108 protein-coding genes and 1 riboswitch (2 of these 109 running past the window's edge) are annotated in these 113,713 nt (G+C 60.6%); of the genes, 54 read left to right on the plus strand and 54 right to left on the minus strand.

Translation table 11 applies throughout. The features are described from left to right. The 3 genes from MF268_RS11250 to MF268_RS11260 all read left to right on the plus strand — a co-directional run. Positions 1-1,411, plus strand: the 3' portion of a protein-coding gene (locus MF268_RS11250) for an electron transfer flavoprotein-ubiquinone oxidoreductase (protein ID WP_238370957.1). The gene continues 239 nt to the left of window position 1, outside the view; only the last 1,411 of its 1,650 coding nucleotides appear in the window; its start codon lies off the left edge, out of view; the stop codon is at positions 1,409-1,411. 152 nt (positions 1,412-1,563) lie between these two features. After that, complete coding sequence (locus MF268_RS11255) at positions 1,564-3,276, plus strand: tetratricopeptide repeat protein (protein WP_238370958.1); 1,713 nt, start codon at positions 1,564-1,566, stop codon at positions 3,274-3,276. A 3-nt stretch (positions 3,277-3,279) separates the two neighbouring features. Beyond that, complete coding sequence (locus MF268_RS11260; protein ID WP_238370959.1) at positions 3,280-4,065, plus strand: 4-(cytidine 5'-diphospho)-2-C-methyl-D-erythritol kinase; 786 nt, start codon at positions 3,280-3,282, stop codon at positions 4,063-4,065. Between the two features lie 12 nt (positions 4,066-4,077). Here the strand turns inward: MF268_RS11260 and MF268_RS11265 are convergent, their stop codons facing one another. Then, on the minus strand, positions 4,078-5,076 hold the full coding sequence (locus MF268_RS11265; protein WP_238370960.1) for a polyprenyl synthetase family protein: 999 nt from the start codon (positions 5,074-5,076) through the stop codon (positions 4,078-4,080). Between the two features lie 56 nt (positions 5,077-5,132). Between MF268_RS11265 and MF268_RS11270 the strand changes: the two genes are divergently transcribed. The 3 genes from MF268_RS11270 to MF268_RS11280 all read left to right on the plus strand — a co-directional run bounded on the left by MF268_RS11270 (position 5,133) and on the right by MF268_RS11280 (position 6,400). Beyond that, the gene (locus MF268_RS11270; RefSeq protein WP_238370961.1) at positions 5,133-5,345 is read left to right on the plus strand and encodes a putative signal transducing protein; all 213 of its coding nucleotides are present in this window, start codon (positions 5,133-5,135) and stop codon (positions 5,343-5,345) included. Beyond that, positions 5,345-6,112 carry a tRNA1(Val) (adenine(37)-N6)-methyltransferase gene (locus MF268_RS11275; RefSeq protein ID WP_238370962.1) on the plus strand — a complete coding sequence of 256 codons (768 nt, stop codon included), beginning with the start codon at positions 5,345-5,347 and terminating at the stop codon, positions 6,110-6,112. Before MF268_RS11270 ends, MF268_RS11275 begins: the two co-directional genes overlap by 1 nt. A 123-nt stretch (positions 6,113-6,235) precedes the next feature. Further along, positions 6,236-6,400 (plus strand): YdcH family protein, encoded by a 165-nt coding sequence (locus tag MF268_RS11280; RefSeq protein WP_088634109.1) that lies wholly within the window; start codon positions 6,236-6,238, stop codon positions 6,398-6,400. Between the two features lie 238 nt (positions 6,401-6,638). Here MF268_RS11280 and phbB read toward each other — a convergent pair whose 3' ends face one another. After that, positions 6,639-7,361, minus strand: coding sequence for an acetoacetyl-CoA reductase (gene phbB, locus MF268_RS11285; protein WP_238370963.1), 723 nt, complete (start codon positions 7,359-7,361; stop codon positions 6,639-6,641). Positions 7,362-7,728: 367 nt separating this feature from the next. Beyond that, the gene (locus tag MF268_RS11290; protein WP_238370964.1) at positions 7,729-8,904 is read right to left on the minus strand and encodes an acetyl-CoA C-acetyltransferase; all 1,176 of its coding nucleotides are present in this window, start codon (positions 8,902-8,904) and stop codon (positions 7,729-7,731) included. A 201-nt stretch (positions 8,905-9,105) separates the two neighbouring features. Here MF268_RS11290 and MF268_RS11295 point away from each other — a divergent pair, with 201 nt between their 5' ends. Beyond that, entirely contained in the window at positions 9,106-9,684 is a 579-nt protein-coding gene (locus MF268_RS11295; protein WP_238371140.1) for a DNA-3-methyladenine glycosylase I, read from the plus strand. 75 nt (positions 9,685-9,759) lie between these two features. On the opposite strand, the gene MF268_RS11300 is transcribed toward MF268_RS11295, so the two are convergent. Both MF268_RS11300 and MF268_RS11305 read right to left on the minus strand, forming a co-directional pair. After that, on the minus strand, positions 9,760-10,185 hold the full coding sequence (locus MF268_RS11300) for a hypothetical protein (protein WP_238370965.1): 426 nt from the start codon (positions 10,183-10,185) through the stop codon (positions 9,760-9,762). A gap of 112 nt (positions 10,186-10,297) precedes the next feature. Then, positions 10,298-10,858: a TlpA family protein disulfide reductase gene (locus MF268_RS11305; RefSeq protein ID WP_238370966.1), complete on the minus strand. Its 561-nt coding sequence runs from the start codon at positions 10,856-10,858 to the stop codon at positions 10,298-10,300. Positions 10,859-10,880: 22 nt separating this feature from the next. Between MF268_RS11305 and argH the strand changes: the two genes are divergently transcribed. From argH to MF268_RS11330, 5 genes are all read left to right on the plus strand, one after another. Continuing rightward, positions 10,881-12,272, plus strand: coding sequence for an argininosuccinate lyase (gene argH / locus MF268_RS11310; RefSeq protein ID WP_238370967.1), 1,392 nt, complete (start codon positions 10,881-10,883; stop codon positions 12,270-12,272). After that, on the plus strand, positions 12,269-12,445 hold the full coding sequence (locus tag MF268_RS11315; protein WP_238370968.1) for a hypothetical protein: 177 nt from the start codon (positions 12,269-12,271) through the stop codon (positions 12,443-12,445). Before argH ends, MF268_RS11315 begins: the two co-directional genes overlap by 4 nt. A 175-nt stretch (positions 12,446-12,620) precedes the next feature. Continuing rightward, positions 12,621-13,835 (plus strand): sugar-transfer associated ATP-grasp domain-containing protein, encoded by a 1,215-nt coding sequence (locus tag MF268_RS11320; protein WP_238370969.1) that lies wholly within the window; start codon positions 12,621-12,623, stop codon positions 13,833-13,835. 84 nt (positions 13,836-13,919) lie between these two features. Further along, positions 13,920-15,185 (plus strand): diaminopimelate decarboxylase, encoded by a 1,266-nt coding sequence (gene lysA, locus MF268_RS11325; protein WP_238370970.1) that lies wholly within the window; start codon positions 13,920-13,922, stop codon positions 15,183-15,185. Between the two features lie 35 nt (positions 15,186-15,220). Next, on the plus strand, positions 15,221-17,836 hold the full coding sequence (locus tag MF268_RS11330) for a TIGR02302 family protein (RefSeq protein WP_238370971.1): 2,616 nt from the start codon (positions 15,221-15,223) through the stop codon (positions 17,834-17,836). 16 nt (positions 17,837-17,852) lie between these two features. On the opposite strand, the gene MF268_RS11335 is transcribed toward MF268_RS11330, so the two are convergent. Beyond that, complete coding sequence (locus tag MF268_RS11335) at positions 17,853-18,686, minus strand: zinc-ribbon domain-containing protein (protein WP_238370972.1); 834 nt, start codon at positions 18,684-18,686, stop codon at positions 17,853-17,855. 183 nt (positions 18,687-18,869) lie between these two features. Between MF268_RS11335 and MF268_RS11340 the strand changes: the two genes are divergently transcribed. From MF268_RS11340 to MF268_RS11355, 4 genes are read left to right on the plus strand one after another with little or no spacing between them, the layout of a single operon-like run. Beyond that, on the plus strand, positions 18,870-19,547 hold the full coding sequence (locus tag MF268_RS11340) for a cell division ATP-binding protein FtsE (protein ID WP_238370973.1): 678 nt from the start codon (positions 18,870-18,872) through the stop codon (positions 19,545-19,547). Then, positions 19,544-20,443 carry a cell division protein FtsX gene (locus tag MF268_RS11345; RefSeq protein ID WP_238370974.1) on the plus strand — a complete coding sequence of 300 codons (900 nt, stop codon included), beginning with the start codon at positions 19,544-19,546 and terminating at the stop codon, positions 20,441-20,443. The genes MF268_RS11340 and MF268_RS11345 overlap by 4 nt, the downstream gene beginning before the upstream one ends. Continuing rightward, positions 20,443-21,183 carry a lysophospholipid acyltransferase family protein gene (locus MF268_RS11350; protein WP_238370975.1) on the plus strand — a complete coding sequence of 247 codons (741 nt, stop codon included), beginning with the start codon at positions 20,443-20,445 and terminating at the stop codon, positions 21,181-21,183. The genes MF268_RS11345 and MF268_RS11350 overlap by 1 nt, the downstream gene beginning before the upstream one ends. Beyond that, entirely contained in the window at positions 21,170-21,775 is a 606-nt protein-coding gene (locus tag MF268_RS11355; RefSeq protein WP_238370976.1) for a pyridoxamine 5'-phosphate oxidase family protein, read from the plus strand. The genes MF268_RS11350 and MF268_RS11355 overlap by 14 nt, the downstream gene beginning before the upstream one ends. Position 21,776: 1 nt before the next feature. Here the strand turns inward: MF268_RS11355 and MF268_RS11360 are convergent, their stop codons facing one another. The 13 genes from MF268_RS11360 to mdh all read right to left on the minus strand — a co-directional run bounded on the left by MF268_RS11360 (position 21,777) and on the right by mdh (position 35,136). Beyond that, entirely contained in the window at positions 21,777-22,136 is a 360-nt protein-coding gene (locus MF268_RS11360) for a hypothetical protein (RefSeq protein ID WP_238370977.1), read from the minus strand. 78 nt (positions 22,137-22,214) lie between these two features. Next, positions 22,215-23,603 (minus strand): dihydrolipoyl dehydrogenase, encoded by a 1,389-nt coding sequence (lpdA, locus tag MF268_RS11365; protein ID WP_238370978.1) that lies wholly within the window; start codon positions 23,601-23,603, stop codon positions 22,215-22,217. A 120-nt stretch (positions 23,604-23,723) separates the two neighbouring features. After that, positions 23,724-24,113, minus strand: coding sequence for an MAPEG family protein (locus tag MF268_RS11370; protein WP_238370979.1), 390 nt, complete (start codon positions 24,111-24,113; stop codon positions 23,724-23,726). Positions 24,114-24,117: 4 nt separating this feature from the next. After that, the gene (locus MF268_RS11375) at positions 24,118-24,666 is read right to left on the minus strand and encodes a hypothetical protein (protein WP_238370980.1); all 549 of its coding nucleotides are present in this window, start codon (positions 24,664-24,666) and stop codon (positions 24,118-24,120) included. Positions 24,667-24,674: 8 nt separating this feature from the next. Continuing rightward, positions 24,675-26,222, minus strand: coding sequence for a 2-oxoglutarate dehydrogenase complex dihydrolipoyllysine-residue succinyltransferase (odhB, locus tag MF268_RS11380; protein ID WP_238370981.1), 1,548 nt, complete (start codon positions 26,220-26,222; stop codon positions 24,675-24,677). Positions 26,223-26,225: 3 nt separating this feature from the next. After that, positions 26,226-29,189 (minus strand): 2-oxoglutarate dehydrogenase E1 component, encoded by a 2,964-nt coding sequence (locus MF268_RS11385; RefSeq protein ID WP_238370982.1) that lies wholly within the window; start codon positions 29,187-29,189, stop codon positions 26,226-26,228. Further along, complete coding sequence (locus MF268_RS11390; RefSeq protein WP_238370983.1) at positions 29,186-29,722, minus strand: DUF805 domain-containing protein; 537 nt, start codon at positions 29,720-29,722, stop codon at positions 29,186-29,188. The genes MF268_RS11385 and MF268_RS11390 overlap by 4 nt, the downstream gene beginning before the upstream one ends. Before the next feature lie 233 nt (positions 29,723-29,955). Beyond that, positions 29,956-30,339, minus strand: a complete 384-nt coding sequence (locus MF268_RS11395) for a hypothetical protein (protein WP_238370984.1) — start codon at positions 30,337-30,339, stop codon at positions 29,956-29,958. Positions 30,340-30,342: 3 nt separating this feature from the next. After that, positions 30,343-31,224, minus strand: coding sequence for a succinate--CoA ligase subunit alpha (sucD, locus tag MF268_RS11400; RefSeq protein WP_088634088.1), 882 nt, complete (start codon positions 31,222-31,224; stop codon positions 30,343-30,345). 16 nt (positions 31,225-31,240) lie between these two features. Further along, positions 31,241-32,056: a hypothetical protein gene (locus tag MF268_RS11405; protein WP_238370985.1), complete on the minus strand. Its 816-nt coding sequence runs from the start codon at positions 32,054-32,056 to the stop codon at positions 31,241-31,243. Between the two features lie 215 nt (positions 32,057-32,271). Continuing rightward, positions 32,272-32,583: a hypothetical protein gene (locus tag MF268_RS11410; RefSeq protein WP_238370986.1), complete on the minus strand. Its 312-nt coding sequence runs from the start codon at positions 32,581-32,583 to the stop codon at positions 32,272-32,274. A 106-nt stretch (positions 32,584-32,689) separates the two neighbouring features. After that, positions 32,690-33,883: an ADP-forming succinate--CoA ligase subunit beta gene (gene sucC / locus MF268_RS11415; RefSeq protein ID WP_238370987.1), complete on the minus strand. Its 1,194-nt coding sequence runs from the start codon at positions 33,881-33,883 to the stop codon at positions 32,690-32,692. Positions 33,884-34,173: 290 nt separating this feature from the next. Next, a complete protein-coding gene (gene mdh, locus MF268_RS11420) occupies positions 34,174-35,136 on the minus strand; it encodes a malate dehydrogenase (RefSeq protein ID WP_238370988.1) in 963 nt (320 codons plus the stop codon). Between the two features lie 169 nt (positions 35,137-35,305). Here mdh and MF268_RS11425 point away from each other — a divergent pair, with 169 nt between their 5' ends. Continuing rightward, positions 35,306-36,061 carry a sulfite exporter TauE/SafE family protein gene (locus MF268_RS11425; RefSeq protein ID WP_238370989.1) on the plus strand — a complete coding sequence of 252 codons (756 nt, stop codon included), beginning with the start codon at positions 35,306-35,308 and terminating at the stop codon, positions 36,059-36,061. A gap of 108 nt (positions 36,062-36,169) precedes the next feature. Here the strand turns inward: MF268_RS11425 and MF268_RS11430 are convergent, their stop codons facing one another. Next, the gene (locus MF268_RS11430; protein WP_238370990.1) at positions 36,170-36,487 is read right to left on the minus strand and encodes a hypothetical protein; all 318 of its coding nucleotides are present in this window, start codon (positions 36,485-36,487) and stop codon (positions 36,170-36,172) included. 336 nt (positions 36,488-36,823) lie between these two features. Between MF268_RS11430 and MF268_RS11435 the strand changes: the two genes are divergently transcribed. The 15 genes from MF268_RS11435 (at position 36,824) to MF268_RS11505 (ending at position 46,800) form a co-directional block, all read left to right on the plus strand. Next, the gene (locus tag MF268_RS11435; protein ID WP_238370991.1) at positions 36,824-37,678 is read left to right on the plus strand and encodes an HpcH/HpaI aldolase/citrate lyase family protein; all 855 of its coding nucleotides are present in this window, start codon (positions 36,824-36,826) and stop codon (positions 37,676-37,678) included. 51 nt (positions 37,679-37,729) lie between these two features. Then, on the plus strand, positions 37,730-38,275 hold the full coding sequence (locus MF268_RS11440) for an NnrU family protein (RefSeq protein ID WP_238370992.1): 546 nt from the start codon (positions 37,730-37,732) through the stop codon (positions 38,273-38,275). Positions 38,276-38,295: 20 nt separating this feature from the next. Then, a complete protein-coding gene (locus MF268_RS11445; protein WP_238370993.1) occupies positions 38,296-38,499 on the plus strand; it encodes a DUF1737 domain-containing protein in 204 nt (67 codons plus the stop codon). Continuing rightward, positions 38,499-39,530, plus strand: a complete 1,032-nt coding sequence (locus MF268_RS11450) for a MaoC family dehydratase (protein WP_238370994.1) — start codon at positions 38,499-38,501, stop codon at positions 39,528-39,530. Before MF268_RS11445 ends, MF268_RS11450 begins: the two co-directional genes overlap by 1 nt. Further along, positions 39,527-40,117, plus strand: coding sequence for a histidine phosphatase family protein (locus MF268_RS11455; protein ID WP_238370995.1), 591 nt, complete (start codon positions 39,527-39,529; stop codon positions 40,115-40,117). Before MF268_RS11450 ends, MF268_RS11455 begins: the two co-directional genes overlap by 4 nt. Positions 40,118-40,390: 273 nt before the next feature. After that, on the plus strand, positions 40,391-40,780 hold the full coding sequence (gene sdhC / locus MF268_RS11460; RefSeq protein WP_238370996.1) for a succinate dehydrogenase, cytochrome b556 subunit: 390 nt from the start codon (positions 40,391-40,393) through the stop codon (positions 40,778-40,780). A gap of 10 nt (positions 40,781-40,790) precedes the next feature. Continuing rightward, positions 40,791-41,162, plus strand: coding sequence for a succinate dehydrogenase, hydrophobic membrane anchor protein (gene sdhD / locus MF268_RS11465; protein ID WP_238370997.1), 372 nt, complete (start codon positions 40,791-40,793; stop codon positions 41,160-41,162). 10 nt (positions 41,163-41,172) lie between these two features. Continuing rightward, positions 41,173-42,978 (plus strand): succinate dehydrogenase flavoprotein subunit, encoded by a 1,806-nt coding sequence (gene sdhA / locus MF268_RS11470; RefSeq protein ID WP_238370998.1) that lies wholly within the window; start codon positions 41,173-41,175, stop codon positions 42,976-42,978. Next, entirely contained in the window at positions 42,978-43,259 is a 282-nt protein-coding gene (locus MF268_RS11475; protein WP_238370999.1) for a hypothetical protein, read from the plus strand. Before sdhA ends, MF268_RS11475 begins: the two co-directional genes overlap by 1 nt. Before the next feature lie 3 nt (positions 43,260-43,262). Next, complete coding sequence (locus MF268_RS11480) at positions 43,263-44,042, plus strand: succinate dehydrogenase iron-sulfur subunit (RefSeq protein WP_238371000.1); 780 nt, start codon at positions 43,263-43,265, stop codon at positions 44,040-44,042. Then, the gene (locus MF268_RS11485; protein WP_238371001.1) at positions 44,042-44,488 is read left to right on the plus strand and encodes a hypothetical protein; all 447 of its coding nucleotides are present in this window, start codon (positions 44,042-44,044) and stop codon (positions 44,486-44,488) included. Before MF268_RS11480 ends, MF268_RS11485 begins: the two co-directional genes overlap by 1 nt. Positions 44,489-44,604: 116 nt before the next feature. Then, entirely contained in the window at positions 44,605-44,748 is a 144-nt protein-coding gene (locus MF268_RS11490; RefSeq protein WP_238371002.1) for a hypothetical protein, read from the plus strand. A 44-nt stretch (positions 44,749-44,792) separates the two neighbouring features. After that, positions 44,793-44,987, plus strand: a complete 195-nt coding sequence (locus MF268_RS11495; protein WP_088634072.1) for a hypothetical protein — start codon at positions 44,793-44,795, stop codon at positions 44,985-44,987. 40 nt (positions 44,988-45,027) lie between these two features. Continuing rightward, a complete protein-coding gene (locus MF268_RS11500; RefSeq protein ID WP_238371003.1) occupies positions 45,028-45,876 on the plus strand; it encodes an urea carboxylase-associated family protein in 849 nt (282 codons plus the stop codon). 267 nt (positions 45,877-46,143) lie between these two features. After that, on the plus strand, positions 46,144-46,800 hold the full coding sequence (locus tag MF268_RS11505; RefSeq protein WP_238371004.1) for a VPLPA-CTERM sorting domain-containing protein: 657 nt from the start codon (positions 46,144-46,146) through the stop codon (positions 46,798-46,800). A gap of 49 nt (positions 46,801-46,849) precedes the next feature. On the opposite strand, the gene deoD is transcribed toward MF268_RS11505, so the two are convergent. The 3 genes from deoD to MF268_RS11520 form a co-directional block, all read right to left on the minus strand. Then, complete coding sequence (deoD, locus tag MF268_RS11510) at positions 46,850-47,554, minus strand: purine-nucleoside phosphorylase (RefSeq protein WP_238371005.1); 705 nt, start codon at positions 47,552-47,554, stop codon at positions 46,850-46,852. 21 nt (positions 47,555-47,575) lie between these two features. Then, a complete protein-coding gene (locus MF268_RS11515; RefSeq protein ID WP_088634068.1) occupies positions 47,576-47,905 on the minus strand; it encodes an H-NS histone family protein in 330 nt (109 codons plus the stop codon). Positions 47,906-48,019: 114 nt separating this feature from the next. Next, the gene (locus MF268_RS11520) at positions 48,020-49,984 is read right to left on the minus strand and encodes a protein meaA (protein ID WP_238371006.1); all 1,965 of its coding nucleotides are present in this window, start codon (positions 49,982-49,984) and stop codon (positions 48,020-48,022) included. Positions 49,985-50,341: 357 nt separating this feature from the next. On the opposite strand from MF268_RS11520, the gene MF268_RS11525 reads away from it, so the two are divergent. The 7 genes from MF268_RS11525 to MF268_RS11555 all read left to right on the plus strand — a co-directional run bounded on the left by MF268_RS11525 (position 50,342) and on the right by MF268_RS11555 (position 57,336). Beyond that, positions 50,342-51,733, plus strand: coding sequence for a 1-acyl-sn-glycerol-3-phosphate acyltransferase (locus tag MF268_RS11525; RefSeq protein ID WP_238371007.1), 1,392 nt, complete (start codon positions 50,342-50,344; stop codon positions 51,731-51,733). A gap of 135 nt (positions 51,734-51,868) precedes the next feature. After that, entirely contained in the window at positions 51,869-53,155 is a 1,287-nt protein-coding gene (ccrA, locus tag MF268_RS11530) for a crotonyl-CoA carboxylase/reductase (RefSeq protein WP_238371008.1), read from the plus strand. Positions 53,156-53,368: 213 nt separating this feature from the next. Next, positions 53,369-53,584 (plus strand): hypothetical protein, encoded by a 216-nt coding sequence (locus MF268_RS11535; protein WP_238371144.1) that lies wholly within the window; start codon positions 53,369-53,371, stop codon positions 53,582-53,584. Then, positions 53,523-54,242 carry a helix-turn-helix transcriptional regulator gene (locus MF268_RS11540; RefSeq protein WP_238371141.1) on the plus strand — a complete coding sequence of 240 codons (720 nt, stop codon included), beginning with the start codon at positions 53,523-53,525 and terminating at the stop codon, positions 54,240-54,242. The genes MF268_RS11535 and MF268_RS11540 overlap by 62 nt, the downstream gene beginning before the upstream one ends. Before the next feature lie 155 nt (positions 54,243-54,397). Next, positions 54,398-55,036, plus strand: a complete 639-nt coding sequence (locus MF268_RS11545) for an acyl-homoserine-lactone synthase (protein WP_238371009.1) — start codon at positions 54,398-54,400, stop codon at positions 55,034-55,036. Positions 55,037-55,084: 48 nt separating this feature from the next. Beyond that, positions 55,085-56,611: an ATP-dependent DNA helicase gene (locus MF268_RS11550; protein WP_238371010.1), complete on the plus strand. Its 1,527-nt coding sequence runs from the start codon at positions 55,085-55,087 to the stop codon at positions 56,609-56,611. Further along, positions 56,608-57,336, plus strand: coding sequence for an SDR family oxidoreductase (locus MF268_RS11555; RefSeq protein ID WP_238371011.1), 729 nt, complete (start codon positions 56,608-56,610; stop codon positions 57,334-57,336). Before MF268_RS11550 ends, MF268_RS11555 begins: the two co-directional genes overlap by 4 nt. Positions 57,337-57,344: 8 nt before the next feature. Here the strand turns inward: MF268_RS11555 and MF268_RS11560 are convergent, their stop codons facing one another. The 20 genes from MF268_RS11560 to ectA form a co-directional block, all read right to left on the minus strand. Next, positions 57,345-58,103 (minus strand): TIGR02186 family protein, encoded by a 759-nt coding sequence (locus tag MF268_RS11560; protein ID WP_238371012.1) that lies wholly within the window; start codon positions 58,101-58,103, stop codon positions 57,345-57,347. Between the two features lie 3 nt (positions 58,104-58,106). Next, on the minus strand, positions 58,107-59,039 hold the full coding sequence (locus MF268_RS11565) for a sulfite exporter TauE/SafE family protein (RefSeq protein WP_238371013.1): 933 nt from the start codon (positions 59,037-59,039) through the stop codon (positions 58,107-58,109). 115 nt (positions 59,040-59,154) lie between these two features. Continuing rightward, a complete protein-coding gene (locus MF268_RS11570; protein WP_088634058.1) occupies positions 59,155-60,120 on the minus strand; it encodes an ABC transporter permease in 966 nt (321 codons plus the stop codon). Then, positions 60,120-61,214: an ABC transporter permease gene (locus tag MF268_RS11575; protein WP_238371014.1), complete on the minus strand. Its 1,095-nt coding sequence runs from the start codon at positions 61,212-61,214 to the stop codon at positions 60,120-60,122. Before MF268_RS11575 ends, MF268_RS11570 begins: the two co-directional genes overlap by 1 nt. Before the next feature lie 39 nt (positions 61,215-61,253). Beyond that, a complete protein-coding gene (locus MF268_RS11580; protein ID WP_238371015.1) occupies positions 61,254-62,810 on the minus strand; it encodes an ABC transporter ATP-binding protein in 1,557 nt (518 codons plus the stop codon). An 8-nt stretch (positions 62,811-62,818) separates the two neighbouring features. Beyond that, positions 62,819-63,814, minus strand: a complete 996-nt coding sequence (locus MF268_RS11585) for a BMP family lipoprotein (RefSeq protein WP_238371016.1) — start codon at positions 63,812-63,814, stop codon at positions 62,819-62,821. A 154-nt stretch (positions 63,815-63,968) separates the two neighbouring features. Next, on the minus strand, positions 63,969-64,382 hold the full coding sequence (locus tag MF268_RS11590) for a GNAT family N-acetyltransferase (protein ID WP_238371017.1): 414 nt from the start codon (positions 64,380-64,382) through the stop codon (positions 63,969-63,971). Further along, the gene (gene tsaB, locus MF268_RS11595; RefSeq protein WP_238371018.1) at positions 64,382-64,966 is read right to left on the minus strand and encodes a tRNA (adenosine(37)-N6)-threonylcarbamoyltransferase complex dimerization subunit type 1 TsaB; all 585 of its coding nucleotides are present in this window, start codon (positions 64,964-64,966) and stop codon (positions 64,382-64,384) included. The genes MF268_RS11590 and tsaB overlap by 1 nt, the downstream gene beginning before the upstream one ends. Before the next feature lie 148 nt (positions 64,967-65,114). Next, complete coding sequence (locus MF268_RS11600) at positions 65,115-65,678, minus strand: NifU family protein (protein ID WP_238371019.1); 564 nt, start codon at positions 65,676-65,678, stop codon at positions 65,115-65,117. 96 nt (positions 65,679-65,774) lie between these two features. Continuing rightward, positions 65,775-66,230, minus strand: coding sequence for a universal stress protein (locus MF268_RS11605; protein ID WP_238371020.1), 456 nt, complete (start codon positions 66,228-66,230; stop codon positions 65,775-65,777). A 75-nt stretch (positions 66,231-66,305) separates the two neighbouring features. Continuing rightward, the gene (locus MF268_RS11610; protein ID WP_238371021.1) at positions 66,306-67,355 is read right to left on the minus strand and encodes a hypothetical protein; all 1,050 of its coding nucleotides are present in this window, start codon (positions 67,353-67,355) and stop codon (positions 66,306-66,308) included. Positions 67,356-67,375: 20 nt separating this feature from the next. Beyond that, positions 67,376-70,225 (minus strand): aminomethyl-transferring glycine dehydrogenase, encoded by a 2,850-nt coding sequence (gene gcvP / locus MF268_RS11615; RefSeq protein WP_238371022.1) that lies wholly within the window; start codon positions 70,223-70,225, stop codon positions 67,376-67,378. A gap of 17 nt (positions 70,226-70,242) precedes the next feature. Then, the gene (locus MF268_RS11620; protein ID WP_238371023.1) at positions 70,243-70,599 is read right to left on the minus strand and encodes a VOC family protein; all 357 of its coding nucleotides are present in this window, start codon (positions 70,597-70,599) and stop codon (positions 70,243-70,245) included. A gap of 3 nt (positions 70,600-70,602) precedes the next feature. Further along, on the minus strand, positions 70,603-70,965 hold the full coding sequence (gcvH, locus tag MF268_RS11625; protein ID WP_238371024.1) for a glycine cleavage system protein GcvH: 363 nt from the start codon (positions 70,963-70,965) through the stop codon (positions 70,603-70,605). 20 nt (positions 70,966-70,985) lie between these two features. Then, positions 70,986-72,110, minus strand: a complete 1,125-nt coding sequence (gene gcvT, locus MF268_RS11630) for a glycine cleavage system aminomethyltransferase GcvT (RefSeq protein ID WP_238371025.1) — start codon at positions 72,108-72,110, stop codon at positions 70,986-70,988. A 162-nt stretch (positions 72,111-72,272) separates the two neighbouring features. Beyond that, a riboswitch (glycine riboswitch) is annotated at positions 72,273-72,359 on the minus strand. A 58-nt stretch (positions 72,360-72,417) separates the two neighbouring features. Beyond that, complete coding sequence (locus tag MF268_RS11635; RefSeq protein WP_238371026.1) at positions 72,418-74,529, minus strand: ATP-binding protein; 2,112 nt, start codon at positions 74,527-74,529, stop codon at positions 72,418-72,420. A gap of 277 nt (positions 74,530-74,806) precedes the next feature. Next, a complete protein-coding gene (locus MF268_RS11640) occupies positions 74,807-76,237 on the minus strand; it encodes an aspartate kinase (protein WP_238371027.1) in 1,431 nt (476 codons plus the stop codon). 36 nt (positions 76,238-76,273) lie between these two features. Continuing rightward, positions 76,274-76,660, minus strand: a complete 387-nt coding sequence (locus tag MF268_RS11645) for an ectoine synthase (protein WP_238371028.1) — start codon at positions 76,658-76,660, stop codon at positions 76,274-76,276. 4 nt (positions 76,661-76,664) lie between these two features. Continuing rightward, positions 76,665-77,954, minus strand: a complete 1,290-nt coding sequence (gene ectB / locus MF268_RS11650; RefSeq protein WP_238371029.1) for a diaminobutyrate--2-oxoglutarate transaminase — start codon at positions 77,952-77,954, stop codon at positions 76,665-76,667. A gap of 45 nt (positions 77,955-77,999) precedes the next feature. Next, entirely contained in the window at positions 78,000-78,515 is a 516-nt protein-coding gene (gene ectA / locus MF268_RS11655; RefSeq protein ID WP_238371030.1) for a diaminobutyrate acetyltransferase, read from the minus strand. 248 nt (positions 78,516-78,763) lie between these two features. On the opposite strand from ectA, the gene MF268_RS11660 reads away from it, so the two are divergent. The 6 genes from MF268_RS11660 to MF268_RS11685 all read left to right on the plus strand — a co-directional run bounded on the left by MF268_RS11660 (position 78,764) and on the right by MF268_RS11685 (position 88,372). Then, a complete protein-coding gene (locus MF268_RS11660; protein WP_238371031.1) occupies positions 78,764-79,240 on the plus strand; it encodes a MarR family winged helix-turn-helix transcriptional regulator in 477 nt (158 codons plus the stop codon). Between the two features lie 204 nt (positions 79,241-79,444). Then, a complete protein-coding gene (locus tag MF268_RS11665; RefSeq protein WP_238371142.1) occupies positions 79,445-80,815 on the plus strand; it encodes an aspartate aminotransferase family protein in 1,371 nt (456 codons plus the stop codon). A 257-nt stretch (positions 80,816-81,072) separates the two neighbouring features. Continuing rightward, entirely contained in the window at positions 81,073-82,152 is a 1,080-nt protein-coding gene (locus MF268_RS11670) for an efflux RND transporter periplasmic adaptor subunit (RefSeq protein WP_238371032.1), read from the plus strand. Next, complete coding sequence (locus MF268_RS11675; protein WP_238371033.1) at positions 82,152-83,228, plus strand: efflux RND transporter periplasmic adaptor subunit; 1,077 nt, start codon at positions 82,152-82,154, stop codon at positions 83,226-83,228. The genes MF268_RS11670 and MF268_RS11675 overlap by 1 nt, the downstream gene beginning before the upstream one ends. After that, positions 83,225-86,272 (plus strand): efflux RND transporter permease subunit, encoded by a 3,048-nt coding sequence (locus MF268_RS11680; protein WP_238371034.1) that lies wholly within the window; start codon positions 83,225-83,227, stop codon positions 86,270-86,272. Before MF268_RS11675 ends, MF268_RS11680 begins: the two co-directional genes overlap by 4 nt. Before the next feature lie 189 nt (positions 86,273-86,461). Further along, positions 86,462-88,372 carry an HWE histidine kinase domain-containing protein gene (locus tag MF268_RS11685; RefSeq protein WP_238371035.1) on the plus strand — a complete coding sequence of 637 codons (1,911 nt, stop codon included), beginning with the start codon at positions 86,462-86,464 and terminating at the stop codon, positions 88,370-88,372. 129 nt (positions 88,373-88,501) lie between these two features. Here MF268_RS11685 and MF268_RS11690 read toward each other — a convergent pair whose 3' ends face one another. The 7 genes from MF268_RS11690 to MF268_RS11720 all read right to left on the minus strand — a co-directional run bounded on the left by MF268_RS11690 (position 88,502) and on the right by MF268_RS11720 (position 98,374). Next, entirely contained in the window at positions 88,502-88,915 is a 414-nt protein-coding gene (locus MF268_RS11690; RefSeq protein ID WP_238371036.1) for a response regulator, read from the minus strand. Further along, complete coding sequence (locus MF268_RS11695; RefSeq protein WP_238371037.1) at positions 88,905-92,321, minus strand: CheR family methyltransferase; 3,417 nt, start codon at positions 92,319-92,321, stop codon at positions 88,905-88,907. Before MF268_RS11695 ends, MF268_RS11690 begins: the two co-directional genes overlap by 11 nt. A gap of 35 nt (positions 92,322-92,356) precedes the next feature. Beyond that, positions 92,357-92,905, minus strand: coding sequence for a PAS domain-containing protein (locus MF268_RS11700; protein ID WP_238371038.1), 549 nt, complete (start codon positions 92,903-92,905; stop codon positions 92,357-92,359). A 177-nt stretch (positions 92,906-93,082) separates the two neighbouring features. After that, complete coding sequence (locus tag MF268_RS11705) at positions 93,083-93,901, minus strand: transglutaminase-like domain-containing protein (RefSeq protein WP_238371039.1); 819 nt, start codon at positions 93,899-93,901, stop codon at positions 93,083-93,085. A 43-nt stretch (positions 93,902-93,944) separates the two neighbouring features. Then, a complete protein-coding gene (locus MF268_RS11710; RefSeq protein WP_238371040.1) occupies positions 93,945-95,102 on the minus strand; it encodes an AI-2E family transporter in 1,158 nt (385 codons plus the stop codon). 43 nt (positions 95,103-95,145) lie between these two features. Further along, the gene (locus tag MF268_RS11715) at positions 95,146-96,084 is read right to left on the minus strand and encodes a YihY/virulence factor BrkB family protein (protein WP_238371041.1); all 939 of its coding nucleotides are present in this window, start codon (positions 96,082-96,084) and stop codon (positions 95,146-95,148) included. A gap of 199 nt (positions 96,085-96,283) precedes the next feature. Beyond that, positions 96,284-98,374 (minus strand): DEAD/DEAH box helicase, encoded by a 2,091-nt coding sequence (locus MF268_RS11720; protein ID WP_238371042.1) that lies wholly within the window; start codon positions 98,372-98,374, stop codon positions 96,284-96,286. Positions 98,375-98,733: 359 nt separating this feature from the next. On the opposite strand from MF268_RS11720, the gene glpD reads away from it, so the two are divergent. Further along, positions 98,734-100,335 (plus strand): glycerol-3-phosphate dehydrogenase, encoded by a 1,602-nt coding sequence (gene glpD / locus MF268_RS11725; RefSeq protein ID WP_238371043.1) that lies wholly within the window; start codon positions 98,734-98,736, stop codon positions 100,333-100,335. Between the two features lie 103 nt (positions 100,336-100,438). Continuing rightward, positions 100,439-101,926 (plus strand): glycerol kinase GlpK, encoded by a 1,488-nt coding sequence (gene glpK / locus MF268_RS11730; RefSeq protein ID WP_238371044.1) that lies wholly within the window; start codon positions 100,439-100,441, stop codon positions 101,924-101,926. Here glpK and MF268_RS11735 read toward each other — a convergent pair. After that, positions 101,923-103,569, minus strand: coding sequence for an alpha-amylase family glycosyl hydrolase (locus tag MF268_RS11735; RefSeq protein WP_238371045.1), 1,647 nt, complete (start codon positions 103,567-103,569; stop codon positions 101,923-101,925). The two genes, glpK and MF268_RS11735, sit on opposite strands and share 4 nt — an antisense overlap. 79 nt (positions 103,570-103,648) lie before the next feature. Then, a complete protein-coding gene (locus MF268_RS11740; RefSeq protein WP_238371046.1) occupies positions 103,649-104,542 on the minus strand; it encodes a UTP--glucose-1-phosphate uridylyltransferase in 894 nt (297 codons plus the stop codon). 464 nt (positions 104,543-105,006) lie between these two features. Here MF268_RS11740 and MF268_RS11745 point away from each other — a divergent pair, with 464 nt between their 5' ends. The 4 genes from MF268_RS11745 (at position 105,007) to MF268_RS11760 (ending at position 108,699) form a co-directional block, all read left to right on the plus strand. Then, positions 105,007-106,137, plus strand: coding sequence for an NAD(P)H-dependent glycerol-3-phosphate dehydrogenase (locus tag MF268_RS11745; RefSeq protein ID WP_238371047.1), 1,131 nt, complete (start codon positions 105,007-105,009; stop codon positions 106,135-106,137). After that, complete coding sequence (locus tag MF268_RS11750) at positions 106,134-106,913, plus strand: HAD-IIB family hydrolase (RefSeq protein WP_238371048.1); 780 nt, start codon at positions 106,134-106,136, stop codon at positions 106,911-106,913. The genes MF268_RS11745 and MF268_RS11750 overlap by 4 nt, the downstream gene beginning before the upstream one ends. Continuing rightward, positions 106,903-108,411: a glucosylglycerol-phosphate synthase gene (gene ggpS, locus MF268_RS11755; protein ID WP_238371049.1), complete on the plus strand. Its 1,509-nt coding sequence runs from the start codon at positions 106,903-106,905 to the stop codon at positions 108,409-108,411. Before MF268_RS11750 ends, ggpS begins: the two co-directional genes overlap by 11 nt. A gap of 99 nt (positions 108,412-108,510) precedes the next feature. Next, positions 108,511-108,699 (plus strand): hypothetical protein, encoded by a 189-nt coding sequence (locus tag MF268_RS11760; protein ID WP_238371050.1) that lies wholly within the window; start codon positions 108,511-108,513, stop codon positions 108,697-108,699. 156 nt (positions 108,700-108,855) lie between these two features. Here MF268_RS11760 and MF268_RS11765 read toward each other — a convergent pair whose 3' ends face one another. Beyond that, the gene (locus MF268_RS11765; RefSeq protein WP_238371051.1) at positions 108,856-109,692 is read right to left on the minus strand and encodes an alkaline phosphatase family protein; all 837 of its coding nucleotides are present in this window, start codon (positions 109,690-109,692) and stop codon (positions 108,856-108,858) included. Between the two features lie 278 nt (positions 109,693-109,970). On the opposite strand from MF268_RS11765, the gene MF268_RS11770 reads away from it, so the two are divergent. The 3 genes from MF268_RS11770 (at position 109,971) to MF268_RS11780 (ending at position 112,321) form a co-directional block, all read left to right on the plus strand. After that, positions 109,971-110,267, plus strand: coding sequence for a PAAR domain-containing protein (locus tag MF268_RS11770; RefSeq protein WP_233145659.1), 297 nt, complete (start codon positions 109,971-109,973; stop codon positions 110,265-110,267). Positions 110,268-110,288: 21 nt separating this feature from the next. After that, on the plus strand, positions 110,289-111,449 hold the full coding sequence (locus MF268_RS11775) for a hypothetical protein (protein WP_238371052.1): 1,161 nt from the start codon (positions 110,289-110,291) through the stop codon (positions 111,447-111,449). Between the two features lie 194 nt (positions 111,450-111,643). Next, positions 111,644-112,321 carry a 2'-5' RNA ligase family protein gene (locus MF268_RS11780; RefSeq protein ID WP_238371053.1) on the plus strand — a complete coding sequence of 226 codons (678 nt, stop codon included), beginning with the start codon at positions 111,644-111,646 and terminating at the stop codon, positions 112,319-112,321. Positions 112,322-112,461: 140 nt separating this feature from the next. On the opposite strand, the gene MF268_RS11785 is transcribed toward MF268_RS11780, so the two are convergent. Next, positions 112,462-113,713 carry the 3' portion of an ABC transporter ATP-binding protein gene (locus tag MF268_RS11785; protein ID WP_238371054.1) on the minus strand. The gene runs 386 nt beyond the window's last position, so only the last 1,252 of its 1,638 coding nucleotides appear in the window; its start codon lies beyond the right edge, outside the window — the gene reads right to left on this strand; its stop codon occupies positions 112,462-112,464.

Consider the following 113,713-nt stretch of genomic DNA (forward strand, 5'->3'; position numbering starts at 1 on the left):
GAAAAAGGACAATTTCTACATGCTGGGCGAATCGGGGCAGGTGCGGGTGCCGAACTTCCCGATGCCGCCGCTGATGAATAACCACGGTAATTACATCGTTTCGATGGGCAATGTATGCCGCTGGATGGCCGAGCAGGCCGAGGAGCTGGGGGTCGAGGTCTTCCCTGGCATGGCCTGTTCCGAACTGGTCTATGGCGAAAACGGCGAAGTCAAAGGCGTGGTCGCCGGTGAATTCGGCAAGGAAGCCGATGGCAGCCATGGCGCCAGCTATGAGCCGGGCATGGAACTGCACGGCAAGTATGTCTTCCTTGGCGAAGGCGTGCGTGGTTCACTCTCCAAGCAGGTGATCGAAAAGTTCAAGCTGGGCGAAGGCAAGGAGCCGCAGAAATACGGACTTGGCATGAAGGAGATCTGGGAGATCGACCCGGCCAAGCACAAGGAAGGTACCGTGACCCATACGATGGGCTGGCCGCTGGGCAAGAACGCGGGCGGCGGTTCGTTCATCTACCACCTTGATAACAATCAGGTTTACGTGGGCTTCGTGGTCCACCTGAACTACAAGAACCCCTACCTGTTCCCCTACATGGAATTCCAGCGGTTCAAGCACCACCCGATGGTTGCCGACCTGCTTGAAGGCGGTAAGCGCGTGGCCTATGGCGCGCGGGCGATCACCGAGGGCGGCTGGCAGTCGATGCCGAAACTGGTCGCGCCGGGCGTGGCGCTGCTGGGCTGCTCGGCAGGCATGGTCAACGTGCCGCGCATCAAGGGCAATCATAATGCGATGCTCTCGGGCAAGGCCGCAGCCGAGGCAGCCTACGCCGCGATACAGGAAGGCCGCAGCGCCGATGAGCTGAGCGATTACGAGGTCGACGTGCGCGAGGGCGCCATTGGGGCGGACCTGAAAAAAGTGCGCAACGTCAAACCCTTCTGGTCGAAGTATGGGCTCACGGCGAGCCTGATGCTTGGTGGTCTCGACATGTGGACCAACACATTCGGATTCTCGCTATTCGGCACGCAAGGCCACGGAAAAACCGATGCGGCCGCCACCGAAGAGGCGAGCAAGCACGAACCGTTCGATTATCCGAAACCGGATGGCAAGCTGTCCTTTGACCGGCTGACCAACGTGTCCTTCTCGATGACGAACCACGAAGAAAGCCAGCCGCCGCACCTGACGCTGAAAGACCCGGAGGTGCCGGTAAAAGTCGATTACGCCCAATACGCGGGGCCGTCGTCGCGCTATTGCCCGGCGGGGGTTTACGAGTTCGTCGAGGATGACGCGGGCAAGCCAAAGTTCGTGATCAACTTCCAGAACTGTGTGCACTGCAAGACCTGCGACATCAAGGATCCGGCACAGAACATCGTCTGGACCACCCCGCAGGGCGGGGACGGTCCGAACTATCCGAACATGTGATCCGTTACAAAAACGAGGAAGCGCCGCAAAAATGCGGCGCTTCTTGTATAAAATATGCGGCACTTCCCCGCCTGACCGGGCGCGCCCCATTGCGATCCTTGCGCCACAGGCCTAGCTTGAGATGCACCATTCTCGGCAAACAGGGATCGCTCGTGTCTTCAGTCTTTCCAAAACTGGCAGTTGCTGCTGTCGTCGCATCGCTCATTCTTCCGACGGGGCTGACGGCTCAGACCGGGGCCGGCGCTTATCTTGCGGGACGGCAGGCGTTGTTCACCAGCGACTTTGACGCCGCCGCCAAGTATTACGGCATGGCGCTGAATTACGATCGCAAGAACCCCAAACTGATGGAAAACGCGGTGCTGGCGCAGCTGGCGCTGGGCCGGATTGAACGGGCCCTGCCAGTCGCCCGTACGATGGAAGAGCTGGAGCTATCGAGCCAGACCGCCCATATGGTCGTGGTGGCAAACCTGATCGTGCAGGAAGATTACGAGGCTCTGGCCGCGCGGGATCCGGAAACTCATGGTGTCGGGCCGCTGGTCGACGGGCTTGTCCGTGGCTGGGCGCTGGTGGGTCTGGGCGAGCGTGACGATGCACTGGCGGCCTTTGACCGACTGAGCGAGGAAAACGGGCTGCGGGCGTTCGGGTTGTACCACAAGGCGTTGGCGCTTGCCTCGATGGGCGAACTTGAGGACGCGGCCGAGATATTTGCCGCCGATCAGGGCGTACTGTCGCGGATCAGTCGCCGCGCTGCGATTGCGCGGGTCGAGATCCTGTCGCAGCTTGGCCGCAACGAAGATGCGCTGGAAAGCCTGTCAGATGCGTTCGGCGCGACCGTCGATCCGGCGCTGCTTGAACTAGCGGACCGGCTGGAGGCCGGGGAAACCCTGCCCTTGCAACAGGTCCGCAATCCGCAGGACGGGTTGGCCGAGGTGTTTTTTTCCATCGCGCTCGCGCTCAAGAGCGAAGCCTCGGACGATTACGTGCTGGTTTATGCCCGCGTCGCGAGTTTCCTGCGCCCCGACCATGTTGACGCGATCCTGCTGAACGCGGAACTGCTCGACAACCTCGGGCAGTACGATCTGGCGGTTTCGACCTACAAGCAGGTGCCGCAGGACAGCCCTGAATATTCCGCCGCCGAACTGGGGCGGGCTGAGGCGCTGCGCCGTGCGGCCAAACCTGATGCCGCGATCGAGGCGCTGGAAAACCTCGCCAAGTCCTATCCTGACATGCCGATGATCTATTCCTCGCTGGGTGATCTGCGCCGTCAGGAAGAGGAATACAAAGAAGCGGTGAAAGCCTATGACCGCGCCATCGAGCTGACCGAAGAGGGCGCGCAGGCGACGTGGTTCCTTCTATATGCGCGGGGCATTTCGCACGAGCGTCTCAAGGAGTGGGAAGAGGCCGAGGCGGATTTCCGTCAGGCGCTGGAGCTGAACCCGGAACAGCCGCAGGTGCTGAACTATCTTGGCTATTCGCTGGTCGAGCGGCAGGAAAACCTTGAAGAGGCGCTGTCGATGATCGAACGCGCCGTCGCGGCACGCCCTGACAGCGGCTATATCGTGGATTCGCTCGGCTGGGTGCTTTACCGCATGGGCCGCTATGACGAGGCCGTCGAGCACATGGAAAAAGCGGTCGAACTGATGGCCGTGGATGCGGTGGTGAATGACCACCTTGGCGATGTCTACTGGGCGGTCGGGCGCTATCGCGAGGCGGAGTTCCAGTGGCGTCGGGCGCTGTCCTTTGTCGACCCCGAAGATGAAAACAGCGAGGCTGATCCCGACCGTATCCGCCGCAAGCTTGAAGTCGGGCTGGATCAGGTGCTGGCCGAGGAAGGTGCCGAACCGCTGAAGGTCGCCGGCGAGTAATTCGTGGCTGACACTCCGGTTCTGGCACCGGCCAAGATCAATCTCTCACTGCATGTGACGGGCCGTCGGGATGACGGCTATCACCTGCTGGATTCGCTGGTGGTCTTCGCGGATATCTGCGACCGGCTGTGGCTGAGCGGCGCAGATGAGATGTCGCTGTCTGTCACCGGACCTTTTGCCGAAGGCGTGCCAGAGGACGGGCGCAATCTTGTCTGGCAGGCCGCCGAGCGGGCCGGGCGGGTACTTTCGATCCGGCTTGAAAAGAACCTGCCGCATGGGGCCGGGATCGGGGGCGGGTCATCTGACGCGGCTGCGGTTCTGCGCTGGGCCGGGGCGGGGGAACATGCGCTGGACCTTGGTGCGGATGTGCCGGTCTGCCTATCGCAAACCCCTCAGCGGATGCGCGGGATCGGAGAGCAGCTTGACCCGGTTGCGGTGCCGGAGTGCCATCTGGTGCTGGTCAATCCGGCCGTGCATGTGCCGACCCCGGCCGTGTTCCGGGCGCTGGAGCGGCGGGATAACGCAGCCATGACACCGATGGCGGATGATTTCGTCGGCTGGCTGGGCGATCAGCGCAACGACCTCCAAGAAGCCGCGATCAGCGTGGCGCCGGTGATTGCCGAGGCGCTTGCCGCGCTGGACGACGCGCTTGTGGCGCGGATGTCCGGTTCGGGCGCGACCTGTTTTGGTCTCTACCCGGATGCGAATACGGCCAAGACGTCGGCTGAACGCATCGCGGCGGCCCGGCCGGGTTGGTGGGTCCGCGCCTGTCGGAGTTTTGACGGGTAGTCCTGTCGCTGGTCAGTTGAGACGGGCGACGACGAAATCCGCGAGATCGGCAAGCAGGTCGCGCAGCTCTCCCTCGGGGAGTGGGGCGAGCGACTCTCTCGCCTTGTCGGCCCATGACAGCGCGTCCTGACGCGTCGCCTCGAACGTGTCGTGACGGGTCATGATTTCCAGCGCGGTGTCGAGATCCTCGGGCTTTTGCTGGCCCTTCTCGATGGTGCGCTGCCAGAAGGCGCGTTCGTCCGCATCGGCAAGGGCGACCGCCTTGATGACCGGCAGGGTCAGCTTGCGTTCGCGGAAATCGTCGCCGATGTTCTTGCCGGTTGCGGAACTGTCGCCCTGATAATCCAGCAGGTCATCGGCGATCTGAAAGGCGATCCCGAGCGCGTCGCCGTAATCGTAGAGCGCCTGAATGTGGCTTTCGTCCGCGCCGGAGATCACGCCGCCCACCTGCGTTGCCGCCGAGAAGAGCGCCGCCGTCTTGCCGCGCACCACCTTGAGATAGACGGATTCATTGGTCGAAAGGTTGCTGGCTGCGCTGAGTTGCAGCACTTCGCCTTCGGCGATCGTGGCAGAAGCGCCGGCGAGGATGCTGAGCACCCGCAGCGATTCCGTTTCGACCATCATCAGGAAGGCGCGCGCCAGAAGGTAGTCGCCGACCAGCACGCTTGAGGAATTGTCCCAAAGCAGGTTGGCGGTGGGTCTGCCGCGCCGCTGCTCGCTTTCGTCCACCACATCGTCATGCAGCAGGGTTGCGGTGTGGATGAATTCCACCGTCGCGGCGAGCTTGACGTGATCGCTTCCCTCGTAGCCACAAATCCGCGCCGCCGCGAGCGTGAGCATCGGGCGCAGTCGCTTGCCGCCGGCCTCGATCAGATGCGCCGTCACCTCGGGGATGCGCGGGGCGTGTTCAGAGACCATTCGTTCACGGATCAGGGCATTCACCGCAGCCATTTCATCGGCCAGAAGTTCGGCCAGGCGGTCCTGCGGTTTGGGATTGGTGGCGATGTCCATCACTCTCCTGCAACAAGGCTCGACAAGGGGTCGAGCTTGCTCTTACATCCAACGTTATGAAAGAGCTTCTGCGTAGTACCGACCCGACGATCCTGGCCTTTGCTTCGGCTCTTTTGCAAGGCGAGGATATAGACTGCTTTCAAATGGACGTAAACATGAGCATCCTCGAAGGCGGCATCGGAATTTTCCCGCGCCGGATGATGGTGCGCGAGCACGATTACGACCGCGCGGTGCGGGTGATGACCGATAATGAAATCCCGCTGAGGTGATGAGCCGGTTCAAGGATGACGCGCTGAGCTGCGACGCCTTTCTGGGCGGGCGGTTGCGGATCTGGCAGCCAAGGGCCGGATATCGCGCGGGTATTGACCCTGTGATGCTGGCGGCGGCGGTGCCGGCGCGGCCCGGTCAGAGTGTGCTTGAGCTGGGCTGCGGGGCAGGGGCGGCGAGCTTGTGTCTTGCCGCGCGGGTGCCCGACCTGATGCTGACGGGGGTCGAACTGCAGGCCGAGTATGCCGCCCTTGCAGAGCGCAACGCCCGCGACAATGTGAAGCCGCTAGAAGTGGTCGAAGCGGACCTCGCGCAGCTGCCCGCAGAGCTGCGGCAGCGACGATTCGACCATGTGATGATGAACCCGCCCTATTATCGGGCGGGCGCGCATAGTGCTGCACGCGACGCGGGGCGTCAGGTGGCGCTGGGAGAGATCACGCCGCTGTCGCTCTGGGTCGAGGTGGCGGCGCGCCGTCTGGCGCCCAAGGGCTATCTCCACGTGATCCAGAATGCCGAGCGTCTGCCCGATCTTCTGATTGCGGCAGAAGGGCGGCTGGGGTCTGTCGAAGTGCTTCCACTGGCCGCGCGGGAGGGGCGCGAAGCGGACCGGGTGATCCTGCGGATGCGCAAGGGCGGGCGGGCCGCGTTCCGCCTGCATGCGCCGCTGATTCTGCATGAAGGAGCCATTCACCAGCGCGATGGCGAGAGCTACCGGACCGAAATTGACGGGATTTTGCGAAAAGCAGCCGAATTGGTCTGGCCTGCATAGCCCAGAAATTAAGAGAAACTTCACGCTTCTCTGCCGATGATAGCCGACCAAGGTTAACGTTACGTGACAGACGCTTTGGAATGTGCTGAACTGAAAATGCAACTTATTCAGAGGAGGATTGCCATGAGCTTGAGCTCGCATCTTACGGAACTGAAAAAGAAGCACCAGAATTTGAGTTACGAAGTCGAACAGGCGCAGCGCGCGCCAAGCATCGACGGGCTCGAACTGGCCGCAATGAAAAAGCAGAAGCTGAAGCTAAAGGAAGAAATCGAGCGCCTGTCTGCGTGACCCGCTCTTTTGCTTTCCGAGCAATCATATCCTGATCACATTCGAAGAAACTGGCGGGTTGACCGGATCATCCGGCGGACACGCAAGTGCGTAAGGGGCTTTGTCCTTGCGCCATATACCTGCGGCCAATAGCGCCGCGCGCGGTGATACGCCCCGTGATGACGACGGGCGATCATGCGCAAAAAGAAAAGGTCGGTCCGATCGGACCGACCTGTTTTTTTGTTCACCTGTTCCGGGATCAGACGAAGAACTGTCCGCCATTCGCGGAAATCGTCGAGCCGTTGATGAACCCGGCGTCGTCCGAGGCAAGGAAGACCACGCAGCGTGCAATTTCCTCGGGCTCGCCCAGGCGTCCGGTCGGGATCTGTGCGATGATTGATTCACGCACCTTTTCCGGCACTGCCATTACCATGTCGGTGGCGATGTAACCGGGGCAGATCGCGTTGGCGGTGATGCCGGCGCGGGCGCCTTCCTGTGCCAGCGATTTGACGATGCCCAGATCGCCCGCCTTGGTCGCGGCATAGTTCACCTGCGCGAACTGGCCCTTCTGGCCGTTGATCGAGCTGATGACGATGACGCGGCCGAACTTGCGCTCGCGCATGCCGGGCCAGACCGGGTGGACAGTGTTGAAAACACCTGTGAGGTTGGTGTCGACCACCTCTTTCCACTGCTCCGGGGTCATCTTGTGGAAGGGGGCGTCACGGGTGATGCCCGCATTGGCGACAACCACGTCGATAGGGCCGAGATCGGCTTCGACCTTGGCCAGTCCTTCCTTGCTTTGCTCATAGTCCGCCGCGTTCCACTTATAGGTCTTGATCCCGGTCTCATCGGTAAAATCCGACGCGGCCTGATCGTTACCGGCATAGGTGGCGGCGACGGAATACCCGGCGTCCTTGAGTGCTTTTGAAATTGCAGCCCCGATTCCCCGGGAGCCTCCTGTTACAAGGGCGACGCGTGACATTAATGTTTTCCTCCAGTATCCTATTGAAACGTTGTTACGTTAACGATGGCATGTGCGCAAGAATGTTGCGCGCTCAATTCGTAAAAATTTCACGAAACCGGGCACCTCCCTTCATCTTGCGGCACGATGTGCCGTTCCGGTCGTTCCTCCCTTGGACCGGGGTCGCGTCATCGATGGCAGAATCGCCCGACGGATCACGACCGGGTCGAGTGTGCCATAGTTCTGATTATAAAGCGAATTTCAGGTGCTGGCAGGGGTTTCGCCCTGATCGGCATGAGATTGCCGGGAGGTGCCTGAATTTGTGGCGGCGCTGCCGGGCCGCGTCCGGTGGCGAGGGGCGGCGTTGACGCCGCCCCTCCAGAAACGGTCAGGGCCGTTCGACGCACATGGCAACGCCCATGCCGCCGCCGATGCAGAGCGTGGCGAGACCTTTCTTGGCGTCGCGGCGCTGCATTTCAAACAGCAGGGTGTTGAGGATGCGGCAGCCCGAGGCACCGATGGGGTGGCCGATGGCGATGGCGCCACCGTTCACGTTCACGATGGACGGATCCCAGCCCATGTCCTTGTTCACGGCGCAGGCCTGCGCGGCAAAGGCTTCGTTCGCCTCGACAAGGTCGAGATCCTCGGGTTTCCAGCCGGCTTTTTCCAGCGCCTTGCGCGAGGCATAGATCGGACCTGCGCCCATGATCGACGGGTCGAGCCCGACCGTGGCGTAGGAGACGATGCGCGCCAGCGGCGTGATGCCGCGTTTCTCGGCGTTATCCGCGCTCATCAGCAGAACGGCGGCGGCACCGTCGTTGAGGCCCGAGGCGTTGGCCGCAGTGACCGAGCCGTCCTTGGTAAAGGCGGGGCGGAGTTTCTGCATCGCTTCGATGGTCGCGCCGTGGCGGATGTATTCGTCGGAGTCGACCACGTTCTCGCCCTTGCGGGTCTTGACCGTGAAGGGGGTGATCTCGTCCTTGAACTTGCCGGCCTTTTGCGCGGCTTCGGCCTTGTTCTGGCTGGCGACCGCGAATTCGTCCTGCGATTCACGGTTGATCTGCCATTTCTCGGCAACGTTCTCGGCGGTCTGGCCCATGTGGTAGCCGTTGAACGCATCCCACAGACCGTCACGGATCATGGTGTCGATATAGGACATGTCGCCCATCTTGTGGCCCTGACGCAGGTTCGCGGCATGGGGACTCATCGACATGTTTTCCTGACCGCCTGCGGCGACGATTTCGGCATCGCCAAGCTGGATGTGCTGGGCGCCAAGCGCTACGGCGCGCAGGCCCGAACCGCAGACCTGGTTGATGCCCCAGGCCGCGCTTTCGATCGGCAGGCCGGCATTGATATGGGCCTGACGGGCCGGGTTCTGGCCCTGCGCGGCGGTCAGCACCTGACCGAGGATGGTTTCGTTCACATCGGCCTTGTCGATTCCGGCGCGTTCCACGATCGCCTCGAGAACCGCTGTGCCAAGGTCATGCGCGGGGGTGTTTGCGAATGAGCCGCCAAAGCTGCCGACCGCCGTACGCGCGGCGGATGCAATTACTACGTTGGTCATGACTGTCTGTCCTTTGCCAAGATGCGGGTGGCAAGAAAAAACGCCTGTCCGAACGGGCATGCGTCTTAACCTTACGTCCTCCGAGGGTGAACCTAATGCTTTGCGCGGGGGGCTGCAACTCTGCTCGGGCGCGGCCCCGAGCTTGCTGGCCGGGGCGGTTTGCCGCTAGACCTTCGAGCGGACGCGAGAAGGGGACGGATGATGGAACGATGTGGCTGGCCGGGGGATGACCCGCTTTACGTGGCCTATCACGACACCGAATGGGGCGTGCCGGAATATGGCAGCAGGGCGCTTTGGGAAAAGCTGATCCTCGACGGGTTCCAGGCCGGGCTGAGCTGGATCACGATCCTGCGCAAGCGCGAGAATTTCCGCGAGGCTTTTGCCGGGTTCAATCCGAACGTGGTGGCGGGATGGGGCGAGCCGGAGGTGGCAAAGCTGTTGCAGAACCCCGGTATCATCCGCCATCGCGGCAAGATCGAAGCGACGATCACCAATGCCCGGGCGTGGCAGGAAATAGAAGCGCGGCAGGGCTTTGACCGCTTTCTGTGGGATTATGTCGGCGGCGAGCCGATCCAGAATGCATGGACCACGCAGCGGGAAGTGCCGACACAGACGGCGCTGTCAGAGCAGATCTCGAAAGATCTGAAAAAGGCGGGTTTCCGATTCTGCGGGCCGACTATCGTCTATGCTTTCATGGAGGCGGTGGGCATGGTCAATGACCATATCGTCAGCTGTCACCGGCACGGGCCTGTGGCGGAAATGGGAAAGTCGCGCGGTTAGAGTAAGCCCGTCTTTAAAGGAGCGCCTTCGGCGCATTCGATGCTTTATGATGGGCGTGTTGCCGGGCCTTCGCGCTTAATGCACGGGCCCATAGCCAAAGCGGCCCCCGTGGCGGTTCGGGTCGAGACCGACAAAACGTAGGGCGGGCGAAGGGGCGCGGAAGCGTTCAAAAACAAGTGGCGATTCAAGCGTGGTCTGATCGACGATTGTACCGGCCATCGCCCAGACTGGCTCTCCATCGGCGATCAGCGCGCAGCTTCGGGGCAGGCCGGGCCAGTCCTCGAGCGCCGCTAGATAGCGGAACATGCGCCATTGCGAGTTGATGTCGATGTCAAAACGGGTGACGTCGAGAAAGTCGGCGATCACGTTGGTGCCGTCCTCATGCCTGGGTTCGGCGCCTGCGCGCTCGATCATGTTAAGCGCGTCCCGCATGTTGAACCGGCCGCTGAAGCGGCAGTGCAGGGTCGCGAGATCAGGGTAGAGCGCGTAGGTGCATGGCATGACGAAATCTGGTTCTGGGTAAACTCTTGTTTAAAACGTGTGGTTGCCCGGGCGGGTTCCCGCGCCGGGCGGCAGAAGCATCAGGCTCCGCCTAGAAATGGATTGCGGTGCGTCAGCTGCCGCCGGAAACCAATGCGCCGATGATCGCGCGGGCGCTGTCGGAATGCCAGTCCGCATCGCCGATCAACCGGGCGACTTCCTGCCCTTCGGGGTCTATCAGAACCGTGATCGGCAGGCCGAGAATGCCCATGTCGCGCGCTACGGCCTGTTTTTCATCGCGGTATTGCGGCAGGTTCGAGATATTGTTTTCGCTGAAGAATTTCTGGATGCCCTGCGGCGAATTGCGACCTGTCGCCAAGGTCACAACCTGAAAGCCGTCGCCGCCGAATTCATTCTGAAGCGCGGCGAGGGTTGGCATTTCCTCGCGGCAGGGAGCGCACCATGTCGCCCAGAAATTCAGCAGAACATAGCCGCCCTGCAGGTCGGCCAGCGTCATGGAGCCACCGTCGGGCGTGGTAAAGGCGATGTCGGAAACCGGTTTGGGTTCTTCGTGCAGCGTCAGCTTTTTCATGTCGCCATCACGCAGTTCGGCGACTTCGGCAAGCTCGGCCATGGCGGTGTTTGCACCCAGCGCGAGGGCCATATAAAGGAGCAGGAAATGAACGCGACGCATGATTTCTCCAAGGGTTGGCAAGATGACCGATAAAAGCGCAAACCAGATGTGGGGTGGCCGTTTCGCCGCCGGACCGGACGCCATCATGGAGGCAATTAATGCATCCATCGGGTTCGACAAGCGGATGGCAGCTCAGGATATCGCCGGTTCGCGCGCCCATGCCGCCATGCTGGCCGAAACGGGCGTCATAAGCGATAGCGATGCCGAGGCCATCAGGGAAGGGCTGCTCACCGTTTTGTCAGAAATCGAAAGCGGCGAGTTCGCGTTTTCGACAGCGCTGGAAGACATTCACATGAATGTCGAGGCTCGGCTGAAAGAGATCATCGGCGAACCTGCCGGGCGGCTGCATACGGGCCGGTCGCGCAACGATCAGGTGGCGACGGATTTCAAACTCTGGGTGCGGGATCAGCTGGACGCGGCGGAAACTGGGCTGTTGGCGCTGATCGGTGCGCTGCTGGAACAGGCCGAGGCAGGCGCCGACTGGGTCATGCCCGGTTTCACCCATTTGCAGACCGCGCAGCCCGTCACCTGGGGCCATCACATGCTGGCCTATGTGGAAATGTTCGGCCGTGACCTGTCCCGTGTGCGGGATGCGCGGGCGCGGATGAACGAATGCCCGTTGGGCGCGGCGGCGCTGGCCGGGACCTCTTTCCCCATCGACCGGCATATGACCGCCAAGGCGCTGGGTTTTGATCGGCCCTCGGCCAATTCGCTGGACGCCGTGAGCGACCGCGATTTCGCGCTGGATTTCCTGAACTGCGCAAGCATCTGCGCCATGCACCTGAGCCGGTTCGCCGAAGAGCTGGTGATCTGGTCCTCGGCCCAGTTCCGGTTCGTAATGCTTTCCGATCGGTTCTCGACCGGGTCGAGCATCATGCCACAAAAGAAGAACCCCGATGCGGCAGAACTGATCCGCGCCAAGGTGGGCCGGATATTTGGCGCGAATACCGCGCTGATGATGGTCATGAAAGGGCTGCCGCTGGCCTATTCCAAGGACATGCAGGAAGACAAGGAACAGGTGTTCGACGCCGCCGACAACTGGATGCTGGCGCTGGCCGCGATGACCGGCATGGTCAGCGACATGAGCGCCAACCGCGAGGCGCTGGCCGCCGCCGCCGGGGCAGGGTTCTCGACCGCGACCGATCTGGCGGACTGGTTGGTGCGGGTGCTCGGGCTGCCGTTCCGCGATGCCCATCACGTCACCGGTTCACTTGTCGCACTGGCCGAGAGAAAGGGCTGCGACCTGCCGGATCTGACACTTGAGGACATGAAATCGGTCCATGCGGATATCACGGAAGATGTCTTTGCTGTTCTCGGCGTCGAAAATTCGGTAAACTCGCGTACATCCTATGGTGGCACCGCCCCTTCGGGCGTGCGCCAGCAGGTCGAACGGTGGAAGAAAGCGCTGAAATGAAACGGATACTCGCTGTCCTGCTGTCCCTGAGCATCCTTGCCGCCTGCGGCGCGGATGGGGAACCGGTGCAGCCGACGGTCAGCGGCGGGGTCTCGGTGTCGCGCAGCGGGGTTCATGCCACCGGTGGCGTGGGCCTGAACCGCGGGCCGTTTTCGGTCTTTCTGGGGCTTTGAGCCACCTGCCGTAAGGTTATCGACAAGCCCTGCCTGAAACGGTTGATTTGACCGTTTTGGGAAACAATCGCGCCCCATTTCAGCCGTTTTTCATTGTTACCTGTCAGGACAGAAAACCGACATGGCCCCGGCCATGCTGACCCTGTCCAACGCTGATCCTGCCAGGAGACCCGACATGACGACCGCAGTGATTGATGAGGTTCAAGACAAGGCCCTGCTTGCCGTTCCGGAACGTCCGCCTTCACCGCCTGCGGCGATGATGGTCGAGGTGGCCCGCAAATACGGGGTCAGCCCGCTGCGCCAGATGCGTGAAAGTTTTGGCCTTGCGATGGGAAAACAGCGGTTTCACCTGCATGAATATTACACGGCCGGGCTATATGATCCCGAAATCAGTGCCGAGGAAAAACGCCAGTATGTCGGGCTGCGCGCCAGCTACAAGTTGAACACGCGGCTGGGCGCCAAGGGGCTTGTCACCATGCGCAGTTTTGCTGCCGACAAGGTCCTGTTCACTTCGCTGATCCGCCAACTGGGCTTTGGCACGACGCAGACGCAGGCCGTGGTTTCGGCGGTTTCGCGGTTCGGTTCGATCCCGACGCTGGAAACCGTCGAGCAACTGCGCAGCTTCCTCACCGAAAAGGCGCAATACCCGCTGTTTGGCAAGCCGCAGAGCTTCAGCGGCAGCTACGGCTCGGCCCTGCTGCTTGGCGTCGAGGGCGAGATGCTACTGTTGGGCAATGGCAAGCGTGTGGCGCTGGACGGGTTCTGCAAGGAGATCATCGATCAATACGGCTCTGGCTATTTGCTACAAAGCGCGCTGGTGCAGCACCCCGAGATGGTCGCGGTGACCGGCAAGGCGGTGGGCAGCCTGCGCGTGGTCACGGTGCGCGACAGCAACCGGCCACAGGTTCTTTACTCGGCGTGGAAAATCCCCGCGCCCGACGCGATGTCGGACAATTTCTGGCAGAGCGGCAGCATGATTGCGCCGGTCGATGCGATGACCGGCAAGGTCGGGCAGGCGCGGATCGGCACCGGGCTCGACGCGCGAAACATCGACGTTCACCCGGTTTCCGGCGCGAAGATCACCGGCAAGCAGCTTCCCATGTGGGACCGTGTGCGAGAAATGGTCTGTGAGGCCCATGCAGTGGTGCCCGAGTTCGGCATCGTCGGCTGGGATGTGGCGATCGGCCCCGATGGCCCGATGATCATCGAGCATAACGCCAACCCGTTCCATACGCTCTACCAGCTTTCCCATTGCCGGGGCATCAACAACCCGGATTTCATGCCGATTTTCGACCGGGTTTCGGCCTATTCCAAGGAACTGCTGGAAGGACGCCGGGCGCTGGAAAAGGCCCGCACCAAGGAAATCCGGCGGACCAAGAAACGCGCCTGATCGAGATCCCGGGCAGGGCGCGAGGCCGCCCGGGGAAAAGGGAAATCAATTGATCTGTGCCGCCGTTTCCGTCTAAAGCGCGGCATGGATCATTTTCTTTACAAAAACGGCGCCTTGCACGCCGAGGATGTGCCCCTTGCCGATATCGCGGCCGAGGTCGGCACGCCGTTCTACGTGTATTCCGCCGCCACGCTGCTGCGCCATTTCCGTCTGTTCGACGAGGCGCTTGAGGGTATGGATCATCTCGTCTGCTACGCGATGAAGGCCGCCAGCAACCAGGCGATCCTCAAGACGCTGGCCGAGGCGGGCGCAGGCATGGATGTCGTATCCATCGGGGAATACCTGCGCGCCAAGGCGGCGGGGGTGCCGGGCGACAAGATCGTGTTCTCGGGCGTGGGCAAGACCGTTGAGGAAATGCGCATTGCTGTCGAAGGGGGGATTCGCCAGTTCAACGTCGAATCCGAGCCCGAGATGGAGCTGCTGAGCGCGGTTGCCCAATCTCTGGGCAAGGTTGTGCCGATCACCGTGCGGGTCAATCCGGACGTGGACGCCAAGACCCATGCCAAGATCGCCACCGGCAAATCCGAGAACAAGTTCGGCATTCCGATCTCCCGCGCGCGCGAGGTCTATGCGACGGCCGCCGCGCTGCCGGGGCTCGAAGTGATCGGGGTCGACGTGCATATCGGCAGCCAATTGACGGAGCTGGAACCGTTCGAGCTTGCCTATAACAAGGTGGCCGAACTGACCGAGACGCTGCGCGCGGATGGCCATGACATCCGGCGGCTGGATCTTGGCGGGGGCTTGGGCATTCCCTATGAGCGGTCAAACACCGCGCCGCCGCTGCCCACCGAATACGGGGCCTTGATCAAGAAAACACTGGGACATCTGGGCTGTGAGATCGAAATCGAGCCCGGTCGCCTGATCGCCGGGAACGCCGGTCTGCTGGTTTCTTCGGTGATTTTTGTCAAATCCGGCGAGGGGCGCGATTTCCTGATCCTCGACGCGGCGATGAACGACCTGATCCGTCCGGCCATGTACGATGCATGGCATGACATCGTGCCGGTCGTCGAACCGGCGCCGGGCGTGGAGCAGCAGCCCTATGACGTGGTCGGCCCGGTCTGCGAATCCGGCGATACCTTTGCCAAGCAGCGCAACCTGCCGCCGCTTGCCTCGGGCGATCTGGTCGCATTTCGCAGTGCGGGGGCTTACGGCGCGGTAATGTCCAGCGAGTACAATACGAGACCGCTGATTCCCGAGGTTCTGGTCAAAGACAATCAATTCGCGGTTATCCGCCAACGTCCGAGCTTTGAAGATATGATAAATCGCGATACGATCCCCGAGTGGCTTTGACGTGAACCAGCGGTCATTGCCGACTGGAGAGCTTTATGGCCCAACGACATGGCATTGAAACCGCCCTTCTGAAACTGCGCCTGCCCGTACTCCTGACCCAGTGCGGTCTGGTTGCCGAGCGTACCCTGCGCGCGTTCTGGCCCGCCGGGTCGGTTCTGATGCTGGGGGCCGCTCTGCTGATGCTGGGCGTTCAGGATTATGTCGGGGTCGAACTTGTCTGGGCCGCGGGGGCAATTTTCGCGCTGGCCCTTCTCGCGACGCTTTATATCGGTATACGGCGCTTCCACTGGCCAAGCCGGGACGAGGCGCTGGTGCGTTTGGACAAAACCCTGCCGGGGCGACCGATTCAGGCGCTGCTGGACGAACAGGCGGTCGGCGCGGGCGATTCCGCCTCGGCGGCGGTCTGGGCCGCGCATCAGCAGCGCATGGCAGACCGTGCCTCGCGGGCGCAACCGGCGCGTCCCGATCTGCGGATTGCCCGGCGCGATCCCTTTGCGCTGCGTTACGTGGCGATGCTGGCACTGGCGGTGGCGCTGGTCTTCGGCTCAATCTGGCGGGTCAGTTCCGTGACCGAAATGACTCCGGGTGCGGCGCAGGCGGCGGTCGGCCCGACATGGGAAGGCTGGATCGAACCGCCACGCTATACCGGCAAGCCGACACTCTACCTTGCCGATATGGATTCCGATGTGATCGAAGTGCTTCAGGGCAGCCGGATCACCTTGCGGCTCTATGGTCAGCCCGGCGAGCTGTCGCTGGTCGAATCCGTTTCCGGCCGTGTGGGTGAGCTGCCACCGGCGGCGGACCAGATGCACGAATTCGACGTCAATCAGGATGGCGAGTTGCGCATCGAAGGCAGCGGTGGGGCCGAGTGGGCCATTGCCCTGATCGAGGACGAACTGCCCGGTGTCGAAGTGACCGGCCCGCCCGATGCCGAGGCACTGGGGCAGATGACGCTGCCCTATTCGGCGCATGACGATTATGGGGTCGTCGCTGGCGAAGCGGTGATAACTCTGGACCTTGGGGCGGTGGATCGTCGCTATGGGCTGAGCAGCGAGCCGCAGCCGCGCGACGATATCGCAGTGCCACTGCCGATGCCGATTGCGGGCGACCGGGCCGCATTCGACGAGAACCTGATCGAGGATTTTTCGCAGCACGCATGGGCCAACCTGCCGGTGACCTTCTCGCTGGTGGTGGAGGATGCGGCGGGCCAGAAATCGGCCCCTGCCGAGTTCAAGGCGGTTCTGCCCGGTCGTCGGTTCTTTGATCCGATGGCGGCGGCGGTGATCGAGATGCGCCGCGACCTGCTCTGGACGCGGGAAAACGCGCCGCGCATTTCGCAGATCATGCGTGCCGTGTCGCACCGCCCGGACGAGGTGTTCCGCTCGGAAACCGCTTACCTGCGGTTCCGCACCATCCTGCGTCGTCTTGAAACGATGATGGATTATGGTCTGAAGGCCGAACAGCAGGCTGAGCTGTCGCAGGCGATGTGGGATCTAGCCATCCTGCTGGAAGAGGGCGATTTGAGCGACGCGCTGGAACGTCTGCGCCGGGCGCAGGAACGGCTGGCCGAGGCGATGAAGAACGGCGCCTCGGACGAGGAAATCGCCGAGCTGATGGATGAACTGCGCCGCGCCACCGATGAATACATGCGCCAGCTTGCCCAGCAGCAGCAACAGAATGGCGAAGAGGGCGAACAGCAGCAGATGTCGGAGAATTCCATGCAGATGTCGCAGGACGATCTGCAACGGATGATGGACCGTATTCAGGAGCTGATGGAACAGGGTCGCATGGCCGAAGCCCAGCAGGCGCTGCAGGAATTGCAGCAGATGATGGAGAATATGCGCGTCACGCAAGGTCAGGGCGGTCAGTCGCCGGGCGAGCAGGCGATGCAGGGGCTGTCAGAGACGCTGCGCGAGCAGCAGGGTCTGTCGGATCAGGCGTTCCGCGATCTTCAGGAACAGTTCAACCCGAACGCCCAGAGCGGACAGAGCGAGAATAACGAAGGCCAGAGCGGCGGTCAGGGCCGGGGCCAGAGCCATCAGGGTCAGAACGGCCAGAACCCCGGCGAAAACCAGGGTCAGGGCCAAGGTCAAAATCCGGGTCAGAACCAAGGCCAAGGACAGGCGCAGGGCGATCAGCAGGGGCAGGGCGGCATGGCCGAGAACCTTGCACAGCGCCAGCGTGAGTTGCGCGATGAACTGCGCCGCCAGCAGGGTAATCTTCCCGGCGGCGGCACCGAGGAAGGTCAGGCCGCGCGGGATGCGCTGGACCGGGCGGGCCGTGCAATGGAGGGAGCCGAGGACTCTCTGCGCCGCGACGATCTGGCCGAAGCCATCGATCAGCAGTCCGAAGCGATGGAGGCTCTGCGTGAAGGCATGCGGGCCCTTGGCGAGGCGATGGCCCAGCAGGAGCAGCAATCGCAGCCCGGGCAGGGCATGGCCGAGGGGCAGGAACGCGCCCGCAACCGTGACCCGCTTGGCCGCAACGCGGGGTCCAACGGGTCGATCGGGACGGACGAGAACCTGTTGCAGGGCGAGGATGTCTATCGCCGCGCGCGTGAATTGCTGGACGAGATCCGACGCCGCACCGGCGAAGGCGAGCGTCCGCAGATGGAACTCGATTACCTTGAAAGGTTGCTGGACCGGTTCTGAGGGCCGGGGCGTCCGATCAGGGCGTCAGCTGCCGGATCTGGTTGTCTAGCCAGATCCGAGCATCGTTGATGAATGCCACATAGGTGTCGAGCGTGGGGCGCAGCGCCGGCAGGTTTGTCGCGATGCGGTCGGCATTCACGTAGACCAGCACGAGGATCGCGGCCAGCAGCAGCATCAACGTAAAGCCGCGCCCGAAACCGCGTCTCGATTTTTCGCTGGACTGGTGGCGCACCGGCAGATCTGCGGTCTTGCCACCGGGCCCTTCGGCCCGCAGGCTCGAGTTCAGCTCGTCTATGTCGGGCAGAAACTGCTTGCGTGACGGCGCTTCGTCCGGTGTCAGCGTGGGCTGGGCATCGGGGGTTTTGCCGCGCATCAGCGCCATGCGCTCGCGGGCTTCGCGTACCCGGCGGACCGTGTCCGTGGCCGGGGCTTCTTCCAGTCCCAATTCTCCCTGGCTTTCGAAAACGCTGCTCTCGGCCTCGCGCAGACGCGCTTCGTGTTCTGCTTCGGCGCGGAGGATGTCGGCAACATCCGGGCTCAGTTCGCGGCGCGGCTGGCCCGCACGTTCGCGCAGGACATCGGGCACTTCGTCGATGTCGGATTCCATGTCGAGCTCTTCCTCGATCTCGGTTTCCGTTTCGAACTGGGGCGGCGGGGGCATGGACTCGGGTGCCGCTTCGGGCAGCCCGTCGCTGTCATCGCCTGCGAGCTCCTGATCGAGCATGGCGTCGGGATGGGTCTGGTACCAGGTATCGCCGCAATTGGAGCATTGCACGTCGCGCCCGTCGAGAGGGATGACCTCATCGGGCACCTCATATTGCGCGCCGCAATTGGGGCAAATTATTCGCATATGGCGCTCAGCTCCTTGGGAAATGCCTGCCGATTTTTCGTTTTCGCTATCATAGGCCGTGTTGAGTCGCTGCGCAAAGTCGAATTCTCAACGAAACCAGAGCGATGAATCGACCGTGACCAATCGGCATTGAATCTGCCGGGACAGTCAGGCAAAAGACCCGGGGCGTACAGGGGGTCTTACGTGATCGAGCTGGAAAATGTGGGCTACAGCTATGGCGGTGGCGAGCTGCTGAGCGAGGTATCCGTGCGTCTGATGCCCGGGTCGTTTCATTTTCTGACCGGCCCCTCGGGCGCGGGCAAGACCACCCTCATGAAACTGTGTTACGGGGCGCTTTTGCCGACCCACGGCACCGTCAAGGTGTTCGACGCGGACATGCGCCGCCTTGATCGCGACCAGACGGCGCTGATGCGCCGCCGGATCGGTGTCGTACATCAGGATTGCAAGTTTCTCGACCATCTGCCGGTTGCCGACAATATCGCGCTCCCGCTGACCGTTTCGGGCCGCGACAAGCGTGCCGAAAGCGAGAACCTTGCCGAATTGATGAGATGGGTCGGGTTGGCCGGGCGCGCCGATGCCCTGCCGCCGGAGCTGTCGGGGGGCGAAAGGCAGCGCGCGGCACTGGCGCGGGCGGTCATCATGTCGCCCGACGTGGTGCTGGCGGACGAGCCGACCGGGAACGTGGACTGGGAGATGTCGCAACGCCTGCTGCATCTGCTGGTGGAGTTGAACAAGATGGGCAAGACCGTGCTGATCGCGAGCCACGATCTGGCGCTGATCCGGGCCGCCAAGAGCCAGGTTCAGGCGCGGGTGCTGCGGATTTCCAACCGCAGGCTGCAACTGGCGGGGTCGGACCTGTGAGCAATGGCCGTATCCGTTCTCTTTTGCTCGGTGATGCGCAGGCCGACCGGGTCGTGCCGCCTTCGGGTTTTACCGCGCATCTGACGCTTTTTGCCTCGGCCGCGATGGCCTTTCTTGCGGTTTTCGCGCTGGCCCTGTCGCTGGCGGCGGGGCGGCTGGCGGATCGCTGGTCGGATGAGCTGGCCCGCAGCGCGACGCTGCGCATCAGCGCGCCGGCGGATCAGAAAGCGGCCCAGACAAATGCCGCTCTCGCGGTGCTGGAACAGACGCCGGGCATCGCCAGCGCACGTGCGCTGAGTGACGAGGAACAGGCGGCCCTGCTGGCCCCGTGGTTCGGGGCCGATCTGCCGCTCGACAGCCTGCCGGTGCCGCAGCTCATCGAAGTGATCGAGGATGACGAAGGCTATGACGCCGAAGGTCTGCGCCTGCGTCTTGCCGCCGAAGTGCCCGGTGCGGTGCTTGACGATCATACACGCTGGCGGCGTCCGCTGGTCGAGGCGGCGAACAGCCTGCGCCGTCTTGGTGTGTTCTCGATCCTGCTGATCGGGGGGGCAACGGCGGCGATGATCACGCTGGCGGCGAATGCGGCGCTGGCGGCAAATGCGCAGGTGATCCTTGTGCTGCGGCTGGTCGGTGCGCGCGACAGCTATATCGCGCAGGCTTTCGTGCGCCGTTTCACCATCCGGGCCTTGCTCGGGGCGGCGGCGGGGGTGGCCTTTGGCATGGCCGGTGTCCTTCTGTTGCCCGAAGCGTCGGATGCGGGCGGGTTCCTGACCGGGCTTGGCTTTCAGGGGGCGGGTTGGTTCGCACCGCTGCTGATCCCGATCCTTGGCGCGCTGGTGGCCTTTGCCGCTACGTGGTTCGCGGCCCGGCGCCGGCTTGAGGAGATAAGCTGATGTCCCATGCGTTCCGCTGGCTCCGCTCGGTGATGTTCATCACCCTGACCTATGCGGGGATGGCGGTGCTGGGGCTGGTATTCGCGCCTTTCGCGCTGTTTTCGCGCAAGGCCGCGCGGCGCGCTTGCAAGTTGTTTTGCGTCTGGGCCCGCTGGCTGGCACGGGTGCTGGTCGGTATCCGCAGCGAGGTGCGCGGCACGGTGCCCACGGGCGAAGTGATCATCGCGGCCAAGCACCAGTCGTTCCTTGATATCATCCTGATCTTTCAGGCGGTTCCACAGGCCAAGTTCATCATGAAACGCGAGCTGCTCTGGACACCGGTCATCGGGCTTTATGCCAAGCGGATCGGCTGTATCCCGGTGGATCGCAACAAACGTGGCCGGGCTATTGCGCAGCTGGTCAAGGATGTGGCCGCCGAATTCGTCGATCCCGGTCAGCTGGTGATCTATCCGCAGGGCACACGGGTCACGCCCGGCGCGCGGCTGCCGTACAAGGTCGGGGCGGCGCTGCTCTATGACGGGCTGGAAGAGCCCTGCTATCCGGCGGCGACCAATGTCGGCCTGTTCTGGCCGCGCAAGGGTATCATGCGCTATCCGGGGCTGGCGGTGGTCGAGTTTCTCGATCCGATCGCGCCGGGCATGCCACGCGCCGAGTTCATGGCCGAGCTGGAAAATCGTGTCGAGACACGCTCGAACGCATTGATGAAAGAAGCGGGGTTTGGTCTCAATGAACTGGATTGACGATATCGCGTCGCTGGAGGCGCTGTATGGCACGCCGCCAAGTGCGGCGATCCGCAAGGTGGCGCGGCAGATGACGCCCCTTTATCGCAAGTGGATCATGTCTTCGAAGCTATGCGTGCTGACCACGGTGGGCGAAGGCGGCACTGACGGCAGCCCCCGTGGAGACGATGGCCCCTGCGTGATGGAGCTGTACCCCGGCACCCTTGCGATGCCCGATTGGCGCGGGAACAACCGTCTGGATTCCCTTCGGAATATCGTGACGGACGGGCGGGTGTCGCTGATGTTCATGGTACCCGGGTCGAACACCGTGGTGCGGGTGAACGGAACCGCGCGGCTCTCCGCGGACGCGGACCTGCGGCAGCGGTTCGAGAAAAAAGGGCGGCTGCCTGCGACGGTGATCGTGATTTCCATTGCCGAGATTTACACCCAGTGTGCGCGCGCCCTGCTGCGTTCAGGACTCTGGTCCGGTGAGCCCGCGGCCGAAGACCTGCCAAGCGCCGGGGACATCCTTGCCGAGATGACGGAAGGCGAAGAGGGCGGGGCGCCTTATGATCAGGCATGGCCCAAGCGGGCGGCGGAAACGCTCTGGTAGTTCAGGGCTTTGCGGTCTTTGCGGGCTGTTCGGGCGGCTGAACCGGGCGCTCGGGCGGTGGCGCCAGCCGGGCATAGGCTATCAGCAGGATCAGCCCGCCAAAGAGAAGTCCGGCCAGTATCAGCGGCAACCTAAGCAGAATGCGCAGGCCGCGCGCAGGGTTATGTTTCCGCCCGATGAACCACGCGGTGCAGCCGATGATCGCGGCCAGCATCTGCCATGACAGGAAGGCCATGATCTGGTTGAGGCCGCGGGTGAACCCCTCGCCGCTGGGCTCAAGGAACAGGAATTGCAGCACCGAGGCCGCATAGACCCCGGCCCAGATGGCCAGCAGGCTTTTCGCGATGCCGGTACCGGACATCAATCTCCCTTTGAAATGCAAAACCCCGGCTGTGATACCGGGGTTCTGACTGTCTTGGCAATCTGCGCTTGCGGGCCGTCAGGAATGGATCGGCCCGTCGCCACAGGCAAGTGCGGCTTCGCGCACGGCCTCGGAATAGGTCGGGTGCGCGTGGCAGGTGAGCGCCAGATCCTCGGCACTTGCGCCGAATTCCATTGCGACGCAGATTTCGTGGATCAGGTCGCCCGCGCTTGGCCCGATGATATGGGCACCAAGGATGCGGTCGGTTTCCTTGTCGGCGATGATCTTGACGAACCCGTCGGCGGCGAAATTCGCCTTGGCGCGGCCGTTGCCCATGAAGGAGAACTTGCCGACCTTGTAGGCGCGTCCCTCTTTCTTCAGCGTCTCCTCGGTTTCGCCGACATTGGCGACCTCGGGGTGGGTGTAGATCACGCCCGGGATCACGCCGTAATTTACGTGGCCGTGCTTGCCCGCGACCTGTTCGGCGGCGGCCATGCCTTCGTCTTCGGCCTTGTGGGCCAGCATCGGGCCGTCGATACAGTCACCGATGGCATAGATACCCTTGACGTTGGTCTGCCAGTCCTTGCCGACCTTGATCTGGCCACGCTCGGACATCTCTACGCCCAGCGTGTCGAGGCCGAGACCTTCGGTATAGGGGCGACGGCCGGTGGCCAGCAGCACCACGTCCGCGTCGATTTCGTGTTCGCTGTCGTCCTTCTTGAGCTTGTAGGTCACCTTGGCCTTGGTTTTGGTCGCTTCGGTCTTTTGCACAGCGGCGCCCATGACGAATTCCATGCCCTGCTTTTTCAGCAGGCGCTGGAAGGACTTTTGCACCTCGCCGTCCATGCCGGGGGTGATCGCATCAAGGTATTCAATAACCGTTACCTCGGCGCCCAGCCGTTTGTAGACCGAGCCGAGTTCCAGCCCGATGACACCCGCGCCGATCACCACCATCTTTTTCGGCACCTTGGTCAGTTCCAGCGCGCCGGTGGAGGTTACGACGACCTTCTCGTCGACCTCGACACCCTTGAGCGGAGAGACCTCGGACCCCGAGGCGATGATGATGTTCTTGGCGTCGTGCACGTCGTCGCCGACCTTGACCTTGCCCGCCTCGGGGATGCTGGCCCAGCCCTTGATCCAGTCTACCTTGTTCTTTTTGAACAGGAATTCGATGCCCTTGGTGTTGGTGTCGATGGTGTCCTGCTTGTAGGAGAGCATCTGTTTCCAGTCGACCGAGGGGGATTTGCCCTTGAGGCCCATCGCGGCGAAATTATGCTCGGCCTCGTGCAGCATGTGGCTGGCGTGAAGCAGGGCCTTGGAGGGGATGCAGCCCACGTTCAGGCAGGTGCCGCCAAGCGTTTCACGACCTTCGACACAGGCCACCTTGAGCCCCAGTTGCGCGCAGCGAATGGCGCAGACATAGCCGCCGGGGCCGGAGCCGATGATGATGACGTCGTAGCTGGACATGTGTTCTCCTTTATCCGAGACGTGGCCGGAAATGGGGGGGTGATTTCCGTACACAGGCTGTGCAGCATGTGTACACCGGCCGTACAGCGGCCGGGATTGGATCGGGTACGGGGGCGCGCATCAGACCAGCGCCGCCAACAGCATCAGCACCGTCGCACCAAGGCCGAAGGTCCAGATGACCGAGCGCCAGGGTGTAAGACCCATGAGATAAGTGGGTACATAGAAGACGCGCGCAACCAGGTAGACCCAGGCGCAGCCTTGGGTGAATCCGGTGGACTGACCGCCAAGGGTGACGACGAGGACCGCGATGGTGAAGAGGATCAGACCCTCGAAATGGTTGTTCAGCGCGCGCTGGGCGCGGCCCGCATAGCCTGACAGTTCGATCTTGGTATCGCGTGGCCCCATCGCCTTCTTCGGCCCGACCTGCTTGTTGGCAAGAACCGAGTAGATCAGGAACTGCACGAACTGGAGCAGTGCCGCGAGGGTCAGGACGGTGAGTTCTGTGGTCATCAGGTCACCATACCTTAATATACTCTCGGTTGATTTTTTGAATCTCGGTGAAAGCTAGTACGTCCGCGTGAGCCTCGAAGTGACTTATCCTCTCAATGAGTTGCCTGATTAACGTGTCTGTTTGATAGCGAAATCGGTCAAATGCATCTTCTTCTGGTGCTTTCTGATTTTCGTCCAAGAAAACTATCGGAAGCTTTTGGCACTTTTCAATAATCTTGGCGTCTTGGAATGACGCGCGCCAATCATGTGCAATCCAATTTCTGACTTTGTTGATGTTCAATAGAGCTTTAGCTTCCACTTTGCCCGTTAAGCCCATTCCCTGTGACAACGCTGTCTTGCTAGCGAAGTTTTTGAGGCTTTGCCTAAGTGCACTTATCTGGTCGCTATCCATGTTATCCTTATCAAGGCGCATGGTTACCAATCGATCCAACAGATCGTCCAAGACACAGTGGGCAACAAGGACTGCACCACGTTTCGTTTCGTGACGCAGTCCAGAGACGAATTCCTCGTACTCATCATGGTTTTTCAAGATGCGTGTAAGTTCTTCGTCCATTGCGGTTCTTAAAGATCCATCAGCAGGCGACGGGGATCCTCCAGTGCTTCCTTGACGCGGACGAGGAAGGTTACGGCGCCTTTGCCGTCGACGATGCGGTGATCGTAGGAGAGCGCGAGGTACATCATCGGGCGGATCTTGATTTCGCCGTTGATGACCATCGGACGGTCCTGGATCTTGTGCATGCCGAGGATGCCGGACTGCGGCGGGTTCAGGATCGGCGAGGACATCAGCGAGCCATAGACGCCACCGTTGGAGATGGTGAAGGTGCCGCCCTGCATTTCCGCCATGGAGAGTTTGCCGTCGCGGGCGCGTTTGCCTTTTTCGGCGATTGCTTTCTCGATTTCTGCGAAGGACATGGAATCCGCGTCGCGGATGACCGGCACGACGAGCCCGGTGGGGGTGCCGGCGGCAATGCCCATGTGGACGAAGTTCTTGTAGACCACGTCGGTGCCGTCGATTTCGGCGTTGACCTCGGGTACTTCCTTCAGCGCGTGGCAGCAGGCCTTGGTGAAGAAGGACATGAAGCCGAGACGCACGCCATGCTTTTTCTCGAACAGGTCCTTGTATTCGTTCCGAAGCGCCATGACCTCGGTCATGTCCACCTCGTTATAGGTGGTGAGCATGGCGGCGGTGTTCTGCGCCTCTTTCAGGCGGCGGGCGATGGTCTGGCGCAGGCGGGTCATCTTGACCCGTTCCTCGCGGTCGGCATCGGCTGCCGGGGAAGGCGCGCGCGGGGCCTGAGCCGCCGGGGCGGGCGCGGATGCGGCGCTGGTGCCTGCGGCAAGCGCCTTTTGAACGTCTTCCTTCATGATACGGCCATCGCGACCCGTGCCGGTGACCTGATCGGCGCTGAGACCGGCCTCGGCCATTGCCTTTTGCGCGGAGGGCGCGTTTTCAACGTCTTTACCCTCGGTGTCGGCCCCTTTGCGGCCACCGGGCTGTTCGGTGTTTTCCGGAGTACCGGCAGGTGTCGAGGAGGGCTGACCTTGTCCGCCGCGGGTCATCACGGCGAGCTTGCCGCCCGCTTCGACGGTTTCGCCTTCGCCCTTGAGGATTTCCTGAAGGACACCTGCGGCGGGGGCGGGCACCTCGACCGAGACCTTGTCGGTTTCCAGCTCGCAGAGCATCTCGTCCGCTTCGACGCTGTCACCGGCTTTCTTGAACCATGTGGAGACGGTGGCCTCGCTGACCGATTCACCAAGCGTCGGCACCATCACGTCGACGGTCTGGGCCTCTTCCTCGGATGGCGCATTCTTTTCAGCATCGGCCTTTTTCTGCGAGGGGCGTTCCTCGATGGTTTCGGAGCCTGCTTCGCCCGAGGCGGCGATATTCGCTAGGAGCGCATCGACGCCCACGGTGTCGCCTTCGTTGGCGACGATATCGGCGAGGACGCCGGCGATCGGGCTGGGAACCTCGACCGTTACCTTGTCGGTTTCCAACTCGCAGAGCATTTCATCGACCGCAACCGAGTCGCCCGGTTTCTTGAACCAGGTCGCCACGGTCGCTTCGGTCACGGATTCGCCCAGCGTCGGGACGCGTACTTCGGTGGTCATGGGTTAGTTTCCTTCGATGGTCAGCGCCTCGTTCACGAGGGCGGCTTGTTGGGCTTTGTGTTGGCTGGCAAGCCCGGTCGCGGGCGAGGCGGCGGTGGCGCGTCCCACATAGACGGGTCGCTGGTGCTTGGCGCCGATGCGGTTCAGCACCCATTCGATATTGGGTTCGATAAAGGACCAGCCGCCCTGGTTCTTGGGCTCTTCCTGGCACCAGACCATTTCCGCGCCTTTGAACCGTTCCAGTTCCTTGACGAGGCTGATCGCCGGGAAGGGATAGAACTGTTCGATACGGAGCAGGTAGACATCGTCGATCCCGCGGGCATCGCGTTCCTCGAGCAGGTCGTAATACACCTTGCCCGAGCACATGACGACGCGCTTGATCTTGTCGTCGGCGGCCAGCTTGGTGTCCGAGTTGCCCTTTTCCGCATCGTCCCAGAGCACGCGGTGGAAGCTGGATCCGGTGGTGAAATCCTCGGCCGTGGAAATCGCCAGCTTGTGACGCAGCAGCGATTTCGGCGTCATCAGGATGAGCGGCTTGCGGAAAGACCGGTGGATCTGGCGGCGCAGGATGTGGAAGTAGTTCGCCGGGGTGGTGCAGTTGGCGACGATCCAGTTGTCCTGACCGCACATGGTCAGGAAGCGTTCCAGACGGGCCGAGGAGTGCTCGGGGCCCTGACCCTCGTAGCCGTGAGGCAGCAGGCAGACGAGACCCGACATGCGCAGCCATTTGGATTCACCCGAAGAGATGAACTGGTCGAACATGATCTGCGCGCCGTTGGCGAAATCGCCAAACTGCGCCTCCCACATGACGAGGGCGTTGGGCTCGGCCAGCGAGTAGCCGTATTCGAACCCGAGCACCGCATATTCCGAGAGCATGGAGTCGATGACTTCGTACTGGGCCTGACCGTCGCGGACATGGTTCAGCGGGAAGTAACGCTCTTCCGTCTCTTGGTTGATGAAGGCCGAGTGGCGCTGCGAGAAGGTGCCGCGGGTGGAGTCCTGCCCGGAGAGGCGGACGGGATAGCCCTCGGTCAGGAGCGAGCCAAAGGCCAGTGCCTCACCGGTGGCCCAGTCAAAGCCCTTGCCGGTTTCGAACATTTCCTTCTTGGCATCCAGCAGACGCTGGACGGTGCGGTGCAGCGGGAAGCCATCGGGCGCGGTGGTCAGCGCCTTGCCGATTTCCTCGAGCGTTTCCGGCGCGATTTCGGTGGTGCCGCGCACGTAGTCTTCCTTGTTGTGGTCAAGGTGCGACCAGCGCCCGTCGAGCCAGTCGGCCTTGTTGGGCTTGTATTCCTTACCGGCCTCGAACTCTTCGTTCATCTTGGCCTGGAACGCCGCCTTCATATCCTCGATCTCGCCCTCGGGGATCAGGCCATCCTTGACCAGCCGCTCGGTATAGAGCGAGAGCGTGGTCTTGTGGGTCTTGATCCGCTTGTACATGACCGGATTGGTAAACATGGGCTCGTCGCCCTCGTTGTGACCAAAGCGGCGGTAGCAGAAGATGTCGATCACCACGTCCTTGTGGAACTTCTGCCGGAATTCGGTGGCGACCTTGGCGGCGTGCACCACGGCCTCGGGATCGTCGCCATTGACGTGGAAGATCGGTGCCTCGACCATCAGCGCGATGTCAGTCGGGTAGGGCGACGAACGCGAGAAGTGCGGCGCGGTGGTGAAGCCGATCTGGTTGTTCACCACGATATGCATGGTGCCGCCGGTGCGGTGACCTTTCAGCCCGGAGAGACCGAAACCTTCGGCCACGACGCCCTGACCGGCAAAGGCCGCATCGCCGTGCAGCAAAATCGGCAGCACCTTGGAGCGGTCGTGATCATGCGCCTGATCCTGTTTCGCGCGGGCCTTGCCCAGCACCACCGGATTCACCGCCTCGAGATGCGAGGGGTTCGCGGTCAGCGACAGGTGTACGGAATTGCTGTCAAACTCGCGGTCGGAAGACGCGCCGAGGTGGTATTTCACGTCGCCGGAACCATCGACATCCTCGGGCTTGAAGCTGCCGCCCTGGAATTCGTTGAAAATCGCGCGATAGGGTTTCTGCATCACATTGGCGAGCACCGAAAGACGGCCGCGGTGGGGCATCCCGATGATGATGTCCTCGACCCCAAGCGCACCGCCGCGCTTGATGATCTGTTCCATCGCGGGGATCAGGCTTTCACCGCCGTCCAGACCGAAACGCTTGGTGCCCATGTATTTCACATGGAGGAATTTCTCGAAGCCCTCGGCCTCGACCATCTTGTTGAGGATGGCCTTGCGGCCTTCGCGGGTGAATTTGATTTCCTTGTCGAAGCCTTCGATCCGCTCTTTGAGCCAGCCGGCCTCTTCGGGGTTGGAAATGTGCATGTATTGCAGCGCGAAGGTGCCACAATAGGTGCGTTGGACGATATCGACGATCTGGCGCATCGGCGCGACCTGAAGGCCGAGCACGTTGTCGATAAAGATCGGACGGTCCATGTCCTCTTCGTTGAAGCCATAGCTCTTCGGATCAAGCTCGGGGTGCGGGGTCTGATCGCGCATGCCCAGCGGGTCGAGATCGGCAACAAGGTGGCCGCGGATCCGGTAGGCGCGGATCAGCATGAGGGCGCGGATCGAATCCAGCACGGCGCGTTTGATCTGGTCGTCGGTGACCTCGGCGCCAACCTCTTTCGCCTTGCTTTCGATTTTTTCCTTGGCGGCCTTGGCTTCGGCGGGGGCGGGCGCCCATTCGCCCGTCATCGCGCCGGTCAGGTCGTCGTCAGGCATCGGCGGCCAGTCGGGGCGCGCCCAGCTTGGTCCCTGTGCCTCGGCCCGGACATCCTGACCGTTGTCGCCCAGAGCCTTGAAGAATTCGGCCCATGCCGTGTCTACGGCTGAAGGGTCACCGGCGTATTGCGCGTAGAGCTGTTCGAGATACTCGGCATTATGCCCCTGCATGAAAGAGGAGGCGTGAAACTGCGCGTTTGAGGATTGGTCGGTCATGGGGTTACCTCGTGAGGGTTTGGACCAAATGTGTTCGTGCCGGGCTGGGAGGGGCGGGTCAGCCACCAAAGGACCAGGAGCGGAGAGATGATGAGGACGATGACGGCGATGAACAGGATGACGGAGCTTGTACCGCCGATGATGCCGCTGAAATCGCCGGCCATCAGGGCCGGGAAGCCGGACAGGAACCCGACAAAGGTAAAGATGCCGATCATGACGATCAGCGGGTAAAGCAGGAAAAAGCCCGAACGGCCGGTATCGTGCATGCGACGCCAGCCTGCCGAGAGCGAGGGCAGCAGGGTGGCAAGCGAAAAGATCGCGTTGATCGGGCCATTGCTCGAGGTGCTGGCACTGAATTCGCCGGGGCCGGTTTCAACCATTGCCGAGCCGAAAAAGATTGTGTCGAGGATGCTGCAGGCGATGCTGCCAAGGATTACGAAGAGCACGAAGTACCAGTATTCCGAGCGCGAAGCGCGGCCCGAGAAGGTGACGTACTTTGAGAAACAGGTGCTGACGGCTTCCTTGAAGGTCATGCGGTACCTCCCGCCAGAGGGGCCGCGGCACGGGGGCGCAGGGCGATTTGCGCCGCTTGTCCGTCCTGTTCTCTGCCCTGTCGGGTCATTGGGTTAGCCTTTGATTCCAAAGTCGTTCCCGGATTGACCGGGAGTCTGTGCGGCGGCCTCGTATGCTGAACCTGCGGAAGCTGCAATCGAGGAAATGCGTTCAACGTTCACGGTTGTGGCAATTGTCATCCGGGGGCCTGTCCTTACTGGCATTTGATGAAGGTCAGGATGGTTCGTCGCGTTTCATCGACGATGTCGCTGATGCCGATATTTTGCGAGGGGGTGCCCAATTCCTTGCACATCACCAGTCCCATCTGTTGCAAATCGGCCCGCGTTTTGCGCGGCAGATTTGCGTCTTCGCTGCCGACGAGCGTCACCTTGGGTTCGGGCCGGTTATATTGAACAACAAGGAAACCCCGCGTGAAATCCGTGTATTTGGAAAGCCCGGCGACGTCCTCGCCGAGCTCTCTTGATGTCAGGTCAGAAGCGGTCACCTCTTGCGCGGGCTGATCGGTGTCGGGCGCGGGTTCAACACACCCGGCCAAAGCCGCCACAGCGCCTGCAGTTATGAGGTGACCGGCCTGCATGGCTTAGCCGATCGCTTTCAGCACGGCTTCGCCCAGTTGGGCGGGGCTGTCGGCCACGACGATGCCTGCTGATTTCATCGCTTCGATCTTGTCCTCGGCGCCGCCCTTGCCACCGGCGACGATAGCACCCGCATGGCCCATGCGGCGGCCCGGAGGCGCGGTGCGGCCCGCGATGAAACCGGCGGTCGGCTTCCAGCGGCCTTTCTTCTTTTCGTCGGCGAGGAACTGCGCGGCTTCTTCTTCGGCGGAACCGCCGATTTCACCGATCATGATGATGCTTTCGGTTTCGTCATCCGCGAGGAACCATTCCAGCACGTCGAGGTGCTCGGTTCCCTTGATCGGGTCACCGCCGATGCCGACGCAGGTGGACTGGCCGATGCCGACATCGGTGGTCTGCTTGACCGCCTCGTAGGTCAGGGTGCCCGAGCGCGAAACCACGCCGCAGGAGCCGCGCTTGTGGATGTGGCCGGGCATGATACCGATCTTGCAGGCGTCGGGGGTAATGACGCCCGGGCAGTTCGGCCCGATCAGGCGCGATTTGGAGCCTTCCAGCGCGCGCTTGACCTTCATCATGTCGAGTACCGGGATACCTTCGGTGATGCAGACAATGACTTCCATCTCGGCGTCGATGGCTTCCATGATCGAATCCGCCGCGAAGGGGGGCGGCACGTAGATTACGGTCGCGTTCGCTTCGGTCTTGGCCTTGGCTTCGTGGACCGAGTTGAAGACAGGCAGGTCGAGGTGGGTCTGGCCGCCTTTGCCGGGGGTGACGCCGCCGACCATCTTGGTGCCGTAGGCAATGGCCTGTTCCGTGTGGAAGGTCCCCTGCGAGCCGGTCAGGCCCTGGCAGATCACCTTGGTGTTTTCGTCGATAAGTACGGCCATGATGGTCCCTTTATTATTAGACGCGAGATGAGTGATAGAAGCTGCTTGAGCCAACTTCCGAACATCGGTTGGAATTTTCGCCTGCCGTTACAGCGACCACGTATCCGATTGGTGTCGTTGGGTCTTCGTAACGGACGCAGGTGGGCGTTTTGCCGGTATTAGGGTTATCGACACCGTATTCAACGTGGCGTGTATACCCGGGATAAAGTTGTGGAACGACCTGATCGAGAACTTCGGATGCTTCGGTGACGCCGAGAGATTTGGAACTGCCAAAGCAGTGTTCAGGCATCTGGCCATAATAGAATTCGACCTCGGTCGAGCCGTCAGGTGTCGCGAATACCAGCGTCGTGTCGCCGTTATCGCTGTAGTCACCCGAACGGGTAACGAAACCGGCCTGCCGAAACATGTTGGCGCGGGTCTCTGGCGACATACCGGGCTGAATGCAGAATCGCACAGCGTTGGCGAAATGTGTACGCGCTGAAGCCGAGTCGGTCGAAGTTGTTGTTTGTGCGCTGCCACCCAAAGGGCTGACCGACGCGGGATCAACACCGGCAAAGACGAGGCCGACAACGGGGCCGACGCCGTCTGCGCCATAGGAAAGCATCTCGGCTGCAAAAGGCAGGCCGGTCGCGGAGTAGCGACGTGTAAGGGTTGATCCGGGATCGGCCATCTGCATCTGCATGAGACGCCCGTCTTCGGCAAAGCGTTCGGCGGCCGCCTCGGCATCGCCGGTTGCAAGCGCGGGGCCATACACGATGCAATGGCCGTTGCCGCTGCTGTCGATCAGCTTGATTTCAACCGTAAGACCGAACGCCTGATCTTTACTGTGCAATTGCCACAAGCCGGGGGCAACCTCTTGCGGTTGCCAGCCGAAATCAGGGGAGGAGGAAACAGCGTGCGCCAGATCCGCGGCGCGTTCAGGCCCGCGTACTGAGCCGGCGGATTGCAGGCATTGGCGCAAGGCGTCGGTTGCCTTCAGCGTTCCGATGCTCTGCGCAGCCAGCGGCCCAGCCGAGAGTGCGAGAAGGCCGATGGCAATTGCAGCCGTCAGTCGTTGGTGCCGGTGAGCTCGTCCAGAATGCGTGTCAGCACCAGGGCCAGCCCGCCGATGACCATAGAACGGCCCAGAGAGACGCTGAGATTGCTGGGAGCCACATGGCTCACCCCGTCGCGGGTCTTGCGCAGGGCGCGGCGAGAAAAGCTGTCGTCCGGTTCCTTGCCCAGCGGCAGAGGGTCGGGCATGTCGAGCAATGCTGGCTTGGTTTTCCACAAGAGAGCCCCGACGGCGAGAAGGCCAACGCCCACTGCAATCGGTGTGACCCTGTCGTTGTCCAAGTAGTCCTTGCCAGATAAATCCATTGTTCCGTCCATTTTTGTCCTGTTGCAGTTCAACGGCCAAAACCACCGTCGGTTCCCCGACGGTGTGCTTTAACCTCTGCCAGACCTGACGGACGGGAAACATGGATCAGCCTTTGACCGCTTTCACGATCTTTTCCGCGCCGTCCTTCAGATCATCGGCGGCGATGACGTCCAAACCGCTTTCGTTGATGATCTTCTTGCCTTCCTCGACATTGGTGCCTTCGAGACGGACAACCAGCGGCACCTTTAGGCCAACTTCTTTCACCGCGGCGACCACGCCTTCGGCGATGACGTCGCAGCGCATGATGCCGCCGAAGATGTTGACGAGAATGCCTTTGACCTGCTCGTCCGAGGTGATGATCTTGAACGCTTCGGTCACTTTCTCCTTGGTCGCGCCGCCGCCCACATCGAGGAAGTTGGCGGGTTCCGCACCGTAGAGCTTGATGATGTCCATCGTGGCCATCGCAAGACCCGCACCGTTCACCATGCAGCCGATCTCACCGTCGAGCGCGATGTAGTTCAGGTCATACTTGGAGGCTTCGAGTTCCTTGGGGTCTTCCTCGGTCGTGTCGCGCAGTTCGGAGACCTCGGGCTGGCGATACATGGCGTTGCCGTCAAAACCGAGCTTGGCGTCGAGCACCTTGAGCTGACCGCCGGGCATCAGGATCAGCGGGTTGATTTCCAGCATCTCCATGTCCTTCTCGATGAAGGCCTTGTAAAGGATGCCCATGAGCTGAACGCATTGCTTGACGGCGGGGCCTTCGAGACCCAGCGCGAAAGCGACGCGGCGACCGTGGAACGGCTGGTAACCGGTTGCGGGATCGACGCTGAAGCTGAGGATCTTCTCCGGGGTCGAGGCGGCGACCTCTTCGATGTCCATGCCGCCTTCGGTCGAGCAGACGAAAGAAACGCGGCTGGAAACGCGATCGACCAGAAGGGCGAGATAAAGCTCACGCTCGATGTCCGAGCCGTCTTCGATATAGATGCGGTTGACCTGCTTGCCCGCCGGGCCGGTCTGGTGGGTTACGAGGGTCTTTCCAAGCATCTTCTTGGCTTCCTCGGCGGCTTCCTCGACCGATTTGGCGAGGCGCACACCGCCTTTTTCGCCTGCTTCGGCTTCCTTGAACGAGCCCTTGCCGCGGCCACCGGCGTGGATTTGAGCCTTGACGACCCAGAGCGGTCCATCAAGTTCGCCAGCCGCGTTTTTCGCGTCTTCCGCGCGGAGGATGACCTTGCCGTCGGACACCGGGGCACCGTAGCTGCGAAGAAGGGCCTTGGCCTGATATTCGTGGATGTTCATGAAAGTCGTTCCCGTCTGCTTGCGTTTGCTCGGGGCTATACGCCCTGTCTTGATAACGGGTTAACCCAAAAATGGGGTGTGGCCACAGGTTTTGACAAAAAAAACGACATTTGTGATCACAGGCCAAAAAGCTGTGATCACAAACGCCGGTTGTGCGGGAGAATTAGGCGGAAAACAGCAAAGGGTTGTGTGCGGCTTTGGCGGTTTGACCCTTGCGAAAGCGCGTCGCGCCACGAAAGACGCCGCCCCGGTGTCTCCGGAGCGGCGCAAAAGGTCTAAAACTGGCCCGATCAGGCGAGCGAGTTGTCGATTCCTTTGCAGGCTTCGACGAGGCCCTTAACGGCGTTGACCGAGTTGTCGAACATGGCCTGTTCGTCCTTGGTCATCTGGATGTCGATGACCTTTTCGACGCCACCGGCACCGATCACGGTCGGAACGCCGACATACATGCCCTTGAGACCGAGAGCGCCGTCCACATAGGCGGCGCAGGGCAGGACGCGCTTCTGGTCCTTGAGATAGGCTTCGGCCATTTCGATGGCAGAGGTCGCGGGCGCGTAGAAGGCAGAGCCGGTTTTCAACAGGCCGACGATCTCGGCGCCGCCGTCACGGGTGCGCTGGATGATGCTGTCGAGCTTGTCCTGCGTGGTCCAGCCCATGCTCACCAGATCGGGGAGCGGGATACCGGCGACGGTGGAGTAACGGGCCAGCGGCACCATCGTGTCGCCGTGACCGCCCAGAACGAAAGCGGTGACGTCTTTCATCGACACGCCGAATTCGAGACTAAGGAAGTGACGGAAGCGGGCCGAGTCGAGCACGCCTGCCATGCCGCAGACTTTCTCATGCGGAAGGCCGGAGAATTCGCGCAGCGCCCAGACCATCGCGTCGAGCGGGTTGGTAATGCAGATGACAAAGGCGTCGGGCGCGTGGTCGCGGATGCCTTCGCCTACGGATTTCATGACCTTGAGGTTGATGCCCAGCAGGTCGTCGCGGCTCATACCCGGCTTGCGCGGCACACCGGCGGTGACGATGCAGACGTCGGCACCTGCGATATCGGCATAGGACTGCGTGCCCTTCAGCGATGCGTCGAACCCTTCGGACGGGCCGGATTCCGCGATGTCGAGCGCTTTGCCTTCGGGCGTGCCTTCGGCGATATCGAAAAGGATGACGTCGCCAAGTTCTTTGATCGCGGCGAGATGGGCGAGCGTGCCGCCGATCTGACCTGCCCCGATCAGGGCGATTTTGGGTCTGGCCATTGGAAAGTTCTCCGGTCCTTGTGAATTTGCGGGTTGCGTAGTGCGTAACACGCGGTTGTGCAAGAGTCCTGCACGTGTTCAGTGCAACTCCAAACGTCGCGGGACGGTCTGCCGGAAAGATTGACGATCGGTTAATCCCTAGGCAAACGAGGTGCTTAGGGGGTGGCTAATGCTTGAGTTGAACGGCGCTTTTTTCGCGGTGGCGGTGCCCGCGGTCTTGTTTGCGGGCATCTCCAAGGGCGGATTCGGGTCCGGGGCAGCCTTTGCCTCTTCGACGATTCTGGCGCTTTTTCTGACGCCGGGACAGGCGCTTGGGGTCATGCTGCCGCTGCTGATGCTGATCGATGCGACGACGCTGCGCCCCTATTGGAAGACATGGAGCTGGCCGGATGCGCGGCTGTTGATCCTTGGTGCCGTGCCCGGGGTGGTTCTAGGCGCGTTGCTGTACAAGGTTGCCGAGCCGGATGTGTTCCGGGTGCTGATCGGGGGAATTTCGCTTGCCTTTGTCTTTTGGCAGGCGGGGCGGCGCATGGGGCTGATCCGGGCCGGGGGCACCCGTCTGTCAGGCTGGGTCGGGGGCCTCGCCGGTCTGGTCGCGGGGTTCACCAGTTTCGTGAGCCATGCGGGCGGACCGCCTGCCGCCGTCTACCTGTTGTCGCGGAAGCTCGACAAGACAAGCTTTCAGGGCACGACAGTGCTGGTCTTCTGGGTCATCAATATCGTAAAGTTCGTGCCCTACGCGTATCTGGGCCTGTTCACGGCCGAAACCGCGCTTGCCAATCTGGCGCTTGCGCCAGTCGCGATAGTGGGGGCTCTGATCGGGGTAAAGGCGCACCGGATCGTACCTGAACGGCTCTTTTTCGGTCTGACCTATGTGCTGCTGGTCGTGACCGGTGCAAAGCTGATCTGGGAGGGGCTTACCTGAAAGTCCTCTTTCGGAAAGCCTGTGTGGACTGAACTTTCAGCGTGGGGTGTCGTGTTGAGTTCCGCTGGCGGCGCGCCAGAGCCGCGCCAGCCGGAAGGAACGCCTGTTTCAGGCGTCATTGCCTTTCGGGGGCAGCGCCTCGGCCAAAGCCTCGAATGACTGGCCGGAGGCGACGAGGCAGGTCACGCCGGCGGGGTTGGTCACGGTAATCGTCCACGTGCCGGTCTCGTCCGAGGCAAAAACTTCGACCACGGAACCGCGCGCGGCGAGTCCCATGCTTTGGCGGGTTTCGCCATACCCACCTGCAAGGCGGCCCACGACAACCTCACGCGGTGCGCAATTACGGGTTTGTTGCGCCTGGGCGGTTTCGGCCGCCGACGCCAAGGTGATGGCGGTGATCGCCAGCGGGAAGAATGCGTTTTTCATCTTCTATACCTATCCATGAGTCGTGCCGATCCGGACTGGCACGCCGGTCGCCCGGTGTGCCGGGCGGAAAAGCCCAGTTTGTATGCTTTTGAATCCGGTGCCTGTTGAAAGGGGGCAGGTCAGCCGATGCCGAATTTCCGGATCCGATAAGAAAATCTAGGGCGAGTCGGGCTGAGAAATGGTTAATCGAGCGCCCGTTCTTTTGAATTCCCGCCGGCCGGACGCCTTCAAATAGGAAGAATTTGGTTCAATTGCTGCGTCGCGGCGCATTACACCTTGAACTTTCCGTAAAAAAATGTCCCTTTCCACGCAATATTATGACCTTTGGAGGCCAGTATGGACCCGATGAACCGCCCCTATCGTTCCGTTCTTTATATTCCGGCGTCAAAAGAGCGCGCGCTGGACAAGGCGCGGGGTCTGGCGGTGGACGCGATCATCTTCGATCTCGAGGACGCGGTTACACCCGAGGAAAAAGACGCCTCGCGCGCGGTTCTGGCCAAGGCAATTGCGGACGGCGGGTACGGGAACCGGGCGCGGATCGTGCGGATCAACGGGCTCGACACGCCCTGGGGCAAGGCGGATGCAGAAGCGGTACGTGAAATGGATGTCGACGCGGTTTTGCTGCCCAAAGTGAACAGCGCTGCCGATCTGGACGCTTTGGCGGAGATCACCGGCGATCTGCCGATCTGGGCAATGATGGAGACGCCGCGCGGGATGCTGCGCGCAGGTGAAATTGCCGCACATCCGAAATTGCAAGGCATGGTGATGGGCACCAATGACCTTGCAAAGGAATTGCAGACGCGGTTCCGGGCCGACCGTGAACCGATGATTACGGCGCTGGGGCTTTGCCTGCTGGCGGCCAAGGCCGAAGGGCTGATCATCGTGGATGGCGTGTTCAATGCCTATCTCGACGAAAACGGGCTGGAAGAAGAATGTATCCAGGGCCGCGACATGGGCTTTGACGGCAAGACCCTGATCCATCCGGCGCAGGTCGATGTGACCAACCGGACCTTTGCGCCTTCGGAAGAAGAGGTCGACCTCGCCCGGCGTCAGATCTCGGCCTATGAGGAAACGCACAAGTCGGGGCAGGGCGTTGCCGTGGTCGACGGAAGAATTGTCGAGAACCTGCACGTGGAAACCGCTCAAAAGACACTGGCCAAAGCCGAGGCTATTGCGGCGATGGCGCAATAAGGGCTATGTGAAATAGATTCACATTTTCCCAGCCGCTTTACGGAGTAAGCCATGCTCATCCTCATTCTCGGTGTCCTTCTCTGGGCGCTAGCACATCTGTTCAAGTTCATCGCGCCTGAGGCGCGGGCGCGCATGGGGGAAAAGGGCAAGGGTCCGATTGCAATCGCGCTGCTCCTGTCGGTCGTGCTAATGGTGATTGGGTATCGCGCCGCGGATGGCGCCTTCTATTGGGGGCGCAGCCCGGCGATGACCGGCATCAACAACCTGCTGGTTCTGGTGGCGTTCTACCTTTTCGCGGCCTCGGGCATGAAAACGCGCGTTACGCGCCTGACGCGGCATCCGCAGCTCATTGGCTTTTCGCTCTGGTGCGTGGGGCATTTGCTGGTCAACGGGGACACGCCGTCTTTCGTTCTCTGGGGCGGGCTGCTGGCATGGGCGATTGTGACAATGGTCCTTATCAACCGCACCGAACCCGCGTGGACACCGCCGGAACCTGCACCGAACCGCAAGGAAATCATGGCCATCGTGGGCGGTGTGGTGGTCTTTGCCGTCGTCGCCGTGATCCACATGTTGCTTGGCTATAACCCTTTCGGGTGACCCGAAATCAGGAGATCTGAATGAAACTTTACCGCTTTCTCAGCGAAAACGACACGTCGGCCTTTTGCCACAAGGTTACTGACGCCTTGAACAAGGGGTGGGAGCTCTACGGCTCCCCGACCTATGCGCATGATGCGGCAACGGGGTCGATGCGTTGCGGTCAGGCGGTGACGAAAGAGGTGGACGGGACCTATACGCCGGACATCAAGTTGGGAGAGCAGTGATGGCCAAGACCAATCCGGGCCGTTTCTTTGAGGATTACCAGCTTGGTCAGGTGCTGACCCACGCGGTGCCGCGTACTGTTTCGGGAGGCGAGCGCGCGTTGTATCATGCGCTCTATCCGGCGCGGCATGCGCTTTATTCTTCGGATGAATTCGCCCGCGCCAGTGGTCTTCCGGCAAGCCCCATCGACGATCTGGCCGCGTTTCACGTCGTGTTCGGCAAAACCGTGCCGGATGTGTCGCTGAACGCGGTGGCGAACCTGGGCTATGCCGAGGGGCGCTGGCTGAAACCGGTCTGGGCGGGGGATACGCTGCGTTCGGAATCCGAGGTAATCGGGCTCAAGCAGAACTCCAACGGCAAGACCGGGGTGGTTTACGTGCGCTCTCGCGGTGTGAACCAGCGGGACGAGACCGTCATGGAATACGTACGCTGGGTGATGGTGCGCAAGAACGACCTCGACGCGCCCGCGCCCGAGACGGTGGTGCCGGATTTGAGCAAGGTGGTGGCACCGGAGGATCTGGTGATCCCCGAGGGGCTGGATTTCAGCGGCTATGATTTTGCGCTGGCGGGTGAACCGCACCGTTGGGGCGATTACGAGATCGGAGAGACCATCGACCACGTGGACGGGGTGACCATCGAGGAAGCCGAGCACATGATCGCCACGCGGTTGTGGCAGAACACGGCCAAGGTGCATTTCGACGCGACCTTCCGGCCCGACGGGCAGCGGCTGATTTATGGCGGGCATGTGATTTCGATGGCGCGGGCACTGTCCTTTAACGGGCTGGCCAATGCGCAGATGATCGTCGGGCTGAACGGCGGCGCCCATGCCAATCCGTGTTTCGCGGGCGATACGGTAAAGGCGTGGTCCGAAGTTCTGGACAAGGCCGAGACAGGCGCGCCGGGTGTCGGTGCGATCCGGTTGCGTCTGGTCGCGACCAAAGGCGGCGCGCCGTTCAAGCTGAAAGGTGAGGATGGCAAATACCTGCCCGAGGTGCTGCTTGATCTCGACTACTGGGCGTTGATGCCGCTGTGAGCAAAGGGTTCCGGGCGATCTATCTGAGCCACCCGGAAGTCGACATCGACCCGGCGCGAGAGGTGACTGACTGGTCTCTTTCCGCCGTTGGTCTGGCGCGGGCCGAGACGCTTGCTACCCGATTGCAGGGCCTCTGTGGTGCGCAGGTGGTTTCGAGCGCCGAGCGAAAGGCGCTGGAAACCGCCGCACCGCTGGCTGTTCGGAGCGGTAAGCCTGTTATCACGCGCCCGGACATGCACGAAAACGACCGGTCGTCGACAGGGTACCTCCCGCGCGAGGAATTCGAGCAGGTTGCGGATCAATTCTTTGCCTGGCCCGGAGAGTCTATGCGCGGCTGGGAAACCGCCGAGGCGGCGCAAAAGCGTGTTCTGCGCGAAGTGGATGAGGTCGTGCGCATGGTCCCCGAGGAGCGTCTTGTCTTTGTTGGGCATGGGGCGGTGGGGACGCTTTTATGGTGCGCGCTGGCCGGGAAACCGATCAGTCGGGGCCACGATCAGCAGGGTGGCGGCAACTGGTACAGGTTCGATCCCGAAATCCGCGCGGTCGAGGCAGGCTGGGCGCCGATGGAGCAGCTGGATGCGCTCTGATCGGTGGTAGTTACGGGGGCAGCCAAGGCGATGCCTGCAACTGAATATGTTCCATCATTCTGTGTAATTCTCAGATTTTCAGTAAGAATTTAGCGAGTCGCCTCGAAACGGGCGCAATTCGCTCTAGTGTGATCACAGCGGAAAACTTCGTGATCACAAACTGTGGAAACATTGCCGACCGCGCCAAAAAACCGCGCCTTTTATGGATGCATCCGCGTGACACGGCGCAAAAATCCATTATTAACGGGGGCAGCCAACCTGAAAGGAGCCAAGATGGCCGATGTCAATCGGGGCAATCGCCCGCTGTCACCCTTTATGTTGGGGAAATACTACAGGCCTCAGCTCAACTCTGTCACTTCCATCCTGACCCGTATCACCGGAAACGCGATGATCGTGGCCGCGCTGATGATCGCCTGGTGGCTGATCGCCGCCGCCACGTCCGAGACCGCTTTCAACCGCGCTGACTGGTTCGTCACGTCGTTTATCGGCGATGTCATCATGTTCTTCTCTGTGCTGGGGCTTTGGTACCACTCGCTGGCGGGCGTCCGGCACCTGATCTGGGATCAGGGGCTGTGCCTCGAGATGGAAACCGCCGACAAGCTGGGCTGGGTCGTCATCGGCGGATCCGTTGTCCTGACGCTCTTGACCGTCATCATCGTTTAAGGAGGCCCAGATGCGTTATATTACCGACCGCAAGCGCGCCGTTGGCCTTGGTTCGGCCAAATCCGGAACCAGCCATCACTGGCATATGCAGATCAGCTCTATCGCGCTGATCGTTCTGGTGCCGCTGTTCGTCTTTACCTTTGGCTCGGCGCTGGGCGGCACCTATGAAGAGGTCACTGCCTATTACAGCCGTCCGTTCCCCGCCATCGTCGCCGCGCTGACGATCTGGGTCGGGATGCTTCACTTTAAGTCCGGCGCCCAGACGGCGATCGAGGACTATGTTCACGGCTTCACGGGCCGCATTACGATCATCGCCGTTACCTGCGTGGCCTATGCCATCATCGCAGTGTCCGTCTATGCGCTGATCAAGCTCGCCCTGTAAGGAGACTAAAATGGCCGCATACGAATACGAGACGCATGAATATGACGTCGTAGTTGTCGGCGCCGGTGGCGCGGGCTTGCGTGCGACGCTCGGCATGGCCGAGCAGGGGCTGCGCACCGCCTGCGTGACCAAGGTTTTCCCGACGCGTTCGCACACGGTTGCGGCGCAGGGCGGGATCGCCGCTTCGCTGTCCAACATGGGTCCGGACAACTGGCAGTGGCACATGTATGACACCGTCAAGGGCTCGGACTGGCTGGGCGACACGGATGCGATGGAATACCTCGCCCGCGAAGCGCCCAAGGCGGTGTATGAACTGGAACATTACGGTGTGCCGTTCTCGCGTACCGAAGAAGGCAAGATCTACCAGCGCCCGTTCGGCGGCCACACCACCGAATTCGGCGAAGGCCCCCCGGTGCAACGGACCTGTGCGGCGGCAGACCGGACCGGCCACGCGATCCTGCACACGCTTTACGGCCAGAGCCTGAAGCAAAAAGCGGAATTCTACGTCGAGTATTTCGCGATCGACCTGATCATGTCCAAGGACGGGCAGTGTCAGGGCGTCGTCTGCTGGAAGCTCGACGATGGCACCATGCATGTCTTCAACGCCAAGATGGTGGTGCTGGCGACCGGCGGTTACGGTCGTGCCTATTTCAGCGCGACCTCGGCCCATACCTGCACCGGTGACGGTGGCGGTATGGTGGCGCGCGCCGGTCTTGCGCTGCAGGACATGGAATTCGTGCAGTTCCACCCGACCGGCATCTACGGTTCGGGCTGCCTGATTACTGAGGGCGCACGTGGCGAAGGCGGCTATCTCACCAACTCGGAAGGCGAGCGTTTCATGGAACGCTATGCGCCGACCTACAAGGATCTCGCGCCGCGCGATTACGTCTCGCGTTCTATGACGATGGAGATCCGTGAAGGCCGTGGCGTTGGCGAACATGGCGACCACATCCACCTGAACCTGAGCCACCTGCCTGCCGAAGCGCTGGCGGAACGGCTGCCGGGTATCTCGGAATCGGCCAAGATCTTTGCCGGTGTCGATGTGACCAAGGAACCGATCCCGGTTTTGCCGACCGTGCACTATAACATGGGCGGCATTCCAACCAACTACTGGGGCGAAGTGCTGAACCCGACCGAAAGTGACAAGAACGCCATTGTGCCGGGTCTGATGGCCGTGGGTGAGGCGGGATGTGCCAGCGTGCATGGCGCGAACCGTCTGGGCTCGAACTCGCTGATCGACCTCGTGGTGTTCGGCCGCGCGGCTGCGATCCGGGCCGGTAAGGTTGTCGATCCGTCAAGCAAGAACCCGGTGCTGAACCAAGCGAGCGTGGATGCGGCCTTTGATCGGTTTGATCATTTCCGCAACGCCGATGGCGCCGTGCCGACGGCAGAGCTGCGGCTTGAGATGCAGCGGACGATGCAAGCGGATGCGGCGGTTTTCCGGACGTCGAAAACGCTGTCCGAAGGCGTCGAGAAGATGGATGCCATCGCGGCCAAGCTGAGCGATATAAAGGTCACGGACCGTAGCCTCGTCTGGAACTCGGACCTGATGGAAACGCTGGAGCTGACCAACCTGATGCCAAACGCGCTGGCGACCATCGCCGGGGCCGAGGCCCGCAAGGAAAGCCGCGGCGCCCATGCGCACGAGGATTTCTCAGCCCGCGACGACGAAAACTGGCGGGTGCACACGATTGCGCATCTCGACGGCAAAAACGTCAAGCTGACTTACCGCGACGTGATCAAGGATCCGCTCAGCACAGAGGCCGAAGGCGGCATCTCGCTGAAAAAGATCGCACCCAAAGAAAGGACATTCTGATGAAGATCCAATCTCTGGTTCTTGATACAAAACGCGTTTCTCTTCTTGGCGCATTCGTGCTGGCTGGTATGGTTTCGGCCTGTGGCTCTTCGCCGGAAAGCGAAGCGAAAGCAGCCGCATTCCGTGCCTGCGTTGCCGAGGCGGGCATCAGCGGCCCGGTTACCACCAATCTGGTGAGGAACAGCGCTGGCGCCCTCTCGGCAGAGGTTGAAGCGTCGGACACGGTGACACAGGCTCAGGCGGATAAAGCCAACGCCTGCGTACGTGCGAAAGGTTTGTAGGACATGGTACAACTGACACTTCCCAAGAATTCGCGCATGAAAAAGGGCAAGACATGGCCCAAGCCTCAGGGCGCGACGAACGTGCGCAAGTTCGACATCTATCGCTGGTCGCCCGATGACGGGGAAAACCCCCGGGTCGACACCTATTTCCTTGATATGGACAAGTGCGGTCCGATGGTTCTGGACGCGCTCATCAAGATCAAGAACGAGATCGACCCGACGCTGACCTTCCGCCGGTCCTGCCGCGAAGGTATCTGCGGCTCCTGCGCGATGAACATCGACGGGATCAACACGCTGGCCTGTATCTACGGATTGGACGAGGTGAAAGGCGACGTAAAGATCTATCCGCTGCCGCATATGCCGGTGGTGCGCGACCTGATCCCGGACTTGACGCATTTCTATGCCCAGCACGCCAGCATCATGCCGTGGCTCGAAACAAAGACGAACCGCCCCGCGAAAGAGTGGCGGCAGTCCATCGAGGACCGTAAGAAGCTCGACGGGTTGTATGAATGCGTGATGTGCGCCTCGTGCTCGACCGCCTGCCCGAGCTACTGGTGGAATGGCGACCGTTTCCTTGGGCCAGCAGCGCTGCTGCACGCCTATCGCTGGATCATCGACAGCCGCGATGAGGCCACGGGCGAGCGTCTGGACGGGCTGGAAGACCCGTTCAAGCTGTATCGTTGCCACACGATCATGAACTGCGCCAAGACCTGCCCCAAGGGGCTGAACCCGGCCAAGGCGATCGCAGAGATCAAAAAGATGATGGTGGAGCGCGCCGTCTGATGTTGACGCGGGGAACGCTGGCAGGACTTTTGCTGGCGTTCTCCCTTTTTTCCGGTTCTGCCCTCGCGCAGGACTGGAGCTTCATCTCTCCGCTGACCGCACAGGTGCTGGATGTCCGGCCCGGCGACAGCGCCCCGATCCTGTTTTCGGATAATCCCGATCCCGGCGTCGCGGAAACCGCAGTGATCTTTCATTACTTTGACAATCGCGGGGGCGGTAACGCTCTGATGCTGAATGTCGGGCTGTTCAAGCGCAAACCCGATGGTTGGCATTCTATCGGCCCGGTCGAGGTATATGGATCGAACCCGCGCGAGGCGAATTTCTACCCCGGTCAGGTGCGGCTCAAGGCGACGATGCCGGGTCCAAATGATCCGCGCTGTTGTCCAACGCTGACGGTGGATTGGGTGGTGGATACAGAGACCTTGCAGGTCTGGCGGCTGAACTAACCTCGGGTAAGCTTTGCGCCAGTTGCATGGCGTGTTTTCGGTATCATCGGAGGTCATTCGCTCGCTGTAGGATTACATCGGGGGCAGGGGGGAACATACGTCCAGGAGAGACTCCCATGCTGGAAGACGATCAGAACCAAACCCCCGCCCAACGTGCGCTCGCGTTGCTTGAAGACGCCTGGGGCTATTTCACCCCGGTCGAGAAAGCCGAGGCTGAAACACGCGAGCCCGACCTTTTCGATTACGCCGAAGTTGCCTGATCCGGGTTTTGCAATTCGGGCAGGAAAGGGGATAGGGAAAGGATATGATCTATCCCATCATCTTTATTGTCGCCCTTGTTTTGATCATGATTTATTCGCGCCCCGAAACCCGCGGTTGCCGGTGGCGTATGGACAAACGGCGCGATACGGAAGAGCAAAGCTTTTTCCGCTGCGCGGCATGCGGTGCCGAAGTCATGAGCGACACGGGCAAACCGCCGCAAACCTGTCTGAAAACGTGACGGGCTTGCGGTGCTGGCTGTTTCAACGCAACGTGCTGGCATGAATGATATACCTGATGACGCAGAGGCCCGCCGCGCGATTGCGCCGGTGATCTGTTACCCGACCGAGACCCTGCCGAAGCCCGACCTCGCGCTTTACAGCGCGGCAAGGGCAGGGGCTGTGTCGACGGGCGAGGTTCTGGTGCCGCCCCGGGATGCGCGCTGCTTTCGGGTTCCTGCCGGGCATTTCTTTCGGATCTCTTCGGTGGAGGGGCCGCAGGTTGGCGATCTCAACCTCTGGAACGCGAATGACCTTTCCGAAAGGTTCTATTCCGGCAAGACCCGCGCGCTGCACGGCACGCATGTCAGCACCGGGGATCGTCTTTGGTCGAGCTTTCCGCATATGCGGCCGATGGCGACGATCATCGAGGACACGCTGGACTGGTACGGTATCGATGAGTTCGGTGGTTCTGTTCATGATGTGATCGGAACGCGTTGCGACCCCTATACCGGCGCACTGCTGTCCGGGAGCTCCTATCATCACTGCTGCCATTCGAACCTGACGCGCAGTCTGTCCGCCTTTCTGGATATGCCCCCGGAGGTCGCCGAGACCCACGTGCACGATGTGCTGAACGTTTTCATGTGTACGGGGTTCACCCGGGATACCGGCCAGTACTTCATGAAAGCCAGCCCGGTGCGGCCCGGCGATTACCTGGAATTCTTTGCTGAGATTGATCTGATCGGATCGCTCAGCGCCTGTCCCGGCGGAGATTGCAGCGCAGAACATTCAAGCGACTCGGCAGCGTGCCATCCTCTGCATGTCGAGATATTTGCTCCGGCTGCCAATGACTTGGCTGGTTGGGAGCAACCTGCGCCAAGCGCCTATAAGGGCAGCCACGGAATCAGTTAGCGCCCACATTTGGTCCTTAAACCCGGTTCTGATTCAAATTTGCTTTGAATTGTTAGCTTCGCGAGGGCAGGTCTGAGCGGGGGCAAGAAAAAACTTATTACCTCATTTTCCATCAACAGTTTGAAATCATTGTTTTTATTTTTCTTTCAGGGTTGTGCGGACGCTCTGCCCCATGTCCAAATGCGGGAAACTATTTTGAATTCAGGCAAAAATAAGGCAAGCTGTACGTGCATGTGACCTAATATTGTACGTTTTCGGAGTTTTAATATGATGAAGTTAAAAGTAACTCTAGCTGCCCTCCTGGCCACGACATTGTCGGCAGGCATGGCAAGCGCCGCAGTCGATACTTACGACTACACGGACGCGGCCGCTCTGGTCGACTTCGGTGGGTCGAGTTCGAACTCCAACTATTTCATCCCGCCCGGCAATTCGCCGACGGACAGCCCCTATTACCGGGGCTCAAGTGAAGACTGGGGCTGGATGCATGATGCCATTCCAGGGGCCAGTTCCTCGAGTGAAATCAAACTGAACGTGTCGAATTACGACGTTGATGACGCTTGCGGCAGTGGTGCCTGTGAAGTCGACAATATCTTTGGGTATGACGCTGCGGGCAATGGCGGAGCTGGCGAGTGGCTGCTGATCGGGGCGCTGACCGGTCAGGATAACGCCTATTCCTTCACCGAGTTTACCCTTGATACGGCTCTTTTCGACGATGTTGAGACCGGTCTGAAACTCTGGATGGATATCGACGTGCTGACCGCTGGCTGGATCGTGACCCTTGCCAAGTCGGTGATCACGACGGCGGGCGAAAGCCCGGGCAACCCGAACCCGGGTGCTCAGGTACCGCTTCCGGCGGCTGGTTGGCTGATGCTGGCTGGTTTCGGCGGTTTGGCAGCGATGCGGCGCCGCAAGTCGAAATCCTGATCGGCATTAAATGCCCGTGATGACAGCGACCCATTTGGGTCGCTGTTTTCTATTCAAAGGCTGATTGCAGGGCGATCTCGACCATATCGCCAAAGCTGGTCTCACGCTGATCCGAGGGCAGCGCGTCACCGGTCAGAAGATGGTCAGAAACGGTAAGCACCGCCAAGGCGCGCCGTCCGTAGCGCGCTGCAAGCGTGTATAGCTCCGCCGCTTCCATTTCGACGCCGAGAATACCGTGGCGGGTCATTTCCTCGTTCAGGTCCGGTCTCTCGTCGTAAAATGTGTCAGAAGAATAAATGCCGCCTACATGGGTGCGGGTGCCCTTGGCCTCGGCAGCCTTGGCGGCGGATGACAGCAGGAACCAGTCAGCGCAGGGTGCGAACTGCAATTCGCGGAAGATTCCGCGTGACGGCGTGCTTATCGTGCTGGCCGTCATTGCGATAATGACATCGCGAACCTTCACCGAATTCTGCATTGCGCCGCAGGACCCGATCCTGATCAGGGTCTTAGCGTCATAGTCGCGGATGAGTTCATTTACGTAGATTGACAGGGAAGGCATGCCCATGCCGCTTCCCTGTATGGTGACGGGGTTCCCTTTCCAGGTGCCGGTATAACCCAGCATACCCCGCACATCATTTACCAGGCGCGCATCGTCAAGAAACGTGCTGGCTGCCCATTTGGCCCTGAAAGGATCGCCGGGCAACAGCACTGTCTGTGCAATATCGCCCGGTTGAGCGCCGATGTGTATCGTCATTTCGAAATCCGAATATTATTATCAGATTTCAAGGTCTTTCATGTCGACACCATTTGCAAGCGCATCATGGAACCATTGCGGTTTCCGGCCTAGTCCCGACCATGTCTGTTCGGCATCATCCGGGTTGCGGTATTTCGGCCCGGTTTTGGAACGTTTGCCTTTGCCGCGGCCTTTTTTGCCAGCCGCTTCGGCGAGTTCCGAAAGGGAATAGCCGTATTGAGCTGCCACATCCTGGGCTGCTTTCAGTGCCTCTTTGCGTTCGCGCTCTTCAACAAGCGTCAATTCCTTCTCGACATCATCGCGCAATTTCAGAAGTTCCTTGCGCGACATCGTCGTTAGATCAATAGCCATGTAACCATCCTTAACTCTGCATTGACGCTAATTGGCGTCAATACTTGACACATATGACGTTAATATAACGTTCAATCGCGGGATACACGTCTTTTTTTTACGATCTAAGAAATATTATGCCGCTATTAACGAATGGTTAACCAAGCCAACAATATCCATCATGATTGTATTAAGCTCGAAATTCTTGGGCGTATAAACTTTCGAAACTCCCATTTTGATAAGTTTCTCGGCATCCTCATCGGGAATAATGCCGCCCACGATCACAGGAATGTGGCTCATTTTTTTGGCTTTGAGCCGCTCAATTACATCCTCAACCAAAGGAAGATGGCTTCCTGACAAAATTGATAAGCCAATTACATGCGCATCTTGTTTTGACGCCGCGTCAACTATTTCCTCCGGCGTCATTCTGATGCCGTCATAAGTTATATCCATGCCACTGTCGCGGGCTCGAACGGCGATTTGCTCGGCGCCGTTTGAATGTCCGTCGAGGCCGGGTTTGCCCACAAGGAATTTGAGACGGCGCCCGAGCGTGTCGCTGATCGCATCCACGGCCGCGCGGATTTCGTCCAGCCCTTCGGTCTTGTTGGAGGGCGAGGCAGAGACCCCAGTGGGTCCGCGGTAGGTGCCAAAAGCCCGGCGCATCTCTTCCGCCCATTCGCCAGTGGTAACGCCAGCTTTGGCTGCAATAATAGAGGGTTCCATGATATTCGCGCCTGATGTCGCAGCCGCCCTGAGTCCTTCCAGAGCGCTCTTCACGGCGTTCTCGTCACGGGTTTCACGCCATTCATTCAGGCGATCGATCTGGTCCTGTTCGGTGGCGGGATCGACGGTCATGATCCCGCCGTCCTCGCTCATGAGCGGGGAAGGCTCGCTTGTGGTGAACTTGTTGACGCCAACGACCGTTGTCATGCCGGATTCGATCCGGTTCAGCCGGTCCGAGTTGGAGTCGACGAGACGCGATTTCATGTATTCGATCGAAGAGATCGCGCCGCCCATGCCTTCGAGATTGTCCAATTCAGCACGAGCGTTCTTCTTCAATTCGGCAACTTTCGCATCAATTGCGGGGTTATTGTCGAATAAATCGTCGTATTCGAGAAGATCTGTCTCATAGGCGAGAATTTGCTGCATTCGCATAGACCACTGCTGGTCCCAAGGACGCGGCAGACCTAATGCTTCGTTCCACGCTGGCAATTGCACCGCGCGGGCGCGCGCGTTTTTGGACAATGTCACCGCAAGCATTTCGATCAGTATTCGATAGACGTTGTTTTCTGGTTGTTGTTCCGTCAACCCGAGCGAATTAACTTGAACCCCGTATCGGAAGCGCCGCAGTTTGGGATTCGTGACGCCATATCGCGTCAGGCAGATTTCATCCCAGAGGTCCACGAAAGCTCGCATCTTGCACATTTCGGTGACGAACCGAATCCCGGCATTCACGAAAAACGAAATGCGGCCGACAACCGTAGGGAAATCTTCTTCGGGAACGATTTCCCTCATTCCGTCAAGAACGGCCTGTGCGGTGGCCAGCGCAAAGGCCAATTCCTGTTCCGGCGTCGCGCCTGCCTCTTGCAGGTGATAAGAACAAACGTTCATCGGATTCCATTTCGGAACATTCCGATAACAATAGGCCGCGACATCGGTAATCAGTTTCAGCGACGGTTTCGGCGGGCATATGTAAGTGCCGCGCGACAGATATTCCTTGATGATATCGTTCTGCACGGTTCCCTGCAGCTTGGAGATATCCGCGCCTTGTTCCTCTGCCACGGCAATATACAGCGCCAGCAGCCACGGGGCGGTGGCATTGATTGTCATCGAGGTGTTCATTTGTTCCAGAGGAATGGAATCGAAAAGCGTGCGCATGTCGCCAAGATGCGCGACGGGAACGCCCACTTTACCCACTTCGCCTCGGGCAAGAACATGATCGCTGTCATAGCCCGTCTGCGTCGGAAGGTCGAAAGCAACTGACAGGCCGGTCTGTCCCTTTGCGAGATTACCGCGGTAAAGGGCGTTCGATGCTTTGGCGGTGGAGTGGCCCGCATATGTCCGGATCAGCCAAGGACGGTCTTTTTCAGTCTGGGTCATGAAGTGCCTCGCGAGTCGGGTGGGTAATAATGTTGCGTCAAAACCGTCTAAACAGAAATCTTCGACTTATGTCAATTCGCCGCGCTGCGGCATCCCGTCGATTGGTTCGACTTCAAAAGCTGTGCTGGAAGATAGGGCGCCGGATGGAGACTGCAAAAATGAACCCGCAGTATCCATTGAAATTGGCAAGTGTATTCCTGCGTTAGTTGAATTTCCTCGCACCGGCTCAAGGAAATTCCTGATTGCCTGCCTTTTGGCCCTTGGGCGCGTGTCGCAACGGCATCTGACGCCCGGCTAATCCGTTTCCTTAAACTAAAATCTGTTTACCGATGCGAAGTGGGACGGCAAGAGTTTCCTATGTCTACCACCGTCAGTTTGCCGCTTTGGCTGTTCATCCTGATCCTGCTCTTTGCGGCGGTGACGTTTGCATCGCATTTTCTGTTTCCCTCGGTGCGATGGTTTTTCCGGTTACGACTGGAAAGAGCGGTGGCGCGTTTGAACCAACGGCTGGAAAGACCGATCCAGCCATTCAAGCTCGCACGCCGCTATGACATGATTCAGCGCCTGACTTACGATCCCGATGTATTGCGCGCGGTCACGGCCCATGCGGCAGAAGAGGGCATTCCCGAGAATGTCGCCGCTGAAAAGGCCCGCAGATATGCGCGTGAAATCGTGCCAGCCTTTTCAGCAACAGCCTATTTCGGCTTTGCGATCCGCGCGGCGCGCTGGCTGAGCAACGCTCTGTTTCACGTCCGCCTGGGCCATTACAAAGCCGGCCCTCTTCGGGATATCGACCCGGATGCGACGGTGGTTTTTGTGATGAACCATCGCTCGAACATGGATTATGTGCTGGTTACCTACCTTGCGGCCGAGCGGTCGGCGCTGTCCTACGCGGTCGGGGAATGGGCGCGGATCTGGCCGCTTTCCTGGCTTATCCGGGCGATGGGGGCGTATTTTATTCGCCGCGCTTCCAGCAATGACCTCTATCGAACGATTCTGGCCCGCTATGTCCAGCTTGCAACGTCGGCGGGCGTGACACAGGCGATGTTCCCGGAGGGCGGGCTTTCGCGAACCGGTGCGCTGTCCGCGCCAAAGCTTGGGTTGCTCAAGTATATCACCGATGGCTTCGGACCCGAGAGCAGGGACGTGGTTTTTGTCCCCGTCTCGCTGAATTACGACCGTGTTCTGGAAGACCGGACCCTTATCGCGGCGGCAAATCGCAAAGGGCACCGGTTCCGCGCCGGTCTTTGGGTGGCGATGCGGAACGTGCTGCGGCAAGTCTGGCTGCGGTTGACCGGGCGGTATCGCCGTTTCGGCTCGGCGGCGGTCAGTTTCGGGGAACCTCTGTCGTTGCGCAGTTTTGCAGGCGAGGCGGAATTGATCGGCCTTGAAGCGCTGGCCGAGGAGTTGATGCAAAGGATCGGTGCCATCGTCCCGGTTCTACCGGTGCCGTTGATCTGCTGGATCATCCGGGAAAAGGGCAGCATCACCCGCCCCGGGCTCGAAATCGCAATGGGTGATGTCGCGCGCGTTCTCGGACGGTCAAACCTTCATCTGCCCCGGGACAATCGCGGCTACGCGGCCGAAGCCGGCCTCGACAACCTAACCCGGCGCAAAATTCTGACCCTGAACGATGACGGGGAATACAGTGTGCGCGCCGGACAAGAGGATCTGTTGCAGTTTTACGCGAACTCCATCGGTCATCTCATGCCTTTGGAAGCTCTCGATTATTCTGCGGGCGCAAAGTAAATTTCTGCACCCGCTGGGTCATAAAGTTTCAATATATGGCGCAAACATATTGCAATATTGCGCGGTAGATCATATTCGACTGTGAGACGCCGCCGATTCCGCATCGCGGCAAGCTCGATATGTACGGAGGACGACATGGCATTGGATACCCACGCCGATATCGCGCCCTATGAAGCGCCAGAAAAAGACCTGTACGAAATGGGTGAAATCCCTCCGCTCGGCTATGTCCCCAAGCAAATGTACGCTTGGGCGATCCGCAAAGAGCGGCACGGCGAGCCGGATACGGCCATGCTGGAAGAAGTCGTGGATGTACCGCAGCTCGACAGCCACGATGTGCTCGTGCTCGTGATGGCCGCGGGCGTGAACTATAACGGCGTCTGGGCGGCGCTTGGCAAGCCGATCAGCCCCTTTGACGGCCACAAGCAGCCCTTTCATATCGCGGGTTCCGATGCCTCGGGCATCGTGTGGGCTGTGGGCGACAAGGTTACGCGCTGGAAGGTTGGCGACGAGGTTGTTATCCATTGCAACCAGGACGACGGCGATGACGAGGAATGCAACGGCGGCGATCCGATGTATTCGCCCAGCCAGCGGATTTGGGGCTATGAAACACCGGACGGTTCCTTTGCCCAGTTCACCCGTGTGCAGTCACAGCAGCTTATGCCACGTCCCAAGCATCTGACATGGGAAGAGTCGGCCTGCTACACGCTGACCCTGGCCACCGCCTACCGTATGCTCTTTGGTCACGAACCGCACGATCTCAAGCCAGGTCAGAATGTTCTGGTCTGGGGTGCGTCGGGTGGTCTTGGCTCTTATGCCATCCAGCTGATCAACACGGCTGGTGCCAATGCCATTGGCGTGATCTCGGATGAATCCAAGCGCCAGTTCGTGCTGGATATCGGTGCCAAGGGTGTCATCAACCGCAAGGATTTCAACTGCTGGGGTCAGCTTCCGACGGTGAACACGCCCGAATATGCAGAGTGGTTCAAGGAAGCGCGCCGTTTCGGAAAGGCGATCTGGGACATCACCGGCAAGGGCATTAATGTCGATATGGTGTTCGAGCATCCGGGCGAAGCGACCTTCCCTGTGTCCACCTTCGTGGTGAAAAAAGGCGGAATGGTCGTGATCTGCGCCGGCACCTCGGGGTTCAACCTGACATTCGACGTGCGCTACATGTGGATGCACCAGAAACGTCTTCAGGGTAGCCACTTTGCGCATCTCAAGCAGGCGAGCGCGGCCAACAAGCTGATGCTCGAGCGTCGCCTAGATCCCTGTATGTCCGAAGTCTTTACTTGGGCGGACCTGCCGCAGGCGCATATGAAGATGATGCGCAACGAGCATAAACCGGGGAACATGTCTGTTCTGGTCCAGTCACCAAGGACAGGTCTGCGCACTTTGGAAGAGGTTCTTGACCACAAGGCCTGATTCCTGCCCGACGAAGAACAATCCATGCGCCCGCCGGATCCACGTGATTCGCGGGCGCAACTTTTTCAAGAGAACACGCACAAGTTGCATCAACGGTTTATAAATCCGGACCTCGCTATTTATGGGGAACTGGAATCGGCGAATTTTCTGAGAAATTTGGAAGTGCTATATTCAGTTTAATCTTTTGTTAACTCCCCAAAGGCGAGGTTGAAGATGCAGAATGAATGGATACTCGACGTACTGGCGGACCTCAAAACATTTGCGGTAGCGAACGAATTGGCGGCTCTGGCTGAACAGCTTGACGACACGACAATGATTGCCGCGTCCGAACTGGCGTCGAAGGAAAAAGAGACGCGCGTACACATCAATGGTGAACCGAGCCGAATTGGACCAGATTCTCGCCGGTCTGGAGAAAACAGAAGAGCTTGAGGGGCTGCAGAAAGCCATCGTCTCGCTCCGACGGGTCTTTGGCATCGATCATATGGTTTATCACTGGGTCGACAGCGCCGGAGAGCAGTATGGGTGCGGGACCTATCCACTCAAATGGATCGACCACTACGCGGAGAAAAACTATCTCAGGGTCGATCCGGTTATCATCGGGTGTTACCAGCGCTTTCACCCGGTCGACTGGAAGAGGCTCGACTGGTCTTCGAAACAAGCAAGGCAATTTTTTGCGGACGCGCAAACTTTCGGAGTAGGCAATCAGGGGTACTCGATACCGGTGAGGGGGCCACAGGGGCAATTTGCGCTCTTTACGGCAAGCCATACCTGCGATGACGGGACCTGGGCGGAATTTATCGAGCAGAACGGGCGAGATCTTATTCTGATCGCGCATTACTTTAACAGGAAGGCACTTGAATTCGAAGCGGACAGGAAGTTGGAGCAGTCACGTGCCTTGTCTCCGCGGGAAATCGACGCGATGACATTGCTCGCCATGGGGTACAGCCGACCGCAGGTGGCGCATGCGCTCTCGATTTCGGAACACACGCTGAGGGTCTACATCGAAAGTGCCCGTTTCAAACTTGGGGCAATGAACACCACTCACGCTGTAGCAAGGGCCATTGGTTGCGGACTTATTGTCGTCTGAATTCTTTGGCTATTTCATCAACCGGATCCGCCGATGTGATACGTCGGCGGATTTGAAAAGGCGCATGATTAACAAAACGCACGTTTCGGCCAGCGGGCATTAACCAAGGTTTCGTTACCCTTTCGGCATCGGACAGCCAGACAGGGGACTTAACAATGCTGCGCTATATTTACGGACATGATCTTCACAAGTACCAGAAGCTTGCTCACAGCATGTTTCAGGACCGTGCGGACCAGTTTCGCACGCGCCTTGAATGGGATGTGGATGTGGATGAGCAGGGTGAGGAACGCGACGGTTACGACGAGCTGAACCCGCTTTATGTTATCTGGGAAAACGCAAACGGTCGTCACGGTGGATCAATGCGCTTTCTGCCAACAACCGGCCGGGTGATGGCCAATGAAGTTTTCGGACACCTGACAGGCGGTAGCCCGATTTCGAGCCCGTTGATATGGGAATGCACGCGATTTTGCCTGTCCCGTGACGCCGAACCGAGGGTTGCGGCAGCCCTGATGCTTGCCGGCGGCGAGATCATGAGCCGCTTTGGGATCAAGCATTTCCTCGGCGTTTTCGATCTGCGGATGGAGCGGATCTACAGGGTGATCGGGGCATCGCCTGAAATTCTCGGGTCCGAGGGCACTGGCCGCAACAAGGTAAGCCTTGGCCTCTGGTCTTTCAGTCAGGATGCAAAATTACGCGTCGCCCGTCGTGCGGGCATATCCTGCGAGCTCTCGCGGCTTTGGTTCGACCGGTCGTTTGGCATGGCGCACACGGATCAAATTCGCATGACGGCTTAATCATTTTGGCATCTGGGCATTGGTCAGGCGCGACTGTAGGGTCGCGCCATGACTCTGACGCCCGTACAATTTTCCGAAGATCAGGCCAGCGCCTTTGACAGTGTTGCCGCCATGCTGCGCGAAGCGGGGGTCGATCTCGACGACAGCCTGCTGAAACCGCCCGTCGGTTCGGGCAAGGGCGTGCTTGCCGTGATCGGCAAGGCCGGATCGGGCAAAACTCTTTTGCTGGCAGAGCTGTACAAAGCGCTTGAACAGGCGGGCGTCGAGATCGTTTCCGGCGATTACGAAAGCCGTAAACGCAAGGACAAACGGTCGCTGGCCATCCTTGCCCCGACCAACAAGGCGGCCAGTGTTTTGAGGCTGCGAGGGGTTCCTGCCACCACGATCCACCGCATTCTTTATACGCCGGTCTACGATCCGGAATATGAGCGCATCGCCGAATGGCTGGCGGGCGAGGGTGAGCGCCCCGACATCGACGGCATGAGCGAAGAGGCGTTGGATCGTGCGGCCGCATTCTATGCCAACAACAAATCGATCCCCGGCGCGCTGGCCGCTGCCGGTCTGCGCGGATCGGATTTCATCACGGGCTGGAAGCGGCGGGAAGAACCGCTTGATATCGGGTTCGTCGATGAAGCTTCGATGCTGGACGACCGGCAATTTAACGACCTTCAGGAGATCTTTCCCAACCTTCTGCTCTTTGGCGATCCGGCCCAGCTGGCGCCGGTGAACCAATCAGGCGCGATGGTTTTTGACGGGTTGCCCGAGCCGCGCAAACTTGAACTGAGCCGCGTGCATCGGCAAGAAGCCGACAACCCGATCCTTGATCTGGCCCATGCACTGGCCGACCCGCAGATGGAATTTCACGATTTCGAACGCATGGTCGAGGAACTGGCCAAGAGCGATGATCGGATCGTCTGGGGCCAACGGGTCGAGGTCGACCTTATGGCGCGCAGCCCTGTTCTGGTCTGGCGAAATGCCACGCGGATCCGGCTGATCAATGCATTTCGCACGGTGTACCAGGCACCGGAGGACGCGCTTTTGGCGGGCGAACCGCTGATCTGCGACGGGCTGGAATTGCCGCTGAAACACCGCAAGAAGCGTCTCGACCTCGAAGCGCGGGGTCTCATCAAGGGCGCGCAGGTTGTGTATCTGGGGCCCGGTCGCAAACCCGGATTTTCGCGGCTGCACGTGATGGGGGCCGAAGATCCGCAGATCAGCGCGGCCTCGATCGTGAAGATTGAAAAGCCGGACGAGGAGGAGCCCTTTATTCCCTTCGCCGCGGGCATGGGCGCGACTTTCCTTCATGGCGCAGCCTGCACCATTCACAAGGCGCAGGGGTCGCAATGGGACACGGTGCAGGTCTTTGCGCCGGACCTTTTTGTCGCCGCCCGGATGGGCCGAATGGAGGCGGGCCAACCGCTGTGGAAAAGGCTCGCCTATGTGGCGATCACGCGGGCGCAGGAAAGACTGATCTGGGTCGTGCGCAATCGCCTGTCCAAACCGCAACATGAGTTGAGGGTCGATGACCTGCGCGCGCCCGCTGTGGCGTTGACGCTTGAAGGAGAAGAAACATGAAATCCATCCTGATCACCGGGGCGAGTTCGGGCATTGGTCGGGCCACGGCAGAGCTTTTCCTGAACGAAGGCTGGCGCGTTGGAATTCTGGCGCGGCGCGGCGACCTGTTGGAAGAGATCGCGGCGCAACATGAGAACGCTGTGCCCCTGATCGCGGATGTGACCGATATGGACGCGCTGCAGGCTGCCTTCGACAGCTTTGTCGGCAAGGCCGGAAGGCTTGATGTCCTGTTCAACAACGCGGGCATGTTCACGCCCGCCGGTCCGATCGATGAAATCCCGATCGAGCATTGGTTCGATTCCGTGGCGGTGAACCTGAACGGCATGTTCCTTGCGGCCCGGTTCGCCTTTTCCATCATGCGTGGACAAAACCCGCAGGGCGGGAGGATCATCAACAACGGATCGATTTCTGCCCATGTGCCCCGTCCGGGATCGGTCACCTATACGACCACCAAGCACGCGATCACCGGCCTTACCAAATCGCTGTCGCTGGACGGTCGCCCCTATGACATCGCCTGCGGTCAGATCGATATTGGCAATGCGGAAACGCCGATGGTGGCAAACCTCAAGTCCAAGGCGCTGGCCGAAGGGATCGATGTGCCGCCCACGATGGAAGTCAATGATGCGGCCCGTTCGGTGCTGCACATGGCAGATCTGCCGCTCAGCGCGAACGTTCAGTTCATGACGGTGATGGCGACCAAGATGCCCTATATCGGGCGGGGATGACCCAAGGCTCAGGAGTGGCGCAGCAGTCTGAAGGCGGCCGAAGCGCCCCATCCGGCCAGCACCGCGATGGTGATCGACATGATCCCATACACCATCGGCTGGGCGCGCGAGAGGGCGTAGAGCCAGCGTTCCAGCCCGACCTTGCCGACAAAGATCGTCGCTTCATAATCCGAAACGACAGCGCCGCCGCGGGTCAGGAAAATCCGGGTGGTATATCCGCCTTCGGTCAGGTTGGCGGGCAGGCGGATCGAGGTGTTAAAAAGCGTCTGCTGGTCGAAAGACACGACGCCTTCCAGCAGTTGATACAGCCCGTTCTGCTGCCGGACACGGATCAGCGCATCGGTGAACTTGCTTGAATCGCGGATGTTGTCCGGTGCGCCGACCGACCTGATCGCGCGAGTGGTCGTGATCTTGTGGCGCAGGTCCTCGACCCGCAGCAGCACATCCTCAAGCGGGCCGGAGGTGGCCACGGCGTAAAAGCTGGGCGCGGCATCGACTTCGACGGCGGCATTGTTGACCCAGATGCCATATCGCTTGTCCTTTCGCCGCACCACGACGGGCGTCGACGGGCCTGCGACGGTCACGATGACTTCCAGCGGTTCCTCGTCCGAGATCGGCACTTCGCGTTTCACTGCGCCAAAGACAAGGATTTCGGAGCCATCGAAATTCGCCGTGATGTTGATCCGGTCACGCGACAGACCGAGGACGACACTTTCCGCGGCAGCACCGATCGGAAGGATGAGCAGGATGAGGAGCAGAAACCGCATGGTTCAGCGAGGCTCCAGCGGTGTGAGCGAGTAAAGCTCATGCGGTTCGATCAGCAAATCCAGCGCCAACTTGAAACACACCAGCAGCACCAAGAGCGCCAGCAGAACGCGCAGTTGCTCCGCCTTCATGCGCAGCCCGATCTGGGTGCCAAACTGGGCACCGATCACCCCGCCGATTAGCAGCAAAAGCGCCAGAACCACGTCGACCGTGTAGTTCGTGGTGGCATGCAGCATCGTGGTAAAGGCCGCGACAAAGATGATCTGGAACAGCGAGGTTCCGATCACGACCTTGGTCGGCATGCCAAGGATATAGATCATCGCGGGCACCATGATGAACCCGCCGCCCACACCCATGACAGCGGCCAGTACCCCGACGGTCAGGCCTACGAGAAGTGGCGGAATGACCGAGATGTAGAGGCCCGAGGTGCGGAATCGCATCTTGAAGGGCAGGGCATGTACCCAGTTGTGCTTGTTGCGTTTGGTCGGGGTCGGTCGGCCCGAAGTGGCGGCCTTGCGCGTCCTGCGCAGGGCGTTCAGGCTTTCGACGAACATCAGTGCGCCGACGATCCCAAGGAACAGGACATAGCAGAGCCTGACCATCAGATCGACCTGACCTATGGATTTCAGGTAGTTGAACGCGAAAACGCCAAGCGCAGCCCCGACAAGGCCGCCGCATAAGGTCACCGTCCCCATCTTGAGATCGACCGTCTTTCGCTGGAAATGCGCAAGCACGCCCGAGAAAGACGAGGCGACGATCTGGTTCGCGGATGTTGCAACGGCCACCGCAGGGGGAATGCCGACAAAGAACAAGAGCGGCGTGATCAGGAACCCGCCCCCAACACCGAACATGCCTGAAAGGATGCCTACAAGACCCCCAAGGCCCAGAAGCAGGAAAGCGTTTACCGATACCTCGGCGATGGGGAGGTAGATTTGCATGGCGTTTCCTAAACCGTCCCCGACTGACAAATCAATCCGGCTGGCTTGAAATTGATCCGCCGCCGCGCTTGATCGGGCATACTCGCAATCCCGCCCGTTGGAAACGGGCAGGTTTTTATCGTTCTTTCACGTAGGGTTCGCCGCCCGCGCGGGGGGGGATCGCCTTGCCGACGAAGCCGGCGAGAATCACTACGGTGAGGATATAGGGCAGCGCGTCCATCGCCTGAACCGGGATGACGAAGTCACCGATATGGATGTTCTGATAGCGTAGGGCGACGGCTTGCAGGAAACCGAACAGCAGGCAGGAAAACATCGCATGCCAGGGGCGCCATTTGGCAAAGATCAGGGCCGCCAGCGCGATATAGCCGCGTCCGGCAGTCATGTCCTTGACGAAGCCGGCCTGCAAGGCCGTCGCGAGGTAGGCGCCGGCGATACCGCAGAGCAGACCGCAGATCGCAACCGCTGCGTAGCGCATGCCGATTACCGAAATGCCCGCCGTATCGACGGCTGCCGGGTTTTCGCCCACCGCGCGCAGGCGCAGACCAAACCGGGTTCGGAACAGAAGCCACCAAGTCGCCGGCACACAAAGGAACGCGAGGTAGACAAGGATCGAATGGCCCGAGATCAATTCGCTGTAGATGGGGCCAAGAACCGGGACATCGGCCAGCGCATCGGCAAAGGGCAGGGTGACGGCGTTGAACCGGCCCTGTCCGATCAGCGATGGGGTCCGACCGCCTTGCTGGAACCAGTCCTGTGCGATTAGCACCGTCATCCCGGCAGCAAGGAAGTTGATCGCCACACCCGAGATAAGCTGGTTGCCACGGAAGGTGATCGAGGCCAGCCCGTGCAGCGCCGAAAGCACCATCGAGGCGAGTGTCCCGGCCAGCAGGCCAAGCCAGACTGACCCGGTGATGGCTGCCGTGGCCGCCGAGAAAAAGGCCGCCGCGAGCATCTTGCCTTCAAGCCCGATGTCGAAGATGCCCGCCCGTTCCGAAAAGAGCCCGGCGAGGCAGGCCAGCAGCAGCGGTGTCGCCAGTCGGATCGTCGAATCTAGGATTTGGATGATCGTCAGAAAATCCATCACGACCGACCTTTCCGATAGCGCAGGAAGAGGCTTTCAAGCGGCATTCGCACCATGTTGTCCAGTGCGCCGGTAAAGAGAATGACCAGCGCCTGAATGACGACGATCAACTCGCGCGGGATCGATGTCCAAAGCGCAAGCTCGGCGCCGCCCTGATAGAGGAACCCGAACAGGATCGCGGCAAGGAAAACGCCAAGCGGGTGCGACCGGCCCATCAGCGCCACAGCAATCCCGATAAAACCCGCGCCCTCGGTTGCGTTGAGCACCAGCCGCTCGGCTTCGCCCATCACGTTGTTGATCGCCATCAGACCGGCAAGACCGCCGGAAATCAACATGGAAATCATGATGATACGTGTGGGCGAGATACCAGCATACCGCGCGCCCGGTTCGGAGAAACCATAGGCGCGGATCTCATATCCAAGCCGCGTGCGCCAGATCAGCGCCCAGACCAGAATGCAGGCCGCAATCGCCACGAGCAGCGAGAAATTGGCAGGGGCGGCCTTGGAAAACTGGATGCCAAAGGGAGCGAGGATCTCATGCAGGGTCGGCAGATGTACCGTTGGAGAGAACCGCTCGGTCGCCGGGTCCATCGACCCTTCGGGCCGCAACACGTTGACCAGCATGTAGTTCAGCACAGCAGCCGCGATGAAATTGAACATGATCGTGGTGATCACGATATGGCTGCCGCGTTTCGCCTGCAGATAGGCCGGGAACGCCGCCCAAGCCGCGCCGAACAGCGCGGCGCCCACAGTGGCCGCGATCAGCGCCAGCGACCAGTGTGGCCATGGAAAGTAGAGACAGGCGAGCGCGACACCAAGCCCGCCCAGCATCGCCTGACCTTCACCGCCGATGTTGAACATCTTGGCATGGAAGGCGACCGCGACGGCGAGCCCGGTGAACATGAAATTCGTCGCGTAGTAAAGCGTATAGCCCCAGCCATAGGTCGACCCCAGCGCGCCTTGCACCATGAGTTGGACCGCCGCAATCGGGTCTTCGCCAATGGCAAGGATGACTAGTGCGGACAGGATCGCCGCCAGAAGGAGGGAAATAAGAGGGACAAGGACGACTTCGGCCCATTTCGGCATGACATCCATGTCAGAAAGGCCCCCGTTTCATGTTTGGCAGGTAGGTATTCACGCCGCTTCTCCTGACATGCCGGCCATCAGCATGCCCAGTTCTTTTTCGTCTGTTTCATTGGGCAAGCGTTCGCCCATGATATGACCGTCGAACATCACGGCGATCCGGTCCGCAAGGGAAAAGATTTCTTCCAGCTCGACCGAGACCAGCAGGATCGCCTTGCCCTGATCGCGCAGGGCGACGATCTCGTTATGGATGAATTCGATCGCGCCAATGTCGACGCCGCGCGTCGGTTGACCGACGAGAAGCAGGTCGGGATTACGTTCGATTTCACGCGCGACGACGATTTTCTGCTGGTTCCCGCCCGAGAAATTCTTGGCCGTGAGCCAAGGGTCGGGCGGGCGTACGTCGAACTTCTTCATCTTGGCTTCGGTATCGCGGCGCAGGGCGGTATTGTCCATGAACGGACCCCGGCGATAGCTCGCATCCAGATGATAGCCAAAGGCCACGTTTTCCCAAGCGTGGAAATCCATGATCAGACCTTCGCGCTGGCGGTCTTCGGGCACATGGGCGACGCCCTGCGTCCGCCGTGCGCGACCGTCGGAATTTGGTCCGTCCAAAGCAAGCGGTTCCCCGTTCAGCCGGATCGTGCCTTCGCCCCGCCGCATGCCGCCCAGCACCTCGAGCAGTTCCGACTGACCGTTCCCGGCCACGCCCGCAATGCCAAGGATCTCTCCGGCGCGCACGGTCAGGTCGATCCCCTTGAGCCGCGCGACACCCTTTTCGTCGGTCACCTTGAGGTTTTCGATTTCAAGCACCGGCTTGCCGGGTTTGGCCGGCACCTTGTCCACGCGAAGCAGAACCTTGCGTCCGACCATCAGCTCGGCCAGTTGCTCGGGGCTGGTTTCCGAGGTCTTGACCGTCGCGGTCATCTCGCCCCGTCGCATCACGCTGACCGTGTCGGTGATATCCATGATCTCGCGCAGCTTGTGGGTGATCAGGATGATGGTTTTTCCTTCGTCGCGCAGCCGTCCGAGGATGCGGAAAAGCTGATCGGCCTCGGCCGGCGTCAACACGCCTGTCGGTTCGTCGAGGATCAGAACCTCGGCCTGACGATAGAGCGCCTTGAGGATTTCGACCCGCTGCTGCTTGCCGACGCCAATATCCTGAATAACCGCATCCGGGTCCACGTTCAGCCCGTATTCCCGCTCAAGCTCGATCAGCGACTTGCGCGCCTTGGCGAGCGAGGGTTTCAGCAGGCCGCCGTCTTCGGCGCCGAGAATGATGTTTTCGAGGACGGTGAAGTTTTCCACCAGTTTGAAATGCTGAAAGACCATGCCGATCCCGGCCGCAATTGCCGCCTGACTGTCGGGAATTTCAGTCTTTTTTCCATTGATAAAGATCTCGCCCCGGTCGGCTTTGTAAAAGCCGTAGAGAATGCTCATCAGGGTCGATTTTCCGGCGCCATTTTCGCCGATTATGCCGTGAATGGTGCCGGGCCGCACCGAAATGGAGATGTCCTTGTTGGCCTGCACCGGGCCAAAGGACTTGGAAATACCCTTCAGTTCAATCGCCGGAGCGGCAGTGTCCTGCCGCTCCGTCTGGTCGTTCATTGCCATGCTCAGAAGCTCAGAGCCGGGCAGCTGTCGTCAGACATATAGTCGTGAACTTCGATCTCGCCGCTGGCGATCTTTTCAGCGGCTTCGTCGATGGCGGACTGCATGTCAGCGCTGACGAGATCCTTGTTGTATTCGTCCATCGCATAGCCGACGCCGCCATTGGCCAGACCCATGACTTCGAAACCGGTTTCCATGTCGGCTCCGTCCGTCAGCGCGTCATAGACCGCGTTGTCGACACGTTTCGTCATCGATGTCAGGACCTTGCCCGGGTGCAGGTAGTTCTGGTTGCTGTCCACGCCGATCGACAGGATGTCTTCGTCGGCCGCGGTTTGCAGCACGCCAACGCCGGTGCCGCCAGCTGCGGCATAGACCACGTCTGCGCCTTGGCTGATCTGCGCCTTGGTCAGCTCGGACCCTTTGACCGGGTCATTCCAAGCCGCAGGGGTCGTGCCAGTCATGTTCGAGATTACGGTGGCATCCGGCTTGGCAGCCTTGACGCCTTGCGCATAGCCGCAGGCGAATTTGCGGATCAGCGGAATGTCCATGCCGCCGATAAAGCCGACCGTGTCCGATTCAGATGCCATCGCGGCCATCATGCCTACAAGATACGAACCTTCGTGTTCGTTGAAGACGACGGAACGCACGTTCGGTGCCTCGACGACCATGTCGATGATGACGAATTTCGTATCCGGATAATCGGCGGCAACCTGACCCAGCGCATCGGCAAAGGCAAAGCCAACCATCACGATGGGATTGGAGCCGCTTTCGGCAAAGCGACGCAGCGCCTGTTCACGCTGAGCTTCGGATTGCAGTTCGATGTCGCGAAAGCTCTCGCCGGTTTCATCTGCCCAGCGCTGGGCACCGGCAAAGGCGGCTTCGTTGAAGGATTTGTCGAATTTCCCACCCAGATCGTAGATCACCGCGGGCTCGGCCATAGCCGCCCCGGCACAAAGCGCGAGGCCTGCAGCGGCGCCCATCAGGGATTTCATGAGGGTCATAGTTGTTCTCCCGGTTTATGTGTTTGGGGCGGCAGGGTTTTGTCTCTCCGCCCGATCCAACATGCGGTCATGCTGAGATAGTTCAAATAAGGACGCAGGCGCGGCGACGGTCAACCGCTTTTTGTCCGCTCCAGCCGGATTCGGCAATCTGCCGTCAGGTCAGGGGCAGGGACATGACTATTGCGTCGACAGCCGGTGCATCTGCTCGCGCGTAATAGCCCTTGCGCTGGCCAATCTGCTCGTATCCGCAGCGTGCATAAAGTGCGCGCGCGGCGCTGTTGTCGGCGGCGACTTCAAGGAAAGCGCGCGCAGCCCCTTTTTGGGCGCTGATGCTTTGCCATGCCTGCATCACCTCGTAGCCGATCCCCTGCCTGCGGTGATCGGGATGGGTTGCGATGGTCAGCAACTCGGCCTCGTGGAAAAGCACCCGGGCAAGGGCAAAACCGCGTTCGTCCCCCGTGACGACAATACCGGGCTGGTCAAGCAGCACGGCAAATTCTTCGACCGACCACGGCCTGTCCGGCGCATAGGCCGCCTTGTGAACAAGGGCGAGCGTTTCCGGGGTCATCAATCGAGCAGCGCGGGTGGCAGATCGCGGGACGGGGCCGCATCTGCTGGTCGCAAGTAAAAGGGGGCGGGGGCCGGACATTCGGTTGGATCAGCCGCAGCGGCGCATCGCGCGATGGCTGCGGCAAGCTCTGGCGGGGGCGGGGGCGGCGTGGCTGAGCCCGCCTGATCTTTTGGCACCAGTTCCGGTGCTTGGCCTACGCGGCTCAGATACACTTGGTCGCGAGGTGCGGGTACCGCCGTGTCGCCGGGCGTGGTGCTCGCGATGGCGTCGAATGTCGTGACGCCAATCGCCGGCACGCCCAGACCAAGCGCCAGTCCACGCGCCGTGGCAACCGATATGCGGATGCCGGTGAAATTGCCGGGACCGACGCCAACGCCGATCCGTTCGATGTCGGACCACGCCAATCCTGCCTCGTCCAGAACCTCTTCGAGCAGCGGCACCAGACGTTCCGCCTGTCCGCGCGTCATGTCCTCGCCCCTCGCGATCACGATTTCACCATCGCGCAAAACCGCCGCTGCGCAATGACCGGCCGAGGTGTCAAAGGCGAGTGTCGTTCCCGCGTGTTTGGGGGCTGAGGTCATCCGGTCGGGCATCTGCTGCGTTTCAGGTTCTTCAGCTATGCCGGGCTTGGACCGGGGATGCAATCGCCCGGTTCCACCAGTACCGTTATGATAAAGAAAAAGGCGCCCGTCCGGACGCCTTTTCAATGGTGCGAGTGAAGCTGCCGGATCAGACCGCGACGGGACGGACTTCGGTCACTTCGGGAATATAGTGACGCAGCAGGTTCTCGATCCCCATCTTGAGCGTCAGGGTCGACGACGGGCAACCGGCGCAGGCCCCTTGCATATGCAGGTAGACAACGCCGCGCTCAAAGCCATGAAAAGTGATGTCGCCACCGTCCTGAGCAACGGCGGGACGCACGCGGCTGTCGAGCAGTTCCTTGATCTGGCCCACGACTTCCGAATCGTCGCCGGAATGTTCCGCATGGCCCGACGCCGTCGTCTGGCCTTCGTTCATGACCGGCTGGCCGGACTGGTAATGCTCCATCACAGCGCCGAGGATGGCGGGTTTGATATGGTCCCAGTCGACGCTGTCGGCCTTGGTGACCGTCACGAAATCATTGCCGAAAAAGACACCCTCGACCCCGTCGACCGCGAAAATGCGGCTGGCCAGCGGCGACTTGCCCGCAGACTCGGCGCTTGGAAAATCGGCAGTGCCCATTTCCAGAACGGACTGGCCGGGGAGAAACTTCAGCGTTGCCGGGTTCGGCGTGGATTCGGTCTGAATAAACATCTGATGTGCACCTTTTCTCGGTTGCTTCATATATGCGCTTCCGCGGGCGGATCGTCAAGAATTGGAACGATTCTAATTTTGCCCGGAACCGGAACGTCAGGTAATCGCTTCAAGCTTTTCCTTGGATAGGTCGCCCGGCACAATCGTGATCGGCACAGGCAGCGACCCGGCGGAGCGCGACATATGCGTCACCAGCGGCCCGGGGCCTTTCTTGTCGGTGCCTGCACCGAGCACGACCACGCCGATTTCCGGGTCTTCCCCGATATGCTCGATAATTTGCTGTACCGGATCGCCTTCGCGGATCACCAGCTCGGGGTCGACACCCTGCCGGTCGCGCATCCATTTCGCAAAAACTTCGAAATGGGCATGAATGCGTTCGCGCGCCTCTTCGCGCATGACCTCGCCCACGCCGATCCAGTGGTTGAACTCGTCCGGCGGAATGACCGAGAGCACACTGACGCCGCCCCCGGTATGGGCCGCCCGCATGGCGGCAAAACGCATCGCGTTCAGGCATTCGCGGCTGTCATCGAGAACCACAAGGAACTTGCGCATTTCAGGTCTCCCTTACAGGTGCGGATCATGACCCAAGGGTTGGGCGCGCGCAATAGAATGCTGTGGCAGAGGCTGTCAGCGCGGCAATCTTCGGATCGCCACACGATACAGGGCCAGTCCAGCACGGCCGGCGATGTACAGGAAAATCTGTAGCAATGTCAAATAGATCAGGGCAGCGGCGGCAATGGCCGCATCGGACAGCCGCACAAGGGCGCGGAATACACGTTGCTTGCCAAGCACGTCAAACACCGCCGCCGTGCGCGGCCCGGTCACTTCGGAAACCCTTGCGAGACGGCGCGCGTCCGCAGTGTCATCCACATGCCGCATAAGCCGGACTGTATCTGTAACGGAGGTGTTCGCGGCAACCCGCGAGAGGTCGGTGGCGACCTCGCCAAGGGCACTTAGCCGCGCGGTATCCACAACGCGCGAGGCAGGGACGCTGCCGCGCATGTAAGGCAGAATAAGGTCACCGCGCAGGCTGATGTCGCTGAGCCGGGCGAGGGTGCGCATGAAAGAGGGCGTCAGTGTCCCCATGCGCCGGGCAAGCCGCAGGACCGTTGCACCGGCCTTGACGGTCACGCTGCTGCCCCCGGTGACGACGACTGCCGTTGTCGCACTCAAGCCTACCAAGGCGAGCGACACGTCAAGCTTGTCCACCGGTTCGCCTTCCCAGGCGGCCAGACCGGCACGGCGCAGCGCATTGGCATCGCCAAGCGGGGTCAGTTCAAAGGGAATGGAACAGCTACCCATCAGGGCCAGCGAAGGGCAGCTTTCTATATCGGCCATGCAGAGCGCACAATTCTGTGTGGTCGCCCAGAAACCCGAGGAGTCCGCACGCAGCGCCTCGATTTCCTCCTGCTGTTCGGGGAGGGGGGACAGCCCGTGATCCTCTGCCACCAGAACCAGCGTTTCGATCCGGTCAAGATCGCGCGTCTCGAGCGCGTGGCCAAGTTCGGCTGCAAGCCAGTCCGCTGAAACCTGCCGTGCCATCGCCCGTTGCAGACTGCGTTCGATCTGAGCCGGGGCGGCTTCGACAAAGGGCCGGGTGAACGGCGACTGGTTCAGCGACCAGATCAATAACGCCGCTGATAATAGGAATGGCGAGGCGCGCAGTGCGCCTCGCATCAAGGTCCAGAAGGCGCGGATTACTCGGCCGCCTCGGCATAATCCTCCATCGGCGGGCAAGAGCAGACGAGGTTACGGTCGCCATAGACGTTGTCGACGCGATTGACCGGCGGCCAATATTTATCGACACGGAAGGCACCGGGAGGGAAACAGCCCTGTTCGCGGCTATAAGGCCGGTCCCAGTCGCGCACGAGGTCTTCCATCGTGTGCGGCGCGTTCTTGAGCGGGTTGTTCTCGCGGTCGATCTTTTCTTCCTCGATGGCACGGATTTCCTCGCGGATCGCCAGCATTGCATCGCAGAACCGGTCAAGCTCGGCCTTGGTTTCGCTCTCGGTCGGTTCAATCATCAGCGTGCCCGCGACGGGCCAGCTCATCGTCGGGGCGTGGAACCCGCTGTCGACCAGACGTTTCGCGATGTCATCCACCGTGACCCCGGCGCTATCGGCAAAGGGTCGGGTGTCGATGATGCACTCATGCGCCACGCGCCCCTGCTTGCCGCGATAAAGCACCTTGTAAGCGCCTTCGAGCCGCTGCGCGATGTAGTTGGCGTTCAGGATCGCGACGCGGGTTGCCTGTGTGAGCCCTTCGCCCCCCATCATCAGCGTGTAGGCCCATGAAATCGGCAGCAAGGAGGGCGAACCATAGGGCGCGGCGGATACCGGGCCTTCGACCCCGCCGGTCGAGGGGTGGCCGGGCAGGTGCGGCACCAGATGTTCCTTGACGCCGATCGGTCCCATGCCGGGTCCGCCGCCGCCATGCGGAATGCAGAAGGTCTTGTGCAGGTTCAGGTGGCTCACGTCGCCGCCCAGATCGCCGGGACGCGACAGGCCAACCATCGCGTTCATGTTGGCACCGTCGATATAGACCTGCCCGCCATGCTCATGGGTGATCTGGCAGACATCGCGCACGGTTTCCTCGAACACGCCATGGGTCGAGGGGTAGGTGATCATGCAGGCGGCAAGCTGATCGGCGTATTTCTCGGCCTTGGCACGGAAATCGTCGAGGTCGATGTCGCCGTTTTCGGAGGATTTCACCGGCACGACCTTCCAGCCCACCATCTGGGCGCTGGCCGGGTTGGTGCCATGCGCGCTCGTCGGGATCAGGCAGACATTGCGGTTCTCGTTCCCTTGCGCCCGGTGCCACGCGGCGATGGTCAGAAGGCCGGCATATTCGCCCTGTGCGCCCGAATTCGGCTGCATCGAAATCGCGGCGTAACCGGTAATCTCGCAGAGCTTGGCCGACAGGTCGTCGATCATCATCCGATAGCCCTGCGCCTGATCGGCCGGGGCAAAGGGGTGCAGATGGGCAAACTCGGCCCAGCTGATCGGCATCATCTCGGCGGCTGAGTTCAGCTTCATCGTGCAGGACCCCAGCGGGATCATCGCGCGGTCGAGCGCGAGATCTCGATCCGCAAGACGACGCATATAACGCATCATCTCGGTCTCGGCCCGGTTCATGTGGAAAATCGGATGTTCAAGGTAGCCGGACTGACGGATCAGATCTTCGGGCAGGCGGTATTCCGGGCTGAGGTCAGCGTCTTCCCGGATGATACCGAAAGCGCGCCAGACTTTCTCGATGGTTGCGGGGCGGGTGCATTCGTCAAGCGTGATGCCGACACGTGTCTTGCCGACCCGGCGGAGGTTTACGCCCTCGCGCTCGGCGGCTTGCAAGACGCCACGCTGAAGCAGGCCCACATCGACGGTGATCGTGTCGAAATAGGTCTTGGGTTCGACCGTAAAGCCGGCCTCTTCCAGACCTCGCACCAGCCGAACGGTCTTGCGGTGCACGCGCTGGGCAATCGCACGCAATCCGTCTGGGCCGTGGAAGACCGCGTAGAAACCGGCCATCACCGCAAGAAGCGCCTGCGCGGTGCAGACGTTGGATGTCGCCTTTTCGCGGCGGATATGCTGCTCGCGCGTTTGCAGCGAAAGACGATAGGCACGGTTGCCATGGCTGTCGACGCTGACCCCGACCAGGCGTCCGGGCATGTTGCGCGCGTATTGCTGCTTGGTGGCCATATAGGCCGCGTGCGGCCCGCCATAGCCCAGCGGCACGCCGAAACGCTGCGTATTGCCGACAGCTATATCGGCCCCCATCGCGCCCGGCTCTTTCAGCAGTGTCAGGGCAAGGATATCGGCGGACATGATCGCCACGGCGTTGTTTTCGTGCAGTGCAGCAATCGGGGCCGAAAAGTCGCGCAGATCGCCATAGGTGCCGGGATACTGGAAGATCGCGCCAAATACGGCGGTTGCGTCCATATCCTCGGGCGCACCCACGATGACCTCGATCCCCAGCGGCGCGGCGCGGGTCCGGATCACCGCGATATTCTGCGGATGGCAATTTTCATCGACAAAGAACGCCTTTGATTTCGACTTGGCGACCCGCTGCGCCATCGTCATCGCCTCGGCGCAGGCGGTTGCTTCGTCCAGCAGCGAGGCATTGGCAATTTCAAGCCCGGTCAGGTCGCTGACCATGGTCTGAAAGTTCAGCAGCGCCTCAAGCCGCCCCTGCGAGATCTCCGGCTGATAGGGGGTATAAGCCGTGTACCACGCCGGGTTCTCAAGAATGTTGCGCTGGATGGCGGGAGGCGTGACCGTGCCGTGATACCCCTGACCGATAAGCGAGGTCATCACCTTGTTCTTTTTGGCAGTCTGGCGCATGTGATGCAGCAGCTCGCGTTCCGATTTCGGCTTGCCGAAATCCAGCGGTTTGTCCTGCCGGATCGCCTTGGGCACGGTTTCATCGATCAACTGCTCAAGCGACGCCACACCAAGGGTTTCGAGCATGTCGCTCATCTCTGTCGGGGAAGGGCCGATGTGACGGCGGTTGGCGAAATCGTAGGGCAGGTAGTCGATAGGCTCGTAGGCCATGAGAAAGGCTCCTCGGGTTAAGGCGCAATATGGGTCAGGACATTGATCAATGTCCCGGCGGGGTCGCGAAAGTAGAAACGCCGCACACCCCAGTCTTCGTTTGTCGGTCCGTATTCGGGCCGGATCCCCCGGCTTTCCAGGCGATCCAGTATGTCGTCCAGATCATCGACCTCAATGGACAGCGCTGGCAGATCGGTGTCCGATCCACCATGACGCGCGAACGAGAGTTGTGTCGCAGAGCTGTCCTGCGCGGCAAGCGTCGCGATCCAGCCCATGTCCATCACGATATCAAGGTCGAAGACCTCGCTGTAAAAGGCCGCCAGCGCCGTCGGGTCATCCGAGCGGATATTGCTGACGATGCGTCTTACGGCCAAGGATCAGTCTCCGATGAATTCCTTGTAGGCGGCTTCGTCCATGTAATCGTCCATCGGCGAAAGATCCGACGGCTTCATTTTGAAGAACCATGCATCGCCGGTGGGGTCGTCGTTGACCAGCGCGGGGTTGTCGGCAAGGGTCGAGTTCACTTCGACGATTTCGCCATCCAGTGGCGCGAGGATGTCCGAGGCGGCCTTGACGCTTTCGATCACCACGACTTCGTCGTCCTTGGTGATTTCGGTGCCTTCTTCGGGCAGTTCGACAAAGACCACGTCGCCCATCTGCTCCGCCGCATAGGCGGTGATGCCGACCACGATCAGGCCGTCTTCTTCCAGCAGCCATTCATGCTCTTCGGTGTATTTCATGGAGGTCTCTTCCCTGTTGACTATCGTTTGAAATTGGCCGCGACAAAGGGCATCGCGGAAACGGTGACCGGCAGGCGCTTGCCGCGCAGCTCGCCGTAAAGAACGGTGCCCGGTTCGGCCTTGTCGGCGGGGACATAGCCCATCGCGACGGGGCCGCCGACCGTGGGGCCGAACCCGCCCGAGGTGATGGTGCCGACAGGTTCACCGCCCGCGTCCTCGGCGAAGAGTTCGACACCTTCGCGCATCGGCGCACGGCCCTCGGGACGCAACCCGACGCGTTTGCGTGCCGGTCCGTCCTGCATCTGACTCAGGACCGCTTCGGCACCGGGGAAACCGCCCTCGCGCGCGCCGCCCTGCCGCCGGGCCTTCTGGATCGCCCATGTCAGCGATGCTTCGGCCGGCAGGGTGGTGGTGTCGATATCATGCCCGTACAGACAAAGCCCCGCCTCGAGCCGCAGGGAATCCCGCGCGCCAAGCCCAATGGGCAGGACATCGTCATGATCCAGAAGACAACGCGCCAGCGACTCGGCATGTTCCGACGGGACCGAAATTTCATAGCCGTCTTCGCCCGTGTAACCCGAGCGTGAAACCCAGCATTCAGCTCCGTCGAGCATCAGAGTTTTCACGTCCATGAACTTCATCCCGGCCGCTTCAGGTGCCAGTTTAGACAACACGTTTTCGGCAGCGGGGCCCTGAAGCGCCAGCAGCGCGCGGTCGGTCACGGGGGCCACATCCAGCGCTGGTTCCAGCGCCGATTTCATATGGGCGATATCCTGATCCTTGCAAGCGGCGTTAACCACGACGAACAGGTGGTCGCCCCGGTTGGCGAACATCAGGTCGTCGGTGATGCCGCCGGTTTCATCCGTGAAAAGACCATAGCGTTGCCGGCCTTCCTTGAGCCCGAGCACATCCATCGGCACGAGAGTTTCAAAGGCAGTCGCCAGCGCCTCCCAGTCCGCGCCCGAGATCACGACCTGACCCATGTGGCTGACATCGAAAAGCCCTGCCTTTTGGCGTGTATGGGTGTGTTCGGCCATGATGCCGGCGGGAAACTGCACGGGCATGTCATAGCCTGCAAAGCCGACCATCTTGCCGCCCAACTCAAGGTGCAGCGCGTGCAAAGGGGTTCTCAGTAAATCCGTCATACCCGATCCAAGTCCAAGACCAGCGTGATTCTCAAGGAAATCATGCGGCATCCCAAATTTCGCAGGCGATTGCCTGCGAGTGTGATGCCCCCTCTGTCCTTTTGCCTGAGATCGTTATCCCTTCGGCGTCCCGGTCGTGGCCGGGCTCTCTCCAGAGTCGTCTTGGCGGATGCGGTCCTTGCGCCTGAGAGTTTCCGGGGCGGTTGCTCCTTCGGCACCGGCTTTTGCCGGTTCTCCCACATCACGGGTGTCGTTTATCGTCTCCGTTTGGTCGCGGCAAGCGAATTGCTGCCCGTTGGCCGCCGGATTATCCGGCCGACCGCAGTTGTGCCCGTTGTGTGGTCGATGCCCGCCGGGATTTGCGCGGTTGCGAGATCGGCGTGACATTTGCGCTGGGCATATCAAACTCGAAACGGCTGCCGACGCCCGGTTCGCTGGTCACACCCAGGTCGCCGCCATGCAGTTTCACGATCTGCCGGGCAATGGTGAGACCAAGCCCAAAGCCACCGTGCGCGCGGGTGTCCGACCCGTCCGCCTGCTGGAACCGCTGGAAGATCAGCCCGTGGTCCTTGGCGGGGATGCCGCAGCCAGTGTCCTCGACCGCGATGCGCGTACGGGTACCGTCGGGATGCACGGAAATGGTGATCGAGCCTTCGTTGGTAAACTTCAGCGCATTGCCGACAAGATTATATAGCACCTGCTTGAGCCGCAGCGGGTCAGCTTCGATCATGACATCCTCGATCTGGCCGACCAGCTTGATGCCTTTCTTTTCGGCCTGCGGGTTCAGATCGTCGATGATCGTCTGGACCGAGTTTGCAACAGATACGGTTTCCGGTGCGATCTTGAGGTCGCCACCTTCCGCCTTGGCCCAGTCGAGCAGGTCATTCACCATGTTCAGCATGTGTTTCGACGCGCCAAGGATCTTTTCGCTCTGGGCCGAGATGGCATCCGCCTGCTTGGTAATCAGGCCGCGCATCTTGGCACAGTCCACCTTGTCGTCACTGTCGGGCTGATCCAGCAAGGTATTGATTTCCCGTGCCGCTGGCATGCTCTGGCTTTGACGCAGGAAAGAGGCGTATCCGGAAATCACGGTCAGCGGTGTGCGCAGCTCATGCGTGACATTGCCAAGGAATTCCGATTTCTGCTTGTTCGCGGCCTCTGCGGCAATCTGCGCTTCTTTCTGGGCCGTGACATCCGCGCAGATGACAACCGTGTACTCTTCGGGCGTTTTCGACAGTGAAATGCTAAGCCAGCGCCCATCTGGCAGATGTTCGATTCTCGTCGCGTTGCGGTCATAGTTCTTAAGCTGGGATTTGACCCATGCGTCTTCGCGGCCCACGGCTTCGGGCACATGGCCTTGTCGGATCGACATGTAGAGGATGTCTCCGATCGAAAGGCCCGGTTTCAGCTTGTCCTTGTCCAGATGCAGGATATCGGCATAGGCGTCGTTGGCCATGAGAAGCCTGCCGTTGTGGTCGAAAAGCGAAAACCCGGCGTCGAGCGATTCTACCGCATGTTGGAGGATGCTGTGCGCGTTCTGGCTGCGCATCGCAAAGCGGCGGATCAGCAGGATGGACCCGACGAGTGTCACCAGCGATAGAATTGTCGTCGCGAGGAATTTCCACATGTTCGGGGAATAAGGTGCCCAGTCTTCATGCGGCGACGCCGCGAGTTCCCAGCTGCGACCAAAGGCGGTCAGGGTCTTGGTTGAACGATCCGAAGTGAAAAGCTCGGGCGCGCCGTAGAGATGTTTGATCAGTTTTCCCGTTGGCGACACTTCCCGCAGAGATAGCTGAAGGCTGTCGATGATATGGGCCAGCCCTTCGTCGCCACGAAACAGCCCCTCCTCGGAAATGACGATCGAAATGACACCCCAAAAGCTTTCCGTCCGTCCATTCAGATGTGGGGTGATGACTGGGTAGCGCAGCACGTAGCCGCGTCCGCCCTGAACAAGGTTGATCGGCCCGTCGAATACCGCCGCGCTCTGGCGATAGGCGCGTGCGACGCTTGCCAGTTGCGTCGGTACATAGGCGTATTCAAGCCCGATGACGGATTCGTTGCCCTTAAGCGGCGACACATGTGTCACCCTCAGGTCGGGCGCGATGGCGACGTTGAGGATGCCGGGATACCGGTCGAGCAGTTGATCGGCGGCCTGTGCGACAGCTTCATCGGTTAGATCGGGGGAGAGGGAAACGAAGCTTGCCAGACGGTTGGCCACAAGTTCCATGCCGAACAGCTTGGCCGCGAGGGAATCGGCCACGTGACTCAGGTCTCTCTGAAGCTCCGCGTGTTTTTCGTTCAGGTAGATCGACTGATCTTTCTTGATGATCGCATAACCCGCCCCGATGCAAAGCACTGCCGTGCAGAATGCCAGAAGCAGATAGGTTCGCGACACGCCGCCCCAGATGTTTTTTTTCATTTTCAGCCGCCCTGATAGTTATGCCCCGGCGGAGGCTTTTCCCGATGTTGGTAAATCGATCTAAAATGATGATTAGGCGAAATTTTGACGCAAACACGGCTGGCAAAAGGATGCTTTCGTCAATCAAATATAGTTGGCCTGTATTGAGAAATGGTTTTTGAAATTCGGCGGATTACGGGAATTGAGTTCCAGTCAATCGTCATCAGCGGCGGCTCCTAGATAAGAAAAGGGGCGCGCCAGCGGCACGCCCCTAATATTGCGATAAAATGTCGACCGATCAGGCGGCTTTTTTCTCAACGGCCTTGCTGGCCTTACCAAAGAACAGATCGTGCATCGTGCAGATCGTATCGTCGAGCTGATCTCTCGGGACAATGAACTGCACGTCCACCAGCCGCGGCGGCTGCTGTGCGGCCACGACTTCGATGCCCTTTTCGTCGAGCGCGTTCATGCCGCGACCCAGAACGCCGAGACCCGAAAGGTCGCGCCCGATCACCGATGCCAGCGACAGTGCCCGCACCGACACGTCCGCATTGGGATAAGTCTCGATCAGGTCACGTTCCACTCGGCGGATCGCCTTGAAAGACGCGTCGAGGAAATGCGTGATCGTATTCGCATTCGACGTCTTCGACACGATGTTCACATTGTGACGGCGCAGGATCTCAAGGATCGTGCTGTCATATCCTTTGACCCCAAGCATGTCCTGCTCGAACAGGTCCAGCGCGTAGATATCCAGACCGCACACGATCTCCGCCGCCGGCGTGTCGGTCGGCTGGTCGTCGATCAGCGTGCCGGGATCTTTCGGCTCGAACGCATTGGTGACGCGAAGCGGGACCTGCGCCTGGCGCAGGGTTCGGGCCGCTTTCGGGTGGATCGCTTCCATGCCCATGTTCGACAACTGGTCGGCTACGTCATAGTTGGTGTGACCCAGCTTTCGTACGTTCTCCATGCCAACCAGTTTCGGATCGGCCGAGGACAGGTGGAATTCCTTGTGAATGATCGCTTCGCGCGCGCCGGTCATAGCCGCAATCCGCGAGAAAGTGACCTCGGAATAACCACGATCGTATTCCTTCATCAGACCTTCGCGGCACTGCGCATAGCCGGTCACGATCAGGATCTCGCGCGACGGGTCGGCGTCCTGAAGGCCCGATTCGATGCGCTCTTTCAGAGACATCTCGCGTTCATCGCGCCAGCCCGACAGGTCGATGGTCCGTGCTTCGACACCCGCGCGGCGCAGCATCAGGGCCGAGGACAGCGCTGAATGCGCCTCACCCAGACCGGACAGCAGCTCGCGAATGATGCGCATATGTTCGGACAGGCGGAAATGGCCATAGGAACACAGGCGTTGCAGGTCGAGGAGACAGCTGCGCGCGCCTTCGATCCGGTCGCGAACGAAATCATCCGCTTCCTTGAGGTCGCCCGGATGGTCAAGCAAGGCCCGATGCGCCTCGCGCATCGCGTTCGCAACCTCGGTCAGCTTATCGAGCCAAGCATGGCTTTGGTCGCCGCTGGCGAACAGGCCGTAAACGCCCGGCTCGCCGGTTTTCTTGTCTTCCAGCAGCAGGTTGGTGATGCCGCCAAACGCGGAAACGACGAAGATGCGATTGTAGACATCCTTGCGGTCGCCGATGAACAGGGTGTCCACCAGTTCACGCGCGCGGGACATCGACGTGCCGCCGATCTTTTCGACTGTATGCTCGGGAAAGTTCATATGTATCAGCCCGGGTTGCCCCGGGCTCTCCTTTTGTCAGGCATCTGCCAATGCGTAAGAGCCGTCTTCGCGGTGCACTTCGTTGCCGGTGACCGGCGGATTGAAGCAGCAGGCCATGACCAGCTCTTCTTCGGCGCGCAGGATGTGGCGGTCGTGCTTGTTCAGCGCGTACATGACGCCGGGCGTGATCTCATGGGTCTCGCCGGTGGCGATATCCGTGATCGAGCCTTTGCCCTGCATGCAGAAAACCGACTCAAAATGGTTCTTGTATTCGAAGGTGTGTTCGGAACCGGCTTGCAGATAGGTGATGTGAAAGCTGAAGCCCATGCCGTCGTCGGCAAGCAGCATCCGGACGGATGTCCACTGGGCGTCGGATACAGAACGGTCGGTGTCTTTCAGCTTGTTTAGGTCGCGTACAATCATTGTTTTACTCCGCTGCGATTTTGTTGGTGGCGCCAAGCACGTCCTGTGCGGCGTCCAGCAGGATGTTGAGGCCCTTCACAAAGGTCTGCTTGGGCGTGGTGAGGGGGGCGAGCACCTTGACGACTTCGTCATTGGCGCCGGATGTTTCGATGATCAGGCCCTTTTCAAAGGCGCGGGCGCAGATATCGCCAGCCAGTTCACCTGTGCCCACATCGACGCCGCGCATCATGCCGCGGCCCTTGAGCTTGGCGCCGGGGACCATGCCCGCCAGCGTTGTCAGATGATCCTCGAGGATCTGTGCCTTTTCGGCGATCTCGTTCTTGAACGCATCGTCGGTCCAGAACTTCTCGATAGCGACCCGTGCCGTGACGAAGGCGTGGGTGTTGCCACGGAAGGTGCCGTTATGCTCGGCAGGGCTCCACACGTCGAGTTCCGGCTTGAGGAGCAGCGCCGCGAACGGCAGCCCCATGCCCGACAGCGATTTTGCCAGCGGGATCATATCGGGTTCGACATCGTATTCCTCAAAGGAAAAGAAGGTGCCTGTACGGCCAAGGCCGGCCTGAATGTCATCCAAGATGAGCTTGGCGCCATGCTTTTTCGCGAGCTTCGCAATGCCCTGCATCCATTCCTTAGACGCCGCGTTCAGCCCGCCTTCGCCCTGCACCGGCTCAAAGATGAATGCGGCCGGGGCGTCGATGCCGCTCGACGGGTTGTCGAGCATTTCTTCGGCCAACTTTAGCGTATCCACGTCACCCATGGACCCCTCATAGGGCAGGTGGGTCACGTCGCCGAGGCTGACGCCGCCACCATCACGCTTGCCGGCATTACCGGTCAGCGATAGGGCGCCCAGCGTCATCCCGTGGAAACCGTTTGTGAAAGCGATGACGTTCGTGCGACCGGTGACCTTACGGGCCAGCTTCAGCGCGGCTTCGACGGCGTTCGTGCCGGTTGGGCCGACCATCATGACCTTGTGGTCCATGCCGCGCGGCTCGAGAATGTGCTTCTCGAAGCTCTCAAGAAAGGCCGCTTTGGCGTCCGTATACATGTCCAGACCGTGGGCAATGCCATCGTTCTGGATATGCTCGATCAGCGCGGCCTTCATGTCGGGGTCGTTATGGCCGTAGTTCAGCGAGGAACAACCGGCCAGAAAGTCGATGTAGGTCTTGCCATTGGCATCGGTCATTTCCGACCCACTGGCAGAGGTGAAAACGGTATCGAAGCTGCGACAGTAACTGCGCACCTCCGACTCACGTCGGGCAAAAACTTGTTTATCGGCTGAATTTTCAGTCGGCATAGGAGACCTCCAGGTCTATAACTAATAGGGGATATGCGGCGCGGTTCAGGCCGCTTTCTTGAATTCCTCGACGGGGAATTCGATGGTGACCATATGTTCGGTCGCGTGCGCGCCATCGAAGTGTTCTTCGCGCTTGAAATGCGGTTCGCTATCCATGTCGCCGTCCTGACGGTCGGCAAATCGGGAGAACAGCGCCCAGGACGCATCGTTGTCCTTGGTGATGGTCGTTTGCATCTGGGTCACATCTGCACAGACCTCGCGGTCGAGGATATGTTCAAGCATGCGTGTGCCAAGCCCGGCACCGCGCGCCTTTGCGGAAACGGCGACCTGCCAGACAAACAGGGTGTCCGGGTCATCGGGACGGATATAGGCAGAAATCCAGCCCACGGCTTCGCCATCGATCTCGGCAAGCACGCAGGTTTCGGCGAAGTGATCGCATTGGATCAGGTTGCAGTACATGGAATTTTCATCCAGCGGTTTGCAATCCTTGACCAACTCCCACACTGCCGATCCATCTTCGCCTACAGGTTCGCGAAGTGTGATTTCATCTTTTGCAGCCATGTCCGTCATTATCCGTTGTTACATTTATTTCGCAAGGCTTAGTATATGTGCGGCGCTGAAATAATCAACACCATCGTTAAATAAACTATAAACCGGCGAAAAGGTTCCTCCCGTAGGGAGAACCCTTTTGTTTTCTGGCGATTTTGGCCTTAAACTTACTGCGCAAGGCTTAGTATCGACTTGTATTATTGGGTTGCAAAAGTGCCACTGAACTTTAGCGTATGATGGTAATTTCGAACGAGACACCGATGAGCCGTACCGATGAAAGCCTGATTTCACTCCGTCGTATTCTTCGATCGACCGAGCTTTACGGGCGCAAACTCGCCGCAGAGGCAGGCCTGACGGCGGTTCAGTTGCGGGTGCTTCAGATCATTGCTGAAACGGGGTCGAGTACGGCCAAGCATCTGGCGACCCGCATGGGAGTGACGCAGGCGACGATGACCGCGCTTATCGACAAGCTGGAGAAGAAACAGCTTCTGACCCGGCACAGATCCGAGGTCGACAAGAGGCAGATGGATCTGCTGATCACCGATCTGGGGCGTGACAAGGTCAATGATGCGCCCGACCCGCTGCAACAGCGATACGTTCGCGCCTTCGAGTCGATGGAGCCTTGGGAACAGTTGATGGTGAACGCGGTGCTGGAGCGGGTCGCGGGCATGCTTGACGCCTCTGATATCGATGCCTCGCCAGTGCTGGATTCTGGTGATCTTCGCGGGGTCCGCTAGGGCCGAAGAGGTGGGGCACAACCCGTACACAAGCCGTGCAGCACCTGTATACCCCCTGTGCACCGGGGCCGAAAGCCAAGTTTTGCCTTTAATCTGGCAGGCGCGGGAAAAAATGATCAAATTATTGGTTGCGGAATTGACTGCCCCTGCGGGCTGGTGCAACGAGTTGCTCATGATTTCCTGAATAGCAAGAGGTGCCCCATGATGGACGATATCCCTAACTCGATCGAAGCGCGGGATGCGCGCGTTCACATGCACCCCTATACAAACGCCCGCGCCCTGCAGGAATCCGGCCCGTTGGTGATGGATCACGGCGAAGGCATCCATGTCTTTGACACAAGCGGCAAGAAGTACATCGAGGCGATGGCCGGTCTCTGGAGCGTTGCCGTCGGATTCTCGGAAAAACGTCTGGCCAAGGTCGCTCATGAGCAGATGCTGAAGCTGCCTTATTACCACGTCTTTTCGATGCGCTCGCATCAGCCTGCCGTCGAACTGGCGGAAAAGCTGATCGAGATGTCGCCGGTGCCGATGAGCAAGGTGTTCTTTACCAACTCGGGTTCCGAGGCGAACGACACCGCCGTCAAGATGCTCTGGTATCGCGCCAACGCCATCGGCCAGCCGGAAAAACGCAAGATTATCAGCCGCGTACGTGGCTACCACGGCATCACCGCCGTGGCCGCCAGCATGACCGGTCTGCCGATGAACCACATGTCCTTTGGCCTGCCGCTGCCGGGCTTCCTGCACACCGGGAGCCCGCATTTCTGGCGCGAGGCCCAGCCGGGCGAAAGCGAAGAGGATTTCTCGGCCCGACGGGCGGCGGAACTCGAAGCGATGATCCTTGAGGAAGGTCCGGAAACCATCGCAGCTTTCATCGCCGAGCCGGTGATGGGGGCAGGGGGCGTGATCGTGCCGCCTAAGGGCTACTGGCCCGCGATCAAGGCAGTGCTTGAGAAGTACGACATCATGATGATCGCAGACGAAGTGATCTGCGGCTTTGGCCGGACCGGCAAGATGTTCGCGACTGAAACCTATGATCTCAAGCCGGATATCCTCGTGATGTCCAAGCAGCTGTCGTCGTCTTATCAGCCGATCTCGGCCCTGATGATCAGCGAAAAGATGTTTGGGCCCATCGCGGACGAAAGCAACAAGATCGGCGCCTTTGGTCATGGGTATACCGGTGGCGGTCACCCTGTCGCGGCGGCGGTTGCGCTGGAAAACATCAAGATCATCGAAGAGCGTAACCTCGTCGAGAACGCGGCCGAGGTGGGCGCACATATGCAGAAACGGCTCGCCGAACTGGGCGAACACCGTCTGGTGGGCGAGCATCGCGGCATCGGTCTGATCGCCGCGCTGGAGCTGGTTACCGACAAGGACGCCAAGGTCGCGCTGGAAAAACCCGGTGCGATGGGCGCGGCCGTTGCCGCGCGCATGCTGGAAACCGGCGTGATTTCCCGTCCGATCATGGATGCGGTCGCCTTCTGCCCGCCGCTGATAATCACCAAGGAGCAGGTCGACGAGATGGTCGACGGCACGGCCGAGGCCATCGACCTTGCCGCAGGTGATCTGGGCCTTTGAGCCCCGTGCGACAGTATAAATAAAGAAAAGCCCGGTGCGCTGCGCCGGGCTTTTTGCTTTGCTGCGACATACTTGGTGAGACCGAAGGTCTTTGAAAACGAAGGTGCTCGCGATAGTTGTGGGCGATAAATCAGGTCTTGATCGAACTGAACGGTTCTGTTTAGTAGCCGAAGTTGACGATCAGTACTTGTTTCATGGTTGGCGGCGAAACCTTTTCCGGGGCAAGCTGGCCGGGTCGGATACAGAGGTTTCCAGTTATGTCACGCATACCTTATCAGTTTCGAACCGGGGTACTTGCGCTTGCGCTTGTGAGTCTTTCGCCCTGCATGGCGCTGGCCGAGGACCCTCTGGTTGTGCAGGCGATGCGCGCCGAGCAGGTCGAGACCCGGCAGCACCTGTCCCTTACAGGGGAGATTTCTGCGCGTGAGATGGTGCAGACGGCCTTTCCGACCGGTGGCCGTATCGCCGAGATTGCCGTGGAAGATGGCGATCGGGTGAAGGCGGGAGAGGTGCTGGCGCGGATCGAGAAGGTGCAGCAAGAGCAATCGCTGCGCGCCGCCGAGGCCCAGCTGGCGGCGACGCGTGCCGAATATGACGCGGCTCAGGATGCGGATCGCCGCCAGACCGCGCTGTTGGAACGCGGCGCGACGACCCGGGCGGCACGCAACGCGGCGGCTGATCGCTTTGCGGCGGCAGTAGCGCGACGGGCGCAGGCCGAGGCCGAATTGCAGCAGGCCCGCGACGCGCTTGAGGACACCGTCATCCACGCGCAGAACGATGCCACCGTGATCCGCAAGCTGGCCGAGCCGGGACAGGTTGTCGGCGCGGCGCAGCCTGTACTTGAACTTGCGCTGGGGGAGGGGCTTGATGCGATCTTCAATGTGCCCGAGCAAAAAATGCTTGGCACATCGGAAGCTGAGAGGCCGACCATAATTCTTTCCCCGATCGACCGGCCCAACGTGCAAGTGCCCGGTATCGTGCGTGAAATCTCTCCTTTGGTCGATCCGGCGACGGGCACGGTTCAGGTCACCGTCGGGCTGGAGGAACCGCTGCCGGGTCTAAGCTATGGCGACACCGTGCGCGGGACGAGCCAGCCGCTGGAAGGCCGCAGCGTCGTTTTGCCTTGGTCTACAGTGACCGCGAATGACGAAGGGACCGCAGTCTGGGTGATCGACCCGGCGACCAGCGCCGTTTCGCTGCGCGGTATCGAGGTGAAACGCTACACCAGCGATTCCGTCCTGCTGGAAAGCGGTGTGGAGGAGGGCGAACTGGTGGTGAGCAAGGGCGCGCAACTGCTTTATCCGGGCCGGATCGTCGCCCCGCAGGAGGATCTCTGATGCGGGTTCTTTCACTGCTCCTGTTGCTGCTGTCCGGCGCGGCTGTGGCCCAGGAGGCCCATGCCCCCCGCCCGGTGGTCACGGAAATCGTTTCGCCGCAGTCGGGGCTGGCTTCGAACTGGGTGGGAACGGTCACAGCGCCAAGCGAGATCGACCTTGGTTTCCTGCGGCTTGGCACGCTGGCCGAACGCGTCGTCGATGTGGGCGACACGGTTTCAAAGGGCGACGTGCTTGCCCGGCTCGACGCGAGCGACCTGCAGGCGCAGCTTCAGGCGGCGCAGGCCGGGGTAAGCATCGCCGAGGCCAATCTCCACACTGCGACCGATGCCTATGAGCGGGTCAAGACATTGGCGGACCGGGGCGTGACAAGCGCCTCGGCGCTGGAGGACACGCAGAACGATCTGTCTGCCGCGCGCGCGGCGCTGGATCAGGCCCGCGCCGAAGCGGCCCGCGCCGAGGACGCGCGCGACTATGCCAACCTGCGCGCGCCGATTGATGGTGTGGTGACAACGGTCAGGGCCGAACCGGGGGCGACGCTGGATGCTGGGCAGGCGCTGATGACGATTGCCGCCACGGGCGGGCGCGAGGTGGTGATTTCGCTTAGCGAAGAGGATGCTGCGGGCATGGCGGAGAGCGCGGCCTTTTCCGTGCGGCTTTTGGCCAATCCGGACGTGCGGTCCAGGGCAGTGCTGGATCGGATCGATCCGGTCACCCAACGCGCCAGCCGCACCCGCAGCGCTCATCTGACACTTGACCCCGAAGCGCCCGAGGCGTTTCGGCTGGGTACGCTGGCGACGGTGACCCTGTCGACGCATCAGGCGGCGGTCACCACCCTGCCGACGCGCGCGCTGATAGCGGGAAGCGAACCGCCGACGGTCTGGCGCGTCCATCCGGACAGCCGCGAAGTCGAACAGGTGAGCGTCAAAACCGGCCCGGTGGCGGGCGGGCGTGTCGTGATCCTCTCTGGCGTGGAGACGGGCGATGAAATCGTGATCCGGGGCGTGAACCTGCTTGAACCCGGACATGTAGCGGGGCGGCGCATCGCGCCAAGGACCATTCCCGGAGGGACACAATGAGCGATTTCAACCTGTCGGACTGGGCGCTCAAGCACCGGTCATTCGTGTGGTTCCTGATGATCGTGAGCCTTGTCGCCGGGGCCATGGCCTATGTGCAGATCGGCCGAGAGGAAGATCCGAATTTTGCGATCAAGACGATGGTCGTTTCGGCGGCGCTGCCGGGGGCATCAGTCGTCGAGACGCTGAATCAGGTCACGGACCGGATTGAGAAAAAGCTCGAGGATCTGGACGAGCTGGACAAGACGCGGTCCATCACCCGGCCGGGGCAGGCGGTGGTCTATGTCGAACTGCTCGACACGACCCGGGCCAAGGACCTTCCGGAAATCTGGCAGCGTGTGCGCAACATGATGGCCGATATCCGGGGAGAATTTCCGGCCGAATTCGCGGGCTTCCAGTTCAACGACCGGTTCGGCGACGTGTTCGGCAATCTTTACGCCTTTACCTCGGATGGCTTCACCCCCCGCGAGGTGCGCGACTACGTCGAGGAAGTGCGCCGCGCGGTGCAGGCGCTGCCGGATTCCGGCAAGGTCGAAATCTATGGCACGCGCGATCAGGTGGTGTATCTCGAATTCTCGCCCGAGCGGCTGGCGGCTCTGGGGTTGAGCCAGGCGCAGGTGCAGCAGACGCTTGCCGCGCAGAACGCGATTTTACCCTCGGGCGAGATCGACGCCGGATCGGAACGGATCATGGTGCGGGTCGGCGGTGCGTTCAATTCGGCACAAAGCGTGCTGGACGTAAACCTGCGTGTCGATGACCAGTTCTTTCGCCTGACCGACGTGGCCGATATCCGTCTCGATTACGAAGACCCGCCCGCCGAACTGTTCCGTTTCAACGGCAAGGAGGCCATAGGGCTGGCTATCGGCATGCGCGAAGGCGCCAATATTGTCGATTTCGGCGAAGAGCTGAGCGTAGTGATGGAAGAGGTCGAGGCCAATCTACCCATCGGTATCCAGATCGACCATATCGCGGATCAGCCCGAAGTGGTGGACGAGGCGGTCGGCCATTTCATTCAGGCGCTGGTCGAGGCGGTTGTGATCGTACTGGCCGTGAGTTTCGTGAGCCTTGGCTTGCGGGCCGGTCTAGTTGTGACGCTGACCATTCCTCTTGTGCTCGCGATTACCTTTGTGGTGATGCATTACGCCGGCTTCACCCTGCAGCGGATTTCGCTCGGGGCGCTTATTATCGCGCTGGGGTTGCTGGTGGATGACGCGATGATCGCGATTGAGACGATGATCTCACGGCTTGAAATCGGCGAGTCGCTCACCAAGGCGGCGAGTTTCGCGTGGACCTCGATTGCCTTCCCGATGCTCTCGGGCACGTTGGTGACGGTGGCCGGTTTCATCCCGATCGGTTTGAACAACTCTGCGGCGGGGGAATTCACCTTTTCGCTTTTCGTGGTGATTGCCGTGTCGCTGCTGGTCAGCTGGATCGTGGCGGTTTTGTTTGCGCCGCTGCTGGGCGTGACGCTGTTGCCGTCGAAGATGAAACATCACGAGGCAGGACCGGGGCGGGTGCGGCGCCTGTTCCACCGGGTGCTGCGTACGGCGATGCGGTTCCGCTGGGTGACTATCGCCATCACGCTGGCCGCGTTCGGCGCGTCGGTCTGGGCGATGCAATTCGTCGAGAACCAGTTTTTCCCGTCCTCTGACCGGCCCGAACTGCTGGTCGATTTCACCCTGCCGCAGAATGCGTCGATCATCGAAACGAGGGCCGAGATGGACCGGTTCGAAGAGGCGCTTAAGGGGCATGAGGACGTGCTGTTCTGGTCTTCTTACGTGGGGCGCAGCGCGCCGCGTTTCATCCTGTCTTACGAGGTCCTGACAGCAGGTCCGAATATTGGGCAGATCGTGATCCAGACACCGGGCGTCGAAGCGCGCGACCGTTTGCGCGCGGAACTGGTCGAATTGACCGAAACGCAATTTCCCGGCGTCGACATATTCGTGAAGCTGCTGGAGATCGGCCCGCCCGTCGGACGTCCGGTTCAGTTCCGCATCACCGGCCCTGAGATCGATGTGCTGCGCGATCATGCGCGCGATCTGGCGGCGCTGGTGGCGTCGGATGCACGGACGGCCAACGTGGTGATGGACTGGAACGAACCGTCACGGGTGGTTCGGGTCGATATCCTTCAGGACCGGCTGCGGCTATTGGGGCTGACCTCGCAGGATGTGGCGACCTCGCTTAGTGCGATCTATGACGGGATCGGCGTCACCGAGATCCGGGATGGCACCTATCTTGTCGATCTGATCGCGCGGGGCGGACCCGAGACGCGCTCCTCTATCGATGCGCTGACGAACCTTCAGCTTGGCGCCAGCAATGGCGTGGCGATCCCGCTCTCTTCGGTCGCGGTGTTCCGGTATGACACGGAGCAGCCGGTGATCCGGCAGGAAAACCGGATGCCGACGATCATCGTGCAGGCGGCCATTTCGACCAAGGACCAGCCCGCGACCATCGTCGATGCGCTGGCCCCCAAGGTGGCCGAGTTCAACGAGGGGCTGCCTTTCCGCTACGAGGTCACGGTTGGCGGGACGGTTGAATCCAGCGCCGAAAGTCAGGCCCCGATTGCCGCGGTGGTGCCACTGATGCTGCTGATCATGGCCGCGCTGGTGATGATGCAGATGCAGAGCTTTCGCAACGCGCTGGTGGTCTTTGCTGCCGCGCCTCTGGGACTGATCGGCGTTGTCGCCGCGCTTTTGCCATCGGGTGCGCCGCTGGGCTTTGTCGCGATCCTTGGCGTGCTGGCCCTGATCGGTATCCTGATCCGGAATTCGATCATTCTCGTGCATGAAATTGACATCCAGCGGGAACACGGGCTGTCGGCATGGGATGCGGTTTTCAACGCCTCTGACAGCCGCGCGCGGCCTATATTGCTGACTGCCGCCGCGGCAAGCCTTGCTTTGATCCCCATATCCCGGCAAATATTCTGGGGACCGATGGCCTATGCCATGATGGGAGGGATCATCGCGGGGACAATCGTTACGCTTGTCTTTGTTCCGGCCCTTTATCTGGCGGTTCATCGGGTCCGGAGACCGGAGAGCACGGGATAATCCAGTGGCAAGAATAAAGTTGCTTTATTTTTGTATCAATTGCGCTGTATCACCTGACATCGGATTTCGGTTTCCATTCCTGGAAGCGTGAAAGTTTCCTTTAGCTTGCGTGGGGAAGTCGCGACGTAGATGTTAAGGCGTCAACCGGATCACAGGGATCCACTTAGTTTTCTTGCGGGGTCCGGTGAAATGGCGCGCCGCATCCGCGAATTCAACTGGGCGGACCATCCCTTCGGACGGCCTGAAACCTGGCCACAATCCCTGCGCTCGGCCGTTGGTATCTGTCTGCACTCGGCTTTTCCGACAGCAATCTACTGGGGATCAGAGCTTAGGCTGATCTACAACGATGCCTGGTCGCATATTCCGGGCCCGCGCCATCCGGCGGCCTTAGGGCAACCGGCCAAGGAAGTCTGGTCGGATATCTGGCATATCATCGAGCCGCAGTTCTCGCAGGTCATTGAAAAAGGGGCCGGCCTCTCGCTTTCCGACCAGTTGCTGCCGATGGAACGCTTCGGTTATCCCGAAGAGACCTACTGGAGCTACAGCTTCACTCCGATTCACGAAGAGGATGGCGGCATTGGCGGGGTCTTTAACTCGGGCATGGAAACGACGCGCGATGTACTGATCCAGCGGCAGATGCAATTCGTGCTGCATCTTGAGGAACAGCTTGCAACGCTGTCCGAGCCGGTCGAAATCCGCCGGCACATGATGCGGATGCTTCAAAAGATGCTGGCGCCGGTCGAGATCGGGCTTTGTCTGTTCGACAGCAAGGGGCAGGGCGAGGTTCTGGCGGCAGAGCCGGGGGTCGAATACCCGATGCCCGACGAACTCTGGGCCTGGGCGAAACGAGACTTTCTGGACGGTCGGGCGCTGGTGCTGCATGACGTTGCCAGCGAGAGCGCGTTCGCGAGTTTTGACATGCCCGAGCGGTTTCGGACGGGCGGCTTTCTGGCTGTGCCGCTTGTTCGAGGGGGAATCGTGCGGGCAGTTCTTTTCGCGCATTGTTCGACCACGTGCCACTGGAACGCCTTCGACGAGGCGGCGCTGGAAAAGTGCCTCGAGGTGTCTGACAAATTCGTCGAACTCGCGATTGCAATCGAGCGCGAAGAAACCATCAAGCGCGAAGTGGATCACCGGGCCAAGAACCTGCTGGCGATCGTCCGTTCCGTCGTGCGCCAGACCACGGCCAAGGACGTGCCGACGTTCCGGGCGCAGGTCAACGACCGGCTGACGGCGCTGGCGCGGGTGCATTCGATGCTGGCGGCGTCGAACTGGACCGAGATCGAACTGATGGATCTGATCTCGCAAGAGCTGGCGCCCTATGGCGCGGACAAGGCGAAACGCATCTGCGTCAAGGGGCCAAGTATCCGGTTGAACGCGCAGGATGCGCAGACCATTTCTCTGATGGTGCATGAACTTACAACCAACGCAGCCAAGTATGGTGCGCTGTCACGGCTGGACGGGCAGTTAACCATTGGCTGGGAGATAGACGCCGAAGGATCGCTGATGTTTTCGTGGGAAGAGAATTGCCCGGGCTTTGACCCCAGCGCTGTCTTGGACAGCGCGCCGGGTTTCGGATCGGTCCTGTTGAACCGGGTCGCCGAGCGGCAGATGGGCGGAAAGCTCGACCGCCACGCGGCGCCGGGCGTATTGCGCTATCGCTTGTCGATCCCGGCAGACAGCGCTTCGCGGCTGGGCGCGACGATGTCGAGCGGCGAGCCCAAGCAAAAGGGATATGGCGGCGAGAAATCGGTGTTGATCGTCGAGGATGAAATCATCGTCGCCTTCGATCTCGAAGAGATGGTGGGCGAGATGGGACATCGCGTGTTCGGCGTCGCGTCTTCGCTGGACGGGGCGCTTGCGAAAATTTCGCAAGGACGTCCGGATATAGCGATCCTTGACCTTAATCTCAGCGGTGAATCCTCGCTCCCTCTGGCCGAGAAGCTGGCCCGCAACGGCGTCCCGATCATCTATTCCACCGGGTATGAGGTGGTGGACGGTTTGCCCGGTATGCCGGAAGCTGCCCGGATCGTGCAAAAGCCGATGGCTCAGGAAGATCTGGCACGGACCATCGCCGATCTGACAGGGCAGCCTAATTAGAGCGGGATGCGTGACGCGGCGGTTCGATGGACGCCGGACGGCAAACGGTGGTTGTAAAAACGAAAAGCTCAGGAGTTTTCCTGAGCTTTTCGTTTTCATCGCGATCCGATGAATAATGAATCTTGAGAGCTAGTGAGAACGCTCGGCGTTTTCGTCCGCGTTCTTGGCGAGCAGTTCCATGAGGCAGTTGCCAAGCTGACGGCCATTGGTCGGCTTCGGGCAAAAGGCCGCATCCGGGAAGGAGGCCGAAATCTGGTCTTCAAGCGCATGACCCGAATGGAAGATGATCTGCGTGCCGCGCTTTTCGAGTTCGCGGGCCAGAGGGAATACCTCACCGTCTTTAACGCGCACATCAAGTATCGCTGCGTCAGGCCGTTCGTTTTCAAGGATTTTGAGACCATCACGCACGCTCGCGCACTGGCCGACGACGTCGTAGCCAAGATCCTCCATCATGAACATGATGTCCATCGAGACGATGATTTCGTCTTCGCAGATGAGAACTTTTATTTTGTCTTCTTTTGCCATCTGAATGTCATGTGCCATAATTCAATCTCATTTCTCTTCCGTTCGGTGAGGCGTCTACGGAGACGCTTCCGTCAAGTTGATCCGCAGCAATCTGGACCAGCATTGAACCGAACCCTGCTTTTTGCTCTCCATGTTCAAATTCGTCGGAATAGGATTCGTTCCATAATATCTCTAATTTCCCTTTAACGGGTGCTTCCCAGGACACATGCAGAATGCCTTCAATCGGCCCAAGGACGCCGTATTTCGCTGCATTTGTAGCCCATTCATGCAGAATAAGCGACAGAGGTGACAAATCGCCGCTGTCTACTGTGACATTCGGACCCTTCATGTCGTAGCGGTCTTCGCCGGCATAGGGTGACAGTGTTGCCTCGATCACATCCCTCAGGCTGACAGGGGCACCGCTTTGCTGCTGGCTGAGATTGTGCGACCGCGCCAGCGCGGCCACACGGGTTTCCACGCCTTCGACAACTTCGCCCACCGTGGTCGCGGAGCGGCCCACAAGCCGCAGCATGCCCGAGATTATCGAGAACATGTTCTTCACGCGATGGTTCATCTCGCGCAGCATCAGCTCGCGAATACGCGCCGCTTCGTTCTGTGCGGTGACATCCGAGATCACCCCGAGCAAACGGAACACTCGGCGCGGTCCATCGGCGCGACCGTAGAGCCGGATTTCGCGGCTCTGGCCGTCGGCTTCCTGCAGGGTGACGGTCACATCGAGTTCGTCCTGCTGCGAGATATCCTCGAAGGCGTCGGACAAAATCTTCTGATTTTCCTTGTCGAGCGACTTGGCCGCCTCTTCCAGGGGAAGGTCCTCTGGCGATTTTTCCGGCAGGCCGAGCAGGGCCTTGCTGGTCTCGTCAAGGCGCAGCATCTGCGTTGAGGGTATGAACTCCCAGACGCCAAGCTCGGTGACTTCGAGCGCAAGCCGCAGGCGGTCGCCTTCCTCGGCAAGGGCCTGTTCGAGCCGGAGTTCCTGCGTCAGGTTCGTGAACACCAGAGTGGCACCGTCGATACTATCGTCAGAGCCCTTGTAGGGCGTGACCAGCAATGACCATGTGGTGCCGCCGGTCATGTCGCGGACGTGCAGGGACTTGGCCTCGCCGCCGTTGATCACGTCGGTCGTGGCCTGAATGATTTCGCCGTTTTCCAGAACAACGCTGCTGACTTCGTTCAGCGGCCGCCCCCGGTCGCCGCGGCGGAACGGATAAATTTCAAGGATCGCCTCGGTGTAGTTGCGGATGTGCAGGTTGCTGTCCACCACCACCAGCGGCAGCGCTGTGGAGGAAAAGAAGTTGTGCAGGTCGGCATTGGCGACAGAAAGCTGATCGACCTTTGATTTCAGCTCGTCGTTGACGGTGGCGAGTTCCTCGTTTGTCGATTGAAGCTCTTCGTTCATCGACATCATTTCTTCGTTCGAGCTTTTCAGCTCTTCATTTGCGGTCTCGAGTTCCTCGACCGTGATATGCAGGCGGGCGCGGGTCGAGCGCAGATCTTCCTCGAGGCTCTGAACATGGCTGTCCGACGGGTTCAGTTCCTCGATATCGGCGTCGTCGATCGCTTCGAATTTCTCGCGGTCCTGAAAGATCAGCAGCGTGGTGCCATCGCTCAGGCCCTCGGCAATCAGGTCAAGCTGCTGCTGGCCGAATTCGGAGCGGGCGCTGAGATCGCGGGTGACGGCGCGCTTGCCGGGTTCCGGGCCGCGCCGGATCAGGGCCGAGACGGCCTCGCGCAGGCCGGGGCGGGCCAGCGACTGGATGTGCTGGGCGGATTCCGAGCCGGGTTCGAGGGCGAGATACTTGCTGAGGCGGCCGGTGGAACCAAGGATCTTGCCCGCGGCGGTGACGTGCACAGTCGCCGGTGCGTACGCCTGCAGGATGCGGTCTGCAGCGATGCCACGCTGCCATGTCACGCGCGTCGCTTCCCGGTCGTCACGAGCGGAATCACGGTAGTCATTGTCTGAACTACGTTTGCCACGCAGATGCAGCGGATAATCGGAATCGCCATCCTTGCGACGGAAGAGCCGTGCGCTCTGATCGAGCGTTGCAAAGGCAGAGTCGAACCGGCCGATGGTTTCGGACGGGCCAAGGAACAGGGTGCCGCCGGGCCGGATCGCGTAGTGAAAGACGGGCAACGCATTGGATTGCAGCTTGTCACCGAAATAGATCAGCAGGTTGCGGCACGAAAGCAGGTCGATGTTCGAAAGCGGGGGGTCGCGCACCACCGAGTGCAGCGAAAAGCGGATCATGTCCCGGATGCGCGAATTGATCTGGAACTTGCCTTCGCGGGCAATCGTGTAGAGTTCTCGCATCTCCTCCGGAATATCCGCAAGTGCCGCGATTGGGTAAAGTCCCTGCCGAGCAATTGTCAGCATCTGTTCGTCAATGTCGGTGGCGAAAATCTGGATCGAGATGGATTTTTGCTGAAGCCGGACTTCCTCGGAGAACAGCATCGCGATGGAATAGGCTTCCTCGCCGCTGGAACAGCCGGGCACCCAGACGCGGATTTCCTCGCCCTTATTGTCACGTACCAGAGGTTCAATCACCTCGTTTCTCAGGACTTCGAAATGTTCGCTATCGCGGAAAAAGCGGGTGACGTTGATCAGGAGTTCGCGGAACAACGTCTCGCATTCTTCCTGATCCGTTTTGAGGCGTTCGAGATATTCGTTGCCATCCTGAAGGTCGAGTACCTGGATGCGCCGTTCGATCCGGCGCACAAGGGTTGAGGGTTTGTAATCGGTGAAATCGTGGCCGACGACCTTGTAGAGCTGATCGCAGATATCGCTGATACATTCCGCAACCGTGCGCGACAGGACAGGGTCGCCCTGCGCCAGCGATTTGTGAGCATAGAACTGCGTGATCGTATCGACGATCTGATCGGGGCGACGCACGAAGTCTACCATGCGTGTCGCCTTGGCCGCGTTGGGCATGCCGTCATAGCGCGCCGTTTCCGGCGTCTGGGCAATGCACAGCCCGCCGTGTTCCTTGATCGCGCGCAGGCCCGAACTGCCGTCTGCCCCGGTGCCGGACAGGATAACGCAGGCGGCATAGCGCCCCTGATCCAGCGCGAGGCTTTCGAAAAAGTCGTCGATCGGACGGCGCAGCCCGCGCGGCTGGGCGAATTCCGTCAGCTCCAGCACGCCCTCATGGATCGTAAGCCCGTGCCCCGGCGGAATGATATAGACCTTGCCAGCCTCTACCTTTTCACCGCCCGATACCTGTTGCGCGTCAAGCGCCGTCTGCCGGCCGAGAAGCTCGGCCAGAAGGCTTTCGTGGTTCGGGTCGAGATGCTGGATCACGACGTATGCGAGGTTGGTTTCGGGATTGGCGGAGGCCAGCATCTCGCGGATTGCTTCAAGCCCGCCCGCAGATGCCCCGATTCCGACGATACAAAGGCGACGATCGTCCTCGTCGACTGGGTCATTCATTCTACGCGGGTCTCTTGTTTAACTTTGGTTTCTTATTAGTTTTCTTCGTTCAGCGAGAGTTTTGCAACCGTGGCAATAGAATCCGCGAGGATTTCAGCAGAGCCCATCATTGCAAGGCCAAAGTCCCGGCCCACGGATTCCACATCGGTGATGCTCTTGCGCAAATTCCGGTCGTTTCTTTCGATTTCCGATCGCATCATCGCCGATCCGAGATTGAACTGCGAAGCGAGGATGAACTGGGTCTGGGCGCGGCGGTCGCGCAGGCGGCTCATGAAAACGAAATTGTGAAAGGTCGAGCCGTCCTTGCGGTAATTGAGGATCGGGAATCTGCCGCTGTCGACGCTGTCGTCGTGAATGAATTCATGCAGCGCGTCGATTGCGCTGGCCTTGGTGTCGGGCCCCTGAAGAAGACGGCAGTTCTTGCCGATGACATCATCCGGTTCGTAACCGGTCAGGTCGCAGAACGCCTTGTTCACCATTACAAGCGGTACATCTTCATTCTGCCGGGACAGGGCGAGTGCTACGCGGGATTTTTCAAAGTATTCGCTCAGGCTCTTGGGTAGCTCAGAGATATCGGAGGTCATTCGTACTGGTTTTCCCGGGCTGGGTGCCTGACGGTTGAGGCATCTGATTTCACTAGCAATAGGGTACAGGACCTGCCGACCGCAAGTCATCTGAACCCAATCCGGCGGAAACTAGAGCTTGTCGAGGATTAGTAAACGGCGGAAAAGATCCTTTTTGTACGTTTCTGCTCTTCGGTCCTAAACCTCGGTCACTAATACCGATTGGTTCACAAGGCTTGCAGCACCGCCGTAGATCGTCATGAAAGCGATGTCCGCCGCGTCGCGGCCCACCGATATCTTGGCAATTCCGTTCGGCTCGGTCATGCCGGTGGCGTCGATCAGGTGCCATGCGCCGCCAAGGTAAACTTCTGCCAGCGCGTGAAAATCCTGCGGTTTAACACCCAGTCCATAGCCCGATACCATGCGTGCAGGGATCGTCGAGGCCCGAACCAGCGTGATTACAAGATGAGCAAAATCACGGCAGACCCCCTGCCGGGCGACGAAAGTCTCCAGCGCGGTGGTCTGTGCGTCGCTGGTGCCGATCACGTAGGTCAGGTTGTTGCGCACCCAGTCCAGAATATCGAGAACGCGCTGACCGCCACTGCTCGCGCCAAAATTGTCCTCGGCGAATTTCTGGAAAAGATCTGACGGGCAATAGCGGGACGGCACGAGGTAGGGCATCACTTCCTCGGGCAGATTGCGCAGCAACATGGTCGGAAACGCCCGTATATCGGTATTGGGCCGCGTCACATCGATCAGCGCCGTATAGCGGCAGGAAAAGTTCTGCGCGACATGCGCCCAGACAAGGTTAGACGGCGCATCGCGGATCGTTAGCTGCGTGTCGGAGTAATAGGCATGATCAATCATCGTCTGGCGGTCGAAGTCGCCGACGCCGATTTGCAACAAGATATCCGCTGCCTGTGCCACGTCATATGCGAGGTCCACACTCACCGATAGCCGTCGGGCGGGACCGCTGGTGTCGCTCGACGTTTCGGAATGTTCTGAGTTGGATGACATGGATGCTCCTGTCGGGGCTGAAGTGGACGGACACTACGAGGCGTCAGGTCGGTGTGGATTCACGCGGTTGCTTTTCGCTTTCGTCATGCACCGGTTCGGAGGCGAAATCACCCAAGAATCGCGCGAGCGTCTGCATGTTTTCCATTTCGTCGCAGGCAATCTTTATCACGATCAGAACGGGCAGGGCCACGATCATGCCAATGACCGACCAGATCCACGCGAAAAAGGCCACCGTAAGGAACACGACGGTGGTGTTGAGCCGCATCCGGCGCGAGATCACCATTGGCGTCACGAACTGGCCTTCGATCGAGGTCAGAAGGATGTAGGTGATGAACACGCCCGCCGTGGGCCAGAGCCCATCAAGGCTTATGAATGCGACCGCGGCGGCGATACAGGCGCCGAGCAGACCGCCAAGGTAAGGCACGAAGTTCAGCGCGAACCCCATCAGGCCGAAAAGGATCGCGCCGGGCATGTTCCACAACATCATGGCGATGCCGATGGAGACGCCAAGCCCTGCGTTGATCAGAGCGATACCCCCGAGGTAGTGGCCAAGCCGGTCTTCGATGGTATGGAGCACGGCAACAGCCTTTCGCTTGTCGCGAAAGCGACGAAGGCTTTGCACCGTTTTCGTCAGAAAGAGATCGCCAGAGGCGACAAGAAAGAATAGCAGGATCAGCGCCATCAGCACCTGGCTGGCAAACGACGGTGCCATGCTCATGATTGTGCCGACAACGCCAGCGTCGGAGACGACAGTGACCTCCACCGGCTTTTCCTCGTCCTCGTCGACGATATCCTTGGCAGCCTTGGTGGCCTCGTTCAGTGCTTCGATCGGGCCGCCCGTAGCGTTAACCTTTTCGTTGATCTGTTTCACCATCTCCGGCAGGTCGCGCATCATCTCGGCAGCGGGCGTGCTGAGCTGGAACGCCACCACGGCCAGGCCGACCCCCATCAACCCGGTGAAAAGCGCGGCCGAAATGGGAGAGGGCACACCGATCCGCGCAAGCAGGCGGCGCGGCCTGTTGAGAACCAGATAGCCAAGAAAGGCTGCTGTGACAGGGATGAGGAAATCGCTGGCCCAGACCAGCGTGTGCAGAAGCAGTATGAGGAAGATGCCCCTGACGGGCCATTTCAGACCATGAGTTGAGGGACGCACCGGTCCCTGAAACTCGGGGGAAGGCTGGCTCGGTGGCTTGCTTTCCATGTAATGCCTTCCGTTTGGCTATGTCTCCCGGTCCGGGATCGGTTCAGGCCGTCTCACCTGTGGTGACCTTACGCGCCGGGGACCCTTTGGGTTCCGGTTCCGCGGCGTCGGCCCGTTTCTGCGCCCGGATGGTTTCGATCTCGGCGTTCAGTTCAGCCCCGAGCAGCACGATGAACGCTGAAATCCAGAGCCACATCAGCAGGACCACGATGCCGCCCAATGCGCCGAAACTTTCGTTGTAAGATCCGAAATTGCTGACGTAGAAAGCGAACCCGGCCGATGCGATGATCCACAGGGAGCACCCCACAACAGCACCGACAGAGGCCCATGACCATTGCGGGCGACGTCGGGACGGCCCGAACCGATAGAGAAGGGAAAGCCCGAAGATCGTCATGAAGAAAATTGTGACGAGCGTCAGTATGGAAATCAGTAGTGACCAGCCCGGACCGAAGTCCATGAAAGACAGAAATGCGGGAATAGCCGTTGTTGCCAGCAGTCCAAGAAGTATGCCGATGATCAGGAAGACCGTCAGCACGAGATTGATCAGCGTCAGCACGATAAGCCCGCGCTTTTCCCGCTGGTTATAGGCGACATTCATGCCTTTGATCAGGCTGCCCATTCCGCGCGAGGCCGAATAGATCGCCAACAGAATGCCGAGTATCGCCGTCAGACCAAGCCCGCTTTGACGGCTGCCCGCAACGGAAGTTGCCTGATCGGTGATGATTTCGACCGCCTGATCCGGCATCAGTCCTTCGAGATGGTCGATCTGGGTAACGATCTCGGTCGGATCGACGACCAGCCCGCTAATCGCCATCATCGCCGTGATCGCCGGGAACAGCGCGAGAAGGGCGTAAAAGGCGACACCTGCCGCCAATAGCCCGATCTGGTCATCAATGATCTTGTCCTTGATCCGCCAGCCGAGGCGCGTCCATTCCCGGAAACTCAGGCGGATCGGAAAGCCGGCATTTGGCGGAGGGGGCATATCATGTCCTTGCTACCCTGCGGTTCGAGACTTGCTCGTCCGAATGGGCCCGGATCAGAATACAAAGCCCACAATGGCCAGAACGACGACGACAAGACCAACCAGATAAATGATGTTATGCATTTTGACTCTCCTTTGTATCGAAGAGTCAACTTATTGCGGTTGCAAGAGGTTCCCTGCCGGTTTGCAGGCGCCCCGGTCAGGGTCGGCGCGGCGGGGTGCTGCCCCGGTCGTTCGGGCGGGCCCGCTTGCCGGGTTTGGAACCGCCGGGCTTTCCGGCACCGGGCCGGGCGCGGCCGGGTTTGCCATCCGGACGGGGCATGCGTTTCGAGGTGTCCGAGGCGTCAAAGCGCGGTTTGCGCTCGGCGCTCTTGCTATCGCCCTGATCGGCCTTGTCGCGCGCGGGGCGGGCAGTGAACTTGCCGCCGGGTTTGCCCGCCGGTTTGCCGAAACCGGGCTTGCCACCTGGTTTTCCGCCGGGCTTGGCACCGGGCTTTCCGGCTGGCTTGCCCTTGTGCTTGTTATCCGGCCTGCCTGCCGGCGCGTCGTGCCGGTCGGCATCGGGCTTGCGCTTGGAGGGTTTCGAAATTGTGTGGTTTATTGGCTTTTCTTCGGCCGGGGCACGATCCTTTGGGGCCTTGTCAAAGCTGCGGCGCGGCTTGTCCGACGGACCTTTGCGTTGGGGCGGGCGATCATTGCCGGGTTTGCCCTGCGCCGGGGGCGGACCATCGGCGCGGCGCATCTTGACGCCTGCCTCAAGCTCGCCGCCTTCGCCGATGCGTTCGATAAATGGCGCGGCGCTGGTTTCGGTCAGTTCGACCAGCGTTTCGTTCTGTTGAACGCGGATCGCGCCGATGTCGTCCTTTTGGAGATCGCCCGCCCGCAGCAGAAGCGGCAGAAGCCAGCGCGCCTCGGCCCGGTCATCGCGCCCAACCGAAAGGCTGATCCATGTGCTCGGACCAAAGGGCTTGCGTTCGCGCGGAGCCGGGGCGGCATCGGGCGGCGACAGATCCTCGGGCGCGGACTGGCGTGTCTGGTACAGACGGAAATAGGCGGCGGCGATTTTCTCGGGGGCGTGCAGGGCCAGCAGTTTTCCCGCGAATTCCTGTTCAAAGGCGGTGTTTTCGTCGCTCCAGACCGGATCGGCCAGCAGGCGTTCCTCGTCGCTGCGGCGAATGTCATCCGCCGAAGGCGGTACCGTCCATTCAGCCTGGATCTTGGCGAATTTCAGAAGACGTTCGGCTTTCTTGACGATCTTGGGCGTGACGATCAGCGCCGAGATCCCCTTGCGACCGGCGCGGCCCGTACGGCCCGAGCGGTGCAGCAGCGCCTCGGTGTTCGAGGGCAGGTCGGCATGGATGACCAGTTCGAGATTGGGCAGGTCGATGCCGCGCGCGGCCACGTCGGTGGCCACGCAGACGCGGGCGCGCCCGTCGCGCATCGCCTGAAGCGCATGGGTGCGTTCGGCCTGGCTGAGTTCGCCCGAAAGGCTCACCACCGAGAAGCCCCGGTTGGCAAAACGGGCGGCAAGGCGGTTCACCGCCGCGCGGGTGTTGGCAAAGACCAGCGCGTTCTGGGCATCGTGATACCGCAACACGTTGATGATCGCGTTTTCCGCGTCGTTCTGCGCCACGCGCAGCGCCTGATACGTGATGTCGGCGTGCTGGCTGGCACTGCTTATGGTGCTGACACGTTCGGCATCGCGCTGGTACTGCTCGGCCAGCTTGGCGATCATTGGCGAAACGGTGGCCGAGAACAGCAGGGTGCGGCGGTCTTCCGGCGCTTCGGCCAGCATGAATTCGAGATCTTCGCGGAAGCCGAGATCAAGCATCTCGTCCGCTTCGTCCAAAACGATCGCGCGCAGGGCGGACATGTCGAAGGAGCCGCGCTGGATATGGTCGCGCAGACGGCCGGGCGTGCCGACGACGATATGCGCGCCGCGTTCCAGCGCGCGGCGTTCGTCGCGCATGTCCATGCCGCCGACGCAAGAGACAACCCGCGCCCCGGCCTGGGCGTAAAGCCAGCCGAGTTCGCGCATCACCTGCAGCGCCAGTTCGCGGGTCGGCGCGACGATCAGCGCCAGCGGCGCGGCGGCGGGGCCAAGCGTTTCGGCATCGCCCATCAGCGTCCGCGCAATGGCAAGGCCGAACCCGACGGTCTTGCCCGATCCGGTCTGCGCCGAAACCAGCAGGTCGCGGTCCTGCAATTCGGGGGCGGTGACGGCCTCTTGAACCGAGGTGAGGGTGTCATAGCCGCGTTCGGCCAACGCATCGGCAATCGTCTGGATCATGGAAGTGTCGTTTCGTGAAAGAGGTGGCGGGCACGCCCGATAGGGTTTCGGCGCGCCGAAGAAGAGCCTCCCTAACGCTCTGGATTGGGAAAGTACATGCCTAATTCGTGTCAACCTTTGCGCCTTGTGGCCGCAGGGCGGGGACGGGCCGGTTTGCCACATTCGCCGAGAAAGCTGGGCAGAAATTCGCCGGATCGGGGCGGATCGACCGGCGCAATTCGCCTTGTTTTCAGGCCGTTTCGCCTGTCGGCAGGCATCGGGCGGCGCAGATCGCGACAGGTCCAAGAATTGCCTTGCCTGCGCCACATCCGCCCCCTATCCCTCGGTCTCAACCAAGGACACGGGACGAGGAAAGCCAGGTGCCAGAGGCCACGACCACCCCCGAACATTACGATCTCTTTGTCATCGGGGGCGGTATCAACGGCTGCGGCATCGCGCGGGATGCCGCCGGACGCGGGCTTCGCGTCGGGCTGGCCGAGATGAACGACCTTGCCTCGGCAACCTCTTCGGCCTCGACCAAGCTGTTTCATGGCGGGCTGCGCTATCTCGAATATTTCGAGATCCGGCTGGTCAAACATGCGCTGGCCGAGCGTGAAGTCCTGCTGCGCAACATGCCGCATATTAGCTGGCCGATGCGTTTCGTGCTGCCCTACCATGAAGAGATGCGGTTCGAGACGGAAACGCCTGTGTCGCGCCTGCTGGGTATCTTCATGCCATGGACACGCGGACGCCGACCGTCATGGATGATCCGGCTGGGCTTGTCGCTGTACGACAGCCTTGGCGGGCGCGAGATATTGCCGCCCAGCAAGAACCTCAATTTGCGCGACACGCCCGAGGGCGCGCCGCTCAAGGACAAGTTCGAGAAGGCGTTTGAATATTCCGATTGCTGGGTCGAGGATTCCCGGCTTGTGGTGCTGAATGCCCGCGATGCCGAGGACCGGGGCGCGCGGATCATGACCCGGACCAAGATGATCCGGGCCGAGCGGGTCACGGATCACTGGCTGATCACCCTGCGCGACGAGGAAACCGAACGGGAGTTCGAGGCGACCGCCCGGATGCTGGTCAATGCCGGTGGCCCCTGGGTCGGCGATATCATCCACGGCAAGGTCGAGGTCGAGTCAACCGAGGGCGTCCGCCTTGTGCGCGGCAGCCATATCGTGACCAAGCGGCTTTACGACCATGACAAATGCTATTTCTTCCAAGGCACGGACGGGCGGATCATCTTTGCCATTCCTTACGAATCCGATTTCACGTTGATCGGCACCACGGATGCCGAGCAGGAGGACCCGGATCAAAAACCGGAATGCACGCCGGCCGAACGCGATTACCTGATCGACTTCGCGAACCAGTATTTCAAGAAACAGATCACGGCCAAGGATATCGTCTGGACCTATTCGGGCGTTCGCCCGCTGTACGATGACGGGGCCAGTAGTGCCACGGCGGCGACGCGGGACTATACGCTCAAGGTCGACGATACGGGCGGCGCGCCGATCCTGAACATCTTTGGCGGTAAGATCACGACCTACCGCAAACTCGCCGAGGATTCGCTGGCAAAGATATCGCCCTACTTCTCCGGCGTCGGAGAGAGCTGGACCGCCGACGCGCCTCTGCCGGGTGGCAAGTTCGATGTGGACAAGGCCGAGCAGTTGGTGAACCGGGTGATCCGGACCTATCCCTATCTAAGCGATTTCTGGGCGCGACGCATGGCGCGGGCCTATGGAACCGATACTTTCGAAATCATCGGCGAGGCCGAGAGCGAAGAGGATCTGGGGCAGCTCTTTGGCGCTACCCTGACCGAGCGGGAGGTCAAATGGCTGATGGACCGGGAATTTGCGCGGACCGCCGAGGACGTGATCTGGCGGCGCAGCAAGCTGGGCCTGCGCATGAAACCCGATGATGTCGCGCGTCTCGATAAATGGATGGCCTCTCAGCGCAGCGACAAGTCTTCCAGCGCCGCGTAACCTCCGCTTTCGGCGGCCGCTTGCCGCAAACCCCCGTGACCTGCACAAAAATTCTTGGCACAAGGTGGGATAACCAGAAACGCATCTCATGGGGAGGGGGCAGATGAGCCATATTCTTGCAATCGATCAGGGCACCACGTCGTCGAGGGCTATCATTTTCGACGCGGATATGCAGGTAAAGGCCGTGTCGCAGGAAGAATTCCCGCAGCACTTTCCCGACAGCGGCTGGGTCGAGCATGATCCAGACGATCTCTGGTCGACGACCGCGGGCACCTGCCGCGCGGTGATCGAACGCGCCGGGCTGCGCCCCGGTGACATTGCGGCCATCGGGATCACCAACCAGCGCGAGACGACGCTCGTCTGGGACAAGACCACCGCCAAGCCTATCTATAACGCGATTGTCTGGCAGGACCGGCGCACCGCCGAATTCTGCCGAGGCCTGCGCAAGTCTGGCAAGGATACGCAGATCACCGAACGCACCGGTCTGTTGGCCGATCCCTACTTCTCGGGGACCAAGCTGAAATGGATCCTCGACCATGTTGATGGATCGCGCGAGCGGGCCGCCAAGGGGGAGCTGCTGTTCGGAACCGTCGACAGTTACCTGATCTGGAAGCTCACGGGCGGTGAATCCCATGTCACCGACGCAACCAACGCCGCGCGCACGATGCTTTACGACATCCATAAGGGGCGGTGGAGCAGCACGATCTGCGACCTCTTCGACATTCCGATGGAGATGCTGCCCGAGGTCAAGGACAGCGCCGCCGATTTTGGCATGACCCGCGCCGATCTCTTTGGCTCGCCGCTGCCTATTCTCGGCGTGGCGGGCGATCAGCAGGCGGCGACCATCGGTCAGGCCTGCTTTGAACCGGGGATGCTGAAATCGACCTATGGCACCGGCTGTTTTGCCCTGCTGAACACGGGGTCCGAGGCGGTGACGTCGAAGAACCGGCTTCTGACGACCATCGCCTACCAGTTCGATGGCAAGCCGACCTATGCGCTTGAGGGATCGATCTTTGTCGCCGGGGCGGTGGTGCAGTGGTTGCGCGACGGGCTCAAGATGATCCGCGACGCGCCCGAAACCCAGCCGCTTGCGGAAAAGGCCGATGAGAATCAGGACGTGATCCTTGTGCCGGCCTTTGTCGGGCTGGGTGCGCCCTATTGGGATGCGGATTGCCGAGGCGCCGTCTATGGCCTGACCCGCAATTCGGGACCGGCGGAATTTGCCAAGGCGGCGCTTGAATCGGTGGGTTATCAGACCCGCGATCTGCTTGAGGCGATGCATGCGGACTGGCAGAGCGATGCCGCCGGGGCGACCCTGCGCGTCGATGGCGGGATGAGCGCGAGCGACTGGTCGATGCAGTTCCTGTCAGACATCCTTGGCGCGGCGGTGGATCGGCCCAAGGTGCTCGAGACAACGGCCTTGGGTGCCGCATGGCTGGCCGGACAGCGGGCCGGGGTTTACCCGGACATGCAGGGCTTTGCCGAGACATGGGCGCTGGATCAGACCTTTGAGCCGAAGATGTCGGACGAAGAGCGCGACCGCAAATACGCGGCGTGGAAGCGCGCGGTCAAGGCGACGATGTCCGTCTAGTCAATCAGGCGCGCGATACAGACCTGCCACGGGCCCATGTGGAGCCTGCCGTCAGGGCTCTTGTTCGCGCCGCCGACCCCTTGCCCGATGGTTTCCCAGTCGCCGCCGGGCAGGGCGTGGACCGAAGGTGTGTCCGACATGTTAAAGGCGCAGAACAGCGTTTCTTCGTCATGGACACAGCGAAAATGCAGCACGTCGCCGAAGGCGTAGACCCCGTCCTGCATCCCTAAAACCAATGCGGGGTGCTTTTTGCGAAAGGCCAGCGCGCGGCGATAATGATGCAGTATCGCGCCGGGTTCGTGTTCCTGCACGTCCACAGCGCGACGGGCATGTTCATGGCTGATCGGTAACCACGGTTCGCCCTCGCTGAAACCGGCGTTGCGTTCGTGGGTTTCCCAGACCATCGGCGTTCGCGCGCCGTCGCGGCCCTTGTATTCCGGCCAGAATTCAACGCCGTAGGGGTCCTGTATGTCCTCAAAGGGCACGTCGGCCTCTTCCAGTCCAAGTTCCTCGCCCTGATACAGACAGGCCGATCCGGGCAGGCACAAAAGGAGCGTCGCATAAAGGCGCTGCGCGGCGGGCGAAAGCTCCCAGCGCGAGGTATGGCGCATCACGTCGTGGTTCGAAAACGCCCATGCGGCCCAGCCGTCATTCGCGACCTGATGCACCTTATAGAGTACCTCGGCAATGCGGGCCGCGGTCAGCGGTTCCTGCGCGAGGAATTCGAAAGCATAGCACATGTGCAGATAGTCATCGCCAGACGTATACTGGCCGAGCAGCTCAAGCCCGTGCTGGGCATCGCCGACCTCGCCCAAAGTTGTCGCGGCAGGGTATTCATCGAGCAGCACGCGCATTCGGCGGAGAAATTCGAAATTCTCGGGCCGGTTTTTGGAATAGAGATGTTCCTGATAGTTATAGGGGTTCACGCGTGGGGCGTGGATGGCATTACGGCCCTCGGGCGGCAGCGCCGGGTTGTCGCGCAGCTCTTTGTCGGCAAAGTAGAAGTTTACCGTATCGAGCCGGAAACCATCGACGCCGCGATCCAGCCAGAACCGGGTGACGCCCAGCAGGGCGCTTTGCACCGCCTCGCTGTGCAGGTTCAGATCGGGTTGGGAGGCGAGAAAGTTGTGCAGGTAATACTGCTCGCGTCGGGGATCCCAGTGCCATGCGCTGCCGCCGAAGAAGGAGAGCCAGTTGTTGGGCGGCGTACCGTCTGGTTTCGCATCCGACCAGACATACCAGTCGGCCATCGGGCCTTCGCGCGAAACACGGCTTTTCTGGAACCACGGGTGCTGGTCCGAGGTATGGGACAGCACGAGGTCGATGATGACCTTCAGACCGTGCCCATGGGCCGCGTCGATCAGCATGTCGAAATCGGCCAGCGTGCCGAAAATCGGATCGACGTCGCAGTAATCGCTGACGTCATAGCCGAAATCCTTCATCGGCGATGTAAAGAAGGGCGAGATCCAGATGGCGTCCACGCCAAGGCTGGCGATGTAGGGCATCCGCTCGACAATGCCGATCAGATCGCCGATCCCGTCGTCATTGCTGTCCTGAAAGCTGCGCGGGTAGATCTGGTAAATCGTGCAGCCGCGCCACCAGTCCTTGTCGGTTTCGGTGGCGGTTTGTGCAAAATCGCTCATGGCTGCGTCCTGGTCTTCTGATCGCGCGGCCCCGTAGGGGGCAACGCGTGTTCGTGTCTCTATGTCAGAGAAAGCTTGCTCAGGCCACCTCGGCCTGTGCGCTAGTGCCGAGGAATTCCGAGATCACCGCGTCATAGGCGGGGTTTTGCGCGGCAAGGAAAAGCTGGGCGCTTAGCATTCCTTCTTTCGAGCCACAGTCGAATCGGTGCCCGGCAAAGCGGTAGCCCGCGACGGTCTTGTCGCCGATGGCGCTGGCAATCGCGTCGGTCAACTGGATTTCACCGCCCGCGCCGGGTTCCTGCGTTGCCAGGGCCTCGAAGATGGAGTTGTCCAGCACGTAACGGCCGACCACGGCTGTGGTCGAGGGCGCAACGTCCGCATCCGGCTTTTCGACCAGACCGTCACAGATCGCAAAGGGACCGTCGCGGCGCGAAACTGAAAGCACACCATAGGACGACACGTTTTCACGCGGCACTTCCATCGTGGCGAGCATGTGGTCGACGTCGCCATTTTCATAAGCCGAGATCATCTGGCCAAGCGCACCCGGGCGACCAAGGATCAGATCGTCGGGGAGGACCACCGCCACCGCACCGGGCAGCGCCTCTTCCCGCGCGCAGAGGATCGCGTGGCCAAGGCCAAGCGGTTCCTCCTGATGGGTGAACACGACTTCGATGTCTTTTTCGTTCAGCGCGGCAGCTTCGAGTTCAGCCGCCAGCTTGCCTTTGCCACGCTCGCACAGCGTCGCGTTCAGCTTGGCGTCGTGCAGCACATGCTGTTCGATGGCGGATTTCGACGGGTGGTTTACAAAGATCATCTTCTCGACACCGGCCTCGCGGGCCTCGTCGATGGCATACTGGATCAGGGGCGTATCAAGAACCGGAAGCAACTCTTTCGGGATCGCCTTGGTAGCAGGCAGAAAGCGGGTACCCATCCCGGCAACTGGGAAAATCGCAGTTCTTACAGTTTTGGTCATTGTTAATCCTCTGATCGTCATGCCGCATTGCAGCGAATGGTTTTACTTTAGGTTTCACACCCGGAATGTCAAAAAACGACACCGCTAAAATTGCGGTCGCCGGATCAGTTTTCTGACGCGCAAGATCGGATGAGTCTCGGGCTGTAAAACGGCGAATTTTCGGAAAATTAGTGAAATCAAAGGCCTAGAGGGCCGAAATGTGACGGATCGGGGATTTTTGCCGCTGGAAGGCCAGATTTTGCGCAGGTCAATTCTGCTTAAAAGCTAGGCGATTTGGAAACGGTTGAGGGTCTGTATGGCTTTTTTGGACTATACCGCCTTGATACCGCAGGTGCACAGTATAGCTCGTTAAGCAACAGAGGCGGCGCGCCATGTTTCGATAAAACTGAATGGCCGCGCCCGGATCACGCGGGCGGAAATGCCCTTTGAACCCGTAATAAACGTGCAGATCGCAAACCAGAGAAATGACATCAACGCTCATATCCCCGACTTCGCAAAGCACCCCGTATTCCCGTATCGCCGTGGTCGGCGGCGGCGCCTGGGGCACCGCCCTTGCAAGCGTCGCAGCAAGGGCTGGCCGGCAGGTGCGGATCTATGCGCGGGATGAGGCCACTGTTGACGCCATCAATAACGAGCACCGCAATCCGCGCTATCTGGGCGATATCGCACTGCCCGAGACGCTGAAGGCCACGCATCATCTGGCCGAAGCGGTGACCGGTGCGGACGCCGTTTTGCTCGTGGTGCCCTCGGGCGCGGTACGGCAAACAGCGGCGCAGCTGCGTGACCTGATCATGGACGGCACACCTGTTGCGGTCTGCACCAAGGGGATCGAACCGTCGACTGGCGCGCTCATGTCGCAGGTGGTGGCCGAGGAAATCCGGCACGTTCCCGTGGGCACGATCTCGGGCCCGACATTCGCCCGCGAAACCGCGCTGGGTCATCCGACGGCGGCGACCGTGGCCTTTGATTTCTCGCATCAGGACCGGCTTGATCCCTATGCGAGCCCGGCGGCGCAGCTGGCGCTATCGATGAGCACCGGGTTTTTCAAAACCTATATCTCGGACGATCTGGTTGGCGTCGAAATCGGCGGCGCGATCAAGAACGTGATCGCCATCGGCTGCGGGATGATGACCGGCGCGGGATATGCAGAGAATACCCGAGCGGCGCTGATTACCCGCGGCATGGATGAGATGAAGCAACTGGCCGAGGCGCTGGGCGGGCGACGTGAAACGGTGACCGGGCTTGCCGGGGCAGGGGATCTGACTCTGACCTGCTCCAGCCAGACCTCACGGAACATGTCGCTTGGCGTTCAGCTTGGGCAGGGAATACCGCGCGATCAATGCTTTGACGGCAAACCCGTTGTGGTCGAGGGTGAGGCGAATGCCGCCTCGGTCGTCGATCTGGCGCGGCGCGTGAATGTCACCATGCCGATCTGCGAAACCGTGCACAGCATCCTGACCGGCGAGGTGGGCATGTCGCGTGCCTTTGCCGATCTCTGGACGCGGCCCATCGAATCCGAACCGCGCGCGCTGGCGATTGAAATGAACAACCCGGCGATGACCAGCGGTACGCGCCTTGACGGAGGTGCGGCATGAGCCTGCCCGATTTTCACGAGCGCCAGTTCGTTCTGGCCACTGACCTTGACGGCACGTTTCTTGGCGGCACCGATGAGGACCGGCGCCAGCTTTACGACTGGATCGAGGATAACCGCGATACCGTGGGTTTGATCTTTGTCAGCGGACGGGACCCGGAGTTCATGGTTGAAACCTGTTCGAGCGGCGATCTGCCTTGGCCCGAATACGTGATCGGAGATGTGGGTACGACCATCGCCAAGGTAGAAGACGGCGATATTCGCCCAATCGAAGCGCTGGAACAGGATATCTCGGGCCGGTGGAGCGACAGCGGCGACAGGGTGCGCACGGCACTGGCCGATGCAGCCGGGCTGCGTTTGCAGGAAACCCCGTTTCGCTATAGGGTCAGTTATCACTATGACCCTGCAAGCTATGACCCTGCCGCTGCCGATCTGATCGGCGACATGGGACTGGATGTCCTGATTTCGGACAACCGCTTTTTCGACGTCCTGCCGCCGGGGGTCAGCAAGGGGCCATCGCTCTTGCGCCTGCTTGACCATCTAGGGGTGCCGCAGGGGCGGGTGCTGGCCTCGGGCGATACGCTGAACGACCTTTCGATGCTGATCGCGGGCACCTATGCGGTGGCGGTCGGCGGGTCCGAGCAGCCGCTGTTGCAGGCGCTGCCGCAGGACGAAAAAATTCACCGGGCGAAAGCCATCGGCGCCGCCGGAATCGCCGAGGCCATGACCCAGTTCAACCTTCATCCCGGCAGCAAAGAAATTCTGAAAAATGTCGTCTGATCTGGTCATCGTCTATCACCGTCAACCCTATGAAGAGGTTGAAGAAAACGGCGTCATAAAGTTTCGCGAGAACAAGAGCCCGAACGGCATTGTTCCGACGCTGAAGAGCTTTTTTGCAACCGCCGAAAAAGCATCCTGGATCGCTTGGAAGCTGGCCGATGATCCGGCCAATCCGGATTTCGAGAAGGTCGTGGAAATTGACGACCAATATGGCAAATATAACGTGTCGCGCCTGCCGCTGACCTATGAGCAGGTGAGCAGCTTTTATCACGTTTCCTCGAAAGAGGCGTTCTGGCCGATCCTTCACAGCTTCAAGGAAAAGTTCAATTACGATCCGGTCGACTGGCCGACCTTCCGTGAGGTGAACTGGGCCTTTGCCGAGGCCGCCGCCCGCGAGGCCGCGCAGGGCGCGAGGGTCTGGATCCATGACTATAATCTATGGCTGGTGCCCGGCTATCTGCGCACCCTGCGTTCGGATGTGACGATTTCCTTCTTTCACCACACGCCTTTCCCGGCAGCGGATATGTTCAACGTGCTGCCGTGGCGGCGCGAGATCGTCGGCAGCCTGCTGGCCTGTGATATCGTCGGTTTCCACATCGCGCGCTATGCGTCGAACTTCGTTTCTGTCGCACAAAGCCTTTTCGACGTGGATGTGTTGGAACGGCACAAGGTCGACCCCGAGATGGTTTCGGACGGGACCGCGCTTAGCGAGCGCAGCTATCCCAAGCTTTTGTCCTACGAGGCGCGCAAGGTGGCGATCAGCTCGGCGAATGTGGGGGTGAACCCGGATTTCATCGAAGCCCGCGCGAACGACCCGGAGGTTCAGAAAAACGCCCGCGAAATCCGCGAGGACATGGGCGATTGCAAGTTGATTCTGTCTGTCGGACGCACCGACTACACCAAGGGCGGGGTCGACCAGCTTGAGAGTTTCGAACGTGTGCTCGCCGAACACCCGGAATTGCGCGGCAAGGTCAAGCTGATGCACGTTTCGGTCAGCGCAGATCGCAACATGTCGGCCTATGCCCCGGTGCAGACCGGTATCGAGGAAACCGCAGGGCGGATCAATGGCCGCTACGGGACGCTGCGCTGGCAACCGATTGCGCTGATCTCGCGGGCGATCCCGTTTGACGATCTGATCAAGTATTATCTGGCCGCTGACGTGGCCTGGATCACGCCGCTTGTTGATGGCATGAACCTTGTCTGCAAGGAATTTTGTGCTGCCCGCGTGGATGGGGACGGGGTGCTGGTCCTGTCCGAGTTCGCGGGTGCCGCGGTCGAGTTACATTCCGCTGTCATCACCAATCCGTTCTCGTATCGATCGATGGACAGTGCGATTCTGTCGGCGCTGGACATGCCCGAGGAAGAGCGCCGTCACCGGATGAAAACTCTTCGCTCGGTTGTAAAGAGATTTACCGTTGCCGCATGGGGCGAAGCTCAGCAGCGCGAGTTCGATGCTGCCGTGGCGCGAAGGCAAGAATCGCTGGAAAAACAGGAATAATCAAAAGTTTTCTTCCCCTCTATTCATGGTTCTGTCGCATAGTCATGCTTTGGAGCCCCTGCAAACCGCGCATGGGGCCGGTTGCAGAATGGGGGGACTATGCGGCTGAAGGCGGTCTTTTCGTGCGATGGCGCGAACATCGAAGTTGGATATGAGGCCGAGGAGGCTCCGGTCGTCGCGCGCCGGACCGAGGGGGCGATCAGCCTGTTTCCAGCGCAGGCCACCAAATGCGACAAGCCCACTCAGATCGACCTTGGCAAGGAAAAGCGCCGCGCAACGGGTCGGTAGGGACCGTCACGCTGCCCCTGACCCGTTTCTAAGCTGCGGCATGGGAATAGGGTCTTTTTGATGAGACAGCGTGGCGTGGAGGTGGTTTACCCGTGACAGGTAAACCGGTGCTTTACCCAGAGTACGATCCGGGTTTCGGTGGAACAGATTGGGGGATCACATCAGAAAGCTGCCGGCCTTCATCGTGTCCGGCACGGGGGCACCAAGCCGCGACAGGATGGTCGGCGCGAGCTGTAGCTGATCGATCACCGCACCGGCGTCCGGGCCTTCGGCGGGACCGAAGTAATAGAGCGCAGATTCCTGTTGCAGGGCGCTGTGGCCACCGTGATGACCGCGTTCGTCCTGACCGTGATCGGCTGTCACGATGATTTCGTACCCGGCGGCGCGCCATTTGTGGATGAACGGGGCGAGCATTTCGTCCATGACCGCGCAGGCGTGGTCCATTTCCTGACAATCGTGGAAGAAACGGTGCCCCATGCTGTCGAGCGTGCAGGTATGTAACATCCCGTAATTCAAGCAAAAACGCATACAAAGATTGGTCAGCGAGGCAAAGAGATCGACGTCGGAGGGCGTCATCTGGTTGACCAGACCATAGCCCGTCATCGTGTGGAACCGGCCGTGGTTGATGGTGTCGCTCTCGGGTTCGTCATATTCAATATCCCGCACCAGATCGAAGGGATGACGGTTGAAGAAGGACGACCAGAAGGAATGGGCGACGGCCCCGGTGACACCGCCCGCCGCGCGGACCTGGCTGAAGACGTCGGGCTGGCTCAGGCGGAAGACATTGCCGTTTCCTGTGCAGCCATGTTCCTGCGGGGTGACGCCTGTGTGGATCGAGGCATAACAGCTTGCCGAGATCGAGGGGAGGACCGCGCGGTGCTTCCAGACCCGGGCCTCTCCAGCGGTGACCCAGCCTTCGAGATTGCCGAAGAGCCGCCTCCAGTTGCGCCACGGAACGCCGTCGAGAATGATCAGGAGAAGTTTGTTCTGCATGGGCGCGCTCCGTTTGCCGGGCCGATGTTTAGGCTTTATGGCGCGCATCTAAGGACGCTTGAGCCCCGGTTGCAACCGGATTTGAGGCGGCAAATCCGGGGGTGACATCTGTGCACCTTCTGTACACCCCCTGTACATCAGAGAGGCAGCTTTCTGGCGGGGATCTCGCGCAAGACCCGAAATTTATTCGGGGATATGTGATCCAGATTGCTTGTCAGACCGGGGGGCGGGGTGTCTATTGAGCAGAGTTGTTTTCAGCCCGTTTGGGGATTTTGCCAATGCTCGCCTCTCGTATCACCGACATGCATGTCTGTCCGATGGTTACGCCCGCGCCGGTGCCGGTGCCGCATGTGGGCGGCCCGATCATCGGGGTCAGCGCGCCGACCGTGCTGACCTGCAAACTGCCGCAATCGGTGGTGACAGATAACTGCGTCTGCGTCGGCCCGCCCGATGTGATCGTCAAGGGATCGATGACGGTGATGGTCTGCAAAAAACCCGCCGTCCGGATCGGCGATATGACTGCGCATGGCGGTTCGATCGTTGCGGGCGCGCCGACGGTGATGATCGGGGGCTGACCCCGTTTCATAGGTAACGCGATGCCCTGTTTCTGTGCCACCAACATGATGCGGCTGCCAGCGATGGCGCCCAAGGTCAGCCTGAGCGCCGTGGCCCCGGTGCCGCCGCAGCTGGCAATGCTGGCGGATCTGCTGGGGCTGGAAGCGATGGCGGCCAGCGGTCCGGTCGCGATGCGGGCGGATATGAAGATGAACGCGGCCCTGCCGGATATGACCGGTGCCGCATGGATGAACGCGACGCTGGGCGCGCCGCTGCCGCTCTCGGGCGGGCCGGTGCTGAGCCTCGTGATGCGGCTGGCAGCGGCGGGGATGATCTTTCCGTTGCTTGACCCGAAAAAGCTGATCCTCCAGATCAAGCAGGCGGTGGCCAGCCTGATGGCAGAGACGATGCAGGCGCTAGCGCCGTTTCAGGCGATCCCGCCGATGCAATTGCAGAACATGACGCTGGCGGCCCGGCTGACGCTGCAACTGCGCGCGCAAGGCCTGTGCCCGATGGCACTGGCGCGGGTCGATCCGAGCTTTTCCGCGGCGTTGAGCCTCGGCGATCCGGGTGTGCGCTTGCAGCAGGCGGCGCGGTTCTCGGCCTCGCTCCAGGCGCAGCCCTTGGCGATGCAGCCTTTTGCGCTGCCGCCCGCAAAGCTGAACCTTGCGATGAGCATGGCAGCCTTTGCGCCGCTGGCCTCGGCGCCGGCGGCGATGGGGCTGCCGCCCGTCACAGAACCGGATTTCATGAAGATGGCCGTGAACATGATCAAGGCGGTCGCGGCCCTGCCGATGATGGCGCTCGATGCGCTGGGGTTGTTGGATGCGGCGGCCAAGCTGGACAGTATCGGCGTGATACACGAGGCCTTCGGCATGGATGCGCTGACCCCGGCGGGCGTGGCGCGGGTTAACGCGATGCTGGCCTATGTGGCAAGCCTGCGGATCGCGCTGCCGAACCCGGCGACCCTTTTGATGTCGCAGCTTGGCGACCTGCCGGATCTTGAGAATGTGCGACTGGGCGCGGCGACGGCAAAGGCGGCGGCGCCGGTGATGTCAGCGTCGATGTCGATGAAACCGCCGACCCTAGCCGCGCTGCCGCTGCTCGAGGCGATGGCGGCGCTGAACGCGGTGCTGAGCCAGCTGCTGGGGCAGTCGCCGCTGGGCGCCTGCGGGTCCTGCCAGTTCAAACTACCGGCGTGACTTCGTGAAGTAAGAAAATGGGGTGTCCGAAAGTCGTCTCGGGCCACAAGCATTACACGTCGGCTTTTTGCCCTTCCAAGACATTTGAAAGCTCTTCTCGGTTGGACAAAAAACATAGCTTGATTGCGCTGAGAAGGGTATGATCTAGAGCACCTTTCGAGTTACGGCATCGCATATTCGGAGAGCACATTATCATGCTAAAATACATTCTTGCCTTTGCGATCATGCCGTTATCCGTCTTTGCCCAGTCGGGCGTCATTGCGATTGACGTTCTGATCGAACCCGACGAGACGATGATGGAACAAGCGGAAGAGTGGAACGCTCGACTGCGCGACGAATTTCCGCAAGGCTTCGAGCTTGATGAGGCACATGCGCCTCACGTCACACTGTTGCAGACCTTCGTTTTGCGGAATGATTTGGACGCTATTCTCGCGACTGTTGCGGAAGTCAGCCGCCAATTCGATCTTGAGGCTCTCCAGATGACGGCAACCGGTCTTTATCACGTTCCTTCCAGTGACATCGGCTTGCAGGGTATCGTGATCGAGCCTTCGCAGGACCTACGGGCGCTTCAAGATGCGATTATCGAAGCGGTCGAGCCGTATCGCAAGCCGGCTGCCGGAGAAGAAGCGTTTGTACCTGACCCATCGGGGGCGCCCTTCGATCCGCTGCTGTTCACCTACGTAGATACATTCGTTGCCGGCCAGTCAGGCGAGAAGTTTAACCCACATGTCACCACGGGTGTAGGTCCGATCGCTTGCGTTGAGGCGCGAGAGACCGAACCATTCGAGCCGTTCGCATTTGGCGCCGAGGGCATCGCGGTCTACCAACTTGGCAACTTCGGGACTACGGCAGAGCGTCTCTCTCGAGAATGAGTTCGTTTACCGAAATGCCTATTATTGAGAGCGTCCGATAAGTCCGCTTAACTGACCAAAACAGTTTGCGAACACTCCCCCCGTAAAAAAAACGCGCCGCGGGTGAGGCGGCGCGTCTCCAGTGATCGGCGGGGCAGGGATCAGTTCCCGGCGCTTTCCATCTTGCGGTGTTCGATGACCTCTTCGAGCCAGCCGAGCTTCATCTCGGGGACCGAGGAGAGCAGCAGGTCGGTGTAGTCGTCGAAGGGCGGCGAGAGCACCTGCGATTTCGGCCCGTAGCGCACCACCTTGCCCTGATACATCACCGCGATGGAATCCGCGATGGCGCGGACCGTGGCGATGTCGTGGGTGATGAAAAGATAGGCCACATCCTCGATTTTTTGCAGGTTCAGCAATAGCTTGAGGATACCGTCCGCCACCAGCGGGTCGAGCGCCGAGGTGACCTCGTCGCAGATGATCAGCTTGGGTTTCGCGGCAAGAGCGCGCGCGATACAGACACGCTGTTTCTGCCCGCCAGAGAGTTCCGCCGGGTAGCGGTCGATGAAACCGGTGCCAAGCTCGATCTCGTCCAGCAACTCCTGAATCCGGTCGCGCTTGGCCTTGCCCTTGAGACCAAAGTAGAATTCCAGCGGACGCCCGATGATGGTGCCGACGGTCTGGCGCGGGTTCATCGCGGTGTCGGCCATCTGGTAGATCATCTGCAACTCGCGCAGGTCTTCCTTGCTACGGCTTTTGAGATCGGGGCTAAGCGTGCGCCCGGCAAATTCGATCGTGCCGCTGGTCGGCGGCAAGAGCCCGGTGATAACGCGCGCCAGCGTCGATTTGCCGGACCCGGATTCACCCACAACCGCAAGGGTCTGGCCCGGGTGCATGTCGACCTTGACCTTTTTCAGCACGTCGAAGTTCGTACCGCGATAGCGGGCTGTGATATTCTTGACGCTGAGCACAGGTTTGTCGGACGGGATCTTTTCCTCGTGTTCGATGGAACGCACCGAGACAAGCGCCTTGGTGTAGTCTTCCTGCGGGTTGTTGATGATCTGGTCGGTTTCGCCGTATTCGACCATCTCTCCCTGTCGCAGCACCATGATGTGATCGGAAACCTGAGCCACCACGGCAAGGTCGTGGGTGATATAGAGCGCGGCCACGCCGGTCAGTTCGATGGCATCCTTGATCGCCGCGAGAACGTCGATCTGGGTGGTCACGTCCAGAGCGGTCGTGGGTTCGTCGAACACCACGATATCGGGCTGCGGACAAAGCGCCAGCACGGTCATGCAGCGCTGAAGTTGACCGCCTGATACCTGGTGCGGGTAGCGGTTGCCGATGGTGTCGGGATTGGGCAGACCCAGCTTGTGGAACAGGTCGATCGCGCGGGATTCCGCCTCGGCCTTGGTG

This window comes from Heliomarina baculiformis, assembly GCF_019966545.1.
Lineage (GTDB): Bacteria > Pseudomonadota > Alphaproteobacteria > Rhodobacterales > Rhodobacteraceae > Heliomarina > Heliomarina baculiformis.

Excerpts from the sequence above, each read along its gene's own strand:
- MF268_RS11265 (WP_238370960.1), bottom strand. The coding sequence starts at position 5,076 with ATGGACATCGCCACCAATCCCAAACCGCAGGACCGCCTGGCCGAACTT.
- MF268_RS11270 (WP_238370961.1), top strand. The coding sequence starts at position 5,133 with ATGAAAGAGCTTCTGCGTAGTACCGACCCGACGATCCTGGCCTTTGCT.
- MF268_RS11275 (WP_238370962.1), top strand. The coding sequence starts at position 5,345 with ATGAGCCGGTTCAAGGATGACGCGCTGAGCTGCGACGCCTTTCTGGGC.
- MF268_RS11280 (WP_088634109.1), top strand. The coding sequence starts at position 6,236 with ATGAGCTTGAGCTCGCATCTTACGGAACTGAAAAAGAAGCACCAGAAT.
- phbB (WP_238370963.1), bottom strand. The coding sequence starts at position 7,361 with ATGTCACGCGTCGCCCTTGTAACAGGAGGCTCCCGGGGAATCGGGGCT.
- MF268_RS11290 (WP_238370964.1), bottom strand. The coding sequence starts at position 8,904 with ATGACCAACGTAGTAATTGCATCCGCCGCGCGTACGGCGGTCGGCAGC.
- MF268_RS11295 (WP_238371140.1), top strand. The coding sequence starts at position 9,106 with ATGGAACGATGTGGCTGGCCGGGGGATGACCCGCTTTACGTGGCCTAT.
- MF268_RS11300 (WP_238370965.1), bottom strand. The coding sequence starts at position 10,185 with ATGCCATGCACCTACGCGCTCTACCCTGATCTCGCGACCCTGCACTGC.
- MF268_RS11305 (WP_238370966.1), bottom strand. The coding sequence starts at position 10,858 with ATGCGTCGCGTTCATTTCCTGCTCCTTTATATGGCCCTCGCGCTGGGT.
- argH (WP_238370967.1), top strand. The coding sequence starts at position 10,881 with ATGACCGATAAAAGCGCAAACCAGATGTGGGGTGGCCGTTTCGCCGCC.
- MF268_RS11315 (WP_238370968.1), top strand. The coding sequence starts at position 12,269 with ATGAAACGGATACTCGCTGTCCTGCTGTCCCTGAGCATCCTTGCCGCC.
- MF268_RS11320 (WP_238370969.1), top strand. The coding sequence starts at position 12,621 with ATGACGACCGCAGTGATTGATGAGGTTCAAGACAAGGCCCTGCTTGCC.
- lysA (WP_238370970.1), top strand. The coding sequence starts at position 13,920 with ATGGATCATTTTCTTTACAAAAACGGCGCCTTGCACGCCGAGGATGTG.
- MF268_RS11330 (WP_238370971.1), top strand. The coding sequence starts at position 15,221 with ATGGCCCAACGACATGGCATTGAAACCGCCCTTCTGAAACTGCGCCTG.
- MF268_RS11335 (WP_238370972.1), bottom strand. The coding sequence starts at position 18,686 with ATGCGAATAATTTGCCCCAATTGCGGCGCGCAATATGAGGTGCCCGAT.
- MF268_RS11350 (WP_238370975.1), top strand. The coding sequence starts at position 20,443 with ATGTCCCATGCGTTCCGCTGGCTCCGCTCGGTGATGTTCATCACCCTG.
- MF268_RS11355 (WP_238370976.1), top strand. The coding sequence starts at position 21,170 with ATGAACTGGATTGACGATATCGCGTCGCTGGAGGCGCTGTATGGCACG.
- MF268_RS11360 (WP_238370977.1), bottom strand. The coding sequence starts at position 22,136 with ATGTCCGGTACCGGCATCGCGAAAAGCCTGCTGGCCATCTGGGCCGGG.
- lpdA (WP_238370978.1), bottom strand. The coding sequence starts at position 23,603 with ATGTCCAGCTACGACGTCATCATCATCGGCTCCGGCCCCGGCGGCTAT.
- MF268_RS11370 (WP_238370979.1), bottom strand. The coding sequence starts at position 24,113 with ATGACCACAGAACTCACCGTCCTGACCCTCGCGGCACTGCTCCAGTTC.
- MF268_RS11375 (WP_238370980.1), bottom strand. The coding sequence starts at position 24,666 with ATGGACGAAGAACTTACACGCATCTTGAAAAACCATGATGAGTACGAG.
- odhB (WP_238370981.1), bottom strand. The coding sequence starts at position 26,222 with ATGACCACCGAAGTACGCGTCCCGACGCTGGGCGAATCCGTGACCGAA.
- MF268_RS11385 (WP_238370982.1), bottom strand. The coding sequence starts at position 29,189 with ATGACCGACCAATCCTCAAACGCGCAGTTTCACGCCTCCTCTTTCATG.
- MF268_RS11390 (WP_238370983.1), bottom strand. The coding sequence starts at position 29,722 with ATGACCTTCAAGGAAGCCGTCAGCACCTGTTTCTCAAAGTACGTCACC.
- MF268_RS11395 (WP_238370984.1), bottom strand. The coding sequence starts at position 30,339 with ATGCAGGCCGGTCACCTCATAACTGCAGGCGCTGTGGCGGCTTTGGCC.
- sucD (WP_088634088.1), bottom strand. The coding sequence starts at position 31,224 with ATGGCCGTACTTATCGACGAAAACACCAAGGTGATCTGCCAGGGCCTG.
- MF268_RS11410 (WP_238370986.1), bottom strand. The coding sequence starts at position 32,583 with ATGGATTTATCTGGCAAGGACTACTTGGACAACGACAGGGTCACACCG.
- sucC (WP_238370987.1), bottom strand. The coding sequence starts at position 33,883 with ATGAACATCCACGAATATCAGGCCAAGGCCCTTCTTCGCAGCTACGGT.
- mdh (WP_238370988.1), bottom strand. The coding sequence starts at position 35,136 with ATGGCCAGACCCAAAATCGCCCTGATCGGGGCAGGTCAGATCGGCGGC.
- MF268_RS11425 (WP_238370989.1), top strand. The coding sequence starts at position 35,306 with ATGCTTGAGTTGAACGGCGCTTTTTTCGCGGTGGCGGTGCCCGCGGTC.
- MF268_RS11430 (WP_238370990.1), bottom strand. The coding sequence starts at position 36,487 with ATGAAAAACGCATTCTTCCCGCTGGCGATCACCGCCATCACCTTGGCG.
- MF268_RS11435 (WP_238370991.1), top strand. The coding sequence starts at position 36,824 with ATGGACCCGATGAACCGCCCCTATCGTTCCGTTCTTTATATTCCGGCG.
- MF268_RS11440 (WP_238370992.1), top strand. The coding sequence starts at position 37,730 with ATGCTCATCCTCATTCTCGGTGTCCTTCTCTGGGCGCTAGCACATCTG.
- MF268_RS11445 (WP_238370993.1), top strand. The coding sequence starts at position 38,296 with ATGAAACTTTACCGCTTTCTCAGCGAAAACGACACGTCGGCCTTTTGC.
- MF268_RS11450 (WP_238370994.1), top strand. The coding sequence starts at position 38,499 with ATGGCCAAGACCAATCCGGGCCGTTTCTTTGAGGATTACCAGCTTGGT.
- sdhC (WP_238370996.1), top strand. The coding sequence starts at position 40,391 with ATGGCCGATGTCAATCGGGGCAATCGCCCGCTGTCACCCTTTATGTTG.
- sdhD (WP_238370997.1), top strand. The coding sequence starts at position 40,791 with ATGCGTTATATTACCGACCGCAAGCGCGCCGTTGGCCTTGGTTCGGCC.
- sdhA (WP_238370998.1), top strand. The coding sequence starts at position 41,173 with ATGGCCGCATACGAATACGAGACGCATGAATATGACGTCGTAGTTGTC.
- MF268_RS11475 (WP_238370999.1), top strand. The coding sequence starts at position 42,978 with ATGAAGATCCAATCTCTGGTTCTTGATACAAAACGCGTTTCTCTTCTT.
- MF268_RS11480 (WP_238371000.1), top strand. The coding sequence starts at position 43,263 with ATGGTACAACTGACACTTCCCAAGAATTCGCGCATGAAAAAGGGCAAG.
- MF268_RS11485 (WP_238371001.1), top strand. The coding sequence starts at position 44,042 with ATGTTGACGCGGGGAACGCTGGCAGGACTTTTGCTGGCGTTCTCCCTT.
- MF268_RS11490 (WP_238371002.1), top strand. The coding sequence starts at position 44,605 with ATGCTGGAAGACGATCAGAACCAAACCCCCGCCCAACGTGCGCTCGCG.
- MF268_RS11495 (WP_088634072.1), top strand. The coding sequence starts at position 44,793 with ATGATCTATCCCATCATCTTTATTGTCGCCCTTGTTTTGATCATGATT.
- MF268_RS11500 (WP_238371003.1), top strand. The coding sequence starts at position 45,028 with ATGAATGATATACCTGATGACGCAGAGGCCCGCCGCGCGATTGCGCCG.
- MF268_RS11505 (WP_238371004.1), top strand. The coding sequence starts at position 46,144 with ATGATGAAGTTAAAAGTAACTCTAGCTGCCCTCCTGGCCACGACATTG.
- deoD (WP_238371005.1), bottom strand. The coding sequence starts at position 47,554 with ATGACGATACACATCGGCGCTCAACCGGGCGATATTGCACAGACAGTG.
- MF268_RS11515 (WP_088634068.1), bottom strand. The coding sequence starts at position 47,905 with ATGGCTATTGATCTAACGACGATGTCGCGCAAGGAACTTCTGAAATTG.
- MF268_RS11520 (WP_238371006.1), bottom strand. The coding sequence starts at position 49,984 with ATGACCCAGACTGAAAAAGACCGTCCTTGGCTGATCCGGACATATGCG.
- MF268_RS11525 (WP_238371007.1), top strand. The coding sequence starts at position 50,342 with ATGTCTACCACCGTCAGTTTGCCGCTTTGGCTGTTCATCCTGATCCTG.
- ccrA (WP_238371008.1), top strand. The coding sequence starts at position 51,869 with ATGGCATTGGATACCCACGCCGATATCGCGCCCTATGAAGCGCCAGAA.
- MF268_RS11535 (WP_238371144.1), top strand. The coding sequence starts at position 53,369 with ATGCAGAATGAATGGATACTCGACGTACTGGCGGACCTCAAAACATTT.
- MF268_RS11540 (WP_238371141.1), top strand. The coding sequence starts at position 53,523 with ATGGTGAACCGAGCCGAATTGGACCAGATTCTCGCCGGTCTGGAGAAA.
- MF268_RS11545 (WP_238371009.1), top strand. The coding sequence starts at position 54,398 with ATGCTGCGCTATATTTACGGACATGATCTTCACAAGTACCAGAAGCTT.
- MF268_RS11550 (WP_238371010.1), top strand. The coding sequence starts at position 55,085 with ATGACTCTGACGCCCGTACAATTTTCCGAAGATCAGGCCAGCGCCTTT.
- MF268_RS11555 (WP_238371011.1), top strand. The coding sequence starts at position 56,608 with ATGAAATCCATCCTGATCACCGGGGCGAGTTCGGGCATTGGTCGGGCC.
- MF268_RS11560 (WP_238371012.1), bottom strand. The coding sequence starts at position 58,103 with ATGCGGTTTCTGCTCCTCATCCTGCTCATCCTTCCGATCGGTGCTGCC.
- MF268_RS11565 (WP_238371013.1), bottom strand. The coding sequence starts at position 59,039 with ATGCAAATCTACCTCCCCATCGCCGAGGTATCGGTAAACGCTTTCCTG.
- MF268_RS11570 (WP_088634058.1), bottom strand. The coding sequence starts at position 60,120 with ATGGATTTTCTGACGATCATCCAAATCCTAGATTCGACGATCCGACTG.
- MF268_RS11575 (WP_238371014.1), bottom strand. The coding sequence starts at position 61,214 with ATGGATGTCATGCCGAAATGGGCCGAAGTCGTCCTTGTCCCTCTTATT.
- MF268_RS11580 (WP_238371015.1), bottom strand. The coding sequence starts at position 62,810 with ATGAACGACCAGACGGAGCGGCAGGACACTGCCGCTCCGGCGATTGAA.
- MF268_RS11585 (WP_238371016.1), bottom strand. The coding sequence starts at position 63,814 with ATGACCCTCATGAAATCCCTGATGGGCGCCGCTGCAGGCCTCGCGCTT.
- MF268_RS11590 (WP_238371017.1), bottom strand. The coding sequence starts at position 64,382 with ATGACCCCGGAAACGCTCGCCCTTGTTCACAAGGCGGCCTATGCGCCG.
- tsaB (WP_238371018.1), bottom strand. The coding sequence starts at position 64,966 with ATGACCTCAGCCCCCAAACACGCGGGAACGACACTCGCCTTTGACACC.
- MF268_RS11600 (WP_238371019.1), bottom strand. The coding sequence starts at position 65,678 with ATGTTTATTCAGACCGAATCCACGCCGAACCCGGCAACGCTGAAGTTT.
- MF268_RS11605 (WP_238371020.1), bottom strand. The coding sequence starts at position 66,230 with ATGCGCAAGTTCCTTGTGGTTCTCGATGACAGCCGCGAATGCCTGAAC.
- MF268_RS11610 (WP_238371021.1), bottom strand. The coding sequence starts at position 67,355 with ATGCGAGGCGCACTGCGCGCCTCGCCATTCCTATTATCAGCGGCGTTA.
- gcvP (WP_238371022.1), bottom strand. The coding sequence starts at position 70,225 with ATGGCCTACGAGCCTATCGACTACCTGCCCTACGATTTCGCCAACCGC.
- gcvH (WP_238371024.1), bottom strand. The coding sequence starts at position 70,965 with ATGAAATACACCGAAGAGCATGAATGGCTGCTGGAAGAAGACGGCCTG.
- gcvT (WP_238371025.1), bottom strand. The coding sequence starts at position 72,110 with ATGACGGATTTACTGAGAACCCCTTTGCACGCGCTGCACCTTGAGTTG.
- MF268_RS11635 (WP_238371026.1), bottom strand. The coding sequence starts at position 74,529 with ATGAAAAAAAACATCTGGGGCGGCGTGTCGCGAACCTATCTGCTTCTG.
- MF268_RS11640 (WP_238371027.1), bottom strand. The coding sequence starts at position 76,237 with ATGAACTTTCCCGAGCATACAGTCGAAAAGATCGGCGGCACGTCGATG.
- MF268_RS11645 (WP_238371028.1), bottom strand. The coding sequence starts at position 76,660 with ATGATTGTACGCGACCTAAACAAGCTGAAAGACACCGACCGTTCTGTA.
- ectB (WP_238371029.1), bottom strand. The coding sequence starts at position 77,954 with ATGCCGACTGAAAATTCAGCCGATAAACAAGTTTTTGCCCGACGTGAG.
- ectA (WP_238371030.1), bottom strand. The coding sequence starts at position 78,515 with ATGGCTGCAAAAGATGAAATCACACTTCGCGAACCTGTAGGCGAAGAT.
- MF268_RS11660 (WP_238371031.1), top strand. The coding sequence starts at position 78,764 with ATGAGCCGTACCGATGAAAGCCTGATTTCACTCCGTCGTATTCTTCGA.
- MF268_RS11665 (WP_238371142.1), top strand. The coding sequence starts at position 79,445 with ATGGACGATATCCCTAACTCGATCGAAGCGCGGGATGCGCGCGTTCAC.
- MF268_RS11670 (WP_238371032.1), top strand. The coding sequence starts at position 81,073 with ATGTCACGCATACCTTATCAGTTTCGAACCGGGGTACTTGCGCTTGCG.
- MF268_RS11675 (WP_238371033.1), top strand. The coding sequence starts at position 82,152 with ATGCGGGTTCTTTCACTGCTCCTGTTGCTGCTGTCCGGCGCGGCTGTG.
- MF268_RS11680 (WP_238371034.1), top strand. The coding sequence starts at position 83,225 with ATGAGCGATTTCAACCTGTCGGACTGGGCGCTCAAGCACCGGTCATTC.
- MF268_RS11685 (WP_238371035.1), top strand. The coding sequence starts at position 86,462 with ATGGCGCGCCGCATCCGCGAATTCAACTGGGCGGACCATCCCTTCGGA.
- MF268_RS11690 (WP_238371036.1), bottom strand. The coding sequence starts at position 88,915 with ATGGCACATGACATTCAGATGGCAAAAGAAGACAAAATAAAAGTTCTC.
- MF268_RS11695 (WP_238371037.1), bottom strand. The coding sequence starts at position 92,321 with ATGAATGACCCAGTCGACGAGGACGATCGTCGCCTTTGTATCGTCGGA.
- MF268_RS11700 (WP_238371038.1), bottom strand. The coding sequence starts at position 92,905 with ATGACCTCCGATATCTCTGAGCTACCCAAGAGCCTGAGCGAATACTTT.
- MF268_RS11705 (WP_238371039.1), bottom strand. The coding sequence starts at position 93,901 with ATGTCATCCAACTCAGAACATTCCGAAACGTCGAGCGACACCAGCGGT.
- MF268_RS11710 (WP_238371040.1), bottom strand. The coding sequence starts at position 95,102 with ATGGAAAGCAAGCCACCGAGCCAGCCTTCCCCCGAGTTTCAGGGACCG.
- MF268_RS11715 (WP_238371041.1), bottom strand. The coding sequence starts at position 96,084 with ATGCCCCCTCCGCCAAATGCCGGCTTTCCGATCCGCCTGAGTTTCCGG.
- MF268_RS11720 (WP_238371042.1), bottom strand. The coding sequence starts at position 98,374 with ATGATCCAGACGATTGCCGATGCGTTGGCCGAACGCGGCTATGACACC.
- glpK (WP_238371044.1), top strand. The coding sequence starts at position 100,439 with ATGAGCCATATTCTTGCAATCGATCAGGGCACCACGTCGTCGAGGGCT.
- MF268_RS11735 (WP_238371045.1), bottom strand. The coding sequence starts at position 103,569 with ATGAGCGATTTTGCACAAACCGCCACCGAAACCGACAAGGACTGGTGG.
- MF268_RS11740 (WP_238371046.1), bottom strand. The coding sequence starts at position 104,542 with ATGACCAAAACTGTAAGAACTGCGATTTTCCCAGTTGCCGGGATGGGT.
- MF268_RS11745 (WP_238371047.1), top strand. The coding sequence starts at position 105,007 with ATGACATCAACGCTCATATCCCCGACTTCGCAAAGCACCCCGTATTCC.
- MF268_RS11750 (WP_238371048.1), top strand. The coding sequence starts at position 106,134 with ATGAGCCTGCCCGATTTTCACGAGCGCCAGTTCGTTCTGGCCACTGAC.
- ggpS (WP_238371049.1), top strand. The coding sequence starts at position 106,903 with ATGTCGTCTGATCTGGTCATCGTCTATCACCGTCAACCCTATGAAGAG.
- MF268_RS11760 (WP_238371050.1), top strand. The coding sequence starts at position 108,511 with ATGCGGCTGAAGGCGGTCTTTTCGTGCGATGGCGCGAACATCGAAGTT.
- MF268_RS11765 (WP_238371051.1), bottom strand. The coding sequence starts at position 109,692 with ATGCAGAACAAACTTCTCCTGATCATTCTCGACGGCGTTCCGTGGCGC.
- MF268_RS11770 (WP_233145659.1), top strand. The coding sequence starts at position 109,971 with ATGCTCGCCTCTCGTATCACCGACATGCATGTCTGTCCGATGGTTACG.
- MF268_RS11775 (WP_238371052.1), top strand. The coding sequence starts at position 110,289 with ATGCCCTGTTTCTGTGCCACCAACATGATGCGGCTGCCAGCGATGGCG.
- MF268_RS11780 (WP_238371053.1), top strand. The coding sequence starts at position 111,644 with ATGCTAAAATACATTCTTGCCTTTGCGATCATGCCGTTATCCGTCTTT.